At 70.8% G+C, this 114,722-nt stretch carries 99 protein-coding genes and 4 pseudogenes (2 of these 103 cut by a window edge); 52 read left to right on the top strand and 51 right to left on the bottom strand.

The features are described 5' to 3' along the window. Positions 1-255 carry the 5' end (the start) of a DUF4142 domain-containing protein gene (locus tag SLV14N_RS04750; RefSeq protein ID WP_208679873.1) on the bottom strand. The gene continues 420 nt to the left of window position 1, outside the view, so 255 of the gene's 675 nt are visible here — the first part of the coding sequence; the start codon lies at positions 253-255; its stop codon lies off the left edge, out of view. Between the two features lie 345 nt (positions 256-600). Here SLV14N_RS04750 and SLV14N_RS04745 point away from each other — a divergent pair, with 345 nt between their 5' ends. Continuing rightward, entirely contained in the window at positions 601-1,098 is a 498-nt protein-coding gene (locus SLV14N_RS04745) for a MarR family winged helix-turn-helix transcriptional regulator (protein WP_263268231.1), read from the top strand. A 37-nt stretch (positions 1,099-1,135) separates the two neighbouring features. Here SLV14N_RS04745 and SLV14N_RS04740 read toward each other — a convergent pair whose 3' ends face one another. Beyond that, positions 1,136-1,576: a hypothetical protein gene (locus SLV14N_RS04740; protein ID WP_263268230.1), complete on the bottom strand. Its 441-nt coding sequence runs from the start codon at positions 1,574-1,576 to the stop codon at positions 1,136-1,138. Between the two features lie 261 nt (positions 1,577-1,837). Between SLV14N_RS04740 and SLV14N_RS04735 the strand changes: the two genes are divergently transcribed. Both SLV14N_RS04735 and SLV14N_RS04730 read left to right on the top strand, forming a co-directional pair. Further along, positions 1,838-3,097, top strand: coding sequence for a sensor histidine kinase (locus SLV14N_RS04735; protein WP_263268229.1), 1,260 nt, complete (start codon positions 1,838-1,840; stop codon positions 3,095-3,097). Further along, positions 3,082-3,729: a response regulator transcription factor gene (locus SLV14N_RS04730; RefSeq protein WP_263268228.1), complete on the top strand. Its 648-nt coding sequence runs from the start codon at positions 3,082-3,084 to the stop codon at positions 3,727-3,729. Before SLV14N_RS04735 ends, SLV14N_RS04730 begins: the two co-directional genes overlap by 16 nt. Before the next feature lie 217 nt (positions 3,730-3,946). Here the strand turns inward: SLV14N_RS04730 and SLV14N_RS04725 are convergent, their stop codons facing one another. Further along, a complete protein-coding gene (locus SLV14N_RS04725) occupies positions 3,947-4,678 on the bottom strand; it encodes a dienelactone hydrolase family protein (RefSeq protein ID WP_263268227.1) in 732 nt (243 codons plus the stop codon). Between the two features lie 204 nt (positions 4,679-4,882). Between SLV14N_RS04725 and SLV14N_RS04720 the strand changes: the two genes are divergently transcribed. Continuing rightward, the gene (locus SLV14N_RS04720) at positions 4,883-5,500 is read left to right on the top strand and encodes an MBL fold metallo-hydrolase (protein WP_263268226.1); all 618 of its coding nucleotides are present in this window, start codon (positions 4,883-4,885) and stop codon (positions 5,498-5,500) included. Positions 5,501-5,729: 229 nt separating this feature from the next. Here SLV14N_RS04720 and SLV14N_RS04715 read toward each other — a convergent pair whose 3' ends face one another. Beyond that, entirely contained in the window at positions 5,730-6,203 is a 474-nt protein-coding gene (locus tag SLV14N_RS04715; RefSeq protein WP_263268225.1) for a MarR family winged helix-turn-helix transcriptional regulator, read from the bottom strand. Positions 6,204-6,261: 58 nt separating this feature from the next. Between SLV14N_RS04715 and SLV14N_RS04710 the strand changes: the two genes are divergently transcribed. The 3 genes from SLV14N_RS04710 (at position 6,262) to SLV14N_RS04700 (ending at position 8,428) form a co-directional block, all read left to right on the top strand. Then, positions 6,262-7,143, top strand: coding sequence for an alpha/beta fold hydrolase (locus SLV14N_RS04710; RefSeq protein WP_263268224.1), 882 nt, complete (start codon positions 6,262-6,264; stop codon positions 7,141-7,143). 156 nt (positions 7,144-7,299) lie between these two features. After that, positions 7,300-8,073 carry a DUF72 domain-containing protein gene (locus tag SLV14N_RS04705; RefSeq protein WP_208679870.1) on the top strand — a complete coding sequence of 258 codons (774 nt, stop codon included), beginning with the start codon at positions 7,300-7,302 and terminating at the stop codon, positions 8,071-8,073. 70 nt (positions 8,074-8,143) lie between these two features. Next, positions 8,144-8,428 carry an acylphosphatase gene (locus SLV14N_RS04700; protein WP_174857758.1) on the top strand — a complete coding sequence of 95 codons (285 nt, stop codon included), beginning with the start codon at positions 8,144-8,146 and terminating at the stop codon, positions 8,426-8,428. A 279-nt stretch (positions 8,429-8,707) separates the two neighbouring features. Here the strand turns inward: SLV14N_RS04700 and SLV14N_RS04695 are convergent, their stop codons facing one another. From SLV14N_RS04695 to SLV14N_RS04660, 8 genes are all read right to left on the bottom strand, one after another. Next, on the bottom strand, positions 8,708-10,111 hold the full coding sequence (locus SLV14N_RS04695) for a lanthionine synthetase C family protein (protein ID WP_263268222.1): 1,404 nt from the start codon (positions 10,109-10,111) through the stop codon (positions 8,708-8,710). Beyond that, positions 10,108-13,257, bottom strand: a complete 3,150-nt coding sequence (locus SLV14N_RS04690) for a lantibiotic dehydratase (RefSeq protein WP_263268220.1) — start codon at positions 13,255-13,257, stop codon at positions 10,108-10,110. Before SLV14N_RS04690 ends, SLV14N_RS04695 begins: the two co-directional genes overlap by 4 nt. 90 nt (positions 13,258-13,347) lie before the next feature. Continuing rightward, positions 13,348-13,488, bottom strand: a complete 141-nt coding sequence (locus SLV14N_RS04685) for a hypothetical protein (RefSeq protein WP_020397713.1) — start codon at positions 13,486-13,488, stop codon at positions 13,348-13,350. Positions 13,489-13,695: 207 nt separating this feature from the next. Further along, positions 13,696-14,745, bottom strand: coding sequence for a UDP-N-acetylmuramate dehydrogenase (locus tag SLV14N_RS04680; RefSeq protein ID WP_259670720.1), 1,050 nt, complete (start codon positions 14,743-14,745; stop codon positions 13,696-13,698). A gap of 169 nt (positions 14,746-14,914) precedes the next feature. Beyond that, entirely contained in the window at positions 14,915-16,222 is a 1,308-nt protein-coding gene (locus SLV14N_RS04675; RefSeq protein ID WP_263268218.1) for a hypothetical protein, read from the bottom strand. Positions 16,223-16,506: 284 nt separating this feature from the next. Continuing rightward, the gene (locus SLV14N_RS04670; protein WP_263268217.1) at positions 16,507-17,793 is read right to left on the bottom strand and encodes an MFS transporter; all 1,287 of its coding nucleotides are present in this window, start codon (positions 17,791-17,793) and stop codon (positions 16,507-16,509) included. A 307-nt stretch (positions 17,794-18,100) separates the two neighbouring features. After that, positions 18,101-19,114 carry a 2-hydroxyacid dehydrogenase gene (locus SLV14N_RS04665; protein ID WP_263268215.1) on the bottom strand — a complete coding sequence of 338 codons (1,014 nt, stop codon included), beginning with the start codon at positions 19,112-19,114 and terminating at the stop codon, positions 18,101-18,103. Continuing rightward, the gene (locus SLV14N_RS04660) at positions 19,111-20,280 is read right to left on the bottom strand and encodes a lactate 2-monooxygenase (RefSeq protein ID WP_263268213.1); all 1,170 of its coding nucleotides are present in this window, start codon (positions 20,278-20,280) and stop codon (positions 19,111-19,113) included. The genes SLV14N_RS04665 and SLV14N_RS04660 overlap by 4 nt, the downstream gene beginning before the upstream one ends. Positions 20,281-20,555: 275 nt before the next feature. Between SLV14N_RS04660 and SLV14N_RS04655 the strand changes: the two are divergent. Continuing rightward, positions 20,556-20,792: pseudogene (locus tag SLV14N_RS04655) on the top strand (short-chain dehydrogenase); the annotation flags it as partial. Positions 20,793-21,443: 651 nt separating this feature from the next. Further along, positions 21,444-22,523 (top strand): sugar ABC transporter substrate-binding protein, encoded by a 1,080-nt coding sequence (locus SLV14N_RS04650; RefSeq protein ID WP_259670118.1) that lies wholly within the window; start codon positions 21,444-21,446, stop codon positions 22,521-22,523. Positions 22,524-22,608: 85 nt separating this feature from the next. Here the strand turns inward: SLV14N_RS04650 and SLV14N_RS04645 are convergent, their stop codons facing one another. Together SLV14N_RS04645 and SLV14N_RS04640 are read right to left on the bottom strand one after the other, a co-directional pair. Further along, on the bottom strand, positions 22,609-23,367 hold the full coding sequence (locus tag SLV14N_RS04645) for an HAD family phosphatase (RefSeq protein WP_263268211.1): 759 nt from the start codon (positions 23,365-23,367) through the stop codon (positions 22,609-22,611). A gap of 25 nt (positions 23,368-23,392) precedes the next feature. Next, on the bottom strand, positions 23,393-23,872 hold the full coding sequence (locus SLV14N_RS04640; protein ID WP_208679861.1) for an Lrp/AsnC family transcriptional regulator: 480 nt from the start codon (positions 23,870-23,872) through the stop codon (positions 23,393-23,395). A gap of 228 nt (positions 23,873-24,100) precedes the next feature. On the opposite strand from SLV14N_RS04640, the gene SLV14N_RS04635 reads away from it, so the two are divergent. Together SLV14N_RS04635 and SLV14N_RS04630 are read left to right on the top strand one after the other, a co-directional pair. Continuing rightward, the gene (locus SLV14N_RS04635) at positions 24,101-25,606 is read left to right on the top strand and encodes an FUSC family protein (protein WP_263268209.1); all 1,506 of its coding nucleotides are present in this window, start codon (positions 24,101-24,103) and stop codon (positions 25,604-25,606) included. Positions 25,607-25,780: 174 nt separating this feature from the next. Continuing rightward, positions 25,781-26,878, top strand: a complete 1,098-nt coding sequence (locus SLV14N_RS04630; protein ID WP_263268208.1) for a lactonase family protein — start codon at positions 25,781-25,783, stop codon at positions 26,876-26,878. 14 nt (positions 26,879-26,892) lie between these two features. Here SLV14N_RS04630 and SLV14N_RS04625 read toward each other — a convergent pair whose 3' ends face one another. The 8 genes and pseudogenes from SLV14N_RS04625 to SLV14N_RS04590 all read right to left on the bottom strand — a co-directional run bounded on the left by SLV14N_RS04625 (position 26,893) and on the right by SLV14N_RS04590 (position 34,332). After that, positions 26,893-27,234 (bottom strand): nuclear transport factor 2 family protein, encoded by a 342-nt coding sequence (locus SLV14N_RS04625; RefSeq protein ID WP_263268207.1) that lies wholly within the window; start codon positions 27,232-27,234, stop codon positions 26,893-26,895. 83 nt (positions 27,235-27,317) lie between these two features. After that, a pseudogene (locus SLV14N_RS04620) lies at positions 27,318-27,680 on the bottom strand (VOC family protein); the annotation flags it as partial. A gap of 301 nt (positions 27,681-27,981) precedes the next feature. Then, entirely contained in the window at positions 27,982-28,845 is an 864-nt protein-coding gene (locus tag SLV14N_RS04615; protein WP_208687693.1) for a sirohydrochlorin chelatase, read from the bottom strand. A 174-nt stretch (positions 28,846-29,019) separates the two neighbouring features. Next, a complete protein-coding gene (locus tag SLV14N_RS04610; RefSeq protein WP_263268206.1) occupies positions 29,020-30,048 on the bottom strand; it encodes an N-acetylglucosamine kinase in 1,029 nt (342 codons plus the stop codon). Continuing rightward, positions 30,041-31,147 (bottom strand): phospholipid scramblase-related protein, encoded by a 1,107-nt coding sequence (locus SLV14N_RS04605; RefSeq protein ID WP_263268205.1) that lies wholly within the window; start codon positions 31,145-31,147, stop codon positions 30,041-30,043. Before SLV14N_RS04605 ends, SLV14N_RS04610 begins: the two co-directional genes overlap by 8 nt. Positions 31,148-31,170: 23 nt before the next feature. After that, complete coding sequence (locus SLV14N_RS04600; protein ID WP_208679855.1) at positions 31,171-31,848, bottom strand: uracil-DNA glycosylase; 678 nt, start codon at positions 31,846-31,848, stop codon at positions 31,171-31,173. A gap of 150 nt (positions 31,849-31,998) precedes the next feature. Then, complete coding sequence (locus SLV14N_RS04595) at positions 31,999-33,084, bottom strand: exo-alpha-sialidase (protein WP_263268203.1); 1,086 nt, start codon at positions 33,082-33,084, stop codon at positions 31,999-32,001. Positions 33,085-33,228: 144 nt separating this feature from the next. Then, positions 33,229-34,332, bottom strand: coding sequence for an NADH:flavin oxidoreductase/NADH oxidase (locus SLV14N_RS04590; protein ID WP_263268201.1), 1,104 nt, complete (start codon positions 34,330-34,332; stop codon positions 33,229-33,231). 166 nt (positions 34,333-34,498) lie between these two features. Between SLV14N_RS04590 and SLV14N_RS04585 the strand changes: the two genes are divergently transcribed. Next, positions 34,499-34,870 (top strand): helix-turn-helix transcriptional regulator, encoded by a 372-nt coding sequence (locus tag SLV14N_RS04585; protein ID WP_018088688.1) that lies wholly within the window; start codon positions 34,499-34,501, stop codon positions 34,868-34,870. A gap of 180 nt (positions 34,871-35,050) precedes the next feature. Here SLV14N_RS04585 and SLV14N_RS04580 read toward each other — a convergent pair whose 3' ends face one another. Then, positions 35,051-36,448, bottom strand: a complete 1,398-nt coding sequence (locus SLV14N_RS04580; protein WP_263268200.1) for an FAD-dependent oxidoreductase — start codon at positions 36,446-36,448, stop codon at positions 35,051-35,053. A 193-nt stretch (positions 36,449-36,641) separates the two neighbouring features. On the opposite strand from SLV14N_RS04580, the gene SLV14N_RS38760 reads away from it, so the two are divergent. Both SLV14N_RS38760 and SLV14N_RS04565 read left to right on the top strand, forming a co-directional pair. Further along, positions 36,642-37,829 (top strand): DUF6214 family protein, encoded by a 1,188-nt coding sequence (locus tag SLV14N_RS38760; protein WP_317633693.1) that lies wholly within the window; start codon positions 36,642-36,644, stop codon positions 37,827-37,829. An 85-nt stretch (positions 37,830-37,914) separates the two neighbouring features. Next, a complete protein-coding gene (locus SLV14N_RS04565) occupies positions 37,915-38,235 on the top strand; it encodes a hypothetical protein (RefSeq protein ID WP_263268198.1) in 321 nt (106 codons plus the stop codon). A gap of 33 nt (positions 38,236-38,268) precedes the next feature. Here SLV14N_RS04565 and SLV14N_RS04560 read toward each other — a convergent pair whose 3' ends face one another. Beyond that, positions 38,269-38,925, bottom strand: a complete 657-nt coding sequence (locus SLV14N_RS04560) for a TetR/AcrR family transcriptional regulator (protein WP_208679850.1) — start codon at positions 38,923-38,925, stop codon at positions 38,269-38,271. Positions 38,926-39,956: 1,031 nt separating this feature from the next. Here SLV14N_RS04560 and SLV14N_RS04555 point away from each other — a divergent pair. Then, entirely contained in the window at positions 39,957-41,360 is a 1,404-nt protein-coding gene (locus SLV14N_RS04555) for a S9 family peptidase (RefSeq protein WP_208679849.1), read from the top strand. Positions 41,361-41,543: 183 nt separating this feature from the next. Here the strand turns inward: SLV14N_RS04555 and SLV14N_RS04550 are convergent, their stop codons facing one another. Then, entirely contained in the window at positions 41,544-42,404 is an 861-nt protein-coding gene (locus SLV14N_RS04550; RefSeq protein WP_263268197.1) for a DUF4190 domain-containing protein, read from the bottom strand. Positions 42,405-42,792: 388 nt separating this feature from the next. Here SLV14N_RS04550 and SLV14N_RS04545 point away from each other — a divergent pair, with 388 nt between their 5' ends. After that, positions 42,793-43,404, top strand: a complete 612-nt coding sequence (locus tag SLV14N_RS04545) for a GPP34 family phosphoprotein (protein ID WP_263268196.1) — start codon at positions 42,793-42,795, stop codon at positions 43,402-43,404. Between the two features lie 25 nt (positions 43,405-43,429). Here SLV14N_RS04545 and SLV14N_RS04540 read toward each other — a convergent pair whose 3' ends face one another. From SLV14N_RS04540 to SLV14N_RS04530, 3 genes are all read right to left on the bottom strand, one after another. Then, entirely contained in the window at positions 43,430-44,842 is a 1,413-nt protein-coding gene (locus tag SLV14N_RS04540) for an amino acid permease (protein ID WP_208679846.1), read from the bottom strand. A gap of 358 nt (positions 44,843-45,200) precedes the next feature. Beyond that, on the bottom strand, positions 45,201-46,703 hold the full coding sequence (putP, locus tag SLV14N_RS04535) for a sodium/proline symporter PutP (RefSeq protein WP_259670116.1): 1,503 nt from the start codon (positions 46,701-46,703) through the stop codon (positions 45,201-45,203). 348 nt (positions 46,704-47,051) lie between these two features. Beyond that, complete coding sequence (locus tag SLV14N_RS04530) at positions 47,052-47,684, bottom strand: bifunctional 2-polyprenyl-6-hydroxyphenol methylase/3-demethylubiquinol 3-O-methyltransferase UbiG (protein ID WP_263268195.1); 633 nt, start codon at positions 47,682-47,684, stop codon at positions 47,052-47,054. A 256-nt stretch (positions 47,685-47,940) separates the two neighbouring features. Here SLV14N_RS04530 and SLV14N_RS04525 point away from each other — a divergent pair, with 256 nt between their 5' ends. After that, positions 47,941-48,351, top strand: a complete 411-nt coding sequence (locus tag SLV14N_RS04525; RefSeq protein WP_208679843.1) for an Asp23/Gls24 family envelope stress response protein — start codon at positions 47,941-47,943, stop codon at positions 48,349-48,351. A gap of 44 nt (positions 48,352-48,395) precedes the next feature. On the opposite strand, the gene SLV14N_RS04520 is transcribed toward SLV14N_RS04525, so the two are convergent. The 3 genes from SLV14N_RS04520 to SLV14N_RS04510 form a co-directional block, all read right to left on the bottom strand. Then, positions 48,396-49,406: an SMP-30/gluconolactonase/LRE family protein gene (locus SLV14N_RS04520; RefSeq protein ID WP_263268193.1), complete on the bottom strand. Its 1,011-nt coding sequence runs from the start codon at positions 49,404-49,406 to the stop codon at positions 48,396-48,398. Then, positions 49,403-50,047, bottom strand: a complete 645-nt coding sequence (locus SLV14N_RS04515) for a diguanylate cyclase (RefSeq protein WP_263268191.1) — start codon at positions 50,045-50,047, stop codon at positions 49,403-49,405. Before SLV14N_RS04515 ends, SLV14N_RS04520 begins: the two co-directional genes overlap by 4 nt. Before the next feature lie 128 nt (positions 50,048-50,175). Next, entirely contained in the window at positions 50,176-51,483 is a 1,308-nt protein-coding gene (locus tag SLV14N_RS04510) for an NAD(P)/FAD-dependent oxidoreductase (RefSeq protein ID WP_208687690.1), read from the bottom strand. A gap of 383 nt (positions 51,484-51,866) precedes the next feature. Here SLV14N_RS04510 and SLV14N_RS04505 point away from each other — a divergent pair, with 383 nt between their 5' ends. Beyond that, positions 51,867-52,493 carry a DNA polymerase ligase N-terminal domain-containing protein gene (locus SLV14N_RS04505; RefSeq protein ID WP_208679841.1) on the top strand — a complete coding sequence of 209 codons (627 nt, stop codon included), beginning with the start codon at positions 51,867-51,869 and terminating at the stop codon, positions 52,491-52,493. Between the two features lie 124 nt (positions 52,494-52,617). Then, on the top strand, positions 52,618-53,157 hold the full coding sequence (locus tag SLV14N_RS04500) for an isochorismatase family cysteine hydrolase (RefSeq protein ID WP_263268190.1): 540 nt from the start codon (positions 52,618-52,620) through the stop codon (positions 53,155-53,157). 69 nt (positions 53,158-53,226) lie between these two features. Here the strand turns inward: SLV14N_RS04500 and SLV14N_RS04495 are convergent, their stop codons facing one another. Both SLV14N_RS04495 and SLV14N_RS04490 read right to left on the bottom strand, forming a co-directional pair. Beyond that, positions 53,227-53,706 carry a DUF5709 domain-containing protein gene (locus SLV14N_RS04495; protein WP_208679839.1) on the bottom strand — a complete coding sequence of 160 codons (480 nt, stop codon included), beginning with the start codon at positions 53,704-53,706 and terminating at the stop codon, positions 53,227-53,229. 121 nt (positions 53,707-53,827) lie between these two features. Next, the gene (locus SLV14N_RS04490; protein ID WP_208679838.1) at positions 53,828-54,244 is read right to left on the bottom strand and encodes a DUF2795 domain-containing protein; all 417 of its coding nucleotides are present in this window, start codon (positions 54,242-54,244) and stop codon (positions 53,828-53,830) included. Between the two features lie 269 nt (positions 54,245-54,513). Between SLV14N_RS04490 and SLV14N_RS04485 the strand changes: the two genes are divergently transcribed. After that, positions 54,514-55,653, top strand: coding sequence for a Vms1/Ankzf1 family peptidyl-tRNA hydrolase (locus SLV14N_RS04485; protein ID WP_208679837.1), 1,140 nt, complete (start codon positions 54,514-54,516; stop codon positions 55,651-55,653). A 93-nt stretch (positions 55,654-55,746) separates the two neighbouring features. Then, complete coding sequence (locus SLV14N_RS04480) at positions 55,747-55,875, top strand: LPFR motif small protein (protein WP_259670114.1); 129 nt, start codon at positions 55,747-55,749, stop codon at positions 55,873-55,875. A gap of 92 nt (positions 55,876-55,967) precedes the next feature. Here SLV14N_RS04480 and SLV14N_RS04475 read toward each other — a convergent pair whose 3' ends face one another. Then, a complete protein-coding gene (locus SLV14N_RS04475; RefSeq protein ID WP_263268187.1) occupies positions 55,968-57,425 on the bottom strand; it encodes an MFS transporter in 1,458 nt (485 codons plus the stop codon). Beyond that, on the bottom strand, positions 57,422-58,369 hold the full coding sequence (locus SLV14N_RS04470) for a nucleoside hydrolase (protein WP_263268186.1): 948 nt from the start codon (positions 58,367-58,369) through the stop codon (positions 57,422-57,424). Before SLV14N_RS04470 ends, SLV14N_RS04475 begins: the two co-directional genes overlap by 4 nt. 346 nt (positions 58,370-58,715) lie before the next feature. Between SLV14N_RS04470 and SLV14N_RS04465 the strand changes: the two genes are divergently transcribed. The 3 genes from SLV14N_RS04465 (at position 58,716) to SLV14N_RS04455 (ending at position 61,747) form a co-directional block, all read left to right on the top strand. After that, the gene (locus SLV14N_RS04465) at positions 58,716-59,738 is read left to right on the top strand and encodes a LacI family DNA-binding transcriptional regulator (protein ID WP_208679834.1); all 1,023 of its coding nucleotides are present in this window, start codon (positions 58,716-58,718) and stop codon (positions 59,736-59,738) included. Positions 59,739-60,087: 349 nt separating this feature from the next. After that, entirely contained in the window at positions 60,088-60,606 is a 519-nt protein-coding gene (locus tag SLV14N_RS04460; RefSeq protein WP_208679833.1) for a lytic polysaccharide monooxygenase auxiliary activity family 9 protein, read from the top strand. Positions 60,607-60,799: 193 nt separating this feature from the next. After that, positions 60,800-61,747 (top strand): hypothetical protein, encoded by a 948-nt coding sequence (locus tag SLV14N_RS04455; RefSeq protein WP_208687689.1) that lies wholly within the window; start codon positions 60,800-60,802, stop codon positions 61,745-61,747. A gap of 208 nt (positions 61,748-61,955) precedes the next feature. On the opposite strand, the gene SLV14N_RS04450 is transcribed toward SLV14N_RS04455, so the two are convergent. Beyond that, positions 61,956-62,384, bottom strand: coding sequence for a DUF779 domain-containing protein (locus SLV14N_RS04450; protein WP_208679832.1), 429 nt, complete (start codon positions 62,382-62,384; stop codon positions 61,956-61,958). A 392-nt stretch (positions 62,385-62,776) separates the two neighbouring features. On the opposite strand from SLV14N_RS04450, the gene SLV14N_RS04445 reads away from it, so the two are divergent. From SLV14N_RS04445 to SLV14N_RS04415, 7 genes are all read left to right on the top strand, one after another. After that, positions 62,777-65,683, top strand: a complete 2,907-nt coding sequence (locus SLV14N_RS04445; protein WP_208679831.1) for a LuxR family transcriptional regulator — start codon at positions 62,777-62,779, stop codon at positions 65,681-65,683. Positions 65,684-65,910: 227 nt separating this feature from the next. After that, positions 65,911-66,441, top strand: coding sequence for a DinB family protein (locus tag SLV14N_RS04440; protein ID WP_263268184.1), 531 nt, complete (start codon positions 65,911-65,913; stop codon positions 66,439-66,441). Positions 66,442-66,560: 119 nt separating this feature from the next. Continuing rightward, positions 66,561-67,118, top strand: coding sequence for a PadR family transcriptional regulator (locus SLV14N_RS04435; RefSeq protein WP_018088718.1), 558 nt, complete (start codon positions 66,561-66,563; stop codon positions 67,116-67,118). A 138-nt stretch (positions 67,119-67,256) separates the two neighbouring features. After that, positions 67,257-68,978, top strand: coding sequence for an acyl-CoA dehydrogenase family protein (locus tag SLV14N_RS04430; protein ID WP_263268182.1), 1,722 nt, complete (start codon positions 67,257-67,259; stop codon positions 68,976-68,978). 222 nt (positions 68,979-69,200) lie between these two features. Continuing rightward, complete coding sequence (locus tag SLV14N_RS04425) at positions 69,201-69,422, top strand: hypothetical protein (RefSeq protein ID WP_263268181.1); 222 nt, start codon at positions 69,201-69,203, stop codon at positions 69,420-69,422. Continuing rightward, positions 69,419-72,199 (top strand): ABC transporter substrate-binding protein, encoded by a 2,781-nt coding sequence (locus SLV14N_RS04420; RefSeq protein WP_263268180.1) that lies wholly within the window; start codon positions 69,419-69,421, stop codon positions 72,197-72,199. Before SLV14N_RS04425 ends, SLV14N_RS04420 begins: the two co-directional genes overlap by 4 nt. A gap of 51 nt (positions 72,200-72,250) precedes the next feature. Continuing rightward, complete coding sequence (locus SLV14N_RS04415) at positions 72,251-72,406, top strand: hypothetical protein (RefSeq protein ID WP_263268179.1); 156 nt, start codon at positions 72,251-72,253, stop codon at positions 72,404-72,406. Between the two features lie 70 nt (positions 72,407-72,476). On the opposite strand, the gene SLV14N_RS04410 is transcribed toward SLV14N_RS04415, so the two are convergent. The 5 genes from SLV14N_RS04410 to SLV14N_RS04390 all read right to left on the bottom strand — a co-directional run bounded on the left by SLV14N_RS04410 (position 72,477) and on the right by SLV14N_RS04390 (position 80,861). Next, positions 72,477-73,493 carry a DUF5954 family protein gene (locus tag SLV14N_RS04410; protein WP_263268177.1) on the bottom strand — a complete coding sequence of 339 codons (1,017 nt, stop codon included), beginning with the start codon at positions 73,491-73,493 and terminating at the stop codon, positions 72,477-72,479. 212 nt (positions 73,494-73,705) lie between these two features. Further along, positions 73,706-75,367 carry an FAD-dependent oxidoreductase gene (locus SLV14N_RS04405; RefSeq protein WP_208679825.1) on the bottom strand — a complete coding sequence of 554 codons (1,662 nt, stop codon included), beginning with the start codon at positions 75,365-75,367 and terminating at the stop codon, positions 73,706-73,708. Then, positions 75,364-77,250 (bottom strand): alpha-keto acid decarboxylase family protein, encoded by a 1,887-nt coding sequence (locus SLV14N_RS04400; protein WP_208679824.1) that lies wholly within the window; start codon positions 77,248-77,250, stop codon positions 75,364-75,366. The genes SLV14N_RS04405 and SLV14N_RS04400 overlap by 4 nt, the downstream gene beginning before the upstream one ends. Next, positions 77,247-79,376, bottom strand: a complete 2,130-nt coding sequence (locus SLV14N_RS04395; RefSeq protein ID WP_208679823.1) for an FAD-dependent oxidoreductase — start codon at positions 79,374-79,376, stop codon at positions 77,247-77,249. Before SLV14N_RS04395 ends, SLV14N_RS04400 begins: the two co-directional genes overlap by 4 nt. 6 nt (positions 79,377-79,382) lie before the next feature. After that, positions 79,383-80,861 carry a Dyp-type peroxidase gene (locus SLV14N_RS04390; protein ID WP_336298235.1) on the bottom strand — a complete coding sequence of 493 codons (1,479 nt, stop codon included), beginning with the start codon at positions 80,859-80,861 and terminating at the stop codon, positions 79,383-79,385. Between the two features lie 589 nt (positions 80,862-81,450). Between SLV14N_RS04390 and SLV14N_RS04385 the strand changes: the two genes are divergently transcribed. From SLV14N_RS04385 to SLV14N_RS04335, 11 genes are all read left to right on the top strand, one after another. Beyond that, entirely contained in the window at positions 81,451-81,933 is a 483-nt protein-coding gene (locus SLV14N_RS04385) for a hypothetical protein (RefSeq protein ID WP_208679821.1), read from the top strand. 407 nt (positions 81,934-82,340) lie between these two features. Further along, positions 82,341-83,456 carry an IPT/TIG domain-containing protein gene (locus SLV14N_RS04380; RefSeq protein ID WP_208679820.1) on the top strand — a complete coding sequence of 372 codons (1,116 nt, stop codon included), beginning with the start codon at positions 82,341-82,343 and terminating at the stop codon, positions 83,454-83,456. Positions 83,457-84,224: 768 nt separating this feature from the next. Further along, complete coding sequence (locus SLV14N_RS04375; protein WP_208679819.1) at positions 84,225-84,803, top strand: RNA polymerase sigma factor; 579 nt, start codon at positions 84,225-84,227, stop codon at positions 84,801-84,803. Further along, positions 84,800-85,492, top strand: coding sequence for a hypothetical protein (locus SLV14N_RS04370; protein WP_208679818.1), 693 nt, complete (start codon positions 84,800-84,802; stop codon positions 85,490-85,492). The genes SLV14N_RS04375 and SLV14N_RS04370 overlap by 4 nt, the downstream gene beginning before the upstream one ends. Before the next feature lie 104 nt (positions 85,493-85,596). Beyond that, positions 85,597-85,758 (top strand): hypothetical protein, encoded by a 162-nt coding sequence (locus SLV14N_RS04365; protein ID WP_263268169.1) that lies wholly within the window; start codon positions 85,597-85,599, stop codon positions 85,756-85,758. A 208-nt stretch (positions 85,759-85,966) separates the two neighbouring features. Further along, positions 85,967-87,172, top strand: coding sequence for a cytochrome P450 (locus SLV14N_RS04360; RefSeq protein ID WP_263268167.1), 1,206 nt, complete (start codon positions 85,967-85,969; stop codon positions 87,170-87,172). 341 nt (positions 87,173-87,513) lie between these two features. Further along, positions 87,514-88,719 (top strand): aromatic ring-hydroxylating dioxygenase subunit alpha, encoded by a 1,206-nt coding sequence (locus tag SLV14N_RS04355; RefSeq protein WP_263268166.1) that lies wholly within the window; start codon positions 87,514-87,516, stop codon positions 88,717-88,719. A gap of 244 nt (positions 88,720-88,963) precedes the next feature. Next, positions 88,964-89,341 carry a DUF2267 domain-containing protein gene (locus SLV14N_RS04350; protein ID WP_208679814.1) on the top strand — a complete coding sequence of 126 codons (378 nt, stop codon included), beginning with the start codon at positions 88,964-88,966 and terminating at the stop codon, positions 89,339-89,341. 243 nt (positions 89,342-89,584) lie between these two features. Then, positions 89,585-91,078, top strand: a complete 1,494-nt coding sequence (locus SLV14N_RS04345) for an MFS transporter (RefSeq protein WP_263268164.1) — start codon at positions 89,585-89,587, stop codon at positions 91,076-91,078. Then, the gene (locus SLV14N_RS04340; RefSeq protein ID WP_263268162.1) at positions 91,075-92,925 is read left to right on the top strand and encodes an alpha/beta fold hydrolase; all 1,851 of its coding nucleotides are present in this window, start codon (positions 91,075-91,077) and stop codon (positions 92,923-92,925) included. Before SLV14N_RS04345 ends, SLV14N_RS04340 begins: the two co-directional genes overlap by 4 nt. A gap of 261 nt (positions 92,926-93,186) precedes the next feature. After that, positions 93,187-95,121, top strand: coding sequence for a RiPP maturation radical SAM C-methyltransferase (locus SLV14N_RS04335; protein WP_208679812.1), 1,935 nt, complete (start codon positions 93,187-93,189; stop codon positions 95,119-95,121). Positions 95,122-95,178: 57 nt separating this feature from the next. On the opposite strand, the pseudogene SLV14N_RS04330 reads toward SLV14N_RS04335, so the two are convergent. Then, positions 95,179-96,381: pseudogene (locus tag SLV14N_RS04330) on the bottom strand (IS110 family transposase). Between the two features lie 213 nt (positions 96,382-96,594). On the opposite strand from SLV14N_RS04330, the gene SLV14N_RS04325 reads away from it, so the two are divergent. Continuing rightward, positions 96,595-97,269, top strand: coding sequence for a DUF5825 family protein (locus tag SLV14N_RS04325; RefSeq protein ID WP_263268160.1), 675 nt, complete (start codon positions 96,595-96,597; stop codon positions 97,267-97,269). A 69-nt stretch (positions 97,270-97,338) separates the two neighbouring features. On the opposite strand, the gene SLV14N_RS04320 is transcribed toward SLV14N_RS04325, so the two are convergent. The 3 genes from SLV14N_RS04320 to SLV14N_RS04310 all read right to left on the bottom strand — a co-directional run bounded on the left by SLV14N_RS04320 (position 97,339) and on the right by SLV14N_RS04310 (position 100,064). After that, a complete protein-coding gene (locus SLV14N_RS04320; protein WP_263268159.1) occupies positions 97,339-98,397 on the bottom strand; it encodes an RICIN domain-containing protein in 1,059 nt (352 codons plus the stop codon). Between the two features lie 164 nt (positions 98,398-98,561). Then, entirely contained in the window at positions 98,562-99,509 is a 948-nt protein-coding gene (locus tag SLV14N_RS04315; protein ID WP_263268157.1) for a DMT family transporter, read from the bottom strand. Between the two features lie 219 nt (positions 99,510-99,728). After that, complete coding sequence (locus SLV14N_RS04310) at positions 99,729-100,064, bottom strand: helix-turn-helix domain-containing protein (protein WP_208687687.1); 336 nt, start codon at positions 100,062-100,064, stop codon at positions 99,729-99,731. A 255-nt stretch (positions 100,065-100,319) separates the two neighbouring features. Between SLV14N_RS04310 and SLV14N_RS04305 the strand changes: the two genes are divergently transcribed. Further along, complete coding sequence (locus SLV14N_RS04305) at positions 100,320-101,036, top strand: SDR family oxidoreductase (RefSeq protein ID WP_263268156.1); 717 nt, start codon at positions 100,320-100,322, stop codon at positions 101,034-101,036. A 7-nt stretch (positions 101,037-101,043) separates the two neighbouring features. Here SLV14N_RS04305 and SLV14N_RS04300 read toward each other — a convergent pair whose 3' ends face one another. Beyond that, entirely contained in the window at positions 101,044-101,376 is a 333-nt protein-coding gene (locus tag SLV14N_RS04300; RefSeq protein WP_263273020.1) for a cupin domain-containing protein, read from the bottom strand. Between the two features lie 83 nt (positions 101,377-101,459). Between SLV14N_RS04300 and SLV14N_RS04295 the strand changes: the two are divergent. Both SLV14N_RS04295 and SLV14N_RS04290 read left to right on the top strand, forming a co-directional pair. Beyond that, positions 101,460-102,413, top strand: a pseudogene (locus SLV14N_RS04295) (helix-turn-helix domain-containing protein). 443 nt (positions 102,414-102,856) lie between these two features. Continuing rightward, entirely contained in the window at positions 102,857-103,438 is a 582-nt protein-coding gene (locus tag SLV14N_RS04290) for a hypothetical protein (RefSeq protein WP_263268154.1), read from the top strand. Positions 103,439-103,467: 29 nt separating this feature from the next. Here SLV14N_RS04290 and SLV14N_RS04285 read toward each other — a convergent pair whose 3' ends face one another. After that, a complete protein-coding gene (locus SLV14N_RS04285; RefSeq protein WP_263268153.1) occupies positions 103,468-104,226 on the bottom strand; it encodes a DUF2470 domain-containing protein in 759 nt (252 codons plus the stop codon). A gap of 250 nt (positions 104,227-104,476) precedes the next feature. Further along, the gene (locus tag SLV14N_RS04280) at positions 104,477-105,079 is read right to left on the bottom strand and encodes a TetR/AcrR family transcriptional regulator (RefSeq protein WP_263268151.1); all 603 of its coding nucleotides are present in this window, start codon (positions 105,077-105,079) and stop codon (positions 104,477-104,479) included. A gap of 130 nt (positions 105,080-105,209) precedes the next feature. On the opposite strand from SLV14N_RS04280, the gene SLV14N_RS04275 reads away from it, so the two are divergent. Further along, complete coding sequence (locus SLV14N_RS04275; protein ID WP_263268149.1) at positions 105,210-106,667, top strand: amidase; 1,458 nt, start codon at positions 105,210-105,212, stop codon at positions 106,665-106,667. Positions 106,668-106,748: 81 nt separating this feature from the next. Here the strand turns inward: SLV14N_RS04275 and SLV14N_RS04270 are convergent, their stop codons facing one another. From SLV14N_RS04270 to folE, 3 genes are all read right to left on the bottom strand, one after another. Beyond that, positions 106,749-107,483, bottom strand: coding sequence for an NUDIX hydrolase (locus SLV14N_RS04270; protein ID WP_263268148.1), 735 nt, complete (start codon positions 107,481-107,483; stop codon positions 106,749-106,751). Positions 107,484-107,556: 73 nt separating this feature from the next. Continuing rightward, positions 107,557-108,780: an MFS transporter gene (locus tag SLV14N_RS04265; RefSeq protein ID WP_263273018.1), complete on the bottom strand. Its 1,224-nt coding sequence runs from the start codon at positions 108,778-108,780 to the stop codon at positions 107,557-107,559. A 209-nt stretch (positions 108,781-108,989) separates the two neighbouring features. Then, entirely contained in the window at positions 108,990-109,523 is a 534-nt protein-coding gene (gene folE / locus SLV14N_RS04260) for a GTP cyclohydrolase I (protein WP_018088757.1), read from the bottom strand. Positions 109,524-110,099: 576 nt separating this feature from the next. On the opposite strand from folE, the gene SLV14N_RS04255 reads away from it, so the two are divergent. From SLV14N_RS04255 to SLV14N_RS04235, 5 genes are all read left to right on the top strand, one after another. After that, positions 110,100-110,750, top strand: a complete 651-nt coding sequence (locus SLV14N_RS04255; RefSeq protein ID WP_263268146.1) for a TMEM175 family protein — start codon at positions 110,100-110,102, stop codon at positions 110,748-110,750. Positions 110,751-111,729: 979 nt separating this feature from the next. After that, complete coding sequence (locus SLV14N_RS04250; protein ID WP_263268144.1) at positions 111,730-112,290, top strand: RNA polymerase sigma factor; 561 nt, start codon at positions 111,730-111,732, stop codon at positions 112,288-112,290. After that, positions 112,287-113,111 (top strand): zf-HC2 domain-containing protein, encoded by an 825-nt coding sequence (locus SLV14N_RS04245; RefSeq protein WP_263268142.1) that lies wholly within the window; start codon positions 112,287-112,289, stop codon positions 113,109-113,111. The genes SLV14N_RS04250 and SLV14N_RS04245 overlap by 4 nt, the downstream gene beginning before the upstream one ends. A gap of 32 nt (positions 113,112-113,143) precedes the next feature. Next, the gene (locus SLV14N_RS04240) at positions 113,144-113,953 is read left to right on the top strand and encodes an ABC transporter ATP-binding protein (RefSeq protein ID WP_263268140.1); all 810 of its coding nucleotides are present in this window, start codon (positions 113,144-113,146) and stop codon (positions 113,951-113,953) included. Further along, positions 113,950-114,722: the 5' portion of a hypothetical protein gene (locus SLV14N_RS04235; protein ID WP_263268138.1), read on the top strand. Its footprint extends 625 nt past the window's final position; 773 of the gene's 1,398 nt are visible here — the first part of the coding sequence; its start codon is at positions 113,950-113,952; its stop codon lies beyond the right edge, outside the window. The genes SLV14N_RS04240 and SLV14N_RS04235 overlap by 4 nt, the downstream gene beginning before the upstream one ends.

Raw genomic sequence — 114,722 nt, 5'->3', positions numbered from 1 at the left:
CAGCCCCGCCTGCCGGACCTTGGTGAGGAAGGTCTTGTCCAGGGCGCCGACCGCGCCCGTATTGCCTCCCTCGGGACCGGCCAGGGGCGCTCTGGCGGCAGGGGCATGGGCAGAGGCCGGCTCGTCGGCGGAGCTGTTCCGTTGTGAGAGCCACACGGATACGGTCGCGATGGCAGCGATGAGAGCGACCGCGGCGGCTATCAGACGGCCGCGGCTCGATGTGGGCTGCGATTTCCGTGCGTGAGATTTCATCATGCCTCCTGGATTGCGCGCGAGGGTCGCCGGAGCGCTGTCGCCCATGGGGCTGTTGGGGCACGGTCACGCTAACCATTGCATTGAGCAAAGAAGTCGATTCAGCGGCGATGCTCAAATCCCTGGAGCGGATGGCAGCGATGGGCTAGGATGCCGCGCTTCCTTCGTACGCCAGGAATCCGGGTGCCACTGCCGGAAGGTGCAAGGGGTGGCGGCCGTCTCGGAGAGCCGCAACGCCGAGCGCACCGCAGGGGCATGGCTGTCCCACGGCCCGGTTGCCGGCCCTCTGCCGTCGTCGCGCGGCGTCCCGGTGGGCACATCGGGAGATCAGGGCGGTAGAAATGGGGAATGGCGGAGCACGGAGCCCCCACGCGGGCCATGGATGATGTGGATGCGGTGACCCGGGCGGTGCTCACGGCGTCGAGGCTGCTGGTTGCGGTGTCGGCGCGGTCACTCGGCGAGGCCGAGGAGCGGGTGACGCTGCCGCAACTGCGGATGCTGGTGGTGCTCTCGACCCGAGGCACCACCAAGCTCGTTGCCCTCGCCGAACTGCTGCAGGTCGCTCCCTCGACCGCGATGCGCATGGTGGACCGGCTCATCACGGCGGGTTTGGCACACCGTCAGGCCAACCCCGGCAACCGGCGCGAGACCTTGCTCCAGCTCACCGACGAGGGGCGGCGTACGGTCGAGGAGGTCACCGCCCGCCGCCGCGCCGAGGTCAGCGCCATCGTCGAACGCCTCGCCCCCGAGCAGCGCGCCTCGCTCATCGAGGCACTCACGGCGTTCAACGAGGCGGGCGGCGAACCACCCGTGGACACACCGGAGGAGACACACCCGCTGGGGTGAGCCGCCACCGCCACCGCCGCCCGCCGCTCCTGGGGGCTCAGCGTGACGCGGGGAAGGCGGCACGCAGACCGGACCCGTTGACGAGGAAGGCGGTTGCGCCGAGGACGAGGGCGCAGGCGACCTGCATCAGGACGAACCACGGCGGGAGGGCACCGGGAATCATGTCGATGGCGATGATGGCGATCGGCACGACGACCGAGATGATGCGCACACGGAGATAGGCCCCTCGTGCTCCCCGTGAAGCGAGGACGGTCAGCCAGTAGGTCACCGCGGCACTCGCGAGCACACCGGCCGATCGGCCCCACATGAACGGGGTCACCGTGTGTCCGGTGCTCGCGAGGACGACGACAGTCATGAGGACTGCGGCGCTCAGCGCGCCGTAGGCCGCGACGAGCGCCTTCACCTTGCCGAAGGCTCGGTGGGGGTGCGGACGGTTGAGGCGGGCGGTCTCGGCCGTGGTGTGGCTGGCGGTTCCCATGTCTCTCTGCGTCTCCTTCTGTACTGATGTGGTCCGACCTGACGTGATCCGACCTGGTGTCGACGCTAGGGAGCGCATCAGGGGCGCGGTATGCGCCTGGGCCTACGGATGGGTGGGGCCAGACCTACTTCGCAGCCGATCCGGCGCGTAACGGCTGGCGTGCGGTGCACAGTGGAAACACCAAGCCGCACCGGCCGGTTCGGCACATTCCGGGAATCACGGGTGCCACGGCCGGGGTGATGAAGCAGAAAGAGGGGGGTCATGCGACAGGTGGTGTCGTGGGTGGCCGGCGCCTGCGTCGGGTTTGCACGCGCGTGCGTGGTGGTGGCCGTCAGCATGCTGGTCCCGGCCGTGTGGGCTGCTGCCGTGGCGCTGGCGATCCGGTGGGGGGCGGGAAACCCGTGGTCGTGGGTGCCGGTGTTGGTGCTGGGCGGTGTCGGCACGCTCGCCCTGTCCCGCCCCGTCTGCCGGATGTTCCGCTTCCTCGTCGCGACGTGGACAGCCACCGATATTCCCGCCGGGTATCGGCGGGCCGAGCCGGTGGTGCGCATGTCCACCGGCTACTGGTGGAACGGCTTCTCGTACGAGCGCACCCGTCGGGACGCCCTCCTGGACCAGCGATGGCGGATCCGGTGGAGTGATCCGGCCACCTGGCGGGATCTGCGCTTCACAGGGATCGCGCCGATCACCGCGGGCGTGATCGCGGCCCTCCCACCGGCCGGCGTCGCGGTGGCGGTCCTCGGGTTCGGCCGGCCGGAGCTCTCCGCACGCCTGGTCGGCGTGCTCGGCCTGATCGCGGCCGTTGCCGGCGCCCCGTATGCCTGGCGGTCCGCCGAGCCGGTGGCCGTCCGCTTCCTGCGCGCGTCGCCGGCGATGGTGCTGGCGGACCGGGTGGCGGAGCTGACGGCCCAGCGCGCGGACACGACGGTCGCACAGGCCGCCGAGATCCGCCGGATCGAGCGGGATCTGCACGACGGGGCGCAGGCCCGCCTGGTCGGGCTCGGGCTCTCTTTGGCGACCGCGGAGAAGCTGATGGAGACCGACCCCGACCAGGCCAAGTCGCTGATGCGGGAAGCACGGGCCGGCGCCGCGACATCCCTGACCGAGCTCCGCGAACTGGTCATGGGCATCAACCCGCCGGTGCTGAACGAGCGTGGGCTCATCGATGCCGTGCGCGCTCTGGCCCTGGACAGCCCACTCGAAGCGGAGGTCAGTGCCGGGGTTCCGCTACGCCTGGACCCGCCGATCGAGTCCGCCGTGTACTTCGGCGTCGCCGAACTGCTGACCAATGCGATCAAGCACGCCCGGGCGACCCGGGCACGGATCTCCCTCTCCCAGGACGACACCGGCCTCGTCGTCGATGTCGCGGACGACGGCCGGGGCGGGGCCGACGGGCGGGCCGGCGGCGGACTTGAGGGGCTGCGCCGCCGCCTTGCGGTCTTCGACGGCACCCTGGAGATCACCAGCCCGGCTGGCGGTCCGACCCGTGTGAGGATGATGGTCCCGTGCGCATCGTTGTAGCCGAGGACCTCTACCTCCTGCGCGAGGGGATGGTCCGCCTCATCGAGGCGTACGGACACCAGGTGGTGGCGACGGCAGCCACCGGGCCCGAGACGCTCGACGCGCTGCTGACATGGCGGCCGGATGTTGCCGTGGTCGACATCCGTATGCCGCCGACCCAGTCGGACGAAGGCCTGCGGGTGGCCCTTGCCGCCCGCAGCGAACTGCCCGGACTCCCGATCTTGATCCTTTCGCAGCACGTCGTACAGCTGTATGCCCGCGAACTCCTGGCCGACGGCGTCGGCGGCATCGGCTACTTCCTCAAGGAGAACGTCTTCGACGCCGATCAGTTCATCGATGCCCTGGAACGGGTCGCCGGTGGCGGGACGGCCATGGACCCCGCCGTCATCGCCACGTTGCTGTCCAGCGGCTCCTCACACCGACGCCTCGAAGGGCTCACCGCACGCGAACACTCCGTGCTCAGCCTCATGGCCGAAGGGCTGTCCAATCAGGCCATCGGTCAGCGGCTCTTCCTCAGTGACAGCGCCATCAGCAAGTACACCACCTCACTGTTCGGCAAACTCGGCATCACCGATGACGGCACCAGCAACCGTCGCGTCCTCGCCGTCCTCACCTACCTGAACGAGCCCTGACATGCCTCTCGGTCCTCTGCTGCGAGAGTGCGACGAACCAGCAGCTACGGCGCCTCAGTTGCTGCCCCGGGGCCAGGTCAGCAGCCGCCACGGATGCGCACAGGCCGCCTCTTCGCCCGGATGCCGCGCGATGGACCGGCAGGTGCCGCGTTCATAGGCTCCGGTGCCGATCGGGAACGGGTCCCGATCGGCACGTCCCGGACAACAGGCGGCGAAATCAGCCGAGGTGCCGGGCGAAGAACCGCAGCATGCTGTCCAGTTCGAATGCCGGGATCTCCCCGTGCTTGCCGGGGTTGGCGTGCAGGGTCTTCTCGTCGGAAGCCAAGGCGTCGAACAACGCCAAGCCCTGGGCGCGCGGCACCCGCTCATCGTCCCACTGCAGCAGGAACTCCACCGGAACGGTGATCCGTGCGGCGGTCTCCGCTGATGCCTGCGCGCCACCCAAGCCCAACACCGCCGCGCGGACCCGGGGTTCGGCAGCAACGAACGGAATGCCGAGTCCGCAGCCCAGTGACACACCCCAATAGCCCACCGGACCAGCGCCGACGTACGCGAGGCCCTGGACCGCGTCCAGGACCGCCCGCCATTCCGGGACGGTCCGGCGAGCTACCAGCGCTTGGAAACCGGCGATCAGCGGAGCCAGTTCCTCTCCGGCAGCCAGGCGGGCCTGGTTCTCGGTTGCGATCCGGTCGTACTCCTCATCCTTCGGCCGGTCGCCGTGGCCGGGTACGTCCACCGCCGCAACCGCGAAATCGCACTCGGCCACGAGGCGGCGCGCACGGGCCGCGATGCCCGGGGCCTTCTTGTGCTGCCCGCCGCCGTGCCCCATCAGAACGAGGGGACGCATACCGGCGGCACCTTCCGGCGTCCACAGCACGCCGGGAATCTCGCCGAGGGTGAAGATCTGTTCGGAGACACCGTCGGACGACGTCTCAGAGGTGAAGCGCATAGCGTTTCAAGCCTTTCGGGATGCCTTCTGCGGGCACTCCCCAGGCCATGTAAGAGAGGGAGCCCCGACCTGTCACAGCGTTGATCGGTCTCACCTCCTCAGTGCGCAGCAGTACACGGCGGCGCCGAAGGTATCACGAAGGGTTGACCCCACGGCCGCCGAGGATGGTCGACGGCCGCACCCCGGACGCCTACTCTCCACGGGATGCGCATTACCAAGTACACGCATTCCTGTGTCCGGTTGGAGCACCCAGGGGGCGGGACGCTGGTCATCGATCCCGGCATCTGGAGCGAGGCGCGGGCGCTGCACGGCGCCGACGCGATCCTGGTGACGCACGAGCATGCCGACCACGTCGATGTGCTGCGGCTCAAGGGTCTCGGCGCGCCGGTCTATGCGCCCAGGGGCGCGGACTTCGGCGGTCTCCTTGACGTCAACGAGGTGGAGCCGGGCGAGGAGTTCAGCGCGGCGGGCTTCGCCGTCACGGCGCACGGTGGCCGGCACGCGCGTATCTACGGTGATGTGCCGGACTGCGCCAATCTCGGCTATCTGATCGACGAGCGGCTCTACCACCCCGGCGATGCGCTCCATGTGCCCGACAAGCCGGTGGAGACGCTGTTCGTGCCCCTGCAGGCATCCTGGCTGCGCACGTCCGAGGCCATCGACTTCGTCCGGGCGGTCGCGCCGGAGCGTGCCTACGGCATCCATGACGCGCAGATCAACGAGCGGGGCCTGCACAGCGTCAACGGCTGGCTCGACGAGGAAGCGGGCGGGTGTTACAGCTGGTTGCCGCCGGGCGCACTGTCGCCGTGCTCGGAGCGGTGACTGCTCGTCGGGAACGGTAGCCGCCCGTTGGGAGTGGTGACCGCCCGCTCGGAGTGGTGACCGCCGCGCCCCGACCGGTGCGCCCGGCGATCTCGTGCGGCGGTCGCTCAGGCGGTGCGGGCGGGGCCGCGGCGGCTCAGGCCCCGGGAGCGCCGGCCCGCAGACCGTCCATGACGAGGTCCAGGAGCCGCTCCGCGCGCGACTCCAGTCACTGTGCGGAAAGCGCTCCTCAGCCCACCTCCACGTGGTCGAAGAGTGCGAGCATCTTCGTGAGCACCCGCACGCACGCCGTGACGTCGGCGTCGGTCAGATCCCCCTCGACCTGACGGAGCAGGGCGTGCTCGCGCGCCAGTACGGCGGTGATGGCGGCCCTGCCCTCATCGGTCAGCCGGATCAAGGAAGACCGCTGATGGGCAGGGTTCGGCGTGATCTCGACCAGTTGCCGTGCCGCGGCGTCATTGACCATGCGCTGGACGAACTGCCGGCTCAGCGCCTGTGCGCGGCCCATCTGTGGAACCGTCATGGGCCCGTTGTCGCGGAGCAGGTCCAGCACGGCCCGCACGCCGACGGACAGCCCCTCGATCGGTGCGGACTGTTCGACCTTGCGCTGTACGCGGCGGTACAGGGGCCCGACGAGGTCGAACACCTCCGTGAGCCGGTGGGCGAGGTCGTCGGGCGCGAGGGGCGGTTCGGTATCGGTCATCCCACCAGGATGACACCTTGGTTGCCAATTCCCTGCCAGAGATGGCACCTTGGTTGTCATGACTGACATGACTGATGCCCTTGAGATGTGTTCCTTCGAGACCGGGGACGGCCGCCTCGCCTACCGCGACATCGGTGCCGGCCGGCCGGTGGTACTGCTGCACGGCGGCTTCCTGGACAGCGGCATGTGGGACGACCAGTTACCGGCCCTCACACAGAACCACCGGGTGATCGCCCCGGACGCTCGCGGCCACGGCGCCTCCTCGAACGCGACCCGCGCATTCCGGCACACCGACGACCTCGCCGCGCTGCTGCGTCACTTGGACGTCGGCCCCGCGGTCCTCGTCGGGCTGTCGATGGGCGCGGCCACCGCGGTGGACACCGCGCTGGAGCACCAAGGGCTGGTGCGCGCGCTGGTCGTCAGCGGCGCCGGGACCAGTGAGCCGGACTTCCATGACCCGTGGGTCAAGGACGTCATGGCCGAGCAGGCCCGCGCCCTGGCCGCCGGTGACGTCGAGGGCTGGATCGACGCCTTCATGCTGTTCGCGCCCGGCCCGCACCGCACACTCGACGACGTCGACCAGGACGTCGTACGACGACTGCGGGAGATGACCGCACGGACGCTCGCCAAGCACACCGGCACCGAACCGGACTGGCAGGTCCCCGTGGCCGACACCTGGGCGCGGGCGGCGAAGATCACCGTTCCGGTGCTGGCCCTCAGCGGCGCCATCGACGCCCAGGACCAAATAGGCATGGGGGAACGCCTGGTGCACAGCGTCGCCCACGGCCGTGCCGAAACCATCGACGGCACCGCGCACTACCCCAACATGGAACGCCCGGACGCCTTCAACGAGTCCCTGGGGGCGTTCCTGCGCACCGTAGCCGCGCAGGAGGGCACCGAGATGCGCGGTGGTGCACTGGCGCCCCCGGAGGAGGTGTAGATGTCGCCGTCGGGGAGGTAGGGCGGGGTCACGTCAACGGCCACCGAGGGGCGGCCGGCGGCGAGCCGCTCGCCGTACCGGTTGGCGATGTCCGAAGCGCCGCCGCGGCCCGGCACGGCTGATATGCCGGGTATCGCAGCGGGCAGGGATGCGGTCATGACCGTTCTCGTCGGAACCTCCGGCTGGCAGTACAAGGACTGGCGTGAGGTCCTCTATCCGCAGGACCGGCCGCAGCGACTGTGGCTGGAGGAGTACGCGCGGCACTTCGCCACCGTCGAGAGCAACGCCGCCTTCTACCGGCTGCCCGAGGAGAAGACCTTCGCGGACTGGCGGGACCGGACCCCCGACGGATTCGTGATGGCCGTCAAGGCAAGCCGCTATCTGACGCACATCAAGCGGCTGCGGGATCCCGAGGAGCCGGTAGGGCGCCTGATGTCGCGGGCCGCCGCCCTCGGCCCCCGGCTCGGGCCCGTCCTGCTCCAACTGCCGCCCACGCTGCAGGTGGACGCCGGGTTGCTGGACGACTGCCTCGGCTGTTTTCCCGCCGGTACCCGGGTGGCCGTCGAGCCCCGCCACCCGTCGTGGTGGACCGCGGAGATCCGTACGGTGCTGGAGCGGCGGGGCGCCGCGCTGTGCTGGGCGGACCGGGAGTCCCGGCCCGTGACGCCCCTGTGGCGGACCGCCGACTGGGGGTATCTGCGCTTCCACGAGGGCCGCGCGGAACCCTGGCCGCGCTACGGCGGACAGGCGCTCACCACCTGGGCGCGGCGGATCGCCGACACCTGGCCGGACCGGGCCGACGTCTACACCTACTTCAACAACGATCCGGGCGGGGCGGCCGTCCGTGACGCCACCCGCTTCGCCCGGGCCGCCGCGGCGGCCGGCCGCTCCGTGAGCCGTGCGCCGTCCGGGCGTGGCGCCGCCCGGTGACCGAGGGGCCGGGATATATCTGCGCTCGTACCGGCGGGGCGAGCGAACGAGGTGACGAGGTGAGGCACGGGTGATCCGCAGACGGGTGGTGGTCTCCGGAGAGGTGCACGGTGTGTTCTTCCGCGACACCTGCCGGCGCACGGCCGACCGGCTCGGAGTGGCCGGCTGGGTGCGGAACCTTCCGGACGGGACGGTGGAGGCCGTGTGCGAGGGGGAGCCCGGGCGGGTGCAGAAGCTGGTGGACTGGGTGCACCAGGGGCCGCCCCTGGCCACCGTCGACGCCGTGTCCGTGCGGGAGGAAGAGCCGGAAGGGCTGACGGGCTTCGAGATCCGGCCGACACCCGGAGGATTCTGATCCGGTCACGGTCACGATCCCGGTCACGGTCACGATCCCGGTCACGGTCACGGTCACGGTCACGGTCCCGGTCACGGTCACGGTTACGATCCCGGTCCCGGCCCCGGCCCCGACGTGTCACGGGCCGGCACCGCCGGAGGCGCCACGGGCACGATGCGCGACTGCGTCAGCCATGACGAGCAATTGCGTCAGCCCATGATGAGCGACCGCTTCAGGCCCTGAGGCACGACCGCGTCAGTCATGATGAGCGACCATGCCGGCCCATGACTCACGACCGCGTCAGCCCATGAGGAAGGCCGCGTCCCAGCCGTTCACCTCGTCGAGGGTGACTCCCCGGCGGGCGTCGGCGTAGTCGGCCAGTACGAGGGCGATTCCGGCGGCGCCGTCCAGCAGACCGGGGTTGTGCACCCGGTGCGGTGCGGGCTCCGAGAGGGGGGAGGGCGGCAGAACCTGGCGGTAGCCAAAGGGAGTTCGGGTGTCGCACTCCGCCATGAGCTCCCGGGCGAGCTCGTCCGCCGCCGGCCACCACTCGGTCCGTCCGGTGGCGACGGCCATCCGGCTCACGGTGTGCAGGATGCCCGCCCGGCCGTGGCAGAAGCCCGGGTCGGCGGACACGGCGGCATCGTACGGGCGGCGTACCAGTCCGCTGACCGCGTCCTCGGCCAGGTCCGTCAGCCGGCGGTCACCGAGCGCCCGCCCGGCCAGATACAGGCTCCAGGCGATCCCGGAGGTCCCGTAACACCATCCCGGCCGGCTCCTCGCCCCTGCTTCCCGGGAGTGCCGGCGCTGTCGGGAGGGGTGGGAAGTTTCCCCGGATACCTCCGGGCGGGCGACGCGGCCGGGCCACTGTGTGCCCAGATCGTCGGGGTAGCCCAGGCTCACCACCCAGTCGGCCATCCGGCGGAGGGCGTCCGGCATCCCCGGCACCCGGTGTCCGGAGCGGTACGCCAGTGACATCAGGGCGAGCGGGCCGCAAATCCCGTGGGCGACACCGACGTTGAAGTCGCCGTCCGGGAACTCCGCCCGGTCCCGGGGGACGAGATACCGGTCGGGGGCGCACCACCATCCCGGCATCCGGCTGTCGCCTCCTGCCGGTGACGGCAGGGGATGCGTCATCCCGACCAGAAAGCCGAGGACCTCGCGGAGCGCCTGCGCGCACCGTTCGTCGCCGTGGTCGGCCGCCAGCAGCAGGCCACGGCCCTCACCCGCCAGGCCCGAGATCGCGTCGTAATCGCCGGCCGCCAGCCCCGGGCCGTGCTCCTGCCGCCGGGCCACCAGCCGGGCGACATGGGCCCGGACGTATCCGGCGTGCACCTCGGCGCTGCGCGCCAGCAGCCGGGTGTAGCCGCCGTGCTTCTGGGCGTGCAGCCGGGCGGGCAGCAGCAGATCACCGACCGCGGCCGGGCCGGCGTCGGTGGTCGCCGCGACGGCTGCCGCGAGGTGGGCGTGCCCGACCGCCGCAAACCGGGCGTCGTTCCGGGCGCACCTGGTGTGCAGCAGCGCGATGCCGGGGTGCCCCAGCAGCAGCGACGCGGGCTGCCAGGCGGGCTGGAGCAGTTCCGGCGGCAGCGCGGCGAACGCCTCGTGGGCGGTGTCGGCCACCCGCTCCGGTGAGCTCAGCAGATCGGCGACGTGGTGGGCGAGGTCCGACGCCGCGTCGCACAGCGCGAGGGGGGCGGTCATCTGTTGTTCCGCTTCCGTCCGAGCCACAGCGCCAGCGCCTCGCGGGCCGTCACATGTGCCGTCAGTTCCTGTTCGCGCAGCGGTCCGAGCAGCCGGTTGCAGTGCATATGGGTCAGGCTCAGGGCGATCCGCGACGTCCGTTCGGGGTCCGTCGCACCGGCGGACAGTACCTCGCGCAGGCCGGCCAGCGCCGGGCCACGGGTGCTCCACCCCACGCCCCAGCCGTCCGCCGCGGCCGGCGGCCGGGGCCGGCCGTGTGCATCCAGCAGCGCGGCGACCTCCTGCTTGCGGGCCCGCGGGACCTCTCCCCGGCGCTCCATCACCGACGGGCTGCTGAGCCGGCTGAGCGCCTCGTCCGGGGAGCCGAGGCGGGTGAGGATGTCGAGGATGCCCAGCGCGGCCGGCAGCGATGGATCGCCCAACTGGTCGGGGGCCATGGCCAGCAGCGTGACGACGGACTCGCTGTCGGCGTGGAAGACGCGCTCGGCGTGCCCGAGGGCGGCCGGTCCGCCGTACCGCTCGACCTCGGGCTCGTAGGTGTCCAGGACCATGTTCCCGAGGAGCCCCGCCTCCGCACGAACCCGCGCCCAGGAGTGGAGCTCGGGCAGCAGCACCGGCCACAGGGATTCCGGCTTGCCGTGGAACCGCAGCCGGATGTGCGGTACCGGATCCTCGTAACGGAGGAAGAACCAGAGGTCGGCGCCCGCCCTGCGCAGCAGCTCGGGATCGGTCAGTGCGCCGAGGTGACGGGCCAGCACCTCCGGCTGGCGGGCCCGGGGCACATAGATCTTCGCGTAGAGCCACTCGCCACCGGGCAGATGAGTACGCGCGCCGCGGAGGCTGTCGGGGCCACCCGTCAGAAGCGGGACCGGCACTGTCACGGGAGGGGCCTGCCGGGCGCGGTGTGCGGCGCTCCGGCCGGCGGGCCGGGCGAAGACGGGGAAGACGAACTCGGCGGCATGGGAGCCCTCGGGGCCCTGGAACCACTGCCGTTCCTCCTGGCCGCCGAACCGCTCCACCAGTGTCAGGCCGGTCGCCCGCCGCACCTCGTCGCGGAGGACCAGGAGCTCCAGCGGGTCGTCGAGATCGACCGCGACGCGGTGGTCGGCCTTGGTGAGCAGCACCCGCCGGGGGACGCCCCAGCGCCGCCGCCACCGCCCGGCCTGCGCACTCCACTCCTCGTCCCCCTGGTCGGCCGCGGCGCGCAGCGCCCGGTCCGGCAGCCATTGCGCCGGGGAGAGCACGGTCCGGCCGTGGCGCACCCGCGGCAGTGCGGGGGCCGAGGCCCAGCTGCCCCAGCTCCACGGCGCGCAGAAGGACCGGCCCTCCTGCCCGAGCTCCAGCAGGAACCGTGCCACGTACGGAAGATGGCCGTTGCCCGGGTGGAGCATGGAGTACGACAGCGGCCGCACCCTGCGGCCGGTCGGTCCGTCGACGAGCCGCAGGCCGTCCGTATCCGCATGGACCGCCAGATGCTCCAGACGCAGATCGTGCGCGGTCTCCGCCGCGGCGGGCCCGACACCCAGGGGGAGGCGGTGGGAGAGCCACTGCGGAACGGCGGACACATTGCCGGAACGCGCCACCCTGGGCCGGTAGGCGACACAGGCCGCGATCTCGCCGTCCGGCGCGCTCTGCTCCGCGTGCAGCGCCAGGTCCTGAATCTGCCCGCCCGACCGGCCGAGCACCGGCGCGAACCGGCTGAACATCGCCCCGGCCAGCGGCGACACCGCCTGAGGCGCGAGCACCAGATGGAAGTCCCCGTCGCACAGGGCCTCCCAGCCCGGCGCCAGCAGCTCGGCTCCTACCTCCATGCTCAGGGGGGCCGGTCCGCGCCCCGCCGGTTCCAGGGCGCGTACGGTCTCCTCGTCGAGCACCACTTCCCGGGCGCCACGGCGGGCCGCGTCCATCAGCAGCTCGCCTAGGACCCGGTCGCGCTCCCCGGACTCGGGGGAGGACAGGGCACCGGGCTCCCGGTAGGGGCGCGGCAGCCCCAGGCCCCGGGCGTCGTCCAGCAGTTCCAGTACCGGCACCGGGCGGTCGGTGCCGTACCGTTCGAGGAAGGCCAGGTGGTAGTCGCGCAGGTGCGGATTGCCACGGTGGACGGGAGAGGTCCGCCACAACACCGTCGCGGCACGGGCCGCCTCCCGGGCCACTTCTTCCGGCAGCGTCAGCCGCACGTCCAGGGAGAGATCCGTCTGAAGGACGTCGGCCGCCGGCTGGAGCGCTCGCATCCGCGCGGAGGCCGCGGTCAGCCGGGCCCGCCGGCCGCCCGGCGGCGCGGCGTCCAGGGCCCGCAACTCGGCGTGTATGGCGTGCAGTTCATGCGCCGTCGGATGGTCGACCCCGTGCAGCCGGTCGCGTACGTGGTCGAGGGGGGCGGTGCAGTCGGGCGGCGGCGTCAGGTCGGTCAGCAGGAAGTGGCCGCGGACCAGCTGCACGATGCTGCTCTCGACCGCGCCTTCGGGTGCCTGCGGGAACTGCCGCTTCCCCTCTTCCACCAGCCGGGGAAAGGGGGTGGCGCACGCGGCTGCGGCCAGGAGGTGCCGGACCACCCGGGTGTCGCGCACCGATCCCGCCAACTGCCGTTCTCCGGTGCGGTCATGGTGGTCCACCAGCACCAGTCGGCCGTTCCGTACGGTGTGCAGATTGTTGGCCGTGAGCCGTGAACGCTCCAGTACGGCGGGGACCTCGCGCAGAGTCTCCAGAACGCCGTCCAGCCAGGCCGCGTCCGGCCGGGTCACACTGCGCCGGCCGCCGACCGGTTCCCGTGCGGGCGCCGGTCCGAATCCGGCGAGACCGACCCCCGCGAACAGGCCGAAGGGGGTGGGGCGGTGGGACATCCGTGAGCGGTATTTCGTCAGCGACATCGCGATACGGCGCAGCGACTTGAGTCTGAGCCGTTCCCCCGCGACAACCCGGTCCGCCTCCGCCGCCAGGCTCGCGCTGGCCAGGCTCACCGCTTCCATGAGCCGTGGGTCGGCGGCGAGTTCCGCTATCTGCCGGCGCAGCCGGTCTTCCTCGTGCGGCACGTCGTCGGACGGCCGGGGCTGCCGGGCGGGGGTGTCGTCCGAGGGCAGCGGGAGGGCCGCGGCCCGTACCAGCGCCACTTCTCCGCAGGCGAATGCCGCGTCACCCGTATCGCTCACGCTTGCCCCGCCTCGTTCCCGTGCCCCGCTTCGCCCGACGACGGTGCGGGGTGGTGCGGGACGACTCCCGCACCACCCCGCATCCGTGTGTCAGCAGCGCCAGGAGGTGGGCGGGCAGACCTGGGTCATGAGCTTCGAGTCCTGGGCCTTCACGGCGGTGTCGGCCGACTCCATGATTTCCATGTCCAGGTCGAGGTCGAATTCGTCCACGTTGATGGTGACGTTCTCCATGATCCCCTCCAAGAAAGTTAATTCAATTCCGGAGTATTTCCGGTTGTTGCGCGGATATTTCGCAACCGCCGACGTATTCCATCCGAGGCCGCGGACCGGGGTCAAGCGCGTTTGATGTTTGGCCAAGGAGCAACGCCCCTGCTCCGGGCCTGTGTTACGTTGCGCCCGGCCTCGGCCGCACGCGCCCCGCGCGGCCGGTGTGCCGCCTCAGAGGAAATCGAGTTCGGAGGTGAGCCGGACCCCCGTGCGGTGCAGCACCTCCTGGCGTACGAGCTCGATCGCCCGGGTGAAACCGGCGGCGGTCGCCCCCTCATCGGCGACCAGTGTGTAGTGCAGCGAGGAAAGGCGCACACCCGTGACGACCGGGGTGCCCAGCTCGAATCCGGCCTGCCGGATGAGCCAGCTCGCACTCACCCGGGTCGAGCCGTCGGGGAAGCGGTTCACCGGCGCATGGCGCGCCCGCAGGCCGTCGGCCTGTTCGGCGGAGATCTCGGGGCTGAGGAACACACTGCCCACCGATCGGTCGTCGGTGCCGCTGCAGCCCAGCACCATGCCCTTGCTCCGTCGCACAGTGAGCACCGCCTGGGCCACCTCCTCCAGCGGAACGCTGCTCCCGACCGGGACATCGAGCACACCGGCCACCGTCCGGTAGGTGACCGGCGCGCTCAGCTCGGACCGGCGCAGCGCGAAGACCAGGGTCAGCAGCGTCCACCGGCGGGAGTGCTTGAAGACACTGGTGCGGTGGCCCAGCCCGCAGGCCGCGGCGTCCAGGGTGACCATACGGCGCAACTCCCAGTCCCACGCCGTCACTTCCACCAGGCAGTCGGCGGTCTCCTGACCGTAGGCGCCGACGTTCTGGACCGGGGTGGCGCCAGTGGTCCCGGGGATGCCCACGAGCATCTCCAGCCCCGTGAGGCCCTCGGCGATGGTGGTGTCGACCAGGTCGCCGAGGAGATGACCGGCCTGGACCTCGACCAGCACCCGTCCGTCGGCGGTGCTCCCGGTCATGCGCAGGCCCTTGGTGCTCATCCGCAGCACGGCGCCCTCGCATCCGGCGTCGCTGACCACCACATTGCTTCCTTCGCCGAGACAGACCGGCTCGCCGGGGGAGGCGTCGGCCAGTGTGACGAACTCGGGGAAGTCCGCGGGGTCGAACAGCTCGAAGAGGACCGCCGCCGGTCCTCCGATGCCCAGTGTGGTCATCGGGGCGAGCGGTGCCTCGTGAGTGACTCGCATATGTTCCTGCTTCTCCTGGATGCCGTTCCGTGTCGAGGGGTCGTGTCAGGGGAGCGCGCGGTGGTGCGGCCGCCCCTCAGTGTGTGACGGGCAGAACGCCCTGCCGCGCTCCCGCACGAGGGGCGGGGGCCGGTGTCCTGCTGACGGCCTGGGAACGGCACGACGGACGACGGGACATCGCGCTCATGCTTCAGCCCGCCGCCCGCGCCTGGCCCGCTGCCAGCAGATCGTCGGCCCGTTGCACGATGTCACGCGCCACCGCACTGTCGTACCGCACAAAGCGCCGCCGGAGCGCCATCAGCCGCGCGTGGGCGCGCTGCGAGCTGACGTTCTCGGCCAGGGCCAGCGCGTCCGTGGCGGCCTCCGCGGCGCCATCGAGCTCGCAGCGCGCCAGTCGCGCCTCGGCCAGCGAGGCGCTGTGCAGCAGCAGATTGCGCGGCTGGCTGCCCTGGAGCATGTCGATGCCGCGGGTGAGACGTTCCTCCGCCCGCTTGGGCCGCCCCAACTCCAGCCAGGCGCGGCCGGCATCGGCCACCATGACCGCGGGGGTGAGCCAGTACGCCCAGGGCGGCTCGGCCGAGGGCCTGCCCGTCCGGCTGAGCTCGGCAGCGTCTTCCAGGGCCCGTTGACAGGCCGCCTCGTCGCCGAGACTGGCATGGGCTCTGGCCTCGCGGGTGGCCAGCAGCGCCTGGCCGATGCCCATGTCCTCCTGCGCCGACCCCTTGCGGGCGATACGGATCAGCCGCAGCGCCTCCTCCGCCCGGCCGGCCCATCCGGCCCGGTAGCTCATACAGGAGATGATGTACGCGGCGAGCGGCCGGTCGCCGGCGGCCCGTGCGGCGCCCAGCGCGGACAGGAAGCGGGAGTTGCTCAGCTCGTCCATGCCCTGATCGGCCGTCAGCCAGGCGGTGAGCTGGCCGAGTTCGGCGATGATGCGGTGCAGCCGCCGTCCGGTCGAGGCGTCGTAGGAGTACTTGGCGGCCAGCCTTTGCGCCCACTGGAGGTCCTGCAGCGCCCAGTCCAGAACGAGACCGCTGCTGCCACTGTCGTCCAGCTGCCGCAGCTGCTGGATTCTGACGGTCAGCATCTCGATCGCGACCCCGGGTACCTGCTCGCCGCGCGACCGCGAGGGCGGGGGCAGCGCTTCGTCGGCCACCAGCCAGTCCACCGACGCGGTGAGCGGATCGAGGGCGGCCGGCCGCTGGACGGGCGTCGCGAGGCGCTGCTGAGCGGGGACCGGCCGGAACGGCGGGGCCGGGGACGGGAAGTGCTCGGGCCACAACGCCTCGACCGTGACCGCCTCGCCGAGGTGGTCGGACAGGATCTTGGCGATGATGTACGGCAGCCGGCGCCGGGGGCAGGAGCCCTTCAGCCAGTTGTACGGGGCTTTGCTGCTGATGGTGCCGCTGCCGCAGCGCCTGTTGATCTCACGGGCCAGCCGCTCCGGTGGCCAGGACAATCGCGCCAGGCAGGTCGCTAACACAGACGTATCGTTCATCGGCGGAGAACCTCGGCCGCGGCGGCGCTCGATGCGGGAAGAGTGGTGTCAGGGGCAGGACCGGTCAGCTCCGGCGACTGCCGGAGGCGCTCCGGAGCCGGGGCGGACGGGAGTGGAACCGGGCCGATGGTGTCCATAGCCGCTTTCCACGCCCCCTGCCGAGAACTGCCCAGCCATAGTAGGGATGCCCGGGAGCGGGACTGCGAATCTGTGATGACTGACACAGCTCTTGCACATGGTGTGCATGTACTGGAGTTGATCACGAGGCGACGCAACGCGGGTCCTCAGACCTTGTGCAGTTGCCGGGCCGGGCCCTGGTCCCGCACGGGCGCCGGGCCGAGCGCCCTCCAGTAGAGCGCGACCCCGACCGCCAGCACGGCGACCGCGAACAGGAAGGGTGCGTCGAACGACCCGGTCACCTGCGCCAGCCAGCCGGTGAGCAGCACACCGCCCGCGGTGGCCGCCGTATTGAGAAAGTTCATCAGCCCGCTGACCGCCCCCACCGCTCCCGGCGGTGCGAGCAGTCCGGGCAGCGCCCAGGCGACCGGCGCGGCGATGGCCAGCCCCGCCAGCGAGACGGACATCCAGCAGACCGCGATGGCGGGTGATCCGGCGCTCCCCGCGGCGCCGATCGTGCCGCCCAGCGCCAGCCCGCAGGTCAGCACGGTCCTGCGGACCACCCACGGGTCGCGGCCCCGGCGGATCAGCCGGTCCACCAGCCAGCCCCCCACGGCGAGTTCGGCGACCGTCGCGATCGCCCAGGGGACCATCGAGTAGAAGCCGGACTGCAGCAGCCGCACATGGAACTCCCGCTGAAGGAACTCGGGCATCCAGGTCAGCACGATGTTGATGGTGTAGCCGTAACAGGCGAACCCACAGGCCACGGTCCAGACTCTGCCGGAGCGCAGGGCCGAGCGGAACTGCCGCAGCCCGCCCCGGTCGGTGTCCCGTGCCCCGCCCCGGAGGATGAACTCCCGCTCCGCCGGCCGCAGTGAGCGGTACTCGGACGGGTCCCGGTAGCCCCACCACCACACGACGGTGAACAGCAGGCTGACCGCGGCGCTGAACAGGAACCCGGCCCGCCAGCCCCACTCGCTCATCACGAACGCCAGCACCGGGAACGACACCATGTTGGCCAGCTTGGTGGCGCCGTCGAACAGCGCCGTCGCCATCCCGCGCTCACTGACGGGGAACCACGCCGCGGTCGCCTTGGAGGCACCGACCATCGAGGGACCCTCGGCCACCCCGAGCAGCAGCCGCGCCAGGATGATGGGGCCGACCCCGCCGGCCACCGCGGTGAGCAGGCCCGCAACGGCCCATAACGCGGAGGCGATCCGGGTGAGCCGCGAGACGCCCAGGATGTCCACGAGCATGCCGGCGGGTAACTGCACCAGACAGTACGACCAGGTGAAGGCCGAGAGCACCACACCGAGTTGCTGCAGGTCCAGCCCGAACTCGTCGGCGATCGAGGAGCTCGCCACCGATATCGCCGTACGGTCAAGGAAGTTGACGACGATACCGCCGGCGAGCAGTCCGCCGATCGCCCAACGGGTGCGTCCACGGGGTTCCACGAGCGTGCGCCAGCCTTTCCTGGTGAGGCCTTGTCTGCGCCCCCGGCCGTCCGTCGGCGGGCACCGCTTGAGGGGTGCCCGCCGGGCGGCGAGGAGCGTGTCGGAGCCGATGCCGGGCGGACGCTACTCCTGTTGCCGAGGCGGCAGCCGTCGGGAGTGTCGAGAAATGGCGGTGGCGCGCCAGGAGCGCGCCACCGCACCGCCCCGCTCCTGTGTTCGGGCCCGCTGTCCGACGCCCGGAACAATGGCTGAAATTCAGGAAGGAGCACGCACCCGCGCGCTCGCCGCGGCGAGGGCGCCGTTGCCGTTACGACACGATGTCCCGCAGCGGCTTGCCCTCCAGATGGCCGATGACGTTCTGCACGGCCGCCAGGGCGATGCGGACCAGGGTCTCGCGGGTGACGCCCGCGACGTGCGGGGAGAGGACCACGTTCGGGGCCTTGAGCAGGCGCAGCGCGGCCGTGGGCGGTTCGGGGTCGAAGACGTCGAGGCCGGCGCCGGCGAGGGTGCCCGCCTCCAGGGCGTCCGCGAGGGCGTCCTGGTCGATGAGGGCGCCACGTGCGGTGTTGATGACGAACGCGGTGGGTTTGAGGCGGGCGAGCCGCTCAGCGTCGAGGAGGTGGCGGGTCCGGTCGTTGAGCGGGGCGTGCAGGGTGACGTAGTCGGCGGTGCGGAGCAGGTCGTCGAGGCTCAGATGGCGGGCGCCGCCGAGACGGGCCTCGGTCTCCGGTCCGGCGGGCTTCGGCCCCGTGTAGACGACGGTCATGTCGAACGCGACGGCGCGGCGGGCCACTTCCTCGCCGATATGGCCGAGGCCGATGATGCCGAGGGTCTTGCCGGACAGTTCGGTCAGCGACTGCTGGAGGCGAGGCAGCGCCCAGTCGGCCTCGACGAGGGCCGTGTGGGCCGGGACCAGCTGTTTGGCGAGGGCGAGCATGAGGGCGAAGGTCTGCTCCGCCACGTTCTGCTTCTCCGCACCGCTGGAGCCGATGTTGCAGACCGGGATGCCCCGTTCGCGGGCCGCGTCCAGGTCGACGTAGTCGAAGCCGTGGCTGGCGCACTGGACGAGCTCCAGATGCGGTGCGGCGGCGAGATGATCCGCGGTGACCGGGCTCAGACCGGTGATCAGGAGGTGGGCGTCGCGCAGCGCCGCCGGGTCCTCGTCGGCCGACTCGACGACGGTGACCCGGGCCTGGCCGGGGAAGAGGCCGGCCAGCGCGGCACCGGCGGTTCGGCCGCCGACATGCGGCGAGACGACGGCGAGCACGTTCTTCACGGGGTGGGGCTCCGGGGTGGGGGCCGACTGCGGCGCGGTGGTCATACGGATTCCTCGATGAGGTCGTCGGCGGTCAGAGTGGTGGGGCGGGAGTGCCCGGACAGCGCGAGGGTGAGGTCGAACTCGGCGAGCAGACAGCGCAGGACGTGCTCGACGCCCGCCTGGCCGTCGAGGCCGAGACCGTAGGCGTAGGGCCGCCCCACCAGCACCGACTTCGCGCCCAGGGCGAGCGCCTTGAAGATGTCGTCGCCGGTGCGGATACCGCTGTCGAAGAGGACGGTGAGCCGGCCGGCGGCCGCCTCGGCGACCCGGGGCAGCGCATCGGCGGCGGCGACGGAGCCCGCCACCTGGCGGCCGCCGTGGTTGGAGACGACCACACCGTCCACACCGGCCTCGGCGGCCCGCAGCGCGTCATCCGGGTGCAGAATGCCCTTCAGCACGATCGGGCCGTCCCAGTTCTCCCGCAGGAACGCCAGGTCCGGCCAGGTTTTGGCGGGGTCGGCGAACATCCCCACGAAGTGCCGGACCGCCGCGTTCGGGTCCTCGTGGACCGGTTTGGCGAGCCCTGCCCGGAACGCGGGGTCGCTGAAGTAGTTGGCGGTGCCCACGCCGTGCAGGAACGGCAGATAGGCCTGGTCGAGATCGCGCGGCCGCCAGGCGAGCAGCGGGGTGTCGAGCGTGACGAACAGTGCGGTGTAGCCCGCCGCCTCCGCCCGGCGCAGAAAACTCCTGGTGACCTCGCGGTCCTTCGCCCAGTACAGCTGGAACCACCGCTCCCCGTCACCCATCGCCTCGGCGACCTGCTCCATGGGCGTGCTGGAGGCGGAGGACAGGATGTACGGCAGGCCCTGCGCCGCGGCGGCCCGCGCGGCGGCGGACTCCGCGTCCGGGTGCATGATCGACAGCACGCCGACCGGCGCCAGCGCGAGCGGCGCGGGCAGCGCACGACCGCACACCTCCACGGACAGATCGCGCTCGTGCACATCGCGGAGCATCCGCGGGACGATCCGCCGGCGGTCCAGTGCGGCCCGGTTGGCGTCGGCGGTGCTGCCGGTGCCCGCGCTGCCCGCCACGTAGCCGACCGGGCCGGGGCCCAGACGCTGCTCGGCCAGCCGCTCCAGCCGGGTCAGATCCGTCGGCAGCCGCGGTACGGCGCCCGTCATGCCGTGGAGATAGATCTCGTACTGGAAGTCCGCCCAGTGCTTCGCCATCCGTACTCCCGCCTCTCGTCGCTGAGACTGCGTGCTCACCCGAGATCCTGGCGACAGTGACAAGACCCGTCCACCGCGCTGCGCACAACACGCGGGTGGAGTCGTCACCCTGCGACAGAGGAACGGGAGCGCATCCGGCCGCAGCTGATCGCTGACCACGGGTCCTCGCGACGATCGTCGCCGCCGTGCGCGAGCGGGTACCGGCCTACGCCGCGCTCGACGACAGCCGCCTTCACGACGTACGTGCCGTCGCCGCCTGGGCACCCAGCAGGCCCGCCGCGGGCCCGTATGCGGACGCGCTGCAGGCGTATCTGGACCGCACCGTCGCGCAGTTCCTCGGCAGTGCACAGACTTCCGCCGAGGCCTCCGAGGCCGTGCCGGAGGCGCTCACCGCGGACCGGCCCGCGTTCCGCCTCCAGACGTCGGACTGGGCACGCGAGTTCACCGGCACCAAGCTCACCGACCTCGACGGCTCGGCGGTGCTCGGCCTCACGAGGGGCTGGGTCGGCTGAGAGGGGACCAGGGGGAATCGGCGGCAGAAAATCAAGCCGAAGGGATTCCCGGGGGAAAGTCCCCGGAGTGATTCCCGGGGAATTCCCATTGATGTCGCTGTAATTGACTGCGGCGTGCGGCCGGGGAATGTTCCGCGACAGTTCGTCATCAGGGGCGACGGCAGTCGGTGCATCGGCTGTCCTGACGGGGGTGGCCGGGGGCTCGTCGGTTCACCGGCCACTCCGGAAAGCTGTGCGCAGCATCTATTTCCCTCTCTCTCTTCGTGGTCCGGTGCGCGAGAGGAAAGGTCCCCGCTGTGCCGCTCGCGAGCGCGTGGTCCGGCATGGTGGGGCAACTCCGTGCAGATATGCCCTGGTTGACGGATCGGTCGGCGGGGAAGGGTGGGGTGTTACCCCGCGTTACATTTCGGGATTCAGGGCCGGGTGCGGGGCCGGGTGCCCGGCCGGAAAATGGAACGTTCCGGAGCGATACGGAACGAATTGAACTTTTCGGTACTGTCCGGAACGCCCGTCGGGTGACGGCGGTTCAGAGAGTCAACTCACAACTCACTTTCATATCGTTGTGACTTTGATTCTTGACGGTAGGGCCGCAGGTGGCGTTCACTTCAGCCGTTCTGGGCCGGTCAGGCGGCCCCTTTGGAGGTACCGGAAATGAATGCAATAATGCGGCGTGCCCTCACCGGCGCGGTGGCGCTTTCGCTCGCAGCACCCTTGGCGGCCTGCGGAAGCGATCAAAAGGATGCCGGTGCCGGCAAGGACTCCATAGGTCTGCTCCTCCCGGAGAGTAAAGCGGCCCGCTATGAGAAGTTCGACCGCCGTATCATTTCGTCGCGTATTGCATCGCTGTGCCTCGAATGCAAGGTCGACTACCACAATGCCGAGCAGCAGGTCGACGCTCAGAGGAGACAGTTCGACGCCCTGGTGAAGAAGGGTGTCAAGGTCATCATTCTGGACCCGGTCGACGCCGCGGCGTCCAAGAGCTGGGTGGATTCGGCCGCGAAGAAGGGCGTCAAGGTCATCGCGTACGACCGGCTCGCCGAGGGTGATGTCGCGGCCTATGTCTCCTACGACAACGAGAAGATCGGCCGGCTCCAGGCGCAGGGGATTCTCGCCGCCCTCGGTTCCCAGGCGGCCGCTTCCGACGTCGTCATGATGAACGGCTCGCCGACCGACCCGAATGCACCGGCCTACAAGAAGGGCGCCCACGACGTCCTCGACGGCAAGGTGCGCAAGATCGTCTACGAGAAGGACATCCCCAACTGGTCGGCGGCGACGGCCAAGAAGGAGATGACCGACGTCATCAACGCCCAGGGCGCGGAGGGCTTCGACGCGGTCTACTCGGCCAATGACGGTATGGCGGGCGGCATCGCCGCGGCACTCAAGTCTGCCGGGCTCAAGGATGTGCCGGTCGGCGGCCAGGACGCCGAACTCCCCGCGCTGCAGCGGCTGGTGGCCGGAACCCAGTACTTCACCATTTACAAGGAAGTCAGGCCGGAGGCCGAAACCGCCGCCGAAATCGCCTTCCGTCTGCTGCGCGGCAAGAGCATCAAGTCCCTGACGACGACCACCGCCGACAGCAAGAGCAAGTCCGGTATCCCCGCCCAGCTGTTCAAGGCGCAGATCGTCACCAAGAAGAACATGAAGAACACCGTGGTGCGCGACGGTGCCGTCCGGACCGACCTGCTCTGCGAGGACCTCGCCGACGCATGCAAGTCCGTCGGCCTGGAGTGACAAACCCTCAGTGAGCGCCGCGTCGGGCATGACGTGCCTGTCGGGTGGCCGGTGATCGTGCGCCGGCCACCGACAGGCACGGCCGTCAGTCGCCCGCCCGGCCACCTTGGGCGGGCCTCTCCTCAACCGCGGCAGTTCCCCCTCGTCGCAGCCAGTCGTACGCGGCCTGTGCCGTGAACTCCCCCTGGCCGCCCTTGAACAGCAGCCCGGCGCGGGCGAACGCCGGGTCGTCGACGGTGCCGGCCACATAGGGGACGGCGATGCACCGCATCCCCGCCCGGTGTGCCGCGAGCGCACCGGGCGCCGCATCCTCCAGCACCACACAGTCCGCGGGAGCGACACCCAGCCGGCGTGCGGCCTCCAGGAACACATCCGGCTCCGGCTTGCCGTGCGCCACCTCCTCGGCCGACACCACCGTGGTCAGCAGCGCATCGAGCCCGGTACCGGCCAGCACCGCCTCGATCGCGGCCCGCGACGAGCCGGACGCCACCGCCATCGGATGCCCGGCCGCCGACAGCCGCTCCACGAAGACGCGCATCTCGGGGAAGACCTCGGTGTGCGCCCGCGCCAGCTCCAGATAGACGCGGTTCTTTCCGGCCAGCAGTTCCTCGACCGGGGCGTCGAGGCCGAACTCCCGGCGGAGCGTCTCCAGTGTTTCGCGAGTGCCGATGCCGATGAAGCGGGTGTGGTGCTCCCAGCTGAAGTCGGGCACGCCGTGGTCGGCCAGCAGCCGGCGTCCCGCCTCGTAGTAGTTCGGCTCGCTGTCCACCAGGGTGCCGTCGAGATCGAAGATCACCGGAGCGGGCGGGACGGACGTGACCGGGGAGGCGGGGGAGGCGCTCATGCCCACCAGGATGCCAAGCGGTGGCTCATCGCGGTCCGGCGCCGCCGCCCACCGCCTCGACCAGCGGCAGCATCCGGTGCGGCACCCGCTCCCGCAGCGCCATCTCCGTACGGGTGCGGACCACGCCCGGCAGGCTGATCAGCTGCTGGATCACATCCTCCAGATGGGCCGCGTCCCGTGCCACCACCCGGGTCAGCAGATCCCCGCCGCCGGTCGTCGAGAAGGCCTCGATGATCTGCGGCACCTCCGCCAGCGCGTCGGCCACCTCTTCCAGATGCCCCTGCGTGACCTCGATGTGGACGAAGGCGAGGACGGGGTGGTCGAGCGCGGCGGGGGACAGCCGGGGGCTGTAGGCGGTGATCACGCCGTCCCGTTCGAGGCGGTCGAGACGCGCCTGGACGGTCCCCCGGGCGACGCCGAGGAGGCGGGCGTACTCCCGGACGCTGGTGCGCGGCTGCTCCAGCAGCAGGCGCAGGATCTTGGCGTCCAGGGCGTCCACGGCCATGCTCAACATCTCCTCACGGGTGACTGAACAGGAGCTGTCACCCTCGGTCACGCTCCCGCCCATTGGCCTCCTCTTGGCGTACATGGAGGCCATGAGACTGTACCAATGGCACAGCCCCCATGGCCCCTGTTGAGCAACCTGCCGAAGTGATGCTGTGATGGCCCCGTCGATGGCGCTGCGGATCCCGCGGCGCCTTTTTCATGCGGGCATGTCGAAGGGGCGGAAGCTGTGCTGAAGAGGGTGTTCGTGGCTCCGGATCCGGGGCTGCTGCGGTTGCGCAGCGCCACTCGGTCCGTCCTCGGCATCGGCCTGGCGGTCATGGTGTGCGGGCTCACCGGCCACTCGCTCGTCGCGGCCATCACCGGCGGGCTCGCCGCGCTGCTCGCCCTCTTCACGGTCACCGACACCACGGTCCGCGGCCAGATGACCACCACCGCGCTGCTGCCCGCGGTCGGCTTTCCGGTGCTCGCCGCCGCGGCGGCGCTGCACGATCACCCGGTGGCACGGGACGCGGTCTTCGTCGCCGTCGTGGGCGCGGGGGTCTACGCCCGCCGCTGGGGGCCGCGCGGTCATGCCCTGGGCGTGTTCGCGTTCATGACCTTCTTCGCGACCCAGTTCCTGCACACGGTGCCGTCCCAGCTGCCCGAGCTGTGCACGGCGGTCACCCTCGCGCTGCTCGCCTCCTCCACCGTCCGCTTCGCCGTGTGGTGCTACGAGCTCCGGCTGCCCCAGGTGGCCGTGCCCGTCCCGCCGGGGGCCAGAGGGCTGGCCCGGACGACCACCCGCCAGGCGATCCAGGCGACCGCCGGCAGCACCTTCGCCCTCCTCGTGGGCCAGTTGCTCTCCGAGCAGCGGTGGTACTGGGCGGTGGGCGCGACGTGGTGGATCTTTGTGAACACCACCTCGCGCGGCGAGACCCTGGTCCGGGGCTTCCGCCGGGCCCTCGGCACCGTGCTCGGCATCGGCCTCGGGCTGGTCGTCGCCGTCCCGCTGCACGGAGCGTTCGTCCCCACGCTCGCCCTCGTCGCGGTCTGTGTGTTCGGGATCTTCTACACGGCCGCGGTCTCGTATACCTGGATGATGCTCGCGGTGACGCTGATGGCCGGGCTGCTGTACGGGCTGCTGGGTGTGCTGGACCCCGCCCTGCTCGCGCTGCGGCTCGCCGAGACCGGTGTGGGGGCGCTCGGCGCGGCCCTGGCCGTGCTCCTCGTGCTGCCCGTCACCACCCACGCCACTACCGACGCCTGGATCCAGCGCGCCCTGCGCTGCGTCCACCGGTGCACCGCCGAGGCCGCCGCCCGCCTCGCGGGCTCCACGACGGCGGACCCCGCCCCGCACGTCGCCGAACTCGCGCCCTTGCTGAGCCGGGTGCGGCTCTCGCTCGCCCCGCTGGTGCACCCGCTCAGCCCCCTGCGCGCCCGTAAGGCTCGGGCCCGTCAGGTGCTCGCGCTGCTCGACGACTGCGCCCGTGAGGTCCGCGGGCTGGCCTCCATCGCCGCCGACCCGGAGGCCTCCCACGACGCCCGGCTCACCGCCGCCTGCCAGCGCGTGGAAGCCGCCGTCGAGGCCCTCACCACGCCGCGCAGCACACGCCACACGGCGGCCGCCGTCGCGGTATCGCAGCCTCCCGCGGCGGAACCCGCGCTGGTTCATCTGCACGGCCTGGAGCGGGCGCTGGCCGAACTCTCCGCGCCCCTGCGAAGCTCCCCGCGCTCCCCGCTGGTCGACGCCTGACCCGCGGCAGCGCGGGACGGCCGCCCACGCGCCCTCTGTGGTGTCCTGAGCGCCTTGTGGCCTGCGTACATCAGGGGCCCCGGGGCGGGAACCGGCCATCGCCCGGGACGCCCCGCCCGTGACTGTTAGCGTCGCCGCAGCACCTCAACGGGCAGGCGGACGAAGGGCGGACCAGTGGGGACGAGTGTCAACGGCCGGCGGGCGTACATCGGATCGTTCACCACGGCCGGCGGCCTCGGCATCACCACCGCGGCCGTCGACCCGGAGTCCGGCGCCCTCACCCCGCTGCACTCCACCGGCGTCGTCCCCAACCCCTCCTACCTGGCGCCGAGCCCCGACGGCCGGTACCTCTACGCGGTCAGCGAGACCCCGGACGGCGCCGCGGCCGCCTTCGCCCTCACCGCCCGGGGGCTCGAGCTGCTCGCCCCCGCCGTCCCCGTGGACGGCGCCGACCCCACCCACCTCACCCTGGCCGACGGCCGGCTCATCACCGCCAACTACAGCTCCGGCAGCGTCAGTACGCTCCCCGTACGCGACGACGGCACGCTTTCCGGCCCCGCCACCGTGCTCGCCCACCAGGGCAGCGGCCCGCGGACCGACCGCCAGGAGGGCCCGCACGCCCATGCCGTGGTGCCCGACCCCAGCGGCCGCTGGCTGCTCAGCGTCGACCTGGGCACCGACTCGGTGCGCAGCTGCGCCCTCGGCACCGGCTCCGGGGCGCTGACCGTCCATGCGGAGGCCCGGCTGCGGCCCGGCAGCGGCCCGCGCCACCTCGCCTTCCACCCGCGCGGCGACCGCGCCTATGTCATCAATGAACTCGATCCGACGGTGACGGTCTGCCGCTGGGACGCCGGCCGGGGTGTCCTGACGCCGCTGGGGGAGACCCGCCTCCTCCCGGACGAGGCCGCCGAGGGCTCCGCTTCCGAGGACTCCGCCCGGAGCGGAGGCGGAACGCAGGGGAGCGGCACCTTCCCCTCCGAACTGGTCCTCTCCCGGGACGGCCGCTTCGCCTGGGCCGCCAACCGGGGCCATGACAGCCTCGCAGTCCTCTCCCTCGGCGCGTCCGGCGACACCGCAACTCTCGTCACCACCGTCCCCTGCGGCGGCCATTGGCCCCGCGATCTGGCGCTGCACCCCGACGGCCGGCACCTCTACGCCGCCAACGAGCGCTCCGGCGACGTCACCTGGTTCACCGTCGACCCGGCAACCGGCATCCCGGTCAGGACCGGATCCGTCCAGGCACCGGCCGCCTCCTGCGTGGTCTTCGGCTGACCTGCGCCGGGGCCTCACCCCTGCGGAAAGCGCCCGCCGAAGTACACCTGGGTCTCGGTGACCCGGTCGTCCCGCACCGTCATCACTTCGACATTGCGATGGCACTCGCCCGTCGTCAGCTCGTATGCGTACCGGACGTAGACCTGCTCGTCATCGAGGGCCACGGCATCGATGATCTCCTGCCGGCGCAGCCGGTCCGCCGTGGGGAAGCAGATCTCGAGGAACGCGGCCTTGTCGAGGTGATCGTCCTGCGGGCTGGTGAAGACGAAGTCCTCGGCGAGCAACCGGTCCATGGCCGCGCGGTCCTGGGCGAGATAGGCCGCGAAGGCGGCGCGGACGACATCGATGTGCGACATGAACTTCCCTCCGTGGGCGGCCCGCTCGCCCAGGAGGGCGAGCGGCCGGCGACCGGTCTTCCAGGACGTCAGTGTGACGGGGCGAGGACGCAGAACTCGTGGCCCTCCGGGTCGGCGAGGACCGTCCACGGCACGTTGCCCTGGCCCACGTGGGCGGGCGTCGCACCGAGCGCCTGGAGGCGCGCGACCAACTCCGCCTGATGGGCCGCAGAGGTGGTGGCGAGGTCGAGGTGCACTCGGTTCTTCGTTGTTGTCCTGGGTTCCGGGACGGGAACGACGTCGATGCCGACGGCGACCGGGTCCGGCCAAACGGGGCCGCCGACGGGTCCGACGTAGGTGGTCACGCCGGGGCTGTAAGCACTCCAGCCGAGCGCCTCCGCCCAGAACCGGCCGACCGCCGACGCATCAAGAGCCTTGATGTTCACCTGAACAGGTCGCAGTGCCATGCCGGCGATCCTATGCGCCCGCTCTGCAACGTCACCGGATGCCCGGACTCACGGTCGGCGCGTCAGAGGTACGGCAAGCGCCCCGTGGGCCTCTCTCGCGGGCGTACGGCCCTCCGCCCGCCCTCACCGTGAACTACGCCCTTCCGGGCCGTCTGACGGGCGTCTGCGCCGCTCGGCGAGGAATCGGACGTATCGCCTCCGCCCGGACACGGCGAAGGGCCGCCCCGCGCGCTGCGCGAAGACGGCCCTTCGGGAAACGGTGTCCGGTCCCGGAGTGACCAGGGGCCCGGCGGCTCAGGCCCTAGCGGACCGGAACCCCTTGCGTCTGCGTCGGAAGGGTGATGCCCACCGCCGCCGCGTAGTTCGAGAGCACCAGTCGGCCCACCGTGCCGTAGGCGCCCAGCGCCTCGGCCGAGGCGCAGCCCGCCTCCGCCGCGGCCGCTCCCAGAAGGCCGTCGGTGATCTCCGGGCCGATCAGGTACGGGGCCAGCGCCAGCTGCTGCGAACCGGACCCCCGCAGCTGCTCGGCCGTACGGGAGATGGCGCCCTCCTGGTCCAGGGCGGCGGCCAGCACCGGCACCGCGAGCCGCGCGGAGAGCAGCATGCCGGTGATCCCGGCGGCCTGTACGGCCTCCTCGCCGCCCACGGTGGCGAGGATGATGCCGTCCGCCGCCGTGGCGACCGTGAACAGCCGGGCACGGTCCGCCCGGGCCAGACCGGCCTCGGACAGCCGGACGTGCAGCGCCTCGGCGAGCAGCGGGTGCGGGCCGAGGACATCGGTCAGCTCGGCGCCGGAGCCGCTGTTCATCATTGCCTGGCGTATCCGGCGCAGCAGGGCGCTGTCCGGTCCGGCCAGCAGCGGCACCACGACGGCGGCGGGGCCGGGGTCGGGCTGTCCGTCGGCGCCCACCCGGTCCTTGTGCTCGGCGGCGGCGCGCGCCAGTACGGCCTCCAGGGACGGGAACTCGTCGTCGCCGCCGTCGACATAGCCGATCCGGGCATCGAGGCCCGGGAGTTCGGAGCGGGCGATGCTGGAGACCTCCTCCGCCAGGCTGCGCGAGGCGGCGGAGGGGGAGCCCGGTACGGCCAGCACCAGGGCGGGAGCGCCCTCGGGTGCGGCGAGCGGCTCCGGCTTGCGGTGGCGGCCGGACTGCCGTCGCGGCATACGTACCGGCAGACCGGGTGCGGCTCCCGGGCTCGGGGAGGCGGCGTCAAAATCGGGCGAGCCAGGTGCGGGCCCAGTGGGGGAACTCATGGCGTCGCATGCTAACGCCTCCGGCCACCCTCGCGCGGAGGGAGGGTTCGGTGGAGCGGTATCCGTCCCGATTTATCCCGCGCGTCACCCCGGCGCAGGCCGTGTGATCTGCAACAACTTCCGATCGGTGGGCAGCGTCAGCCGGTCGCCGGCCAGTGCGGCGGCGATGGTCAGCGCCCCGTCGAGCGGGCTGCCGGCGGCGGCTGTCGTACGGGCGTCCGGCAGCCGCTCGTCGAGAGCCGTACGCAGCGGAGCCAGCAGGGGCTCGCCCATGTGGAACAGCCCGCCGGTACAGGCCACCGCGGTGCCGGCGCCCGGCGGGCAGACCGCGGCCGCGGCATCGGCGATATGGCCTGCCGCGGCACGCAGGACGCCGAGGGCCACCGTGTCGTCCTCGGCGGCGCAGCGGGCGACCTCCGGGGCGAACGAGGCCAGTACGGCGGGCCGGTCGGGGCGGGGGTAGAGCGCGCCGGGCAGCCCGGCGACCGGCCCGAACACCGCTTCCGCGCGCGCCAGCAGGGCGGCCGAGCCACCCGGCCGTCCGTCGTACGCCCGCAGTGCGGCCTCCAGCCCGGCGCGGCCGATCCAGGCGCCGCCGCCGCAGTCGCCCAGCAGATGGCCCCAGCCGTCCGCGCGGCGCCAACCGCCCGCCGGGGTCAGGTCCGTGCCCAGGGCGATCATGCCGGTGCCCGCGGCGATCACCGCGCCGGGCCGCTGGCCCAGTGCCCCGGCGTACGCGGTGACCGCGTCCGCGGCGAGCACGAGCCGCCGCACCCCGAACGCGGTCGCCAGCGCGGCCGGCAGCCGGGCGCGGAGCTCCTCGCCCAGTGTGGCCATTCCGGCCGCCCCCACGCACACCGCGGCGAACCCGTCGGCCTCGGCTTCCCGCGCCAACTCCGCTGCTGCGGGCAGCAGTTGGGACAGCAGATGCTCCGCGTCGATGCCCGCGGGGCCGGTGCGTACCGGCTCGTCCGAGGCCCGGACAGCCAGCGGCCGGGCTCCGACGTCGTCGGCGCGTGCGACGGCGATCCGCAGCCCCGAGCCGCCGGAGTCGACGCCGAGGACATGGCCGGCCCCGGGGGAGTCCGGGCCGTGGCCGGCCGGCTCACCCAAAGCCGCGGGCGTCCTGCTTGAGGGCGGTGTCGACGGTCAGGGCCGTGGCGACGACCAGGCTCAGCAGCGGGTCGGGCAGCTGCTGGTGGATCTGCAGGACGTAGTTGTCCGCGGTCGTGAACATCGTCTTGGCGAGGCCCTCCCAGGTCTTGGTGATCCGGGCGACCTCGGTGTCGGCGTGGTCCACGATGGCGAAGTTCCAGGCGCGCCAGTTCTCGGCCTTGATGGCGCCGATCTGCTGGCCGTTGACCATCATCGCGAAGTTGATCTTCCCGATGGCGTTCTGCTGCACGATCTCGCCGACCGGCGAACCGTCCGGACGCTGCACGATCACCTTGGACTTGATGAACTTCGCGGGCCGGGTCAGCACCAGCTGCGGCTGGCCGTACGCGTCCCGGATCTCCAGCTTGTGGCTCATGTACTGATCGAGGCTGGAGACGACACGGAGCACCTTCTTGGCCGTGCTCTGGCCGACCTGGACGACCGCGCCCAGGGTGTTGCCGTGCTGGTCGAAGACGCCGTACTCGTTGGTGACCTCGATGAGCTTGGCCTTCTGGTTGACCACCAGAACCGGTTCGGTGAACAGGGTGCCGCCGCCCGGACCGCCGGGCGCGACGCCGGCCTGCTGCTGCACCTGCTGCTGCACGGCGCCCGGCTGCGCTCCCGGCGGGCCCGCCATCGGCTGCTGTCCGTACGGCTGCTGCATCGGTTGCTGCATCGGCTGTCCGGGCATCGGCTGTCCGGGCGTGTGCTGGCCGGGCGCCTGCTGGGGGTAGCCGTAACCCTGGCCGTGCGGTGCGCCGCCCTGCTGCGGGCCCGGGTACGGGGCCTGGCCCGGTGTCTGCTCGGGCTGCTGCGGAGCGAACTGCTGCGGCATCTGCTGCTGCGGGGGCTGCTGGATGGCCTGCTGCGCAGGCGCCTGCTGGGCCTGCTGGGCCTGCTGGGGGCCCGGCTGTGGTGCCCCGCCCTGGGCCGGCGCGGCGGCCTGTTGTCCCGGGTGGGTGTGCTCCGTCCACTGGGACCCGTCCCACCAGCGAAGTTGGTGGGGGGTGCCCTGAGGATCGGCGTACCAACCCGCAGGGATGTTCGCATTCGTCATGCGAGGCACACTATCGCCCGGGGTCAGGGCAGCCTCCAGTCGACGGGCTGTGCGCCCTGCCGCACCAGGAGGTCGTTCACCCGGCTGAAGGGCCGCGACCCGAAGAAGCCCCGGTCGGCGGACATGGGGGAGGGGTGGGCGGACTCGACGGCCGGCAGATCGCCGAGCAGCGGCCGCAGATTGCGTGCGTCGCGCCCCCACAGCACCGACACCAGCGGGCGCCCGCGCGCCACCAGTGCCCGGATGGCCTGCTCGGTGACCTCCTCCCAGCCCTTGCCGCGGTGTGCGGCGGGCTTGCGGGGAGCCGTGGTCAGCGCCCTGTTCAGCAGCAGTACGCCCTGCCGGGTCCACGGCGTCAGATCGCCGTTCGAGGGGCGGGGGAGCCCCAGGTCGGAGTGCAGCTCGCGGAAGATGTTCTCCAGGCTGCCGGGCAACGGGCGGACGTCCGGCGCCACGGAGAAGCTGAGCCCGACCGCGTGTCCGGGCGTGGGATAGGGGTCCTGCCCGACGATGAGGACCCGCACCTCGTCGAAGGGCTGCTGGAAGGCGCGCAGCACGTTGTTGCCCGCCGGGAGATAGGTGCGTCCCGCGGCGATCTCCGCCCGCAGGAAGTCACCCATCGCGGCGATCCGTCCGGCAACGGGCTCAAGTGCCTTGGCCCAGCCCGCTTCGACAATGTCTTGGAGAGGTTGTGCAGCCACGGGATCACCCTACTGGCCGCGGCCCCCTCCCCTTCAACCGATGGCCCGGGCTCCGGCCGCCCGGAGCGGCGGGACGCCCCAACTGCCCTGTCCCACCGCTCCGTTACCCGGCGCTCCGGCCGTTTCCCCGCCCTCCACCTTCCTCCCCTCTCAGGCAACGGCGGCCGCCCGTACGCACAGCACATCCGGCAGATGGGAGGCGAGCTGCTGCCAGCTGTTGCCGTCGTCCGCGCTGGCGTACACCTCGCCGTTGCGATTGCCGAAATACACCCCGGCGGGGTCGCTGTCGTCGACGGACAGCGCGTCCCTGAGCACCGTGCCGTAATGGTCCTCGGCCGGGAGTCCCGCACTCAGCGGCTCCCAGCTCCGGCCGGCGTCGCCGGTGCGGTAGACCCGGCAGCGGTGCTCGGCGGGCACCCGGTCGATATCGGCGGTGATCGGGAAGAGGTAGGCGACATCCCCCGTGCGCGGATGTGCGGCGACCGCGAAGCCGAAGTCCGAGGGGAGTCCGCTGCCGATGTCCGTCCACCGCGCGCCGGCGTCATCGCTGCGGTAGACGCCCCAGTGGTTCTGCAGATACAGCCGGTCGCGGTTGACCGGGTCCTGCGCGATCTTGTGGACGCACTGGCCGAACTCCGGATGCTGATCCGGCAGGAAGACCGCCTTCACCCCCTTGTTCGACGGGGCCCAGCTGGCGCCCCCGTCGAGGGTGCGGAAGACCCCGGCGGCCGAGACCGCGACGGTGACCGCGTCGGCGTCCCGTGGGTTGGTGATCACCGTGTGGACGGCCAGCCCACCGCCGCCCGGCACCCATTGCTCCCGGCTCGGGTGGTCCCACAGCGCCCGTACGAGCTCGAAGGTCTCGCCGCCGTCCTCGGAGCGGAACAGACCACCGGGCTCGGTGCCCGCGTAGACCACATCGGGCGCGGCGGGCCCGGCCGGATGCAGCTGCCACACCCGCTCCAGTGAAGTCCCGGTGTCCGGCGGGTACTTGACCGCGGGGCGGGAGGGCTCGTGCCAGGTCTCGCCCAGGTCGTCGGAGTGGAACACCGACGGGCCCCAGTGGGTGCTGTCGGCACCGGCCAGCAGCCGGGGCGTCGCGCGGCGGGTGTCGATCCCGAGGGAGTACACCGCCTGCGCGGGGAAATGCGGACCGCTCAATTCCCAGTCACCGTGCCGCCGACGGCCGATGAAGAGCCCTTTGCGCGTGCCCACCGCGAGTAGTACGTCAGTCATGCCGGAACACCTCCGGGACGCCGTTGTCTCAGATAGTGGCAAGTCTGCACCCGACCACTGACAATGGCGTCCCGGCACGCATCCGTGCAGGTCGGACGGTGCGGCACCCGCTCGCCGGCGGATGGCGCACGCCCTCCGGAGGTCTCAGACGGCCCGGTGGTACTGCTGCGGCAACGTGACCTCCGCACCCAGCTCCCGCGCCGCGTGCTGCGCGAAGCTGGGGGAGCGCAGAAGCTCACGGCCGAGCAGCACGGCGTCCGCCTGGCCGTCCGCGATGATCTTCTCGGCCTGCCGCGCCTCGGTGATCAGGCCGACCGCGCCCACCGCCAGGCCGCTCTCCTTCTTGACCCGCTCCGCGAACGGCACCTGGTAGCCGGGCCCCGCGGTGATCTTCGCGTCGGGCGCGTTGCCGCCCGAGGAGGTGTCCAGCAGATCGATGCCGTGCTCCCGCAGATCACGGGCGAAGCGCACGGTGTCGTCGGCCGTCCAGCCCTCGCGCGCATCGCTCTCGTCCTCGGTGAGCCAGTCGGTCGCCGAGATCCGGAAGAAGACCGGCAGTTCGTCGGGCCAGACCGCCCGTACGGCGTCCACGACCTCCAGTGCGAACCGCGTCCGGTTCTCGTACGAGCCGCCGTACTCGTCGGTGCGCCGGTTGGTGAAGGGGGAGAGGAACTCATTGATCAGATAGCCGTGCGCACCATGGATCTCGACCACCTGGAAGCCGGCCTCCAGAGCCCGCCGCGCCGTCGCGCCGAACTGCGCGACGAGCTCATGGATCTGCGCCACGGACAGCTCCGCCGGGGTCGTGAACCCGTCGTCGAACGGCACCGGGCTCGGCGCGACCGGCTCCCAGCCATGCCGCTGACCGGGGAGGACCGGGGCGCCGCGGTTCACCCAGGGGCGCTCGGTGGAGCCCTTCCGGCCGGCGTGGGCGATCTGGATGCCGGGAACGGTTCCCTGCGCCTTGAGGAAGTCGGTGATACGCCGGAAGGCCTCGGTCTGGGTGTCGTTCCACAGCCCGAGGTCGTACGGGCTGATGCGGCCCTCGGGGCTCACCGCGGTCGCCTCCGCGAGGATGAGGCCGGTGCCGCCCGCTGCTCGCGCGGCCAGGTGCTGGAAGTGCCAGTCGCCGGGCGTCCCCTCTGCCGGGCCGTCGGGCGCCGCGGAGTACTGGCACATCGGCGCCATCCAGAGGCGGTTCGGGACGGTCAGCGAGCGAAGGGTGATGGGCTCGAACAGTGCGCTCACAGCAGGCTCCTGTACCTGAAGATGAACGGGTGCCGACCGGAACCCGCCCTCATACGATAGGTGTCGTACTACGGCGGATGTCAAACTACGACGCTTCTCGTACAATGAGCGGGCGGGTCGGCGCGCCAGGCCCTACCGCGTCCCGCAGAAGGAATCAGGAGCCGTCATGCCGACCGATACGACCTCCCCGCGTACCCCGTCGGGCGCCCGCTCGCTGGAGCACCCGGCCCGTGAGGACATCCGGCTCGCCGACGTGCTGCATGCGCTCGCCGACCCCATGCGCCTGCGGATCGTCTGCACCCTGGCGGCCGCCGAGGGCGAGCTGAACTGCGCGGACATCGAGCTCCCGGTCAGCAAGTCGACCTGTACCCACCACTTCCGGGTACTGCGCGAGCACGGCGTCATCCAGCAGCTCTACCGGGGCACGGCCAAGTTGAACGGACTGCGCCGGGCCGACCTGGACGAACTGTTCCCCGGCCTGATCGACGGCGTCCTCCGAGGGGCGGACCTGCAGGCCCGCCGTCTCGGGGAGGAGTGACCGGCCCGGGTCCGGTACGGCGCCTCACCTACGGGGACGCACGCGGACTGCCGGCGAATCCAGCTGATCGGCCCGCCCACGCACCCGGCCGATAGGCCCGCCCACGCACCCAGTCCATCGGCCCGCCCACGCGCACAGCTGAGCGATCCGCCCGCGTCCCCGGCCGACCGGCCCGCGGATTCAGCCGGTCTGCCCCGCCGAGCGCGCCGCGTCCAACAGTCCTGTCCAGTCCGGCAGCTTGACGGTGCCACGGCCCAGTCCGCGGCCCCACTCCGCCTCGGCGGCCTCGATCGCCAGCCAGCCCGGCCACGCAACCGGCCGCTGACCTGCCCGGATCAGCGCCTCCAACGGGTCCCCGGCCGTTGCGCGCTCCGCCAGTGCGGGGGCGTCCGCCAGCAGCGACAACGCGGTCTCCTTCGCGCACGGCCGGTTCGTTCCGATCACCCCCGTGGGGCCCCGCTTGATCCAGCCCGCCACGTACACACCCGGGAGCGGCGCCCCGTCCCGCAGCACCCGCCCTGCCAGGTGCGGCACCGTCCCCGTCGTCTCGTCGAACGGCAGACCGGGCTGCGGCGTCCCCCGGTAGCCGACCGAACGCAGTACCAACTGCCCCTCGATCTCCTCGAATTCACCGGTCCCCGAGACGCCGCCGCGCCCGTCGGGCGCCGTCCGCTCGAACCGGACCGCACGCACACCGGTGGCGTCCCCCAGCATTTCGACAGGCCGCAGGAAGAACCGCAGATGAATGCGGCGCCGACGGCGCGCGGGGGGCGAGGCGGGCCCCGCGTCCGGGCTCTCCGGGCCGGCCGTCTGCCGCTCCGCCCAGCCGCGCAGCACCTCGACATTCCGCCGCGCCACCGCAGGCAGCTCGCCCGGGTCCCGGTACGCCGGATCCCGTGCCAGCTCCTCGGGCCGTACCAGCACGTCCGTATCCGGAAGCGAGCCCAGCTCCCGTAGCTCCTTGGTCGTGAACTTGGCCTGGGAAGGACCGCGTCTGCCGACCATCCAGACGTCCTCGACGCGGCTGTCCGCGAGCGCGCTGAGCGGCCCCTGCGGCATATCGGTCGCGGCGAGTTCGGCGGCGCCACGGGACAGCATCCGCGCCACGTCCACCGCCACATTTCCCACCCCGATCACGAGGGCGGACCTGGCCGCGAGGGTGAAACGGAGCGCGGCCGCATCCGGATGCGCGCTGTACCAGGCGACGAACTCGGTCGCCGGGTGGCTGCCGGGCAGCTCCTCGCCGGGGATGCCCAGATGCCGGTCGGTGGCGGCGCCCACGCAGAACACCACCGCATCGAAGATCCGCCGCAACTCCTCGACGCCCAGCCCCGGCGCCCCCACCTCGACGTTTCCCAGGAAGTGGGCCCTGGGGTGCTCCAGCACCGTACGCAGATTGTTCTGCAGCGACTTGATCTTCTCGTGGTCCGGCGCGACGCCGTAGCGCACCAGACCGTACGGGCAGGGCAGGCGGTCCAGGACGTACACCTCGATGTCCGGTACGGCCTGCTGCTCGATCAGGGACTGGGCGGTGTAGACGCCGCTGGGCCCGGAACCGATCACTGCGACACGAAGCACGAGTGGCCCCTTCCGCGTAATACCCCCAGGATCGCACCGGCGGGCGCGCGACGGGAGATGCGCTATCGGGGTTGCTCCCCGTGGGATGAGCGTGCCGCGCTACTGGGCCGGGTGAGCTGGGGGCTAGGTTTTCAATGTGTCGGAAAGTGACTTTTATACCGTTAATCACCGATATGAAGCCCAGGGCGCGCCCTTGGAGTGGCCCACATGGGAGCTGCAGGCGCACGGCTCCGCCGCGCCCGCCCCCGACCCCGCCGCCCCGGACGATCCGGCCGGCTCCCACGGCCCCGGGTGCCCGCTGCCCCGGCTCGACCCGCTGGGCCCCTGGTGCAGCGCCCGGCTGACCTTTGCCGACGGCGCCCGGGTCGATGTCCTCGTGACGGTCTCCGACGACCACATCACCGTCGAGGACGTACGGGCCGACCCGCCACTGACGCTCGACGGCCTCGCCGACCTCGCCCGCTGGATCGAGGGCCCGCTGGACGATGCCTTCCGGGCGGCCACCGGGCGTCCGCGCAAGACCCGGCCCACACCCCGGCAGGCCGGTCCGGCCGACGCCACACCGGAACGGGACGGCGGACCGCAGGCCGGGCCACAGCCGGACCCGGCGCGCGGCGCGGCACCCGAGCCGATGCGAGGCCCGCGGCCCTCGTCGCCCCACGGGCCGACGGGGCACCCCCGGCCCACCACTGCCGGTCCGGTGCCGGGGCACGAGCCGCAAGCGGAACCGATGGCCGCCGCCGGAGCGGGGGCAGCGACAGCGGCGACGGAGAGGGCGACGCCTTTGACGGGTGAGGCGGGGGAGGTGGGGGTGCCGGGAGCGGGAACGAGAGGCGCGGGACCGACGGGCGTGGGACCGATGGGCGCGACGGGCCTCGCCCATGGGGAGGGCGTACTGCACCGGACGGCCACGGGGCCTGGCACCGGCTGTCCCGCGGACCCGCCGGCCGCCCCGCCCACCGACTCTCCTGTTGAGCAGACTTCCGGGCAGGCATCCGAGGAGACCTGCGAGCGAGCCTCTGGGCAGTCCTCCGAGCGGACCTCCGGACGGTCCGTTCCCTCCGCCCCGTCCGCGCCGTCGACGCCCGCCGCTCCGTCCTCGCCCGCCGCGTCGCCGACGCCCCCCGACGCCTCGGCGCCGTCCCCGCCGTCCGCTTCCGCCACACCGACCGAGCGCGCCCGCTCCGCCGTCCTCGCCCGGACGCGGACCGGTGAGCGCCGCAAGATCGCCGCGGACGCGTACCGCCAGGCGCAGCGCGAGGGGCGCGATCCGGTGCTGGCCGTGATGCTCGCCACCGGCCGTAACCGCCGCAGATCGCTGCGGCTGATCGCCGGCGCCCGCGACGAGGGTCTCCTGACACCACGCCACAACAAGCGTTAGGGCCTGTCTCCCCGATCTCCGTGGGCCGGCCTGCGGTGCCGGGCGTCGAGCCGCAGGCCCACGGGGGCCGGGGAGACAGGCCCTGGTGGCACGGCCTCAGGGCACCACCTCCGCCGGTATCCGTTGCATGCGTCCGCCCGGTCTCGGCGCCCTGCTGCGCGATGACCTCATTCGCCATTTCCTCCACGAGTTCCTCCACGAGTTCCTCCATGAGCGCGTCGAACCGCGCGTCGCCCGCCGCCCGCAGCTGGTCGAGCGGGCGTCGGTCGCCCTCCCGGGCGTCGCCCCGTGGTGGTGGTGCCCGCCCACCGTGTGCCGCCCGCCAGGGCCGCACAACCCGCCCTCCGTGGCGCCGATTTCGGAGCCTGGACCGCAGCGATCCGTAGCGCCGCCGCCCGGGAAGTGAGCGCGCGGTCACCCATGTTCAGGCCCAGCCCGGCTACCGCTGACCGCCCCGCACCGGTCCCGCTGTCCGCGTGCCGCCGGGCGCCCCCTCCTCCGGTGGGACCCCCTGCTCCCATTCGAGCCCGTAGCGCTGGAGCAGCTCGGCACGCAGCCGTGCCTGCGGCATGGCCGCTCCCGGCAGCAGCATCGCCACCACGGACCCCATCAACAGCGCCCGTAGCAGCGGATAGTCGGCATCAGGATCGGACGACCCGTACGCCACGACCGTCTCCCGCAGCAACTGGGCCAGCCGTTGCTGTTCGGGGCACTGGATGAACCCCTCGGCAGTGAGGATTCCTGCCATATGCGTCCGCATCAGCAACGGGTGATCCTGCGCCAGCCCCAGGATCGCGTCGATGGCCCGTGCCATCAGCTCCTGCCCCGCGTCCGGACCGCTCGGCCGCGGCGCACGCTCCAGCGCCGCCTGCAGCGTGCGGTGCATCAGCCGGTGCACGGCGGACTGCAGCAACTGCCGCTTACCGGGGAAGTAGTACGAGACGAGCCCGCGCGCGACCCCTGCCCGACGGGCGATGTCCGCGAGCGTCGTCGCCTCATAGCCGTGCTCTGCCACCAGCTCGACCGTCGCCTGCAGCAGCCGCTCGCGGGAGCGCCGCCGCAATTCTTCATTGACCGATGCGCTGCGGGGGGACATCCTGTAACTCCTGCGTTGACTGGCTGGGGGCCAACACACTCAGTATGACTCCGGATCTCCGTCCTCGGAACGGATCCGGTCAAGCAGCCCGATTCGGGCGACGCGGGGGATCGCCCGAATCGGGTGACGATGAGGCCCGGGACGGCCTCTTGGCCTGTGTCTTCCCAGGTCAACAGGCCGTCCCGGGTTCACGTCGGGTGCAGGCTCGATCATCTCTGGCCGCCTCTGGCCGCACTCCGGCTGAGCTTTCGCCGCGCTTTACGTGTGCCGCTCTTGACGGTGTATCAGGCTTGCTCAGGAGACGTGGCAGAGCGAACTCGCGGTGAGTGTGACGGTCTGCCGGCCGAGGTGGGCGACGGTGCCATCTCCGTAGCGGCAGTGGCAGTGGCACGCACCCTCCGCGGTATTTCTGGCTACGACTCCAAGGCGTCCCGTCAAGGCTCAGATTCGCCGGGCGGGAATCCCAGTCCGATGCCGGTGCGCGAAATGCCATGCCCCGTCAGGTCCTCTTTAACGTCCCTTGGCGCAATGCCGTTGAAAGGTGGCACCAATGAGCCTGGGCGGCGGCGCCGCGGCCGCATAACGTCAAGGTTGATTCGGGCGCGGGTTGGACCTCCCGCATTGCGAAGGAGCCTTCCGTGCACGCCCAGATCAAGCACTTCAACGGCTTCGGCCGTCAGGACGCGGCAAGGTCCCTGCCCCTACGGCAAAGCCCTACAGACGGAGCCTTGTCCTGCGGCGACTTACCCACCACTCCACCGACCCATGCCGACCCCGCCCCGGCGGGTCAGCGGCCCTGAGCGCCGCCGACGCTCTTCTGCCAGTGCAGCGCGCGTCCCGCTGGGCGCCAACTCAGGCCAGTCAGGCCGATGATCGCACTTGACGTTCTCCTGGGTCTGGGTCTGGGGCAGGGGCCGGTCCGGCGCGGTGCCGGCGCGGTGGCGGCGAGCGGGCCGCGGGGCGTGGCGTTCGGGGGAAGGGCGGGTGTCGCAGAGAGGGGCCGGGGGGTGCGGCTCGTACGTTCGGGCGGCATGACGAACGTATCGGCCGATCGCGCTTCCGGCCCCACGCGCCGCACCACGTTGACCGGGCTCGTCGGTGGCGCCGGGGCACTCCTGGCCGCCGGGTGCAGCGAGTCGCCCGCGACGGCGCCCACCGCGCGTCGCACGGCGCGGGCCTACGCCTCGGCGAGCGATCCCACGCCCGGCGTGATGACGCTCTTCAAAGACCCCGCCTTCAACTTCAACGGGCTCTTCGCGCTCGGCGGGTCCGGCTACGGCGCCAGTGAGGTGGGCGAGGTGCTCACCGCCGTGAACACGATCAACAAGGCCGGCCTCTCCGCGCAGACGTACACCGAGACCTTCAGGAACCTCGGCGATCAGTTGAGGAAACCGCCCAGCAGCGGTGAGCCCGGGACGGAGACCACCCGGTTCCGTGCACTGCGGGCCGCGCAGTACTACGCCCAGGCGCTGTTCTTCGTCCTCGGCTCCGACACCCCCGGCAGCGAGGAGGAGCTGTACAAGGCGGGACGCGGCTCCTGGGACGCGTTCTGCGAGCGGTGCGACCCGGTCCCGGTGACGGCGCGCATCCCGTACGGGAAGACCCCGCTGCCCGTGTGGTTCTTCCGGCCGGACAGCTCCGGCGAGCGGCGCCCCACCGTGATCCTCACGAACGGCAGCGACGGGCAGAACGTCGACATGTGGACCTATGGCGTCGCGGCCGCCCTGCAGCGCGGCTGGAACGCCCTGGTGTACGACGGGCCCGGCCAGGGCCAGCTGCTCTTCGTCGACCAAGTGGTCTTCACGCCGCGCTGGGAGACCGTCGTCACCCCGATCGTCGACTGGCTGACCGCCCGCCCGGACGTGGACACCGGAAAGATCGCGCTGACCGGGCTGAGCATGGCCGGGGACCTGGCCCCCAGGGCAGCGGCTTTCGAGCAGCGGATCGCCGCTCTGGTGGCGATGCCCGGTGTGCTCTCGCCCTGGCTGGGCTTTCCTCCGGAGATCCGGGAGATTCTCACCCCGGACAAGGAGAAGACCAACAACATCTGGAACAAAGAGGTCGTCCCCGAGCTGCCGCCGTCCGCCGCCGCGACGCTGAAGAAACGCTTCGAACCCTTCTCGGTGCCGGCGATGCTCGCGGCCCGTCAGGGCAAGATGTTCACGGACTTCTACACCCCGGCCACCCTCGTCAAGTCGCTGGACATCACGGACGTCGTGGGCCGCATCAAGATGCCGACGCTGGTGCTCGACTACGACTTCGAGCAGTTCTATCCGGGGCAGCCGCGCCAGCTGTTCGACAAACTGACGGCGCCCAAGGACTACGTGAAGCTCACCGCGGCCACCGGCGCGCAGCTGCACTGCTCCCCGATGGCCCCGCAGCAGCACTGCGAAGTCGTCTTCGACTGGCTGCAGGAGAAGCTGTCCGGCCGCTGAGCTCCGCAGCGGCTTCCTCGTCGCGGGCCGTGGGTGTCCGGCAGGTGCTCCAGTCCGTCGATCTCAAAGGACCGGGCGAGCGTGGGGGAGTTGAGCACAGAGCCGCACTCACCGGGCAGAGGTGGCTTCGAGTTGCCCCGTCAGTCAGTCAGTGAGTGAGTGAGTGAGTGGGGAGATGCCCCTTCAGCGAGTGGGGCCGCTCCAGTAGGCGTCGTCCCACCGCATGGCGTCGGGGCTGAACTCGACCTCGATCCGGTCGGCGGCATCGGGCGGCAGTGAGAAGGCGTACTTCCCGACGGCTTCCTTGCCGGGGAGGACGTAGCCGGTGATGACCTTCTGCCGCCCGCTTCCGTCGATCACCAGCTCCGACGAGGCTCCGTCGGCGTCGCTGACTTCGGGCAGCCCGGTGTCCACCTTGACGCGCTCGGTGCCGGTGTTGACCACCTTGACCGTCACCTGGACCGCCTTGTTGCCCTTGGCGTGACCGAGGACGTAGTCGTCCGGGGTGAACGGCTCCGGCTTGGTGACCGTGACCTTCAGTCCGTCCTCGAATGTGTAGGACTCGCCGAAGGACAGGTGCCGGGCCTTTTCCGACGCCGACGCGGAGGCCTTCACCTCTTTGACCTTGGCGCGTGCGCTGTCGGCGACCTTTTTGACCACAGTGACGGTGAAGATGCCGCCACCAAGCGCGGCCAGCAGGCCGGCCCCGCCCAGGATCACACCGGTCAGTGCCATCGCCTTGTTCGTCGCCCGGCCCGTGCGCGCGTGGCTCAGCCCGACGGAGCCGAAGATCACGGCCAGCAGGGCCGGCAGCCAGGACATCCAGAACAAGATGATGAGCAGGCCGAGGACGATGCCGACGATGCCGAGTACCAGGGCGGTGATGCCCATGCCGTTGCGTGCCTGCGACCCCGGTATGGGGGCCATCGGATACGGCTCCCAGCGGGTAGAGGGCGGTCCGGGCGGCGGCGGGCTCCACGGGTTGTGGTCGTCCGGCGTCTGGTCACCGGGCTGCTTGCCGTCGGGCGGAGTGGGCACGGTCATGCACAGTCCTCGAAGTAGATGAACTGACGAGATTAGCAGTCGCTTTGCTCAATCATTACGGGATTTCGGACAGGTCCGGACAGGCCTGGCACCCGTAGCCGCTCACATGCCGTCAGTCCCGTCAGTCCCGTCAGTCCCGTCAGTCCCGTCAGTCCCGTCAGGCCCCTCAGTCATGTCAGCCCCGTCGGCCCTTTCAGGCCTGTGAGCCGCGTCAGTCCCGTCAGTCCGTGGGCCCGGCACCGGCAGAGTCGAGCGGTCGCATACCTGCACCGGGCGTCGTCCGACGGGCACGGTCGAGGTCGTCTGCTCCCGGAGCAGCAGGCAGCTGGGCCGGTCGGCGGGCGATCAGCCGTCTGAAGCGCGACCATGGGACGGAGAGGAGCCCTCCATGACCACACCGCGGGACCTGCTGATCGTTGCCATGGACGTGGAGTCCGGCCGCCCTCTTGAGCGAGGCGATCTGTCACTTGCGCTTGCGGGAGCCGAACTGATCGATCTACTCGGCGCCCGGGCCGCCCGGCTGGACGGCGATCAGATCGTGCCGGGTTACCGGCCGACGATTCCGGACCGCCTGTTGGACCAAGCAGCGTCGTCGCTCGTCCAGCAGTCGCCCTACGAGTCGGTCGACGACTGGCTGTGGCGCAGGGGTGAGGGCCTGGCGGCGGCCTATCTGGCCGTCCTTGAGGACGAAGGGCAGGTCACTCGGGAACACCGCCGCTGGCGGCCCTTCCGGACCGGTCGGACGGTGCTGACGGAATCCCCCGCCCGCCGGCAGGCTGAGGACCGCTGGACCTCGCAGGAGGCCGTCCTCACCACCCTCGCGTCAGCCGCCGGGATCGACGGCACACGCACCGGAGACGAGCCGGGCGTGACCGACGACGCGGTGTCCACCGTGCTCGTCGCCGTCCACGACGCCGTCAGGGAGCTGGAGGCCGAACGGCAGCGCCGCTCCGTCGAGAAGGCGGCCTTCGACAACATCTGGCGAGGCGACGGCAACTGACCGCCCCCGGTGCGGTGTACCGCGCTCAGGCGCTTTCGGCGGCCCGTCGGTCGCGGCGCTGCTTGAGATGGCCCGCGCCGGCCAGCACCGCCACCACGACGGCCGTGCCGATCAGCTGATGACGGCCGTCCGCGTTGGAGGCCATGACGGCGAAGACACCGAGGATGGCGGCGAGGGTGAGCCAGGTCAGATAGGGGAAGCCCCACATCCGCACCGAGAGCAGCTCGGGTGACTCGCGCTCCAGCCGGCGGCGCATCTTCAGTTGGGTGAGGCAGACGATGGACCAGACGACCAGTACCGAGCAGCCGGCGATGTTCAGCAGCCAGGCGAACACGGTGGTCGGCCAGACGATTCCGGCGATCACGGCCGCGAAGCCGAACACACAGGACGCCAGCACCGCCGCGGCCGGCACGCCCCTGGTGACCTTGCCCAGGAAGCGCGGGCCCTGGCCCCGGTTGACGAGGGAGTACGCCATGCGCGAGGAGCCGTAGATGTTGGCGTTCATCGCGGAGAGCAGGGCCACCAGCACCACGATCTGCATGATCGTGCCGGCTGCCGGGATTCCGAGCTGGTCGAGCACGGTGACGTACGGGCCTTCCTTGGCGACCTTCGGGTCGTTCCACGGCACCAGGGTGACGACCACGGCCATGGAGCCGATGTAGAAGACGGCGATGCGCCAGACGGCGGTGCGGACGGCACGGGCCACGTTGCGGCTCGGATTGTCGGACTCCGCCGCCGCGATGGTGACGGTCTCCAGACCGGCGAACCCGGAGATCGTGGTCAGCAGCCCCGCGGCGAGTCCGGCGACGCCGGTCGGGAAGAAGCCGCCGTGGCCGGTCAGATGACTCGTTCCGGGCGCGCTGCCGAACACTCCGAGAATGCCGAGCAGGCCGAGCACCAGAAACGCGACGATCGCGGCGACCTTGACCGCGGAGAACCAGAACTCGAACTCGCCGAAGTTCTTGACCGCGGTCAGATTGCTGGCGCAGAAGAACACCATGAAGAGCGCCACCCAGCCGTAGGCGGGGATGAACGACACCCAGGAGTGCATGATCGTGCCCGCCGCGGTCGCCTCGGCGGCCACGCCGGCGCAGAGCATCAGCCAGTACATCCAGCCCGAGGTGGTCCCTGCCCAGGAGCCGATCTCCTCCTCGGCGTGCACCGAGAACGAGCCGGTGGACGGCCGGGCCGCGGACATCTCGCCGAGCATCCGCATGATCAGCATGACCAGTGCGCCGGTACCCATGAAGAGGAGGACGATGGCCGGTCCGGCCGCGGCGATACCGACCCCGGAGCCTACGAAGAGCCCCGCGCCGATGACCCCGCCGAGGGCGATCATCGACAGATGGCGCTGCTTGAGGCCGTGCGACAACACGGACTCGGAGTTCTGCCCGGCCTCCGGGGAGTCCTGGGGTGACCGGGTGATTGTCCGACTCATGGTCGTGCCTGTTCATTGGGTGTGACGTTCGGTGAGCCTGACGAGTGTGAGGGGACGTGTTGCGCTACGACGTGAACGCCCGCTATTCGGACGGTTCGCTTACACGGGGTGAACGTTTCGGTACGCAGTGAAGTGGGACCTTTCGGTGATCGGTCCCTGCAAGGGGGCGTAACGACCGCATGTGGAGCACGAGTTGAGCGGATCAAGCGTTGTTGCCGGGCCGTCCGCAGCCACTTCCGTGCCGCTCACCGTCCGTAGCTGTACGAGCGGCCCGAACGTGGTACTCCGGTCCGGGAGTTCGTGAGTTTGTGAGTTCCTGAGGAGTCGCTCCGTGCGCTCCTGACGGGAAGCGCTGACCTCAGCCGACCGGCACCGTCGTGGCGGGCTTGCGCTCCATGGGACCCACCCAGGTGCGGCGCGGCGGGCGGCCGACGAACTTGCCGAAGAGCAGCGCCGCCGCGGTGGCCGCGAGGACCCCCGGCACCATCTCGTAGATGCCGGACTGCAGCGGCCCGAGGAGCGGGTCGATGTGCTTCCACAGGACGACGGTGGCCGCCCCCGTCACGATGCCGGCCATCGCCCCGGCCCGGGTCATGCGCGGCCAGTAGAGCGACAGCAGGATCACCGGGCCGAAGGCCGCGCCGAAGCCCGCCCAGGCGTACGCGACGATATCCAGCACGGCGCCGCCGCTGAGTGCGATGACGTAGGCCACCAGGGCGACCACGACCACCGTTGCGCGCGCCGCCAGCACCATCGTCGCGTCCGAGGCCTGCCGCTTGACGAACGCCCGGTAGAAGTCCTCGGTGAGGGCCATCGCCGACACCAGCAGCTGGCTGTCCGCGGTGGACTTGATTGCGGCCAGCACGCCGACCAGCAGGATGCCGGCGACCCAGGGATTGACCAACTGGGCGCAGAGCGCGATGAAGACGGTCTCCGGGTTATCCGGCGTCTGGTCGAGCGCGGCGATCCCCACCAGTCCCACGAGCGAGGCGCCCGCCAGGCAGACGACCACCCAGCTCACGCCGATCCGGCGGGCCCGGGGAATCTCGCGGGTGCTGCGGATGCTCATGAAGCGGGCGAGGATGTGGGGCTGGCCGAAGTAGCCCAGTCCCCAGGCGAGCAGGGAGATCACGGCCACCGCGCCGAGCGGCCCGCCGGACGTCCACCGGCTGCCGTCGAAGCCGGCCTCCGCCCCCATGTCCAGCAGGGCCGGGCTCTCGCGTGTGAGCGCACCGTGCAGCGCGCCGAACCCGCCCAGCGTCGCGATGGCGATCACCGGGAGCGCCACGGCCGCGCAGAACATCACCGTGGCCTGTATCGAGTGCGTCACGCTCACCGCGCGGAAGCCGCCCAGGACGGTGTAGACGACGATCACCACGGCGAAGACGGTGAGCGCGAACTCGAAGCCGCCTCCGAAGATCCCCTCGAACAGCACGCCCCCGGCCAGGAGTCCGCTCGCCACGTAGACGGTGAAGAACACGACGGTGACGGTCGCCGAGACCAGGCGCAGCATTCTGCTGCCGTCCTCGAACCGCTCCTCCAGATACGCCGAGAGCGTCTTGGCGTCGCCGGCCAGCTCGGTGTACGTACGCAGCCGCGGTGCGACCAGAAGCCAGTTGAGATAGGTGCCGATGGCCAGGCCGACGGCGATCCACGAGGCGCCGATGCCGGCCGTGTACACGGCGCCGGGCAGTCCCAGGAACAGCCAGCCGGACATGTCACTGGCGCCCGCGGACAGCGCCGCCAGCGGTGCCCGCAGCCGGCGCCCGCCCAGTGCGAAATCGGAGAACGTCACGGTGTCCTGATACGTCCAGATGCCCACGGCCACCATGGCGAGCAGGAATATCCCAAATGTGATCATGACGGGTACGATCAGGGGTGTCACCACTGCTCCCTAGCTGCTGGCACTGCCATCGAAGGCACGGGCCCCCGGGGAGATCTCACGAGGAGATCCCGGGGCGAGAAGGCTCCGGCGCGAGCAGACGATACGGATCCGCCACCGGGAGCGGCACCCTTTTGACAGATGTCCTTGGCGACCGCAAGCCCCCGCGGCCCCGGTCCCCGCAGGCCCGGGGCGGGGCCGGGCCAGGACCATACCGCGGTGCCCGGCCCCCGGAATGAGGCAACCCCCCTTCCTTGCACGGGACTTGGAGGATCCGGGCAGGGCCGGGGGGTGCTCCGGTCATGGTGGCCGGGGGCGCGACGGGCGTCAGACGGGCCGGCGGCGGAGCTTCACGGTGTTGTCGGTGCGGGGGTCCGGCTTTCCGTCGTGGCCGGTCCGGAAGCTCGGGTGTTCCTCGCAGCGCAGCAGGTCCCACTGTCCGTCCGGGAGGCCGAGGGCCTCGACGACTTCGTCCGGAGTGGGAAGCGGCACCTCGGAGTCGGGTTCCCAGGCGGGGATTCCCGCATGGCCGACGATGAGCAGCACCCCGCCGGGCGCGACGGCACCGGCGGCCCTGCGCAGGATGTCCTCGCGGGGCATATCGCTGTGGGAATGCAGGAATTGGGCCGTGACGAGATCGAAGGTGCCGGCGGGGAACGCGGTGCCGAGATCGCAGTGCTGCCAGGTGACGCGGTCGGCGAACGCTGTCGCTGCCGCGTGCCCGGCCGCCCGGTCGAGGGCGACACGGGAGATGTCGACGGCGGTGACCTCCCACCCCCGCTCGGCGAGCCAGAGTGCGTCCGCTCCTTCCCCGCAGCCCAGGTCCAGGGCCCTGCCCGGGGCGAGGTCGCCGGCCTCCCGGACCAGGGCGGCATTGGGGCGGCCGCTCCAGATCCGGTCGCTCTCCGCGTAGCGGGTGTCCCAGAATTCCTGGTCCGGGACGGTGACGTCATGGGTCATGGGTGTCCTCCTCGGTCCGTGCGCAAAGGTCAGGTGCGGTACCGCCGTTTCCGTGCCGTACCGCCCTTGCCGGGATGTTCCGCCGGGCCGCCGATATTGACAACGTTCCTTGCTGTATCGGCAAAGGCGGGGAAGGTGCCGGGCCGCCCGCCCGCAGCCGCCGCGGCCCGTTTCGGGAGGCAGCGTCACCCGTACGGCCATAGCGTGAAGAGAGGGCCGAAAACTTCCCCTCGATGGATTACTGGGGTGATGCGCAATGACCGAGTTCGCAGAGCGCGGGTCGCGGAACACCGGGGACCTGGGGCGGACGACCATTGCCGACGGTGTGGTCGCGAAGATCGCCTTTCTGGCGGCCGGTGAGGTGGAAGGAGTTCATGCCCTGGGCAGCGGGCTCTCGCGGTCGGTGGGAGCCCTGCGCGAACGCGTACCCGGGGGAGGCACGGCCACGCACGGTGTCAAGGTCGAAGTCGGCGAGAAACAGTCGGCGGTGGACTTGGACATCGTCGTCGAGTACGGCGAGGTCATCCCCGAGGTGGGGAGGGCGGTGCGGGAGAACGTGATTGCCTCGGTGGAGCGGATGACCGGCCTTGAAGTCGTGGAGGTCAATATCGCGGTCAGCGATGTGCGGCTCCCCGACGAGGAGGAAGAACCGGAACGGGTGCGGTAGCGGCCCGGCCGGTCCGCGGCGGCGGGCACCGTGCGCACAGCGGGTCAGCGCGCGGAGGTCGTGCCGTCCGCGCCGGGAAGGGCGCAGACGGCGATACCGCGTTCCGCGACGCTGCCCATGGCCAGCAGATGCTCCGTCCGGCAGACACTGGTGACCATCCGGTACGGAGACCGCACGGCGCGCAGATCGCGGACCGTTCCGCCGTCGGGACGGACCGCCAGCACCCGCGCCGTGGGATGCGGCGGCAGGGAGAGCCGCAGCCGCTTCGCGACCTCCCAGGCCGTCCGCCGGACCCCGCGCGGCATGCCGTGCAGCAACTCCACACCGGCGGCCGGTGGCCGTGCCAGGGCGACCCAGAAGTCCCCCTCGGGACCACGGGAGATGTTGTCGGGGTAGCCGGGCAGATCGCCGGCCAGGGTGTCGGCGGTCCCGGCCCGGGGGCCGGTGAGCCGGTAGCGGCTGAGGCGGCGGGCCCCGGTCTCGGCCACGACCAGGAAGGACTCGTCCGGGGCCAGGGCCACGCCATTGGCGAACTGCAGCCCCTCCAGAAGGACTTCGGGGGTGCCGTCGGGCCGCAGGCGCAGCAGCTGCCCGGTTCCGGTGTGCTCCAGGAAGTCGCCCAGCCACTCGTCGAGGCCGTAGCGACGGCTGGAGACGGTGAAGTAGACCGTGCCGTCCGCCGCGGTGGTGACATTGCTGCAGAACCGCAGGGGCGCGCCGTCCACCTCGTCGGCGAGCACCCGGACGGACCCGTGCCGCGGGTCGACGCGCAGCAGACCGCGCCGGGCGTCACAGACCAGCAGCTCGCCGCCCGGAAGGGGCTGCAGGCCGAGCGGTCTGCCACCGGTGTGTGCCACGGGCGTTGCACGGTCCGCCGCGTCCGGCGCCGGCAGGCGCAGCCGCCAGATCGTGCCGTCCGCGGCGCCCGCGAACAGGCTGCCGTCCGCGTCGGCCACCACGTCCTCGGGGCCCTCGATCTCGGGCGCGACGACACGGAGCGCCGGCAACGCCTGCGGGCCGGCCCGTCCGGCGCGCTCCGTGAGCTGGCCGCTCACAGCGACCCGCGGCGCCGGGCCGCCTTGACGCACCGGGTCATCTCCTCGGCGTACGGCAGCGCCACGCACACACTGAGACCGAGTCCGATGCCGGCCAAATAGCGGGCGGGCAGGGGGTTTTCCTTGGGCAGCAGCTTCCAGTCGTCGGCGCCGCGGCCGCCCCGTAGAGTGCCGCGGACCTGGTCGGCGTGCAGACAGGCGAGGAATGCCAGTGCCGTGAGCGGCAGGACCTCCAGGAAGCTGTGGATGTGCTGCTCCACGGGACGGACTTCCCGCTCGGTCGTCGCCAGGTTCACGTCCCACAGCGCGGTCGCGCCGTGCGCCAGGGCCGCACCGCCCATGACCGTCAGCACCAGCGGATTGACCTTGGCCAGCAGTCCCATGGCGACCGGCACCCCGGCCTCCGCCATCATCAGCGCATGTACCGCCGACTCCCGGACTCCGCTGGTCTCCTCGATCCGGGTACGCCGGTGCATGATCCAGTCGGCCACCGAAGGGACGAACCAGAGCGGCATGACGCCGTACATCAGAAACCGCCGGCTGGTGTCCTCGGCGTCCAGGGGACGGCGCGGGACGGTGCGGTCGTCGGGGCGGCGCCAATTCCGCCAAGCGCGGGCGACCGGGCTACGGTGCAGGTCCATCTCTCGCCTCCGGAATCCTGTGCTCGACGGCTTGCGGACACTGCCCGTACATGCCGCACGGATCGTTCACCGGCAAGCCAAGCAGACCCCTCCGCATTCGGCATCCGCGGACTGCTCGTCCGCACCCCTCACGGCCGTTTCGGCCTGCCGCCCGCCACCCGGGCCACTTCGGGGGTTTCGGTGTCCAGCGGCACCGACCAGGAGCGGACCAGGCCCAGCTGGACGGCCTGGCGTGGCAGCACCGCGTCCAGGAGCCAGTCGGCGGCCACCCGGACACGGTTGCCCGGCATCGCCATGAGGTGGTAGCCCCGGGTGACCGCACCGGCGAGCGCTCCGGACAGCGGGATGTGCAGCGGGTTCGCGGCGGCCTGGATTCCGCCCAGGTCCACCATGAAGCCCAGGTCACGGTGCTCGTAGGCGCGCGGGGTGCCCTGCCCGCAGGACGCCGCCACATTGCGCGCCGCGACCTTGCCCTGCCGCTGGGCGTGCTGGGCGGTCATCGGGGTGGTCTCGCCGGGGCGGGTCAGATCGGGAACGGCCGCGGCGTCACCGCAGGCGAACACCTCGGGACGGCCGGGCACTCCCAGGAACTTGTCGACGCACAGCCGCCCCTTGTCGGTGGGCAGCCCCAGCGAGGTGACCAGCGGGTCGGGCCGGACGCCCACACACCAGATCAGGGAGCGGCTGCTGACGAACTCGCCGTCGTCGAGCAGGACCCCGTCCATGGTCGCTTCCTTGACGGAGGTGCGGGTGCGGACCTCGACGCCGCGGGCGCGCAGCACCCGGTCGGCGGTGCGCGACAGCCGCTCGTCGAGCTCGGGCAGCAGCCGGTCGGCGATGTCCAGCAGCAGCCAGCGGGGGCGTGGGCCGTCCCGCAGTCCGGAGTTCTGCCGGACCAGGGAGTCGGTGAACCGCACGCCCTGGGCGGTGACTTCAGTACCGGTGTAGCCGGCGCCCACGACGACGAAGGTGGTCCTGGCGGCCCGTTCGGCCGGGTCCTCTGCCGCACCGGCCAGTTCCATCTGACGGGTGATGTGGTCGCGCAGGTACAGCGCTTCGGGCATCCCGCGGAAGCCGTGGGCATGCTCGGCGACACCCGGGATGGGCAGCAGTTTGTTGACGCTCCCGACGGTCAGCACCAGCCGGTCGTAGGTCAGCGAGCCGTCCCGGTCCTCCGGGTCGGTGTAGTCGACCCGACGGGCATCGAAGTCCACGTCATGGACCTCTCCGAGGACGAGCCGGACGCCCGGCAGGGTCCCCGTGAGCGATACCGAGATCCGGCGGGGCTCCAGAATTCCGGCCGCCACTTCCGGCAGCAGCGGCACATACAGAAAGTAGTCATGGGGGTTGATCAGCACGATCTCGGCGGCCCCCTTGGCCTGCCGGGAGAGCGTGCGGGCACATTCGTAACCGGCGAAGCCGGCTCCGACGATCACGATCCGAGGACGACGGCGGTTCACGGGGACTCCTGCCTGTCGAGGATGGTGCTCGGGCGCCGGGCCGGACGGGGCACAGTGGGGTGCGGGCCGACGGCCGGCGCGGGTACACCGTGGTGCTCTGTCGGCTAACCGGTGTGCGGCCGGGTACACATGGGTCCCCTCTGGGGCCCCTCTCATTCTGGCGGCTCCAGCCCCTGGGCGGCACGCTGAGGGAGGATCCCCCTTGGGACACAGCCGCCCTCTGCTGACCGGCGAGTCGGGACCGCCCGCTGTCTGCACCATCCGTTCGCGACCCGGTGGTCACGTCCGCACATGCGTCGCCGGCCGCCCCGCGCGAGAGTGAGAGATGCGGCCATCGGTATGAAGGGCAGGCGGGGCACATGGGCGCCAGGGACGGACTGACGGCATACCGCGGCAAACGGCACTTCGACCGGACGCGCGAGCCCCCGGGCGCCCCGGCGGCCGCCGGGGACACCTCCTCCTTCGTCGTCCAGATCCACGATGCGAGCACCCTGCACTTCGACTTCCGGCTGGAGGTCGACGGGGTGCTGAAGTCCTGGTCCGTGCCCAAGGGGCCGTCGGCCGACCCGCACGACAAGCGGCTGGCGATGCCCACCGAGGACCATCCGCTGGAGTACCGGGAATTCGAGGGCGTCATCCCGGCGGGGGAGTACGGCGCGGGCACCGTGATCGTCTGGGACCAGGGCAGCTACCGCCCGCTGCCCCGGAAGAAGAAGGGCCGCGCCCTGTCGTTCCGCCAGGCGCTGGAGGACGGCCATGTCTCCTTCTGGCTCGACGGCAGCAAGCTCCACGGCGGCTATGCGCTCACCCGGTTCCGCACCGGCGAGGGCCCCGGGAAGCGGGAGTCCTGGCTGCTGGTCAAGGAGAACGACGACCGGGCCGGGCGGCGCGGTACACCGGACGCCCGGCGGGCCCGCTCCGTACGCAGCGGTCGCACCCTGAAGCGGGTGGCCGCCGACGAGGGCACGGGACGGGGCGGCGGCTGATGCGCATGCCCGGTGCGGGATTCGAACGCGAGTCCGACGGGGTGCTCGGGGTGTGTGCCGACGGCACGCGCGCCGCGGCCCCGGTCCGGGAACGCCCGGCGGGCGGCTGACCGGGGACCGTGCCATGGCGGCGAAGGCGCTCATCGTGATCGACATGCTCAACGCCTATGAGCACGAGGACGCGGAACGTCTCCTGCCCTCGGTGCGGCAGGCCCTGCCGCATATCACCGAGCTGATCGAACGGGCCCGAAAGAACGACGTCGAGATCATCTACGTCAATGACAATTTCGGCCTGTGGCGGTCACACCACGACGAACTTCTGGACACGGTGCTCAGCGGCCCGCACGCCGATCTGGTGGAACCGGTCCGGCCGGACGACAAATCGCTGTTCGTGGTGAAGGCGCGGCACTCGGTCTTCTTTGAAACGCCGCTGGAATATCTGCTGCGGCAGCACGGTATCGACACGATCGTGCTCTGTGGGCAGGTCACCGAACAATGCGTGCTCTATTCGGCGCTCGATGCCCATATCCGGCACATTCAGGTCATCGTCGCCGAGGACGCCTGTGCGCATATCCACCAGGATCTCGCCGACGCCGCGCTGCGCATGATGGAGCGCAATATGCGGGCCCGGATCGTGCGCTCGACGGACGCCGAGGTGCTCTGAGGGAATGCGGCGAACCGGGAAGTCCGCGGGCCCCGGGGACCGGAGCGGGCGGGACGGTGGCGACAGGGTCTAGACCTCCCCCTCTCCGTCCCCCGCATTGTCCCGGGCGATGTGCACCGCCGCCTCCTCCGCCGACGCGGCACCGCCGTCGATCCCGACGTCCCGGGCGGCGATGTCATTGCTGCCACCGCGCCAGAACCCCTCGTCGGAGCCCACGAGCCGGCCGGCCCGCTCTTCGCCGCATTCGAGGTCCGTCGGTTCCCCCACCCCGTCCGGCAGATCGCCGATCCCGTCGCCGTCGGGTGCGCAGACGTCCGGCACTTCCACCGACAGCCGGTGTTCGAGCGATTCGCGGTCGTGCAGCTCCCGCGCGGTGGTCCCCTCATGGTTCACCACGAAGGGTCTCTCGGGTGGCGAATAGCCCGTGTCCAGCGTCTCGTCGAGGTCCGGCTCGTCGAGGGCGTCCTCCATGTCGAGGTCATTGGGGTTGTCCTGGGGATCGGATCTGGGCGGCTGGTAGACCTCGTCGCCCATCGCGTCGTCGGACATGACCGCCCTCCCTCTTCCCGTCCACTCGCCCGGCCGCGGGGTGCGGCAGGTGCGTCTACAGCCAATTGTCCGCCACCTGGTGGCTCCCGGCAGCGCCAGGAACGGGCGGACCGGCCCGGCCTCAGGCGTGCCGGTGTTCCGTCGCGATCCCGACGGCCTCGGCGATGCTCTGCACATTGCCGAACCGCTCGTGTGCGGGCAGCCGCTCGGCCATGGCGACCAGCCGGTCCGGTGCGTTGTTGCGCCGAAGGGTCTCGATGATCGCGTTCTTGTCGGCCGGGTACAGGCTCCGCCCGAGGTGCTGGGCGAGTTCGGAGCGCAGCCCGACGTCCTGCTCGGTCATCCCGCTCGGTGTGCCGCCCCGGAAGTCGCTCTCGGGGGACCACGCCGCCACCGGCTGGTCCTCGCCCGCCGGCTGGAGTTCATGCTCCTCATCCGTACGCAGGGAGCGCTCCGCCGTCAATTGCCCCCGCAGTTGCTTCTTCATCACGTCGTCCCGGGCGGGGCCGGTCTTGTCCGTTCCGTGTTCCATGACCATGGGTGCCTCCGGCTCCACGAGTCATACAGACCCGTCGCGTTACTCCCAGTTTCCCTGCTCCCCCAGCCCTAACAACCCGGCGGCGCTGTTTCAACCATGCACACGGAAATCGCGCGGACAGGCACGGAACGTGACCGCAGATGCATATGCCCTCGATGCATACGCCTTTCGGGAACGGGAATTCGTAAGGCAGCCCACCGCACACCGACGACAGCCCACCGCACAACAGGAGAAACCACGGAATCCGAGGAAGCCAAGGAGGCAGCGCCATGCGACTCTCGCTCCTGAAACCGGTCATCGACCGGCCGGGCCCCTGGGCATCCGTCTATGCCGATATCTCGCACCACACCGAGGACGCCGAAAAACAGCAAGAGTTGACGGCGAGTGCCACCACGGCGCAGTTGTTCGCGCTCGGCGCGGACGAGGCCACCTGCGGTGCGGTGCACGAAGCACTGCTCACGCGGCACGAAGGCGATCCCGGGGAGCACTCCGGGCGGGTGCTGTTCGCCGCCCACGGGGTGATCGTGCTGGACACCCCGCTCCCCGGGCCCCCGGCCACCCCGTTCGCGGCCTGGGGGCCGGTGCCCCGGGTCACTCCCCTCCTGGCCGCGGTCGGCGACGATCCGGTCTGCCTCGTGGTCCGCCTGGACCGGTCCGGAGCGGACTTCGCCGTACTCGGCCACCGGGGCACCGAGGACGCCGGTCAGGTCAGCGGTGAGGACTGGCCCCTCCACCGCACCGCCTCGGGCGACTGGTCCGAAGGGCACTTCCGCGCCAAGGTGGAGAACACCTGGGAACACAACGCGGGAGAGATCGCCGATGCGGTGCACAAGGCGTTCGAGGAGTGTGGCGCCGAGGCCGTCGTCCTGATCGGGGACGCCCGCGAACGCCACCTGGTGCACGACAAGCTGCCCGAACCGCTGCGCGCCCTCACATACGAGAGCGAACACGGCGGGCGGGCGCCCGGCGCCGAGAGTACGCTGGTGGACCGGGACATCGCCCAGGTGAGGGCAGTTCAGGAGCGTGAGCACATCGCGCAGGTGACGGACCGCTTCCGCACCGGTGCGGGGCCGGGAGGCAAGAGCGCCCCGCACGCCGCGGCCGGCATCCCCGCCCTGGTCGAGGCGGCCCGGGAACACCGGATCGACACCTTGCTGGTCAGCCCGCACGGCTCGGACATCGCCCGGCAGGTCTGGGTGGGCTCCGAAGTCGATCAACTCGGGGTACGGGGAACGGAGTTGCCGTACCTCGGCGAGACACGTCCGGCAGCCGCACGGGCGGATGACGCACTGGTGCGGTCGGCGGCCGCGAGCGGCGCCGACATCGTGGTGGTCCGTGACCCCGAGCGGGCACCGTCCGGCGGGCTCGGCGCCATCCTGCGCTGGACGGACGAAGCGACACCCGAGTGACCTGCCGCCCCCCCGGCAGGCGCTCCCGCCCACGACCCGGCCGACGGCGACACCTGAGGTGTGCGGCCGGACGGTCATGACGGAGGCTCATTCATGTTGCGAGCGATCGCAGACGTTCTCAGGTCGATCGGCGGTGCCCTCGCCACCGTCGTCACCCTGCCGTTCCGGGCCGTGGCCCGGCTCTTCGGCGGGGCCTCGGACACCGCGCGCGGACACCACTGACGGCGGAAACCAGGACGCCGCACACCGCAACGGGACCGCCCGCCGCCCGGGAAATCCGGTCGGCGGGCGGTCCCGTTGTGTGCGGCGCTGCCTCAGCTCTGGGCTTCGGCCGCCACCGGCTTCGGGATCAGGAAGGACGTCGCAATGGCCACGGCCAGGATGACCACGCCCGCGATCATGCCGGCGGTGTAGCCGCCGGACGACGCCGGGTCCGCCGGTGACGCGGCGGTCTTGACCGCGAACAGGAGCGCAAAGCTGAGTCCCGCGCCGAGGTTGAAGGCGCCCGCGTTCAGACCGGGCAGGAAGCCCGGGTTCTCGCTGGGGGACAGGACGATGCCCAGCCCGTTGAGGACGATGTTCGCCACGCCCGCGTAGGCGATGCCCACCAGGATGGACGTCCCCAGCAGCAGGAGCTGCGACTGGCTGTGCATCGTGAACAGCATCAGGGCGACCGTCGCCACCGAACCGACCAGGCCGAACCGCAGGATGCGGCCGTAGCCGAAGGTCGCGGCGAGGCGGCCGGCCAGCGGGCCCATGGCCAGTCCGGCGAGCGCGTACGGCGACAGCGTCCACCACGCGGACTGCTCGGCACTCATCCCCAGACCGGCCTGGGCGTCCTGGGCGAACGCCGGGATCAGCCCGTTCATGACGGCGAACACCCCGGTCATGGTGAGCACGGTGGTCAGCAGGGTCGCCCAGGTCGCACGCTGCTTGAGGTGCCTGGTGGCGACCAGCGGGTGCGCGCTGCGGTTCTCGGTCCGCCAGAACAGGGCGAAGGCGGCCGCGGCCAGTACGAGCAGCACGGCGATCAGCGGCCAGTCGGCGGCGGCCAGCTTGCCCGCCTCGTTGAGCGCGATCAGCAGTGAGCCGACCGAGACCACGAGCAGCGCGACTCCGGGCCAGTCCATCCGGGTCGCGGCGGGCGCCTTCGACTCGGGGGTCAGAGTGGCGACCAGGACGGTGGCCAGGGCGGCGACGACCGCCATCGCCCAGAAGACCGACTGGAAGCCATGGCTGTCGGCCAGGTAGCCGCCCGCGAGGGAGTCGACACCGGCGATCCCGCCGTTGACGGCGGTGATCACGCCGAGCAGGGTGCCGTACCGCTTCGGCTCCCGCACCTCCACCCGCAGCATGATCAGACACAGCGGGACGACCGGACCGCAGACACCCTGGATGATGCGGCCGGCGAACAGCATCGGCACGCTGGTCGCCAGCGCGGCGACGACACAGCCGACGACCATCAGGCCGAGCATCCCGGCCAGCACCCGGCGGCGCCCGATGACATCGCCCAGCCGCGGGAGGAAGAGCGAGAACAGCGCCGCCGAGGTGAAGAACGCGGTCTGGGTGAGACCGATCTCCGCGGAGCTGGCCCCGAGGGTGTCCTCGATGTTCTTCAGCGCGGGGCTGAGCATGCTGGCGTTGAGCTGGAAGGCGAAACAGGCCGCGAGCAGCGCGGTGACCAGCACGCCGATGCGGACTCCGGACCTGCCGCCGGTCCCGTCGGCGGGGCGCTTTCCGGTGGCGGTGCTCGTCTCGGTGGGAGTGTTCATGCCTCGATGTCGCCGATCCGCTCGAGCGCGTCCACGACGAGGTTCCAGAACCGCTCGTGGTCGAGCGTGACCGCGACCTGGGTGGTGCAGTCGTCCGGGGCGGGCGCACGGAAGTCCGTGACGGTCATGCCGACCGTCAGCGCACCGCGCAGCTCTATGTCGACGGGGGCCTTGCGTACGGTCATGACGTCCGGGTCGATCACATAGGCGACCGCGCACGGGTCGTGCACCGGCGGGTGGTCGAAGCCCTGGTTCTCGCGGTAGGCCTCGCGGAAGAAGTCCAGCAGCTCACCGACGAACTTGGCGGGGCGGGTGCCGACCGCGGCGATCTTCGCATCGACCTCGGGGGTCGCCAGTGCCTGGTGCGTCAGATCGAGGCCGACCATGGTGACCGGCCATCGCTCGTTGAAGACGATGTGCGCGGCCTCGGGGTCGATGATGATGTTGAACTCGGCGACCGCGCTCCAGTTGCCCTCGTGGTAGCCGCCGCCCATCAGGACGACCTCACGGACCCGCTCCGCGATCCGCGGCTCCTTGCGCACGGCCAGCGCGATGTTCGTCAGGCCCGCGGTCGGGACGATGGTGATCTCGCCCGGCTCGTGGGACATCACCGTGTCGATGATCAGGTCCACCGCGTGCCGGCGGTCCAGCTCGATGGCCGGCTCGGGCAGCTCCGGGCCGTCGAGGCCGGTCTCGCCGTGGATGTCCGGCGCCGTCTCGATGGCCCGGACCAGCGGACGCGGGCAGCCGGCGGCAAAGGGCACGCCCGTTATCCCGGCGATCCGCGCCACGGACAGGGCGTTGCGGGTCACCTTCTCCAGCGTCTGGTTCCCGACCACGGTCGTCACGGCGACCAGCTCGACATCGGGATTGCCATGTGCCAGGAGCAGGGCGATCGCATCGTCATGCCCCGGGTCGCAGTCGAGGATGATCTTTCTGGCCAACGGAAGAGCCCCTTTGCTCTGCTGCTCGGAAATGTGGTGCGGAAACGGTGGTGGGTGCGGGCCGGTATGGGCTCCGGCGCACCGCGCGCCCGGCGGTCACCCATGGCGAGCCCGGGCGGGGAGTCAGCGACGAGCGAGCAGCATGGGAAAACGTTCTCCGGAAACTTGACCCATGGACCTGCCGGTTGTCAACGGTTCAATCTCTGCCCTACCAGGTGTTATCGGGACGAAGGGCCACCTGCGCGACGGGGAGATCCACCTCTCACGGGACAACGTTTGCCAGGCCCGCAAGGGGGCGTATGCTCCCTCCGGTTCGGGCGGACCGAGCGAAGGGAGCCGGGAGACGGTGGCCGAAGTCACGCTGAAGGACGTCGCGCTGGCGTCGGGCTGCTCCATTGCCACGGTCTCCCGCGTGCTGGCCGGCACCCGTCCGGTCGGCGTCGAAACCGCCCGCACCGTACGTGAGGCGGCCGAGCGGCTGGGCTACCGGCCCAACCAGGTGGCCCGCGCCCTGCGCAGCCGCTCCACCGGGACCGTCGGTCTCGTCCTGCCGCAGATCACCAACCCGTTCTTCCCCTCCCTCGTCCGGGAGCTGGAGCATGCGCTGCACGCCGAGGGGCGGGCCGTGCTGCTCGCCGACTGCGATGACGACCCGGCGACCGAGGCGGCCCGGATCAGCGTGTTCCTGGGGCGGCAGGTCGATGCGCTGCTGCTGATACCCGTCGATGAGCGGCGCAGCCGGGAGGCGGTGGCGAGTGCGGCCGCCCAGGTGCCGCTGGTGCTGCTCGACCGCGGCTGCGGCCCCGGTATCGCCGACTCCGTCGCCGTCGACAACGCGGCCGGTATGGCCCTCGTACTCGATCATCTGGCCGCCACCGGCCGCCGCCGCCCCTGCTTCGTGGGTGCCGCCGGGACCGCGTCGGCGGCGGTCGAGCGGCGCGCGGCGTACGAGGCGGGAGCCGCGGCGCTGGACCCCACGGCCCCCGGGCGCATCGAACTCGGCGACTTCTCGGTGGAGTGGGGACGCGCCGCCGTCGACCGCATCTGGGCGTCCCGGCCGGATGCCCTGATCTGCGCCAACGACCTCATTGCGGCCGGTGCGCTGCAACGTCTGCGGCAGCTCGGTGCGGACGTACCGGGCGAGGTCGCCGTCACCGGCTTCGACGACATCCCGCTCGCCGGTCTCGCCGACCCGGCACTGACCACCGTCCGCCAGCCGGTCGCCGAACTGGCCGCCGAGGCCGCCCGCCTGCTGACCCACCGGCCGTCCGCCGGAGCGCCCGGACCACGGCGCACGGTCCGCCTCGCACCGGAGCTGGTCGTACGGGCCTCCAGCGCGCCCGTCGTCGGCGCCCCCTCGGCTCACTGACTCACCGGGCGCCCGCTCCCGGGGCGGCGCTTCGAGGCAGCTGCGAGCGGACGGCTGATCCGTTGGTCCTGACGGAGCATCAAGAGCGGTTTGTGCGAGGTGAGTTGAGGCCCAAGGTCCAGACGCGCGACGGCTGCCGCAAATGCTCACGCTCGGCGCGGGGATGCTCCGCACCTCTTGACCGTACGCGGCCAGCGAGTAAAGTCTAGACCAATCGATGCGCACTCTCGCGTCATTCACCCCCCTCAACGAGGCTTCCCCCGGGCGGACGTACGGCACCGCGGCGGCGTCGGGTCCCCCTGTTTTCGCGTGACGGCCTCGCCCTCTCCCCCCTCGCGAAAGGGTTGACATGCACAGGAGAAGAAGACTCGCCCTTGCCATTGGTGCCGGCATCGCCCCGCTGCTCGTCGTCACTCTGCCGGTCAGCCCGGCGAGCGCACACGGCTATGTGTCCTCGCCGCCCAGCCGGCAGGCCCAGTGTGCCGCGGGCACCATCGACTGCGGTCCGATCAAGTGGGAGCCGCAGAGCGTCGAGGGCCCCAAGGGGCTGACCAGCTGTAGCGGCGGCAACAGCCGGTTCGCCGAACTCGACGACGACAGCAAGGGCTGGAAGGTCACCCCGGTCGGCAGCTCCCAGACCTTCAACTGGAGGCTGACCGCCCGTCATTCCACCAGCACCTGGCAGTACTTCGTCGGCGGGAAGAAGGTCGCCGAGTTCAACGACGGAGGTGCGCAGCCACCGGCGACGGTCACACACACCGTCAACTTCGGCGGCATCACCGGCAAGCAGAAGATCCTCGCGGTCTGGAACATCGCCGACACCGCGAATGCCTTCTACGCCTGTATCGACGTCACGATCGGCGGCTGAGGGCCCTCCCGGCCCCTCTTGCCCCTCCCTCATCCCTCCCTCTTCCCCTTCATCCCTTCCGTCCCCACCGCCCCGTCTCCCTGCCCCGGTCACCTCCGTGAGCGGCGCCAAGCAGGGCGACGGGGCCGGCCACGCACCCGTTACGATCGGCCCATTCATGGCCGTTGTTCGTGGCCGCTGCCGGGAGGAAGAGATGGGCCTGTTCCGCCGAGGACCGAAGCGGGATTCCCGCGACCTGGCACGTGACGGGGAGTTCAGCTTCTTCTCCGAGCGTGAGGGCGGTGTCTTCAGATCACAGGTCCGGCAGGCCTTCGCGGAGCACGGGCTCGAAGTCACCGCGTACGCGGGCGTGGTCACCGACTCCGCCGGCCGGCAGTTCGGCCTCGGCAACCTCGCCGCGGTGTGCCACCGCGACCGGCGCGGTGAGCGCAGCTGGCCCGCGCTGATCCGGGATCACGTCGGCAAGGTGCTCCGTACGATGGACGGCCCGCAGCCGCTGGAGATCCTCAGCGAGGACGAGATCCGGGCCTGTCTGTACCCCCGCGTGGTCGCCCAGGAGACGCTGCCCGCCTCGGACTCCTTCCGCTACGGCCGTGCGCCGGCGCCGGGGCTGCGCGAAGTGCTCGCCCTCGATCTGCCCGAGGCGGTGCAGATGCTCAGCGAGGACTCCCTGACCGATCTCGGGGACGTGGCCGAGCTGCGGATCCGGGCGATGAACAATCTGCGGGCGCTGCCGGTCGAAGGGCACGAGACGGTGCGGCGCGGTGACGGCTCGGCGTTCGAGGTGCTGCTCGGCGACTCGTTCTTCACCGCGAGCCGGGTGCTGGTACTGGACGAGCTGGTGCAGCGGCTCATGGGTACCGAGCTCACACCGGACGGTGCGCTGGTCGCCCTGCCCTTCCGGCACCAGCTGGCGTTCCACCGTATCCACGACGCCCAGGTCATCCCGGCGCTGCAGGCCATGGCGCAGTTCGCGGCGGCCGGCCACGAGGACGCGGCGGGTGCCATCAGCCCCAGGGTGTTCTGGTGGCGCCGGGGCGTGATGACCCCGCTGAGCGAGCCGGACGGTGACGGGTTGCGCGTGGTGGCGGACACGGACTTCCAGGAGATGCTGGAACGGCTGGTGCAGGGCGAGGCCTGAACGGCGAGGCGGAGCGGGACTGCGCCCGCCCGCACAAGATTTCTTGCGAAATCCCGGCCGCGAGGGAACCCGAACCGCCACTCACCCGTTTTCCTTAGTGAGGCCCCACGCTCTCCCCCGTGCGTGGGGCCTCACTCTGTTCCCTCCCGGTGTGCTGCCGGCGCCGTCCCGGCTGCTCAGCCGCCTGCTCCTGCCTGCTCGCGCCGCTTCAGCCGCCGAGACCCGCGCGTTCCTCCTCGGTGAACAGCCGCGAGCGGATCAGGAAGCGCACCCCCTCCGGCGCCTCCAGCGAGAATCCACTGCCCCGCCCCGGGACGACGTCCACCGTCAGATGCGTGTGCTGCCAGCGCTCGAACTGGTCCGCCGACATCCAGAAGCCCACCGGCTCCCGTACGCCCTCCACGTCCAGCCGGGCCAGCAGCACATCCGACGATCCCGTACGGAAGTCCCCTGCCGGGTAGCACATGGGGGCGCTGCCGTCGCAGCAGCCACCGGACTGGTGGAACATCAGCGGGCCGTGCTGCTCCCGCAGCAGACGCAGAAGTTCCGTCGCCGCCGCGGTGAGCGCGATACGCGCCACGCCCTCCGGGGCCACGGTCTTCGGAGCGGACGTCTCCCACCCGTCGCCGCCGCCCATCACGATCGGCCCGGCTTCTTCGCGGAGCGGCTGACCGGCAGGTTCTTGGTCCCCAGTGGGTACATGTGCTGTTCCTCTCCTGACCATTCCATTCCTGACCAGCGGAAACGGAGCCGGTTCCGCAGGACGGGCGGGCCGCCCGGAGCCCTCCAGGATCATGCCCACCGCGCCGCCTCGGAGGCGGCGACCCAGTGAACTTCCCGCAAGGTTGCGCCATGGTTGCATGCGGCAGCGGGAGGCGAGGGCAAGCGCCGGTCCGCGCGCCGGTCGCGAGGCGGCCGACCCGCGCGGCGCGGGCCAGGGGCGCACATCAGGGCGGGCGGCCCAGGCAACCGCGGTGGTCATCGGAACGTCTCGAAAGTCAGACGAGAACGATGAGAGTTGAGCAACTGGTGACGTTCGCACATTCCCGCGATGCATGCGGTGACGACTGGCCTTTGGTGGGGCGCGAACGCGAACTCGCTGCCATGGACGCCGTGGCCGCCGAGGTGTTGTCCGGCGGTCCTCGCGTCGTCCAGCTCGAAGGGTCGGCCGGAATCGGGAAATCGGCCCTGCTGAGCACCTGGTGGGCCCGTAACGAGCAGTTCCGGGTGCTGCGGGCCCGCTGCCACCCCCTGGAGCGCGAATTCGCCTTCGGCGCCGTCCGGCAGCTGTTCAAGCCGCTGCTGGCGGCCGTCTCCGACACCGACCGGGCACGCCTTGTGGAGGCGGCCACGCTGCGGGCCCTGGACGATGCCGCGGTCCCGGACCCGCCGCCGGAAGCCGCCAATGTGACGGCAGCGACGCTGCGGGAACTCGACGCACTGGTCTCCCGGCTGTCCCGCCGGCAGCCCCTGCTGCTGGCGGTGGACGCCCTGCAGTGGATCGATCAGCCGTCGCTGCGCTGGCTGGTCCACTTCGTCGGGCGGGCGGACAGTCTCCCGGTGCTGATCGCCGTGACCACCCGTAGTGCCGAGGGCCGACGGCTCGATCCGCTGTTCGCCGAGCTCGTCCGGCCCGCGAACTGCCACACCCTCGTCGTGGAGCCGCTCGACGTGGACGGCGTGGGACAGCTGGTGCGGACGCTATGGGGTGCGGAGGAGCCCGACGAGAGCTTCTGCGCCGCCTGTCACGCGGCCACCGGCGGCCATCCGTTGTTCGTCCGTGCCCTGCTCCACCAGGCACAGCGCTGCGGGGTGAAGCCGACGACGGAATTCCGGGACCGGATCCCCACGGTGACCCTCTCCACGCTCGGCGGGGAGATCTCGCACCGGCTCTGTCAGGCGTCCGACAAGGTCGTGGCGCTGGCACGGGCGCTGGCCTTCCTGGGCGACCGCAAGCCACCGGAGCTGCTCGCCGCGTACTGCGGGACCGGGCGGGCCGTGGTGCAGTCCGCGGCCGAGGAACTGCGGTCGCTCGGCCTGCTGCGGGCGGACGGCGACCCCCGCTTCACCCACCCCGTCGTCCGCGACACCGTGCTGGCCACGCTGTCGCCCGAGGAACTCGGCGTCGGCCATGCGCGGGCGGCCCAGGTGTCCTGTCTGAGCGGGCGTCCCGACGAGGAGGTCGCGGCCCATCTGCTGGCGGCCGGACCCGTCCACGGCTCCTGGGTCCTGCCGGCCCTGCGCCGGGCGGCCACGGAGGCCCTGCGCCGCGGCGCACCGGAGACCGCGGTGACCTATCTGCGCTCCGCGTTGCACCAGCCGCTGGACGAGTCCGAGCGCGCCCGGGTGCTCCTGGAACTGGGCACCGCGGCCAGTCATTACGATGCCGCGCTGGCCATCTCCTGTGTCACCGGCGCGCTCGAAGGGCTGACCGACGAGGCGGCACGCAGCGACGCCCTGGGGGTGCTGGCCTACTCCCTGCTCCTCTCCCGGGGGTCCCGTACGGACCTGTCGAGCGTGGACCGGAAGATCGCCGCTCTGAGCGAGCGGCCCACGACCGGCCCCGTTGCCGCCGACCGCGAGCTGGCGCTGCGGATGACGGCACTGCGCTCCTGGATGGAGTTCGAGCGGCCGTCCATCACCGGCCCCGCCCCGGCACCGTCCCCCGGCGCCGACGACCATCTGGCCGACCGCACCGCGGGGGAGCGCCAACTGCTCGCCATCCGCGCCTTCCACGCCCTGCGGGCGGCCCTGCCCGCCCCGTACGTCGCCGCTCTGATCGAGCGTGCGTCCGTCAACCTGCCGGTGTTCTCGCACGACCTGTTCCCGCTGCACTACTTCGTCGCCCAGACGCTGCTCTACCTCGATGAACTCGATACGGCCGACCGGCTCAACCGCCATCTGACCCGGGAGATCTCGGGCCGGGGGATGGAACTGCTGGTCTCCTCCCTGACCGTCTACCGAGCCGTGCTGGCGCTGCGCCGCGGAAACATCGCCGAGGCCCTCGGCGCGGCTCAGGACGCCGCTGACCATGCTGCCCCGACCGGGAGGCTGCCGTACGCGCTGACCGTGGACACGATCAGGATCGACGCGCTGCTCGCCCTGGGCCGGGTGGAGGCCGCCGAGAACATTGCGGTCACTCATGCCGTGGCGGGGCAGACGGAGGTGGCGTGGGAACGACCCCGGTTCCTCATGAGCCTGGCCGCACTGCGGATCGCCCAGGGCGAGCCGCGGGCGGGGCTTTCCCTGCTCCGCGAGTGCGGTCACCACTGCGAGGCCCTGGGGACGGTCAGCCCGGCGATGTCTCCATGGCGCTCCCGCGCGGTCGCCGTCCATCTCGCCCTGGGGGACCCCGGGGCGGCCCGTGCGCTGGCCGAACAGGAGCTGGACCTCGCCCGGCGCTGCCGGATCCCACGGGCCCTCGGGGTGGCGCTGCGGGCGGCGGGGGCCGTGACGGACGGCCTCCGGGGGCTCGACATGCTGGCCGAGGCCGTGACCGTCCTCAGAACCACCCCCGCACGCCTCGAACTCGCCCGCGCCTGCCATGACTTCGGCGTCGCCCTGCTGCGCCGGGACGACAAGCGCGGCGCCCGCGGGGCCCTGCGCGACGGCCTGGACCTTGCCGTCGGGTGTGGTGCCACGGCGCTCGCCGCACGGCTGGAGGAGCGGCTGCACCTCGCCGGCGGGCGCGTCGCCAGATCCGGGAGCCAGGGAATCCGCGGGCTGACCGCAGGGGAGGAGCGCGTCTGCGCACTGGCGGCTCAGGGCTACAGCAACAAGCAGATCGCCGAACTGCTCGTCGTCTCCCTGCGAACCGTGGAAACCCACCTCACCGGCGCCTACCGCAAACTCGGCATCACCGGCCGCCCGCACCTGGCGGCGGCGATGGCCACGACGGACAGGTGCCGCGGGGGGAGCGAACCCGCGGACTCCTGAGCGCGGTCGGGGAGGGCGGTCCTACGGCCCGGTTCGGGAGGCCGCGGCCCTCCTCCTGGTCCCGCACCGTGATTCCCGTTTTCCTCCGGCCTTTCTCGTGGTTGCCCCGAAGGGCATTCGCAACGAAGGGCTGAAAAAATGCGTCCGCGGTCGGTCCGATTTCCCCGAAGGGAAATGCATGGCCGACCCACTGGACACGCCACCCCCTCCTCCTTAAGGTCCTCACCATGGTCCACAAGATCGAACCCGCCGCAGAGCCTCCGGTGACTCTCACCAGCCCCTACGACCTTCTGACCGGCTACCTCGACTTCTACCGGGAAACGGTGCTGCGCAAGTTGGAGGGAATGTCCGACGCGGAGCTGAGGAACAGCCGGATTCCGACCGGATGGTCGCCGCTGGGATTGTTCAAGCACCTGGCCTGTGTGGAATTGCGGTGGCTGCAATGGGGGTTCAACGGGGAAAACATCGACGAACCATGGGCGGATTTCAAGAACGGTCCCGGGCCGTGGCACCTTGAACCCGGGGAAACGTTCGAGGACGTCAAGGAATTCTTCCAGGAGCAGTGTGCGCGGTCCCGTGCCATCGTCGCCGCGGCCCGCCTGGAGGACCAGGCCGCCACCCTCGGCGGAAAGGTCCCGGCCGACGAGGACCGTCCCACCCTGATCTGGATCCTCTTTCATCTGCTCCAGGAGTACGCCCGGCACGTGGGGCACCTCGACATCGCACGTGAGCTCGCCGATGGAGCCGTCGGGGAGTAAGGAAGCGTCCCGAGGCTTCACGGCGTCCCGCCCCCCCGCCCTGCCGCGCCCGGGTGAGCCGTGTCTCACCCCGCCGGGGCCTCTTGTCTATGCAACGAGTTGCATAGAAGGATCGGGGTATGGCGCTCGACCACGCGATCCTCGTCTCCCTGCTGGAGAAGCCGGGCTCCGGCTATGAGCTGGCCCGGCGGTTCGAGCGGTCCATCGGATACTTCTGGACCGCCACCCACCAGCAGATCTACCGCGTCCTCAAGCGCATGGAGAGCGACGGCTGGGTCGACGTCCGCGAGGTGCCGCAGCAGGCCCGGCCGGACAAGAAGGAGTACTCCGTCGCCGCTCTCGGCCGGGCCGCGCTCTCCGCGTGGCTGCACGAGCCGATCGAACCCGAGAGCGTCCGGCACGACCTCGCCGTGAAGATCCGCGGTGCGGCCTTCGACGATCCCGCCGCGCTGATCCATGAGGTCGAGCGGCACCATCAGATCCACACCGACCGCCTCGCCCACTATCTGGCGGGGGAGCGGCGTGACTTCACCGGCCCCGAGGCCCCCGCGACGCCCGACGCGGGCCAGGAACTCCAGCACGTCGTGCTGCGCGGCGGCATCGCCTATGAGCGGATGACGCTCGCCTGGCTCGACGACGTACTCGCCACCCTCCACCGACTCCGCCCCGAGCACTGAACGGGCGCCGGGCGAGCAACTCACCTGCCACGCCCCCGCGTTCGGGCCCGGGGCCCGGGTCCCGAGCCTCCCAGTCCACCACCCCGTGAACCGCAACCCCCGTAAACCGCAACTCCTGAGCCGGAAAGGCGAACATCCATGGCCGACCCGCTGCTGTTCAACCCCCGCACCTACGACCCGGCGCACTTCGACCCCGAGACCCGCCGGCTGCTGCGCGCCACCGTCGACTGGTTCGAGGCGCGCGGCAAGCGCAAGCTGATCGAGGACTACCGCTCCCGCGCCTGGCTGTCGGACTTCCTTGAGTTCTCCACCAAGGAAGGGCTGTTCGCGACCTTCCTCACCCCGGCCTCCGCCGCCGACGGGAACCAGGACAAGCGCTGGGACACCGCCCGGATAGCCGCCCTCAACGAGATCTTCGGCTTCTACGGGCTCGACTACTGGTACGCCTGGCAGGTCACCATTCTCGGCCTCGGCCCGGTCTGGCAGAGCGACAACGCCGCCGTCCGCAGCCGCGCGGCCGAACTCCTCTCCCAGGGCGAGGTCTTCGCCTTCGGCCTCTCCGAGAAGGCCCACGGCGCCGACATCTACTCCACCGACATGCTCCTGGAGCCCGACGGTGACGGCGGCTTCCGCGCCACCGGCTCCAAGTACTACATCGGCAACGGCAACGCCGCCGGACTCGTCTCCGTCTTCGGCCGCCGCACCGACATCGAGGGCCCCGACGGCTATGTCTTCTTCGCCGCCGACAGCCGCCACCCGGCGTACCACCTGGTGAAGAACGTCGTCGACTCCTCGAAGTACGTCAGCGAATTCCGCCTCCAGGACTACCCGGTCGCCGCCGGCGACATCCTGCACACCGGCCGCGCCGCCTTCGACGCCGCCCTCAACACCGTCAACGTCGGCAAGTTCAACCTCTGCACTGGTGCGATCGGCATCTGTGAGCACGCGATGTACGAGGCCGTCACCCATGCGCAGAACCGCATCCTCTACGGCCGCCCCGTCACCGCCTTCCCGCACGTCCGCCGTGAGCTGACCGACGCCTACGTCCGCCTCGTCGGAATGAAGCTGTTCAGCGACCGCGCCGTCGACTACTTCCGCTCCGCGGGCCCCGAGGACCGCCGTTACCTCCTCTTCAACCCGATGACGAAGATGAAGGTGACCACCGAGGGCGAGAAGGTCATCGACCTGATGTGGGACGTGATCGCCGCCAAGGGCTTCGAGAAGGACACCTACTTCGCCCAGGCCGCCACCGAGATCCGGGGGCTGCCCAAGCTGGAGGGCACCGTCCACGTCAACCTGGCGCTGATCCTCAAGTTCATGGGCAACCATCTGCTGAACCCGGCCGAGTACGCGCCGGTCCCGACGCGCCTCGACGCGGCCGACGACGCGTTCCTCTTCCACCAGGGGCCGGCCCGCGGTCTGGGTGCCGTCCGCTTCCACGACTGGCGCACCGCCTACGACGCCTTCGACGGGGTGCCGAACGTCGCCCGCTTCCGCGAACAGGCCGACGCCCTCTGCGAGTTCGTCACCACCGCCGCCCCCGACGAGGAGCAGAGCCGTGACCTCGATCTGCTGCTCGCCGTCGGCCAGCTGTTCGCGCTGGTGGTCCACGGTCAGCTGATCCTGGAACAGGCCCGTCTGACCGGTCTCGACGAGGACGTGCTCGACGAACTGTTCGCCGTCCTCGTCCGCGACTTCTCCGCGCACGCCGTCGAACTGCACGGCAAGGACTCCGCGACCGCGGATCAGCAGAGCTGGGCGCTGGGCGCCGTCCGCCGCCCGGTCGTCGACGACGCCCGCTCGACGCGCGTCTGGCAGCGGGTGGAGGCACTGGCCGGGGCGTACGAGATGGCCCCGTAACCACGCCGCATCCCGGCCGCCCGCACTCCGGGCCGGCAGGCTCAGCCACCTCCGCGCAGGTCAGCTGAGCCTGCCGCGCGGGGCGCAGCTGAACGAGCGCCGGCCGTCCCTCCGCGGCGACGGATCAACCCTGACTCCCCGGACATCGCCAGGCACAGATGGTTAGTATCGGTACTCCTGGTTCGCGCAGCGGGTGCAGGCCCGGGGGAGGGGTACGCAAGCGTGCAGGTCGACATCGTCGTCGACGAGGAGATCAACGGGGAGAGCGACGGCCGGTCCTCGGCGTCCTTGTCCCGCCGGCCGGTGCGGGGCACGGTTCCGGCACGGCACAGCGCGGTTGCCGGCTCACCGCACGCGATCACCCGGATCGTGGCGGCCTCGAACCGGCCGCCGCCGACGGCGGGCGGGGCCGGCGGAGACCGAACGGATCAGCAGTCACCGTGACGATCCTCCCTGACCCCGCGGCCTCGCAGGCCCTGCTCATCGGTGTCCATGATTACGAGAGCCTGACGGCCCTACCTGCCGTCGAGCGCAATCTGGCCGGGCTCACCCGGGCGTTCACCGACCCGGGCTTGTGGGGATTACCGCCGACGCACTGCGTCGAACTTCCCCAGCCGTCGAGCGCCCAGGACGTACTCGACACCCTCAGCAGCGTCGCCCTGCGCGCCACCGACACGTTGGTCGTCTACTACGCCGGGCATGGACTCATCGACCCGCACAGCGACGAGCTGTACCTGGCGCTGCCCGGCTCGGACCAGGAACGGCTGTACAGCGCGCTGCCCTTCGAGTGGGTGCGCCGGGCGATCCTGGACCCGCGGATCGGCGCCCGGCACAAGGTGGTGATTCTGGACTGCTGCTACAGCGGGCGGGCCCTGATGGGCGGTATGAGCGGCACCACCCAGGTGGTCGACCACGCACTGATCGAGGGCACGTCCCTGATGGCGGCCTCCGCGAAGACCCGTAAGGCGCTGTCCCCGCCCGGCGAGGAATTCACCGCGTTCACCGGCGAATTGATCACCGCGCTGACCGAGGGGATCGTCGACGGCCCTTCCCTGCTGGACATGCAGACCCTGTACCGGCACCTCTACATCACGCTGGCGGCCAAGTCCCGGCCGTTGCCCCAGCAGGGCAACCGCAACACCGGCGGGCTGATCGCCCTGGCCCGGAACCGTTCCCACCCCATCCACCGCCCCCAGCCGTCCCCGAAGCCTCGGACGGCCCCGAAGCCCCAGCCGCCCCCGAAGCCCCGGACGGGCCCGGTCTCCCCGGCCGCTTCCCCGACGCCCCGGACGGGCCCGACGCCCCCGGCCCCTTCCCCGGGCCGCTCCCCGGACCCCACCCCTGACGCGCGCGCCGAGGAGCATCCGCAGACCGCCGCACCCCGACAGCACGCGACGCCGGAAGCTGACCGCACCGACGGGCAGCGGCACAGCGGACGTTCGGCCTCCGTCCGGACCAGGACCATCGCGGTGGTGTCGGCGGCGCTGCTGGTCGCGGGAGTGTCCACCACCCTCGCTCTGCTGAACGGGTCCCAAGGGGAATCCGACGGCAAGCCCAAGGGCGGCGTCACGGAAGCCACGTACAACGCCGCTGTCGGCCAGGTCCTCAAGCCAGGGGGCAAAAAGGGCGGCACGCTGAAGTTCATCAGCGCCGCCGATGCCGACTCCTGGGACCCACAGCGCGGCTACTACGGCTTCGTAGGGAACTTTGCCCGCTATTACACGCGTCAACTGGTGACCTACGACCCGGAGTCGAAGGGCACCGAACTCACACCTGATCTCGCCACCACCAAGGCCAGGATCAGCAACCACGGCCGGACCTACACCTACACGCTGCGCAAAGGGGCCACCTGGGAGGACGGGTCGCCCGTCACCTCCAAGGACATCAAGTACGGCATCGAGCGGCTCTGGGCACCGGACGTCATCTCCGGTGGACCGTCCTACCTGCATCAGGTGCTCGATCCGGACGGAACCTACCGGGGCCCGTACAAGGACACGTCACCCACGGGCCTGAAAGCGATCGAGACGCCGAATCCCCAGACCATCGTCTTCAAGCTGCCCCGGGCCAACGGTGACTTCGAGCGGATGCTGGCCATGATGGCCGGCTCGCCCGTGAAGCGGAGCCAGGACGCCAAGGCCAAATACGGCCTCAGGCCGTTCTCCAGCGGGCCGTACAAGTTCCGCTCCTATAGCCCCGGCAGATCGCTGGAGCTGGTGCGCAACCCCCACTGGAAGCCGTCGTCCGACCCGATCCGTAACGCCCTCCCGGAGAAGATCAGCGTCACCATCACCAACAATCCGGACTCCGTGGACGCCGCCCTGATCCAGGGCACCCACCACCTGGCGCTGTCCCCCGACAAGCTGGGCCCGCGCGGCAGAGCCGGGATGCTGTCGGACAACGACCGCAGCAAGAACCTGGACACCCCGCGGTCCGGCTTCGTCCGCTACGCGGGATTTCCGCAGGCGGTCAAACCGATGGGCAACGTCCACTGCCGCAGGGCGGTCGTCCATGCCGCCGATCGCCGCAATCTGCAGACCGCGCTGGGCGGCCGCGTTCTAGGCGGGGACCTTGCGCCGAATCTGCTTCTGCCGGGCATCAAGGGCGCCGACCCCTCGTTCGATCCGTACGGCGTGCTCAAGAACGGCGGCAAGCCGAACGTGGCCAAGGCGAGGGAAGAGCTGAAGGCGTGCGGCCGGCCGGACGGCTTCTCGACCAGGATTGCGGTGCGCAACGACCGGCCGCCGGAGATCGACGCCGCCGAATCGCTGCAGAACGCGCTGGCCAAGGTCGGGATCAAGGCGAAGGTCGAGCAGTTCGACGGAACACGGTCGCCCGACATCGTCGGTGCGCCGGCCGAGGTGAAGCGGCGGGGCTACGGCATCGTCATGGCGAGCTGGAACGCCGACTTCCCAACCGGACAGGCCTTCTGGCGCCCGCTCGTCGACAGCCGGTTGCAGCTGCCGGTCGGCAGCTACAACCTCGCCGGGGTCGACTCCCCGGCCATCGACAAGCTCCTCGCCGAGGCCATCGCCGAACCCGACCCGGACAAGGCCGGTGAGGCCTACGAGCAGATCAACCACAAGGTCGCGGACAACGCCTATTACCTGCCGTTCGTTTACGACAAGTACGTCAGCTGGCGCAGCCCGCGGTTGACCGATGTCCACGTTTCCCCCGCCTACGGCGGTTACGACTTTGCGCGGCTGGGTGTCAGCGGCACCTGACCCCGCACGCTTCGGGATCGATGCCTGCGCCGAGGAACCGGCGCACGTCCGGTGCGGAAACCGCAGTACCAGGACCTGACCGGTGACGGGAAGGCCGAATTGATCGTCGGCATCGAGGCGCCGGACGCGTCCCTGGCGCTGTGGGTCTTCAAGCTCCACCCCGGGGTGGTGACCCGGATCATGGACGCCGGTCCCGACCACACCTAGGACGAGGTCGCCGCGGTGGCCGTCGCACTCGACGCGATGGCCGCCGCGCTCCAGGCCAAGCTGCGCTCGTTCAGTCGTCGTAGCGGATGGTGCCGTCCTCGTCCATCGTCGGGTGGATCTTCGTCGGGCCCTCGTCATCCAGGTCCGAGGGGCGGGGCGGTTCCGGGCCGTCGGGGCCGGACCTGAGCATCCGCTCGATGCGGCAGATCCGGTACAGGGTGTCGTCGACGCGCGCTTCGTTCGCGCGGCCGGCGGCCTTGAACGTCTCGGCGGCCTGTGCGTGGCGGGTGCGTTCACGGTCGCTGAACTGGCGGAACAGGGGCCAGAATTCGGCCATCCCGTCGAACAGCAGCCGCCGTGCGTCATGGGGCGTCGGCATGAGGGCACCGTGCGGACGCCACCCGCGGCCGCGGCGTTCCACCACCCCGAAGCCGACGGGCAGCAGCACGATGTCCGGATGCGAGGTGAGCGCCCGTTCGGAGTCCCGGCGTACCTCAGCGGGGAACCTGGAGCCGGAGTAGGAGAACCCCTGGAGTGCCAGCTTCATGGCACCCGCCATGACGCCGTCCTCCTTGCCGGGGGTAAGGGCGAAGCCCAGGTCCGGCGAGGGGGTCTCCTGCCGGCCGTCCCAAGAGCGCTCGGCCGGTTCCGGGTCGGTCGGCCGCGGCGGCTCCAGGCCGCTCTCGCCGCTGCGGGCGAACTCGTCCCCGCGCACCACCCGGTAGCGCACGCCGAGGACCGTCATCTCATCGACCGGCTCGCGTTCGAGCACCGCCACGGCAGCCAGCAGTTCGCGCCGGACGGCGGGGTCGTCGGTGTCGTCCTTGGCCTTGAACCACAGCAGTGAGTTCAAGCTGTCCCTGGCTTCTTGGGGCACACCACTGGTTGCGGGCCTCAACAGCCGCCATTCCGCGCCGGTTTCGGGATCCTGCGCGGCGAGCCCGAAGACCGGGCCGCGCAGTGCGAGATGCGGATAGCGGTAGGAGGCGTCCACGGCATCGGCCTCGGTCACCCATTCCGTCGGATCGTCGCGGCGTACCAAGCCCTCGTGGAGCCGGTCGATCTGTCGCTTCCAGTCGTCAGCCATGCGCACATTGTTGGGTCTGAGCGGCGGGCCCCGGCCCGAAGGCGGTAAGTGATCAGACCGTGGTGCGTTGAGGGTCCAAAACTGACGGACGTTGTGCGTCGAGCGGTCTCCGCAGGGAGTCCGCGATCGTGGAACGGCGGGCTCGGCCGGCATCCATCCGCCGGCCGGGCCCGCCCCTCAGTCCATCGGGACCGTCAGAGCCTTGCGCATGCTCAGAACAGACCCTGCGTCAGTGCGACCGAGTCGGGTACGGCGACCTCCTCGGGTGCGCTCAGGGGCATGATGCCCAGGATCTGCTGGATGACGTAGTGAGCCGACATCATCGCGCCCTCCTGCCAGCCGGGCAGTGGCGAGATCTGGTCACCGGTGACGAAGAACGCGTCGGTGCCCTCGGGCTGCAGGAGCTGCTTGTAGGCCTTCTTGTGGCTTTCCACCTGCGGCTTCCACGCTGCCCATCCACCCAGCTGGTAGGGCACCTTGTGCCACGCGATGGAGACGCCCTTCTCATCGGGGACGAGCTTTCTGTCCTTGAATTCCGGATGCAGCTGGATGGCGCCTTCGCGCGCCAGCCGCAGGCGCTTCTCCGGGGTGAGCTTCCCGAGGGTGTCGGCCGCGCCATCGAAGTTGTACGCGCCGGTCAGGGTCCCCTTGTCGGAGAAGTAGTCGTTGGACGGATACCACATCTGGGTGATGTTGTGGCCGGTCCAGCTGATGCCTCCGTAGATCCCCTCGGTGTCGTCCCAGGCGCCGAGATCGCCCTCCCAGAAGCGGCGGTTCGCCTGCCAGCCGACCTTGCAGGTCTTCTCGAATTCCACGAGGCGGATCGCCTGCTCGAAGGGGTCCGAGAAGCGGGTCAGCTTGACCTTGCGGAGCACCGGGGCCGGGATGTTGCTGACGCAGTAGCGGGCGTCGTCATGGAACTCGTCATCGCCCTTGCGGTACGTGACGGTGACCCCGAGGCCGCGCGGATCGATCTCGATCTCCCGGACCTCGGCGCCCAGCACGAACGTCGCGCCGGCCCGTTTGGCCTCCCGCGCCAGTGCCTTGACGATGTGGTCCATGCCGCCGACCGGCTGGAACATCGTGGCCTGCCACAGATAGTCGACCGGCTGGTAGAAACGGGCCTTCCAGAAGCCGGAGTGCACCAGCTCCTCGAAGGACAGCGGCGGGGCCGATACCGGCCACTCCTCGATCTCGGGCCGGTCCAGGTAACCGGAGCGGGTGGAGCCGCGGTACTTGCCGTTCGCGTCGAGCGCGCCGAACACCCGCAACAGATCGCGCAGTTCACCGGTGAACGCGTCCCTGCTGACCAGTGTCTCGGCGAGCTTGGCCGCGATGTGGCCGCGGGTGTCGTTCGCCACCCGCCGGTTGGGCCAGGTCACCTCGGCATGCGGCGGGCGCACCCGGTTCGCCGTGGTCTCCATGATGTACGGCTCCAGTGCCACACCGAAGTCCCGGCAGTACGTGAGCACCCGGCGGTGGTGGTACGGGATACGGCCGGGCCCGAGGTTGAGGTACAGGCCGTCGTCGAAGGCGCAGGTGTGCGTCGGGGTGACGACGCCGTGGTCATCGAGCTCGTAGAGCTTGTCCCCCTTGCGTGCGGTGCGGTTGCGGCCGCCGACGCGTTCCTGCGCTTCCAGGACGGTGACCCGGTAGCCGAGCATGCTCAGTTCGTACGCGGCCGTCAGGCCCGCGACACCGGCACCCAGGATCAGCACCTTGGTGCCCTCACCCGGGCTTCCGACGGGCCGTACGGCGCCGGTCCAGCCGGTGGCCTCCGGCCCGGACAGACCGCTCATGGCGTGCCGGAGTGCCTCCGCGGAGTCGTCGAGGGTGGCGCTTGCAGCGGACCGCTGTTCGTTCGGGCTGGTCATACCGCTTTCCCTTCCGACGGTGCGCCGCCGGACGGCGGACAGTTCTCGGCGATCTTGTACTTGAGGGCCTCGGGATAGTCGTGCCGGTCCAGCTGCACCCGCACGACGACCGGGCCCTGATTGATCGCGTCACTGGGCTCGGCGATCCGCTTCAGCAGATCGGTGAGTTCGTCGTGCCGGCGGACCGCGAAGCCGTGCATCGGGTTCTTGGCGGAGCCGAAGACGTCCGCGAGCTTCTCGTACCGCCAGGGGTGCAGCTCGTTGTAGAAGTCGGCGCCGTCGGAGCGCGGTGTGCCGTTCTGGTAGTAGCAGGGGTGGACGAGCATCTGCTCGATGCCGTAGAACGCCTCATTGTCCAGCACGAACACCACCGGGCGCAGACCGTGCCGCACATGGGTGGACATCTCCTGGCAGGTCTCCTGGAACGAGCCGTCGCCGACGAAGACCATCGGGCGCTTTCCCGCATGGCTTCGGCCGAGCGCGACCCCGGTGGCCGCGCCGACCGAGTAGCCGATGGACAGCCAGCTGTTCTGCGCCACGTACGAGGCGCGCTCGGCCATCCGCAGATTCATCGAGCCGATCAGCGCGAACGCGGCGTCGCACACCACGGTGAACGGATTGCTGCGCGCGCCCGGCGGCTCGCTGGTCTGCTCTTCGAGGAAGGCGTTGATATGCCGGAAGAAGCTGTCGTACGTCACGGTCTCCGGGTACGGTCCGCCGGTCTGGGAGGCCAGATGGGCGGCGGTGCTGTCGGCGACCTGGAGGCCGTCCTCGTGCGCGCGGGCGAAGTAGTCCGCGGCGAAGGCACCGTCCCCGAACTCGGTCACCAGGCGTTCCCGCAGCGCGGGGAGGAACCGGGCGAGCTGTACATCGGGGAAGTACGAGGCACCGACATGCACCCCGTCGTGGGCGGCGACCGCCCAGTCGTCACCGATCGACCGCACGCCGCCCAGGTTCTTCGAGGTCGCCCACGAGCCCAGCCCGATGCGGCAGCCCGCGTTGTTGAAGACCTCGGCGACCTCCGGATTGCTGGCCTTGCCGTTGTAGACACCCGAGAAGCCCGGGGTGTACTCGGACACCACGGACTTGGCGCCGATGGTGGTGCAGAACGGGATACGGGTCTCGCGCACCAGCCTCTCGAACTCGTCGGACAGCCGGAAGCGGTCGATCTCTTCTCCGGCCCACAGGATCGGATTGCCGTGGTGCCGGACCAGTTCCACACACGCCGTGACCGCGCGGTCGAGCATGCGCTCGTTCTTCACGGTGACGGGCCGCTCGCGCCGCGTCAGCCGGCCCTGCGGTGCGGGGCACTGCGCCTCCCAGAGGTCATCCATGACCTCCAGATAGACCGGCCGGCGGTGGGAGAGGCACGCGGTGATCGCGCTGTCGATCTGGGTGGGGGCCAGACCAGGGTTGGAGAGGGACTGGGCGTCCACGGTCACCTGGCGGTAGACCTCCAGGTTGCTCTCCGGCCGCTGCGACATGTGCGAGGTGAGCAGGCCGATCGCCTGCTGGTTGAGCCACTGCTCGTACGACGGAGCGGCGTTGATCGCGATCAGCGGTACGTACTCGGCGAAGGCGCCGCCGATCGCGTTGAGCAGGTTGAACGCGCCCACGCTGTAGGTGACCGCGACCGCGCCGATGCCCTGCTCGCCGAGCGCGATCTCCGCGTCGGCGGACGTCACCCGGGCATAGCCGTCCGCGGCCTGGCCCGCGCCGCCCTCGGTGGGGGTGCCCACCCAGCGCACCTTGGTCTTCTCGTGCAGGGTCGACAGGAACGGGCCCAGGTGGTCGCCCGGAACGCCGAACAGATGGGTGATGCCGAGCTGTTCCAGCCTGCGGGCCAGATACTCGGCCACGGTGCACGTCGGGGAGGTGGTCATGACGTCAGCACCCCCTCGCGCGGCTGTGCCGACGACCCGGTGACGGCCCGGCCCTCGCGGGACGCCGCGGCCCGACCGCCGAAGGCGCTCTCGTCCGCCGCGGGAGCCTCGTTGACGGCGATGGCGGCGCGTACGGCCGTCTCCACCGCGCCCTCGATCCAGGCGTGCTTGAGCGACACATGCTCACCGGCGAAGTGCACCGGCCCCTCGGGCCGCACCACATCGAGGTGGAAGCTGGTCATCTGATGCGGGGTGTAGACGGCGGCCTCACCGCAGGCGTACGGGTCGCGCAGCCAGCTCTGGGTCTGGCCGGCCCCGGTGTAGAAGACCTCGATCCGGCGGCCGTGCACCGACTGGAGGTTGAGCAGGGCGTAGCTGTAGCGCTCGGCGTCCTCGAAGGAGTCCCAGCGCGCGGCGTCGTCCGACCAGGAGTAGCCCGCCAGCACCACACCGCCCTGACTGCCGGGGACGGGGTGCGAGGGGTAGTACATGAAACGGTTGGGGTTGTCGGTGGTGGAACCGCCGCCGTAGGCATGCGTGGCCGGCCGTACGCCGCCGCTCAGCGGGGAGTTGCGGTAGTACTCCACCTGCTGTGGGCTGATGCGCTTCTCGTCCACGCTCGGATGGGCGCCGAGCAGCCCCGTGGGCAGGTCCCGCAGGCTGTGCGGAACGGCCAGCGCGGCCTCGGCGTCGTCCTCGCCCCGCTGCTGGTAGTAGTCGTACAGACCCGGCGCGACGGCGTCGAGCTCCCGCTTCCAGTCCTCCTCGGTGAACTCCCACCAGCGGCGCGAGAACTCCAGGAGCACCTTGGTGGCCTGGTCGTAGTGCGTCTCGATGACGGCCCGGCGCTTCTTGTACGAGAACTGCGGGGTCACGGCGGTGAACCGCAGGCTGGAGAACGGGATGGTGACGATCGCCAGGTCCCCGGTCCAGGTCTCGACCTCTCCGGACGGATCGCCCTCGGGCACGGTCTGGATGGCGACGGCGGGGCCGCCCGGTCCGGCGAGTCCGCCGTGATGGCCGTCGCGGCCGGGATCGTAGTACTCCAGCCGGACCATCCGCTGGCCCATCACGATCTGGTCGCGCAGATCCTTGGCGAGCGCCTCCGGGAGCTTCCGGCTGCCGCCCTCGATCTCCCAGTAGGTGGCGGTGGGGTCGATGTCGCTGCGGCCCAGGAAGCTGTGGAAGAAGGCGAGGTGCAGCCGCGAGGTCATGTTCTCGATCGTGCCGATCGCCTCGATGGCCTCATCGCTGAACCCGGCGTACTCGCGCAGGAAGCGGCCCATGGAGAAGCCGTCGAAGTCGCGGACGACCCCGGCCCAGCCGTCCAGCCACTCCTTGAAGGGCTTGTTGACGCGCTTCCCGTCGCTCTGCAGCACGGAGTAGTAGTCGCGCACCGGCTCCAGGGCCTGGTTGACCATCTCGGACACGGTCAGCCGCGATTCGCAGCCGGTGAGGTGGAAGCCCTCGTTGATCTGGGACGGGTCCTTGGCGTAGTGGGCGCGGCGCACCTGGGCGCGGTTGGTGCGGATCCAGGTGTGGTTGCGCTTGTCCGGCTCCCGGAACTCGGGGCTGGGGTCGCCGTTCGTCCAGATCTTGCCGTCCTTGAACGACTTGTAGACCACCGGCGGAACGGGGGCGGTCTGATTGCCGGTCGACGGATCGATGTCGACGTTGAAGAACAGCCGCCGCTTCAGGCCGAGTTTGTCGATCAGCGCCAGGGTCAGTGGATGGAAGCTGGGCAGGCGCATCGCCCCGGCCTCCGCGTACTGCGCGGGGTCGGTGAAGGGCGGCGGCTCGCCCTTCTTGGCGTGGAAGGTCTTGATGCGGCCGCCGACCCGGTTGGCGTTGGCCTCCAGGATCGTCACATCGTGCCCGGCACGGGTCAGCAGATCGCCGGCCACCAGACCGGCGATGCCCGCTCCGACGATCAGGATGCGCTTGGGTGCTGCGGGGCGCTCCAGCCCCTTGTCGATCAGTACGTCGAGGTAGCGCAGCTTGAGGTCCTCGTTGGCCGGCTCGGGGCCGACCAGCAGGAGTTCACGGGCGAGCTGCTGATAGGTCTTCTCGTTGGCGCGCTCGGCTCCGGCGCGCTCACCGCGGAGCTCATGACGGCTGTCGTTCATGGCGGCTCAGCCCTTCTCGTGCAGGGACTGGTGCGCGGCGAGCCGCCGCAGGGTGCTGATGGAGGGGGTGAAGGCGTACACCGCACCGGTGGTCTGCACGAACCGGTTCATCGAGACGGTGCCCTCCTGGCCGTCTTCCAGCACGATATGGGCGTCTGGGCTGCCGGAACCGCCCTGCCGGATGGTGCCGGTCACCTTGTCGATGCCGTTGGGCGCACCACTGTCTCCGGGCAGGAAGTTGGGGTTGTTCGACCAGGCCCGCTGCAGGAACTCGAACTGCCGCTCCAGCGAGGTGCCATAGCACACGAACATCAGGCCGCGGTCCGTGTCCCCATTGCTGCCCGTGTACGCGGGACCGTACGGAATGCCGCGGCGCATGACGCGGTGCTTCTGGGTGGGCTCGAAGTGACGGGGATGCGACCTGCGGATGTGCGCGGCGCACGGGGTCTGCTTTCCCTGGCCGTCGTTCGCGTAGGTGAAATCGTTGCGCTCCGGACCGACCCCGGTCACCGGGTTCTCGCCCTGCGCCAGGGGCGTGCCGTCCTTCTTGCGGCCGACCAGACATGCGCCCAGCAGATCGGGGGAGATGCCGTTCGGCCGGAACTTGGCGGCCTCGCGTACCACGGCGTCATTCCAGGCGGGTACGTCCTGTCGCAGCCGGCGCACCACCTGGAGCGAACCGTTGTCCAGCCACTGGGGAGCCTCGGGCGGTGCTCCGCTCTCACTCTTGTAGCCGAAGACGAACTCGCCGGGCTCGACCAGGGTGGATCCCGGGCGGTTGTCCCGGAAACCGGGATTGTCCCGGTCCTCGCGGTGGAAGTCCTTGACTCCCGGCTGGGAGATGCCGTCCTTGTACCCGAAGTGCTCGTGTCCGCGCAGATCTCCGGTCAGGGTGCGGCCGTCGTCCTGGTGGACCAGCGTCACCTCGTGCGCCGCATCCGCGGCGGCGATGTTCTTGAGCTTTTCGTTCAGCGCCGCCTCCGTGTCCGCGGCGACGATCAGTACGGCATGAACGCCGGTCCCGGTCCGGTCCGAGCCGAAATGCCAGTGCTCCGGTGCGCTCGTACCGTCGTCGCCGAGGTCCGCCGCCTGTCCGGCCGCGCCCTTCACGAACGACGCGAACGGCGCCAGATCCTGCTTCACCTTGTCGGGTTCCCGGGCGACCTGGAGCAGGCCCTGGAACGTCAAGGACACCCCGACCCAGGTCGCGGCGATGGACGGATCCTGGCCGTAGGCCCGGCGGGAGAGGGAGAACTCCTCATTGAAGTCCTCGACCGTAGCGGTCACCGAGACCGTATTCAGCATGACGGACAGCCAGCCACGGCCGCCCGCACCGTCGGCGAAGCGCACATAGCGGAACGCCATATAGTCCTTGTTGAAAGCGGAAAGAATGTTTCCCTGGATTTCCAGCGATCTGCGCAGCGGCGGTTCCGGAAGCTGTTCAATTTCCGGGGCGCCAGTCGGACGCAATGAGGTAGTGGTCACTTCTCTCCTTCAGGGCGGCTGCGGGTGCTCCGGGGGCATCAGTGATTTCGCACGCGGGCGAAGTCGGCTCCCGGCACGCAGGGGTGGAGGTCGATAGGGAAGGGGCGCAAGGGCACACCAAAGCCAGCCGGTGTACGGCTTGTGCCGCCAGCCCAGCACCGAACCGGCCGGCTCGCAGAAGCACCGACGCCAACCGGAGTACAGGGCCACCCGTACCGGTGAGATACGCCCCGGCGCCGCGCCGAATCGGAGAACCTACCCGCCTGGGCGGCGTCCTCATGCCCACAGACGCTCCGCACGGAAGCGCCGGTCCGCCGAGGCCGCCACGGGGCAGCCGGACCGTGCCTGGGGCATGGGCCGCACAGAGCCGGGGAGACCGTGAGTGCGCCCTCTTTGCGCCCCCTGGATCACTACGTTTGCGCTGTTCACCACCCGTACCGACCGGCAGTGCCGTGCCCGCTTCGGGCGTGGGTGCGGGCCTTCACACCTTCTGTTGAAGGCCGTGAGGTGCAGGCTCGGAGCGACGGGAATCAGCAGATCCTTCTCCGTGGTCGGGCGCGCTGCGCGCCCACGACGGAAGGAAACGGCTATGCGACGCACCATCGTCGGCACATGCGCTGCTCTGGGGGCTCTGGCCATCGGGCTGGCGGGTCCGGCAACCGCCGCTCCGGTTCCGGTGACGGCGCTCAACTGCGATGGCGACACCTACCAGTGCACGGCCAACCTCCGCTTCGGTGACAACAATTGGAAGGCCAGCTGGGGGGCGAACATCTTCCATCAGACACCCCGGTCCGCCTATCGCGCCCCGGTTCCGGTGACCGCTCTCAACTGCGACGGCGATACCGGAAAATGCATTGCCAATCTGCAGTTCGGCGACGGGTACTGGCGGGCGAGCTGGTCCGCGAACATCTTCCACCAGGCGTTCCGGTCCGCCGACGGCGCACGGCTTGCGGCTCCCGTTCCGGCGAACAGCCTGAACTGTGACGGCAATGTCGGCAGGTGCTCCGTCAACCTCCAGTTCGGCGACGGAAACTGGAAGGCCAACTGGCCCGCGACCATCTACCACCTGTAAGCGGCCCTCCCCTCAGCCAGGGGACCGAAGAACAGGGAGTGGGCCCGGGGACGAGCACTATCAGTCCCCGGGCCCGTCGTGTGACCTCAGCCGGCCGCTATCGGTACCTACCTGCGGGAGCCGCGCTCCCCGTACGCCTGCCGTCCGCACCCACGGCGCAGAAAAGGCGGCAACGGAATACCCGCGTACGCCGGGCCACGGTGCGGGAGTGACGCTCATCTACGTATTGTCATATTGATCGCCGAACGCATCATTGCTGTCACGTACACGCCTTCTTCCGATCCGCCGGGAACCCTACCGTCGCAGACACCCAACATTCGACGGCGGCAACTTCCGTTCCGCACAGACCCGTTTCACGAATGGATTCGTGAAACGGCGACGGAGTGGCGGCTGCCCAGGGAGAAGTCATGTCCGAAGTCATACAGCAGCAAGGAATTCCGCAGGCCTCGGGCTCCTGGCCCGGTGGGGACGGGGGCGGGGGAGACTGGCCCAGATATCCGAGACTGTACAACGCCATTCCGGCCTCGGGACCGACCTCCGGAGGCAACACCGTCCTGCTCACCGGGTCGGGCCTGCTGGGCACGAACCAGGTCACCTTCGGCGGTGTCCCCGCCACCATCATCGCCCAGGACCCCTCCGGCAACTCGGTCACCGTCATCGCACCGGCACACGCCGTGGGCACCGTCCAGGTCATCGCCACCACACCGAGGGGCCATTCCAACGCGGTGAGCTACACCTACACCGTGACCCCGCCGACCGGTCCGACGGTCACCGCGCTCGTCCCCGCCAGTGGGCCCACCACCGGCGGCACCGCGTTCGCCATCATCGGAACCAACCTCACCGGCGGGACGGTCACCTTCAACGGCGTCGCGGCACTGGGAGTGTCCATCAACGCCATGGGCACGGTGCTCACCGGCACCACGCCGCCCGGCCCCGCCGGCAACGTCCCGGTCGTGGTCACCACACCGGCCGGCAGTACCACCGTCGCGGGCGGCTTCACCTACACGGCACCTCCGCCCGTGGTGACCTTGCTGTCGCCGTCGTCGGGGAGTACGGCGGGTGGTACGGCGTTCGTGGTGACGGGGAGCAATCTGAGTGGGGCGTCGGTCACGTTCAACGGGGTGGCGGCGACGGGGGTTTCGGTCAATGCGTCGGGTACGGCCCTGGTCGGCTTCACCCCGGCGGGCCCGCTCGGCAACGTCCCGGTCGTGGTCACCACACCGGCCGGCAGCACGGTCGTCGCCGGCGGATACACCTACACGGCACCGCCCCTGCCGGTGGTGACCTTGCTGTCGCCGTCGTCGGGGAGTACGGCGGGTGGTACGGCGTTCGTGGTGACGGGGAGCAATCTGAGTGGGGCGTCGGTCACGTTCAACGGGGTGGCGGCGACGGGGGTTTCGGTCAATGCGTCGGGTACGGCGCTGATCGGCTTCACCCCGGCCGGCCCGCTCGGCAACGTCCCCGTGGTGGTCACCACGCCGGGCGGCAGCACGGTCGTCGCCGGCGGATACACCTACGTGTGAGCGGACGCTGCTCCGGCGGCCGCGGAGCAGCGTCGGCCCGGGACGGTCCGCTTCCGCGGTGACCCGGCGAGCAGTGCCACCGCGCCCGCGCCTCGCCCGGCAGGGATCGCCCCCTCCCGTCCCTGGCGGCCGCGGCCTGGGTGTGGTGTCCCGGCGTGTGGGTGACGGGTGACACGCCCAGGGTGGCGCTACGGCGCGGCGAGGGCCTTCTGGCTCGGTGTGGATGGCGACATCCGCACCGATGCCAGGAGGCCCTTACGTGTGTTGCCAGGGTGTCAGTCGCCGCGCGCCCTGCCCCTCCCGCCCGCACAAGAGTGTGATCCGCGCCACTCTCCCGCCCCGCAATCCCTCAACGCCGCAGGTCAGAAGCTCAACGTGAGCAGGCGACTGCGGATGGTCATTTTTGGTCCACGGATCCGATTAACAATCCCGGCTTCGCGAGCGGTCTAGGGGCAAGAGAGCGGTCTTCGCCGGCGTCATCCGGACGCTGGCGAGTTCACCGCGAACATCGAAAGGAGAGGCAGTGGATCACCAGTGGCCCTGGGGCACGCCAGCCATGGGCGGCGCGGCCAGGACGACCCCGGCTGTGCTCCGCGCCCGTGCGCGCGAGAGCACCCACACCGCCTCGCGGACCTGCGGCCCGTCGGCCTGCAGCACGTTGTACGACCCGGACCGTGACAGCCGGTGCGGTGCCGAACGGGATCTCCCTGGGCAGGTCCATCCCGGTGTCGTCCGCCCGCCCGTGGCAGGCCGAGGGATGGCTGCCCGGTGAGCGACTACGGAGACGGACAACAGTTGCGCCCCGACCCCATGGACGGACTCCGGGTCGATTTCACCCCCTTCTTCAAGGAGGTGCAGCACGGTTACCTCGGCTACGCGATGCAGCTGCTGCGCAACCGTCAGGACGCCGAGGACGTGGTCCAGATAGCCGGGATGAAGATCCATGCGAAGTGGGACGATTTCCTGGCGCACAGCAACTACCGGGCCCTGGGCCTGCGCATCCTGCGTGACGCCATCAAGGACTACATCCGCTCGCGTAACCGCGTGACCCGCCGCGAACGGGCCGCGGCCGCCGAAGCCGGGCGCCGTCAGTCCTGCGTCGACCAGATCCTGCACCTCGGCACCTTCGACGCCCTCGACCGCGCCATGGACGAACTGGCCCGGCGTGAGCCGGTGCAGGCGGACTGCGTCCGGCTCCGCGTGGCGCAGCTGAGCTACGAGGAGATCGCCGAGACCCTCGGCATCACCCCGGGCACGGCGCGCACCTACTACTCCCGCGGCCGCCAGCTCGCCAAGGAACTCGCGGCCTCCTATCTCCGGAACGAGCAGGAAGGAGAACCGTCGTGACCATCGAAGACATTCTGCAGGCCGAAGCCGATGAGGTGGGTAGCGTACTGGCCGACCACGACCCTGAAGCCTTCACCCGCCGACTGGCCGAGCGGATCGCCGAGGCCGAGCGGATTGCCGAGGCCGAGCGGCAGACACCCCCGGCACGGCCGGTTCCCGAAGGGCGGCACGACCGCGCCCCGGCGCCGGCGCGCCCCGGCCGTGCCCGGCCGCTGCCCCGGCGTCCACGGCCCAGGCCCGTTCCCAGCTCCACGGCAGGCCCCGAGGAGCTGCGTCGGCATCTGCACACACTGTGCGAGTCGGTGCTGCGCGGGGGGCACCTGGGGCGTCTGGAGAAGTTCGCCCGGGACTACGACGCGGCCGGCGCCCGGACCTTTGCGTGCCTGCTCTACTCCATCAACCGGCACGAGGCGGCGGTCTTCTGGTGGCGCTTCGCCGCCGGCGCCGAGGACCAGCTCTCCGCGCACTGCCTGGCCATCCACCACGCGGCCGACGACAACCTCATCGACGCGCGCCTGTGGCGCACCATCGCCACCGCTCTGGGTTACTCACCGCACCGGCATCTGCCCAACCCGGCCCCCGGAGCCCCGCTTCCGGACCCCGGTTGGCTGCTGGCGCGTTCCGGACCCGAGCTGCAGCAGTTCGCCGAGCCACAGGCCCCCCTGTCCGCAGGGTGTGCGGGGTGCTGAACGGGCCGGGCAGGCGGCCCAACTGCCCCCGGAAGCCCGGCGATGAGACACCGCCGAAGGGCCGGGCCCGTACGTACCACCCACCACCGATCAAGGAGAAGCCCATGAAGGATCATGCGGAGGCCCAGCAACCCCCGCCGCGTGTTCCCGCGAAGCCACGACGCCACCGGCTCAGGAGGTACGCCCGCTTCACCGCCGCCCATGCCATCGAGGGCATGACCGGGGCCGCCATCTCCGCTCTGCTGCTGTATCTGATCCAGCGGTAGACGGTCCCGGACTGGGGGCTGCCTCCTGCCGCCGGCCCGAAGGGGACGGCGGCAGCGGCATGTCCGGCGCACCCGCATCGCCGACCTCCCGAACTCGGCCGCGCCGTCCGGCATTTCGACGCGGGCCGCGGTTAGTGGCTCCGCCGACGGGGAGGGTTCCCCCGTACCCAGTCGTCCCGAGGCAGCGTCACGACGGACAGGAGGCCGGATGACAACCGAACCGGTGGGGACCGTGGATCTGGCGGCATTGGGGGAGGACTTCGTCCGCGACCCCTATGAGGTGTACGCGCGGCTGCGCGCGCGAGGCCCGGTGCATCGGGTACGGCTCCCGGAGGGCACGGCCGTCTGGCTGGTCGTCGGCTACGACGAGGTGCGCGCGGCGCTCAGCGACCCCCGGCTGTCGAAGGAGTGGCGGCACGCCTCGTCCGCGCAGCCGATGCAGCCGGTGTCCAGCGGTGTGTCGATGCTCCGCTCCAATGCGCCGCAGCACACCCGGCTGCGCGGTCTGGTGGCCCGTGCCTTCACCGCGCGCCGGGTGGCGTCCCTCGCGCCGCGCGTCCAGGAGTTGACCGATGAGCTCCTGGAGGCGATGCTCGCCGCCCCCGACGGCCGCGCCGACCTCGTCGAGGCGCTGGCCTTCCCGCTCCCGATCACGGTCATCTGCGAGCTGTTGGGAGTTCCCTTCCTGGAGCGGGACACCTTCCGTACCTGGACCGACATCCTGATGGTCGGCGCCCCCACACCGCAGACCAGGGAAGCGCTGGCGGCCATGACCGGCTATCTCGACCGGCTGGTGGAGACCAAGCGCGCCCGCCCCGGGGACGACCTGCTGAGTGACCTGATCGCGGTGAGCGACGAGGACGGCGACCGGCTCAGCCATGAGGAACTCCTCGGCATGGCCCAGTTATTGCTGATCGCCGGCTACGAGACCACCGGCAATCTCATCGCCAACGGCGTCCTGGCGCTGCTCACCCACCCGGACCAACTCGCCGCGCTGCGCGCCGATCTGTCGCTGATCGACGGCGCGGTCGAGGAGATGCTGCGCTACGACGGGCCGCTGGAGACCTCCACCTTCCGTTTCACCATCGACCCGACCGACATAGCGGGCACGGTCGTCCCCGGCGGTGGCGAGGTCGTGCTCCCCGTGATCGCCGACGCGGGACGCGACCCCCTCCGCTTCGACGATCCCGACCGCTTCGACATCACCCGCGCCGCCCGCGGCCATGTGGCCTTCGGCCATGGCATCCACTTCTGCCTCGGTGCCCCGCTCGCACGCCTGGAGGCCCGGATCGCGGTGCGCACCCTCCTGGAACGCTGCCCGAAGCTGGAGTTGGACGCCCACCCGGCCGACCTGCGCTGGCGGCTGGGCGCATTGCTCCGCGGCCCGCGGCAGCTCCCGGTCCGCTGGTCGTGACGCCCTGCCCGGCTCGTCGACGGTGCCGCGCGCCGCAACGGTCCGACGCGCCGGACGAACGGAGAGCCCTGGCCTGACAGCGCGGGCTCGCCGGGGCTCCGCTGGGCCACCGGGGAGTCACGGCCGGGGCGGCGGGACGGCCCGCGTCGCCGCTCCGGCACGCCGTACATCACGCTTGCCGCACGCAAACGGCCTAGTCATCCTCCGGGGCGAGTCTGATTGCCGCCGTCCCGGGGGAAACGCACAAGGTGATCGCGGAGAACGGATCCGGCGCGCTGCCCGCCGGAAACCCGACGTTTTCCCCGTTCCGTATCACTGACCTGCGTGCGAGGGAGAAATGTATGACCAAGGCTCATCCCGCATGGGACGGGGAGATTTCGGCCGTGGCGGCCGGGGGCAGGGACCCTGTGCGTGAACACCGTGCCGGAGCGAAGACCGACCTTCGGCGCACCGGAATCAATCCGAATTTCTGGTACCCGGTCGCGGTATCCGGAAGCGTGCCGAAGAACAAGACCTTCGCCGCCGTATTCGCGGGGGAGCGGATTGCGCTTTACCGCGGCGCAAGCGGCACGGTCTTCGCCCTGGAGGACCGGTGTGCCCACCGCCAGGTACCGCTGAGCATGGGCGTCGTCGAGGGCGAGACGCTGCGCTGCTGCTACCACGCCTGGGCCTACCGTGGGAACGGCCGGATCTCGCAGATCCCGTATCTGCCCAAGGGGGTCGACCGGCCGCCGCGCGGTGTGCGCCCCTATCCGGTCCGCGAACGGTACGGCCTGGTGTTCGTCTTCCCGGGTGACCCGGAGAAGGCGGATACGACTCCGCTTCCCGAGCTGCCGGAATATGATTCGGCCAAGCACAAGACCATGGTGTTTTCGCGCACGGTGCGCTGCCACTACTCGTTCATGCACGAGAATCTGCTGGACATGAACCACCAGTTCCTGCACCGCGGTGTCCTCGGCAAGATTCAGCCCGAGCTCCTAGGATACGAAACGGGTCCGGAATTCGTGGAGGCCCGGTATCTGTTCGTTCATGCCGGTGGAAAGAAGGACCGCGGCGCCGGTCTGCTGTCCGGCGAGGGCTTCGGCGGGGGAAATTCGCCCGACGTCATCACCGTCCGTACCGAGTACCCCTATCAGACCCTTCAAGCGGTTCCCGAGAACGCCGAACTCCCGGCCTTCTCCCTCTGGGCGGTCTATGTACCGAAGGACGCGGAGCAGCGCACCCATCATGCCTATGGCCTGCTCATGATTGCGAAGCCGCCGATCCCGGGAGCCCTGAATCTCGCCTGGCCGCTCATCCGGCGCTTCACCGAGCGGGTGTTCGCCGAGGACCGGATGGCGGTCGAGGCCGAGCAGCGGGCCTGGGACGAGCAGGGCGAGGACTGGAACCATGAGGTCTTCCCGCTGATCCTCGATGTCCGTGACGTGTTGCGCACCAACGGCGTCCCCATCCGCCCCGAATCCGCCCTCTGCGGCGCCGCCGCGTTCTGCGACGGCTCACCGCGGGCCGGCACACCGTCGGGCACCGCATCGAACCTGCCGGGCTGACCGGCCGGTTCGACAGAGGGGAGGGCTCCGGCTCGCGCGGAAGGCGCCTGGCCCGGCCTCACCCCAGGTCGGACGCCTTCCGGGCGCGGCTCCATACCGCCCGTGACCTGGTGACTTTCGGTGGCCGCACCCGTGCAGCGGGTGGCGGGTCGCTGGTCGGCCGACGGGGGGCGGGGGATCGTGGCAAGGTGGTGAGTGAGGTTGCCTCCCTCGTTCATCCCTCGATTCCGTGGTGGAGGCTCGCATGGACGTCAAGGAGTTCTTCCAGGCAGTGGCGGATCGCGCGGGGCTCTCACGACAGGAAGCGGCCGATCTCACCCGCGCCACTCTTGAGACGCTGGCGCTGCGGCTGAGCGACGGCGAAGCCCGCGATCTGGCCCTCGAACTTCCCGAGCCGCTGCGTGTCTCGCTCCAGCAGGGGCGGGGAGAGATGGTGATCTTCGGGCCGGAGGAGTCGATCCGCAAGGTGCGCCGGCGCACCGGCCTGTCCGGGCCGGAAGCCGACCGCGGTGTACGGGCGGTCCTCAGCACGCTGCAAGAGGCCGTCTCCCGCAAGGAGTTCGAGCACGCCATGTCGCAGCTCGGCAAGGAGTACGCACAGCTGGTGGAGCCCACGCCCTGACGGGCCTGCTCGTCCGGCGATCTCTGCGGACTGCTCACCGCGGCTGACGCGAGGAGTTGAGGGCGGCGGAGTGCTGGTCGCGGGGGCGACGGCCCGCCCGGACGAACCGCTCGAAGGTGTTCTGCGCGCACACCTTGTGGCCCACGTCACTGTCTGGCTAAGCTCCGGCACGATTCGGGCACATTTCCTCCGCAAGTTGACCTATTGGTGAGGCGATCTTCACGGTCTGCCCACATGTGTGAGGTGGCTTCGCATGGAACGGTCAGCGACATCAGCGGCAGGCGGCGCACCCTACGACTTATCGCGCGTCTCCTCCTGGGACGCGACGCCGGGCGGCCCGACGAGCGGCCCGGCGGACGGCTCGGCGGACGGCCCGACGAACGGCCGCACGGTCCTCCGCCCAGCACGGACGGCGCACGACGGCGCCCGCCCCGGCACCGCGAGACCGTCCCCGGGCCGTGTCTGATGACCGGATCCGCCCCGGCGGTGGCACCGGCCGCGCCGCTGCCCCACGTCCGCCGCGACCTCCGGCTGTTCTGGGGGGCGGGCACCTGTGACGCCCTGGGCAGCCAGACGTCCGGGCTCGTGCTGCCGCTGTTGCTGCTGACCCTCGGCCGGTCCCCCGCCGAGGTCGGTGCCCTCGCCGGACTCTCCGCGGCCGCCACGCTGCTGCTCGGCCCGCTCGCCGCCGTCCCCGCCGACCGCGGGGCGCGCAAGCACCTGATGGTGGGCTCCGCACTGGTCTCCGCCGCCGCGATGGCCGGCGTCACCCTCGCCGTCTCCGCGGGCCAGGTCCCGCTGGCCGTGCTCGTCGCCGCCGTGCTCGTCGAGCGCTGCGCGACCTCCTGCTATGAGGCGGCGGCGCTCGGGACCGTCGCGCTGGTGTGCCCGCCCGCGGAGCACCGGCGCGTCCTGTCCCGATTACAGGCGGGGGAGCGGGGCGCACTCGTCCTCGGTCCCGCACTGGGCGGGCTGCTCTTCCACGCCGAACGCTGGCTGCCCTTCCTGGCGGACGCCCTCTCGTACGCCGTCGCGGCCGGCTGTATTGCCGCCATGCGCTCCCCCCTCGTCCCGCACCGTACGCAGCGTCCGCCGGCCGGCACGGTGCACCGCGGTCTGCGGGCCCGGACCTCCGAAGCCGGGGCGGGACTGGCACTGATCCGCCGCGACCCCTTCCTGCGGCTGGCGCTCGTCTGGATCTCGGCCGTCAACGCCCTGCTCGTCGCGCTGTATTACACGACGGTTTTCGCCCTGCAGAACCACGGCCGGGGCGCGGCGCCGCTGGGTCTGGTCCTCGCGCTCGCCGGGGCGGCCGGCCTGGCCGGTGCGCTCGCCGCACCCCGGATCGCCGGCCGGCGCCCCACGGGCCGCGTGCTGATGACGGTCTCCTGGCTGATGGTGCCGCCGGCCGCGGCCCTGGCGACGGCCCGCGACGCCTGGCACTTCGGCCTGCTGTTCGGCCTGCTGTGTCTGCTGACGCCGGCCGCCACCGTGGCGCTGCAGGCCCGGATCATCCAGGTCATCCCACCCGGGCTCCAGGCCCGCACCGGCACCGTACTGGCCACCGTGTCGGGCGCGGCCGCGGCCGTGGCGCCCGCCCTGGCCGGGCTGTCGGCCGACCGGGCCGGGGCCGCCGCCACCCTCGTGGGCTGCGCCGCGCTGCTGGCCGGGCTCGCGCTCTACACGACCTGTGCGGCACCGGCCCGCACCCGCCACGCCGCTACGGAGCCCGTATGAGCATGACCGCGGCACACCGCGCCGCCCTGCCGCCTTCCCATACCGGCTTCCGGGTCTACCACCCGGCGCTCCCCGAGGTCTGCCCGCGCGACCCCGCGCGGATGGCGCTGGCCGCGGACGCCGACGGCCGCTGCGAGATCTTCACCTGGAACGCCGCCACCGGCACCGCACGCCAGGTCACCGACAGCCCGCACGGCACCCTGCACTGCGCCCTCGACGCCGAGGCCCGGGTGTGGTGGTTCGCGGAGGACCGCGGCGGCCTCGGGCTCTGGTACTTCCAGGACTTCGAGGGCGGTGCCCGGCAGCCGGGCCTCACCGGTCTGCCGCCGGGCCTCCCGCACGGCCTCGCCGTCAGCGACGCCGGGACCGTCGCCATCGGACTCGGCGACGGCCGCGGGATGACCGTCCACCTCGGAAGGCCGGGAGGTCCGGCCCGGCAGGTGTGGACCGTCGACGGGCAGGCGCGGCTGGCGGGCATCTCGCCCTCGGGAGGGCTGCTGGCCCTGTCCGGGACGGCCGGATCCGACCGGGCGGTCACCCTCCTGACCTGCTCCGGGGCGGTGCTCGACCAGCTCTCCGGACACCACGGCCGGCTGTGGGCGCTCGGCTTCGCGCCGTCCCCGGCAGGCACCGAGCTGCTGCTGGTCCAGGAGCACCACGACCACTACCGGCTCGCGACATGGCGGCCCGGCAGCGGGCTGCTGCCCCAGGACTGGTGCCGCTTCGACACCGAGATCACCGCGCGCTGGTACCCCACAGGACGCCGGGTCCTCATCCGCCAGGACCGCCACGGCCGTTCCACCCTCGCCGCGGCCGACCTCGACCGGCGCACGCTGACCCCGGTGCCCTCCCCGCCCGGCACCCTGCTCGACGCCGCCCCGCACCAGGGCGACGAGGTGCACTACCTCTGGACCGACACCGCCACCCCGCCCCGGATGCGCTCCACCGCCGGCACCCGGCTCCCGGAGCTCGCCACCCTGCCCGCCCCCACGCCCGGGCGGCACCGCGAACTGTGGACCCCCGGCCCGGACGGCCCCGTGCACACCCTGCTCAGCACCCCGGACCCGATGACCGGCCGGCGGCCACCGCTGGTGTTCCTCATACACGGCGGCCCCGCCGACCACGACCGTGACGCCTACGACCCGGAGGTGCACTCCCTGGTCGCCTCCGGGTTCGCGGTGGCCCGGGTCAACTACCGCGGCTCCACCGGTTACGGCCCCCGCTGGCGCACCGCGTACGGCGCGGGCGTCGGGCTCACCCAGGTCGCCGACCTCGTCGCGGTCCGTGCCGATCTGCTCCGCCGCGGGCTTGCCCGGACGGACGCGATCGGCCTGTGGGGCACCTCCTGGGGCGGCTACCTGGCCCTGCTGGCACTCGGCACCCGGCCGGACCTCTGGCAGGCGGGCGTCGCCGTCAAACCGGTCGCCGACTGCGCGGCGGCGTACCGCACCGGCACCCCCGCACTGCGGGCCCTGGACGAGCGGCTGTTCGGCGGCACGCCCGACGCGGTGCCCGAGCGCTACGCCCGGAGCTCACCCCTCCACTACGCCGCCGACGTCCGGGCCCCGGTGCTGGTGATCGCCGCCACCCTCGACGCCAAATGCCCGCCCGGCCAGGTACGGAGCTACCTCAGCGCGCTGCGGCAGGCCGGTGCGGCACACGAGTCGATGTGGCTGGAGACCGGCCACGACGGCTACACCGGCGCCCACCATGTGGCCGTGCTGCGCCGCGCCATGGGCTTTCTGGACCAGCATCTGCGCCGCGCCCCCGCGGCCCACCGAACCCCCCGTCCATCGAGGGACGGGGTCTTGGGAGGCACCGGCCCGTCCGGTCCCCCCGGATCGTGAGATCCGTTCCGCAACCGGCAGAAGAGGAGCAGCAGCCATGCAGAAGGACATCATCCACAACGACCCGCTCGCGGGTGACGAGGAGAACCGCAGGCCGGGCATCGGCATCACGGTGACCGTCCCGTTCCGCAACGCCGAGGACACCGAGGAGGACTGATCCTCCCCGGCCGGCCCGGTGCACACCGGGCCGGCCGGACCCGCGCACGTCACCGGCCGCCCGCCCGGCCGCCTCCCACCCCACCCGCCGTACGAGGAGCCGCCATGCGCGTCCTGCTGGTCAATATGCCCTGGTCCCCGATCGACCTCCCGTCCCTCGCCCTCGGCATCCTGAGACGAAGCGTCGACGAGCGCACCTCCGGCCGGGCCGATGTCCTGCACGCGAACCTGGAGTTCACCGACTGGATCACCCGACGGACCGCCTTCACCGCGGACGACTACCAGTTCTACGCGCTCTCCTCGTACTTCATGGGATGCGGCGACTGGGTGTTCTCCTCCGCCCTGTACGACGATCCCGAGTGGCGCGTACCGGAGTTCAGCGTCTCGATGCGCGGCAAGCTGCGCGACGAACGGCTGCGGATGTCCAAGGAACTGCACCGCGTGGTACCGGAGTTCGTGCGGGAGATCGCCGAGCGGATCGTCGCGGCCGGGCCCGACGTCGTCGGCTTCACCTCCACCTTCCAGCAGAACACCGCCGCGCTCGCCGCCGTCAAATACGTCAAACGCCTCGCCCCGCACATCAGAACCGTCATGGGCGGGGCCAACTGCGACGCCGAGCAGGGCGCCGCCACCCACCGCAACTTCCCGTTCCTGGACTTCGTGGTCCGCGGCGAGGGAGAGGCCGCCTTCCCCCAGCTGCTCACCGCTCTCGACGAGGGCGGGGACCTGTCCGCCGTCCCCGGGCTGTGCCATTGGGGCGCCGACGGCAAGAGCGTCGCGAACCCGATGAGCACCCGCCCGCTGCCGCCCGCCACCATCCTGCCGCCCGACTACAGCGGGTACTTCGAGCGGCTGGCGTCCTCCGTCGCCCGCAACTGGGTGGAGCCCAAGCTCGTCGTCGAAGGGGCCCGCGGCTGCTGGTGGGGGGAGAAGCACCACTGCACCTTCTGCGGCCTCAACGGCTCGTTCATGCAGTTCCGCAGCAAGAGCCCCGACACCTTCTACGAAGAGATCATGGAGCTGGCCCGCCGGCACCGGGTGCTCGACATGTACCTCGTCGACAACATCCTCGACATGGGCTACCTCACCACCGTCCTGCCCCGCATCATCGACAGCGGCTACGACCTGCGGATGCACATCGAGATCAAGGCGAACATGCGCCGTACCCAGCTGCGCACCCTGGCCGAGGCCGGAATGATCTACGTCCAGCCGGGCATCGAGAGCCTCAACAGCCGGGTGCTCGACCTGATGGACAAGGGTGTGAGCGGCTGTCAGAACGTCCGCATGCTCCGGGACGGGGCCGAGACCGGGCTCTCCGTCTCCTGGAACTACCTCCACGGCTTCCCCGGCGAGAGCGCCGCCGACTACGAACCCGTCATCGCCCAGATACCGGCCCTGGAACACCTCGACCCGCCGGTCGACCTGTCCGCCCGCATCGCCATCGAACGCTTCAGCCCGTACTTCAACCGGCCCGAGCTCGGCTTCACCGGTCTGCGCCCCGAGGAGCACTACCGCTTCACCTACGACCTGCCCGAGTCCGAACTCCTCGACATGGCCTATGTCTTCGAGGCACCTGAGCGCGGCATCACCGAGCCCACCGTCACCGCGCTCAACGACGCCCTCGGCGCCTGGAAGAAGCGCCACGCGGACAGCAGGCTCACCCATGCGGACCTCGGCGACCGCATTGTGCTCGTCAGCCGCCGGCACGCCTTCACCTGGGGCGCCATGGAACTGACCGCGCCCACCGAGATCGCGGCCTTCCGGCTCCTCGACCAGCCGCACGCCCCCGCCGCGCTGACCCGCAAGCTCACCGCCCGCCTGCCCGACCACCCCGTCGACGAGGCCGCCGTCCATGCCCTCCTCCAGCACTGGGTGACCCTCGGGGTGGTCTTCACCGACGGCGGCCAGTACGTCCATCTGGCACCGGCCGCCGTCAACGAGGACCTGCTGCGGCTCGACTTCATGCGCCACACCCATGCCGCGGCCGCCCCGCAGGAAGAGCCCGGCGACGCCGCCCGCGCCCTCGTCGCCCACGTCTGAGACACCGACCGGCCAGCAGCAGGACAACCGTGCCCCGCAGGAGTCTCAATGACGAAGTCAAGCCGCTTGCGTGACCGGTGGGGCGGAGGTGAAGACCCGTCCGTCACGCAGCAGGGCCCACAGCACGCTCGCCCGTCGGCGGGCCAGAGCGATGACGGCCTGGATGTGCTTGCAGCCCTCGCCGCGCTTCTTGAGTTAGAAGTCCCGGTTGGGCCCGTCGCGGATGATGCTGGTCTGCGCGGACAGGTAGAACACCCGCCGCAGCCGGCGGCTGTAGCGCTTCGGTCGGTGCAGGTTGCCGGTGCGTCGGCCGGAGTCGCGCGGGACGGGCACCAGGCCGGCCGCCGATGCCAGGTGGCCGGCGTCCGTGTAAGCCGTGAGGTCGCCGGCTGCGACGACGAACTCGGCGCCGAGTATCGGGCCCATGCCGGGCAGGGACTCGATGATCTCGGCCTGCGGATGGCTGCGGAACGTCTCGCGGATCTGCTTGTCGATCCGCTTCAGCCTGTCGTCCAGCGACAGGATCTGCTCAGCCAGGTCGGCCACGATCTGTGCGGCGATGTCCTCGCCGGGCAGCGCGGTCTGCTGGGCCTGAGCGGCTTCCAGCGCGGTCGCGGCGACCGTGTCGGCGCTCCGGACGCTGCGGTTGGCCAGCCAGGCCGTCAGTCTTGCCCGGCCGCGGCGGCGGAGCGCGGCCGGGGTTTGGTAGCCCGTCAGCAGGACCAGCGCGCCTTTGTGGGCGGAGTAGTCGAAGGCCCGCTCCAGCGCGGGGAAGACGCCGGTCAGCACGTCGCGCAGGCGGTTGATCATTCGCACTCGGTCGGCCACGAGGTCCGTGCGGTGGGCGGTCAGCAGCGCGAGGTCGGCAGCCAGCTGCGCCGGTACGTCGATGGTGGCGAAGTCGCTGCGGTGGCGGGCGGTCTCGGCGATGACGTAGGCGTCACGGGCATCGGTCTTCGCCTCGCCCCGGTAGGCGCCCGACATGCGGTTGACCGTGCGTCCGGGCACGTAGACGGCCTTTTGGCCGTGTGCTGCGAGCAGCGCAAGCAGCAGCGCGGAGGACGTACCGGAGATGTCCACCGCCCAGTGGACCTGGTCCGCCAGCTCGAGGATCTCGCCGAGCGCGGTCAGGATCGCCGACTCGTCGTTGTCGACCTTCTTCGACCACAGCGTCGCGCCGGTCTCATCGACCGCAGCCGCCCAGTGGTGACCCTTGCCGGCATCGACACCGGCCCAGACCTGGGCTTTCCGCTCGCTCACGTGCCCCTCCTCATTCCGCACGACATGCCGTCGGCCCGAGGAACACCCCGCTGTCATCTCCGTAATCAGCGACCGCACACAGCGCGCACATCTCAATCAGCAGCCAGGGCGCCCCGGAGGACCGGGCGGCCACTCCTGCGAAGCCACTGAAGGCAAGAACCCATAAGCCACACCCGGCCCTCCCGGGCCGACTAACAACTTACGGAGAAACCCATGACCAGCACCGCCGCCCCCGCCTCCCGAGCACTGACCCTCCAGGCCTGGCGGGACTACGACGAGGAAGCCTGCACTCTGCCGGGCATGAGCCTGGGCGCCGTCGACCTGACCGCCCCGCCGGACGATCAGGCCGCCCAGCTGTGGGAACTCGGGGCACGCCGGGTGGAGTTCACCAGCGAGATCGACCTGACCGCGGTCGACGACCCGGCCGACGCCGCTCACGCCGTCCGGCGGCTGTGCCTGATCCGCGATCTGACGGCCCGTGCCGTGCTGGTGCAGTGGCAGCTGCGGCTGTCCCCGGAGCCCGACGACGGCTGGCGCGACCTCAGCCACCTCCAGCCGCCCCGGACCCTCACCGGCCCCGCCGACCCCGTGGCCGCGCTCGCCCAGTGGCGCAACGAGCACTACCTCTGCAAGTGCCTGTGGCGCCAGGGCCCCGGCTTCGTCCAGATCCGCGACCGCCGCTGGGGCGAACTGCGGCGCTTCACCGCCGAGGAGCCCGAATACCAGGAGGCGATCACCCAACTCTCCTACGGGACACCGCTACGGGCCGTGCCGAAGGCCATCGCCGCCGACTTCCTGGAGGAGCGTCTGGTCTTCCGCACCGGCCCCCTGTTGTGGTGGCTCCCGTACCGGGTGAACCGGTGGATCCAGGAGGCAATGGCCGTGTGAGGCCCGCGGGGGAGTGGGACGCTCTCCACGGGCGGGCCCGCACGATCCCGTGCGGGCCCACTTTCTGATTCAGCTGTTACACGTCGTGAAGTCCGGGCTGGTCTGCGCCAGATAGATGCTGGACCGGCCCTGGTCATCGGACCGCAGCGGAACGGTGACCGTGTCCTTCGCCTTCCACGGGAAGCCGTTCGCATCGAAGGTCCACTCACCGGTCACCTTCGTCGCCAGCTCCGACAGTGCCACCCATCCGTAGTGACGCGACGGCACGTTGATCGTCAGGCTGTTGCCGAGATCCGTCCGCAGGTCATAGGTGACCTGGCCGGAGAGGGTGAGGCTGACGCTGGTCTGCACCGGGCTCGCCATACCCGTGCCGAGGGTCGAGGTGAAGGACACCCCGAGCTGGCTCGACCAGCCGCTGGAGGTGTTGAGCGAGAACGTCCACGGCACCGGCGTCTCGGTGCCGTTGTACCAAACAGGAGAGATGCACTGCTTGGGCAGCGGCTCGGCCGGGGCCTGCGACCCCTTCGTCCACGAGCAGGTCGCCGCGTCCTTCTGGCAGCGCTTCGACGCATAGGCCACCGCGGCCTTGAACGCGGGGCCGGTCGCCGACGAGGGGATCTTCCACTGCTGCGCCTTGCTGCCGTTGCAGCCGTAGGCCTGGGTCCACGCGTCGTCGTATTGGGCGCCCAGGACGACGTCGATGCACTTGTTGTCGCCGGCGTTACGGATCAGGTAGGTGTCGCTGGTGCCGTTCACGGGCTGGAAGTACCAGCGCAGACCGGACGCTCCGGAACAGGACCGCTGCTTGAGCGGATGGCCGGCTTCGATGCACTTGCCGGTGGCGTCGTTGACGAGGGTGAACGACCCGTCGGGCTGCGCGCCGGCGGTCCACTTCTGGTGGTGGCCCGGCGCGGAGTTGGTGACGATGAAGACACCGTCACCGGTGTTGCCGTTCTGTACGTCCAGGTTCCGGCCGCTGTTGACGGACGTGAAGGTCAGGCCGCTCAGGCCCGGACCGTCGTCGGCATGGGCCGTGCCGGCCTGGGCGGACAGGCCGAGGGTGACGGCGAGCGCGGTGATGAGGACGGCGAATGTTCTGCGTAAGCCGCTGCGTCTGGGCGGTTTCATACCAGAACAACCCCCTTATCTGATCGGAGTGTTGGTGGGGCGTTCCACCTCGTTCCGCACGCTATCGCTCCCGGTGATCCTGCGGCAGTACTCCGCCGCACACGCTGAGGGCCGCCCCGGCCTGCGGCCCTCGCTCGCGCCCCCGGTACCGCCGCGCCCGCCGCCTACCGCGCAGACTCCGCCGAGACGTCCGGCTGTGCCGCCGCTCGGCTCCGACGCGCGTCCTCCGGGACCTGCGCCCGCGCCTTCCCCCGCATCCGCGACACCGCTACCCCGGACAGGCACAGGAGGCCACCGAGGAGCGTCAGCCAGCCGGGCACCTCGCCGAGGAACAGCCACGACATGAGGACCACGAGCACGGGCACCGCGTAGGTCGTGGTACCCATCTTGCCGACGGTCGTACGGGACACGGCGTAGGCCCACGTGGTGAACGCCAGGGCCGTCGGGAAGACGCCCAGGTACACCATCTGCAGCGTCGCCGACACCGGGGCCCGGCTCACCTGCGACACCAACTGGCCGGCGAACGGCAGACAGGCCACCGTTCCGGCGAGCGCACCGAACGTGGTCACCTGCATCGGAGTGGCGTGCTTCAGCGTCGGCTTCTGCAGCACCACACCCACCGCGTACGCCAGCGCCGCGAACAGGCACAGCAGTACGCCGAGGAGGGACGACTCTCCGCCGCCGGACATGGACAGCCCGACCACCACGGCCCCGGCGAATGACACCGCCATGCCCGCCATCAGCCTGGGCGGGAAGCCCTCCTTCAGCAGCCATCCGCCCAGGAGTGCCATCAGGATCGGCCCGACATTGACGACCAGGGAAGCCGTTCCGGCATCCACATGCCGCTCACCCCAGTTCAACGCGACCATGTACGCGCCGAACCACAGGACTCCCGAGGCGATGATGCCGGGCCAGGCCTCGCGGGGCGGGAATCCACCGCGCCGGGCCAGCAGGAGGGCGCTCAACACGACGGACGCCACCGCCAGTCTGCCCAGGGCGAGTGCGCCCGGCCCGAAATCCGCAGCGGAGCTGCGGATCGCGATGAACGACGACGCCCACAGCACCACGGTGACGGAGGCCGCGGCGAGCGCCCGGCCATCCGCCCCCCTCACGGACCTGGCCTCGCCAACCCCTGCCTGTGTTCCCTGGCTCACTCCTGTACCCTCCCCGAGCTCTTTGCGTGCGCCCTGCGCACGCACATGAGCCGCCAGCTTGTAAGAGCCGACGCCCGGGTGACAAGCGAGTAAGAGCGCTCGTGGGGCGGACCGACCGGCCGCTGGACGAACCGGCCTCGGCCCCGGAACCTCGGCAGCATCAACCAACGGGCCCATTCAGGTCCGTGTGGGGTGCGTGGCGTCGTAGCGGTGCCGGTTGTTGTTGATCTCGTGGCGGTGTGCGGTGGCCCATTCGCCGAGAGCGACGACGGAGTCCAGCAGTGTCGCGCCGAGTGCGGTGAGGGCGTAGTCCACGCGTGGGGGAACGCTCGGGTGGACGGTGCGGGTCAGCAGGCCGTCGCGTTCGAGTTGCCGCAGCGTCAAGGTGAGCATGCGCTGGGAGATGCCCTTGACGGCGCGGTGCAGTTCACCGAATCGCATGGTGCGGTCGCGGAGTTGCCCGACGATCAGAATGCTCCACTTGCTGCCGATCAGCCCGAGGATCTGGAGCACCTCCCGGCATGCTTCCTCGTCGGACTCGCGGTCGCCGCCCGCTGCCGGGGGCGGTGTGGAGTCGCGGTGTCGCGGGTCCGGGGAGGTGTTCCTGCGGGGCGCCAATGGTTACCTCCGTGTGCGTCACCGACATGAATGTGCCGTCTTGTTGCGGCCTTCCCCGTAACAAATCATGGGGCCACGCACAGACAGTAAGTGGTCGGCGGCGGGTTGCGGTAGCACCGGTCCGATCGCTGTGATCGGAAGGAATCTGCCGTGTCCAAGACGCTCGTTGTGGTCGGTGCCGGGCCGGGGCTGGGGATGGGGGTGGCCCGCGCATTCGGCCTCCGGGGCTTCCGGGTCGGGCTGATCGCCCGTACCAGGAGCAAGCTGCACACCCTGGTGGGTGAGCTGGCCGACCTGGGCATCACCGCCGCCGCGTTTCCAGCCGATATCCGCGATCGCGACGCGCTCACCACAGCCCTCGCCGCGGCGGGGGACACCCTGGGACCGATCGACGTGCTCGAATACGGCCCCAGCCCGACCGGGCCGATCACCCGTGCCGCACAGACCACGGTCGACTCCGTCACCGCGCAGTTCGAGCTGCAGGTGCTGGGCGCGGTGACCGCCGTTGGCCATGTGCTGCCGCAGATGCTGGCCCGAGGCGACGGCACCCTGCTGCTGACCACCGGCGTCTCCTCGACGATCCCCGCCCCCTTCCTGGCCAACGTGGGTATGGCCATGGCCGGGCTGCGGAACTGGGCACACACCCTGCACGCTGAACTCAGGCCACAGGGCATCCACGTGGGGACGGTGACCATCGCCTCCGGGATCACCCCCGGCGGCGGCGAGGCCGACCCTGACGCCATCGGCGCCCGCTACTACGGCATGTACCAGCAGCGGAACCGCATCGAAGAGGTCATCGGTGACCTGGACGCTTTCCGCTCCCTCGTCACCCGGACCGGTGGGCACGGCAATCCGGCCGGAGTGTGAGCGCGGGTCAGCGGGGCAAGACGGTGATCCCGAGCATCCGTGCTCCCGTCTCGGTGCGGGGCCGGTGGCGGCTGCCCGGTGCGAATACCACGTACGTACCGGGCCCGTGGCGTTCCTCGCCCTCGATCACCTCACCGCTCAGCACGTAGTAGCGCTCTTCGGTGGCGTGCACGTCGACCTCCGGCCACTGGGTTCCCGGGGCGAAGTCGATCAGCCAGCCACCGGCGTATGCGGTCCTCGGCAGCCTGCGGCGCACGATCCCGGGGACGACCTCGACCGGTGCGACCTCATCGACCTGGACGGCCGTCTTCAGCGGGCCCGTTGCAGTGGTTTCTTCCATGGTTTCACTCATGGAGCCATGGTGGCCCGGACCGGCCTCCCGGGCCGAGAGTCCAGACAGACATCCATGGGTACCTTCCTGCCATGAACCGTCATCGGGTGGTGGCCCTTCTCAACCCGCCCCAGTCTCCCTTCGAACTCGCCTGCGCCGCCGAGGTCTTCGGCACCGTCCGGCAGGACCTGCCGGTCCACTACGACTTCCTGATCTGCGCCGAGCGCCCCGGGCCCCTGCAGACCACCTTCGGCTAGGCGATGCTCGTCGAAGCGGGTCTGCCGGCCCTGGAGGAAGCGGACACCGTGATCGTCCCGGGCTGGCACCCGCCCGGCAGCCCGGTGCCGCCGACCGTCCTGGAGGCGCTGCGGGCCGCCCATCGGCGCGGGGCGAGGATCGTCACCATCTGCACGGGGGCATTCGTCCTCGCCCAGGCCGGACTGCTCGACGGCCGCCGCGCCACCCCCCATTGGGGCCGTACGGCACAACTCGCCGCCGCCTTCCCCGAGGTGCAGGTGGACCTGGACGTGCTGTACGTGGACCACGGCGACGTGGCGACCAGCGCCGGAAGCGGCGCGGGCATCGACCTGTGCCTGCACCTCGTACGCTCCGACCACGGCGCGGCACACGCCGCTCAGATCGCCCGGCACATGGTGCTGCCGCCACACAGGGAGGGCAGCCAACTCCAGTACGCCACACAGCCCGTCCCCGCCAGGGCGGACGAGTCATTGGCGCCACTGCTGGAGTGGGCCACCGCGCAGCTCGGCACCCGACTGACCCTGGACCGCCTCGCCGAACGCGCCGGACTGTCGAGCCGAACCCTCGCCCGGCGGTTCACCGAACAGCTCGGCACCAGCCCGGGACAGTGGTTGCTCCGCCAACGCCTCGACGCGGCACGGGTACTCCTGGAACAGACCGACCTTCCGGTGGAAGCCATCGCCACCCGTGTCGGACTCGCCTCGGCCGTCAACCTGCGGCGCCGCTTCCGAGCGGCCCTCGGCACCACACCCGGTGCGTATCGACGGGCCTTCGGCGAAACGCTGTAGTGGAGCCGAGCCGGCGGGGCCGGTTGCCGTACCTCGCAGTCCACGCAGTCCTCGCAGTCCTCGCAGTCCTCGCTGTCCTTGTCCGTACCGCCGCTCGCAGTCAGTTCCGGGGCACCTCATGCATGCACCGGAAACGGACCCGTGGCGGTGGTCGCGACCGCGTTCCTCGCGCCCCTGCTGACGGCGAGCCCGGCGCCGGCCTCGCCGGCCCGGCCCGCCGACGGCGTCGGCAAGCCCGCGGACTGCCGGCCGGCCCTCCAGGTCCTGGCCTCCCTGCCCGGTTCAGGAGGCAGCCAGGTCAAGGGACTCGGGCCGCGAGACCTGGCGGTGGGGGCATCGCGCGGCCTGCCCGTGTACTGGACCGGTACACGGGTACACCGCGTACCTCTGCCCGCCGGATTCACCGTCGGCTCGTACCGCCCGCCGGGTACTCGCTCACCTCGGTGACCGCCCTCAACAACGCCGGGCAGATCGCCGGTTCCGGCGAGGCCGTCAAGGACGAGGAGTCATGGTCGGCGGGGCTGGTCTGGCCCGCCCGGAGCGGCGCCGCAGCCGTACCCCTCCAGCGGTTCTGGCCCGCGGGAGTGCCCTACGACTTCTGGTACCCGCGGGACATCGACCGCGCGGGACGGATCGTGGGCACCCACGACTTCACCCGGCTGGACACCCTGACCCCCACCCAGTGGCTTCCGCCGTACACGAACGAGAGCGAACCGGGACTGCTCGGGGAGCGCACCAGCGGCACCTTCGAGGCCATCAGCCCCACCACCAACGTGAGTGTGGGCACCGCTTCGGACAGTCATATGGTCGGGCCGTTCCCGCCGGAGACGGCGCCCCCGGAACAGGCCCAGATATGGCCGGGCACCGGCCCCCTGCTGGCGCTGCCCCGGCTCTCCCCGGAGGGCGCCTCCCAGGCGTACGCGGTCAGCGACGACCAGCGCGTCGGTGGCTCCGCGGCCGACGCCGCATCGACTCCCCGTGCCGTCGTCTGGACCTGCGCCCTGCGGCAGGCGTACCGGCCCTGACGCCCCGGCAACCGCCGTGTGCCGCCTGTTCACCTGCGTCGCGATATCGCGTTCTCGCCCGGATCCCGTTCCCCGCTGAGCAGTCGACTCCGGTGTGAGCAGCGCCGGGCGGTGGTGAGCAGTGCCTGGATCTGAAGGCCGAATTGACCGGCGTCACTGAGCGTCTTGTGAAAGGGCAGGCGTACATCGCGGTGGCCGAGCGCGTACTCCAGGCGAAGGACGATTCCGTAGCGATCGATGGCCAGGGGCACCACACGTTCCATGAGTTGCAGGAACCGGGGTTCCACCAGTCGCAGCAGGAGGGGAATGTAGTGGCTGTGCTCCTCGACCAGGTGGGTGAGCACGTCCGCTTCACAGGTGGCCAGGGGGTCTGCGGGAGCGGCCATCAAGTCGGCGAGACCGATGCTGGACTTGCACGTTCCCGTTTCGAGCACCGCCGTGGCGAATTCCATGCAATCGCCGTCCGGCGAGGCCGCCTTGTCCCGTGAGGTCAGCCACCCGATCACGGTGAGGCGTGCGCGTACCCGGTCCCGCACGGGGAGAGGAGCGACATCCGTGAACTCCAGCGTGGTGGGCACCCGCTCGCCCGCCCGGGCCGCGCCGATGAGGCCAGCATCCACCGGGGACGGGTGCAGGTGGATGTGCTGCGTCGGTCCCGGCCCGTTTCCGCGGGACACCTCTGTGCTGTGGCCATCGGCCACCATCGTCATCGAGTGTGCCGAGGCCAGGATCGTCCGGACTCGTTCGGCGCTGGTCGGCTGCTGGTCCGCACCACCGAAGATACGCATACAGGCTCCTGAAGTAAGGTAAGGCTTACCTTACCAGCCTGCTCGGGGGCGTGCGTGATTGCGTCCGTACGGGGGTGGGCGTGGCGCGCGGGCCGGTCGGCCGGCAGTTGGCCGACCCGGGTGGCCATGCGTCCGGGTCTCGTCAGGGCTGGGACCGGGGCCGGGGCCGGGGCGGGGGCGGGATGCGCAGGGCCCGTTCCGTCTCGGCCGTGACGCGGGAGCCGCCTCCGGCGAGTCCGTCAACTGCCGCTCAGGCGCTGTGCCGGCCCATCACGGACTCGACGAAAGTGATGAGCCGTTCGCCGACGTGGTCCACGCTTCCGTTCTGTGCGCTGACCTGGGCTCCTTCCAGGACGAAGGTGATCTCCGCTGCGGCCCCTTCGGGATCGGTGAGGCCGGCCGCGGTGCACATGGCCGTAAGGCGGCGGAGTTGCTGCGCCTTGTGCGCTTCGATCACCTGGCGCGCCGGGTGGGAGCGATCGGGCAACTCGGCAAGGGAGTTGATGAAGGGGCATCCGCGGTGCGAGATCGCCGACAGGGAGTCGGCGATGAAGGCGGCCAGGCCCCGGATCTGGGCCCGGGGGTCGTCCGGCCACCGTTCCTCGATCCTGTCGAACGCGGAGGTGTAGTCGGCCGCGACGATCAGCAGCCACTGCGCCGCCAGCGCGTCCTTGGTGTCGAAATGCCGATACAGCGCGGCCTTGGTGGTCCCGGCCTTCTCCGCGATGGCCTGGACGCCGACCCCTCTGATCCCCTCGGAGTGGAACAGCTCCTCGGCCGCGTCGAGGATGCGCTCGCGGGGCGGCAGCTTGGCCACCCGGCCCGCGCGGCCCGGCCGCACCGCGTCTGTCATGTCCGATCCTCCGTGTCACTCCCGGCCATTTCGGCTGCGCCACCCCATGCTACGGTACCGATCAGTCTCACGCGATACCGATCGGTATCGCATGAGACTGATCGGTATGGCGAGCCATAGGGGAGTTCTCATGAAGCTGTCGGAGTACGTGACGTATGACGCCGTCGGGCTGGCCGAGTTGGTCGCCCGTGGCGAGGTGACCGGCGCCGAGCTGGAGACGGCAGCGCTGGAGGCGGTCGCCGCCGTCAACCCACTGGTCAACGCGGTTGTGGAGACCTGGCCCGCGGAGGCTGCGGAGGAGGTGGGCGAGGCGTCGGCCGGAGGGGCACCGTTGGCCGGGGTGCCCTTCCTGCTCAAGGACCTGGGCGTGTCCATGGCCGGCAAGCGTATGGAGCTGGGCAGCCGACTCGCCGAAGGCAATGTCGCGCCGGCGGACTCGCACCTGATGCGGCGCTTCCGCGCGGGCGGGCTGGCGACTATTGGCCGCACCACGACCCCGGAGTTCGCCTACGGCATCACCACCGAGGCCGTCCTGTACGGGCCGACCCGCAACCCCTGGGACCTCGGCCGCTCGCCGGGCGGCTCCAGCGGCGGTTCGGCGGCTGCTGTCGCGGCCGGCATCGTCCCGCTCGCGCACGGCACGGACGCGGCGGGCTCGATCCGCATCCCGGCCGCCAGCACCGGACTGTTCGGACTGAAGCCCACCCGTGGCCGGGTGTCCCTGGGCCCCGATGCCGACGAGATCTTCAACGGTCTGGCCGTCCAGGGCGGCGTCAGTCGCACAGTGCGTGACAGCGCGGCGCTGCTCGACCAGATCCGGGGCCCGGAGAGCGGTGACCCGTACTTCGCCGCCGAGCCGGAACGCCCCTATACCGAGGAGATCACCCGCGCCCCGGGCAGCCTTCGCATCGGCGTCATCGTCCAGGGCGGAGGCCGGCGCCGCACCGTGGGCCCAGTGGCCGACGCGGTGTCCCGTACCGCGGAACTCGTCGCCTCGCTAGGCCACCATGTGGAGGAGGCCACGCTCGACCTCGGGGTGAGCTGGGAGCGGTTCGTCCTGGCCAACGCACGGCTCTGGACGGCCAATCTGGTCCCCTGGCTCGATGCCCTGGCCGCCGCGTCGGACCGGTCCATCGATCCGTCCACTGTCCAGCCCGAGATACTCGCCGGCTACGCCTGGGGACGCCAGGTCTCCGGCGCCGACTTCGTCAGCGCGCTCGGTGTACGCAACACCGTCGCCCGCAGCATCGGCCGCCACTTCCACCGGTACGACGTGCTGCTCACCCCCACCCTTCCCGAGCTGCCGCCGCACCTGGGCGTCTACGCCGAAGGCGTCGAGGACCTCGACGGCCTCGGCTGGCTCGACCGGATCTTCGACCGCTCCCCCTTCGCCGCCGGCTTCAACGTCGCCGGAAACCCCGCCATGTCCGTACCGCTGGCGGCCGACCCCGCCACCGGACTGCCCATCGGTCTGCAGTTCGCCGCCGGCTACGGCCGCGAAGACACCCTCTTCCGCCTTGCCGCCCAGCTCGAACAGGCCGCCCCCTGGTCCCACCGCACCCCGGCCGTCTGGGCCGGTTCCCACTGATCGGGGAGCCTGACGCCGGCCGCATGAGGCCACGTGAGGCCAGGTGCCGCGCGACATCGGCGGTGGCGTACGAGGAAGCGGTCACGCCTGGGAACCGCCCGAAGGGTCCTGCCACGGCTCGCCGGAAGCACGCGGGCCGTCGGGGGTACGAGGGCCGCCGGGAGTACGAGGGCCACCGGGAGTGAGCGGGCTGCCGGCAAGGAGTTTCTCGGAGTACTGACCGATGATGCGGTCCACCGCGAACGTCGTCCGACGGGAGCGTGCCTGGTCGAGAGTGAGCCAGACGGGCGCCTCACCTTCCTCATTCACGGTCACCTCGTCATGGGCTCCCGCTTCCCGGTGCTCATCGACCTCCAGCAGATAGGCGTGCCAACGATGCGCGTCGGAGCCCCTTCTGCACACGTCTCCCTTGAAATACTCGTCCGCCACGAGCCGGAGGTCCCCGTTCGCGCCACGGATTCCTACTTCCTCCCAAAGCTCCCGCGCGGCCGCGCACTTGGGTTCCTCTCCGCGTTCGACGTGACCTGCGGGGACGGTCAAAGAGTAAGGAAAGGCGGTTCGCTGGAAGAAGAGAAACCTCGCACGCCGGTCACGTACGAATACACCGGCACTCTCGTGCCAGTACTCGCCCTCCGCATCGGTCCACCAGCAGATGCGGGGGTCGATGACGACGGCTCTTTCCGCCTCGCGGCCGCACGAAGTGCAGGTGCAGCGTTTCCTTCCGTCCACGACGATCCAGGTGACTGTCTCGGCATGGCAGTACAGGCAGTACTCGCCATAGGTGTTGTCCCGCAACAGAAGGAAGTCGAGTTTCATCCTGCCCTTTCCGAGATGAGGTTCTGTCGTCAGCCGGTACAGCAGTCGGGAACGCCGCATTTCCACGGCCCGGTCAGGGTCGCCTGGAGTCGGGATTGCTGGCGTCCGCCGCCTTCCCTATGGGCTCCGGTCCTTCCCTCATACCCCTACCGTCCGGTGCTTCGGACGACTGGGACACACCGGCTGCCGAACCGGTCACGGACGTGCGCGCGGTCGTCAGCAGCAGGACCGCGCCCAGTCCGCCGAAGACCAGGGTCGCGGCAGCGACGGCGCCCCATCCCGCGGCGGCGATGACCAGCCCGAAGACCGGCGGTCCCATCAGAATCCCCACACCGCCGAGCTGGTTGAGGATGCCGTTGGCGACATCGAGATGCTCAGGACGGCTCACCGAGGCGGGGACGGCAGCGAAGACAGCGGAGATGAGCAGTCCGTCGACGACAAGAACAAGCGTGGCCGCTCCGCCGCTGATCGCGAGGGGGAGTTCGGCCGAGAAGGCGGGGAGACAGGCCACCGGCATCAATGCGCCCAGCGGGACCAGCGAGGCGAGGGCCGCGCCGCGCCGCAGCAGCCAACTGGCGGCGAGCCCGCCGACCGCACTCCCCAGGCAGACGACCGCCACGACGGTACCGGCCACCGCCGGCGTGGCCTGCCGGTGCTCGGTGAGGAACGGCGGAAGCACCATCACCACGGCGACGCCGACCAGCGACAGGCTTCCGTACGCCACGCCGAGCCTCAGCGCCCCGCTCCAGGTGCCGGCCTCGCGGTGAGCGCGCGGGACCGCCGTCCTCGGCAGCCGGGGCAGGACGGTCGTGAGCACTCCGGCCATGATCAGAGGACCGAGTGCGGTGAGCGCCAGCCATTGGTGCCATGTCCACCAGGAGGCCAGGGCTCCGCCCGTGGCCGCGGCGATGGCGAGTCCTGTCGGGACGCATGTGCCCCACAACGCGAGCGCCGCCGATCGGACGGCGCCCTGCGTCATGCCGGTGAGAACGACCGGACCGGCCACGAACACCAGCAGATAGCCGACTCCTTCAGCGATACGTGACCCCAGCAGCAGTCCCCAGGAGCCTGCGGTCGCGCTGACGGCGGCTGCCACGGACATCACCAAGAGGCCCCAGGAAAGGGCCCGTTGGGCACCGAAGCGGCGGACCCACCATCCCGCCGGGATGCCGAGGACGGCGCTCACAGCCGTAATACTCGAGGTGGCCCACGCGAGCGCACCGCCTGACAGGCCCAGTGCCGAACGCAGGGCGGGACCCGCAGGTGAGACGGCACCCAGGCCGACTGCCGCCAGCACACCGGCGAGCCATGTCGCCAGCGCGTACTTCCAGGGCGACGTCAAGGCGCGGCGCTGACTGCCTCTCTTCCTGTCGTGCACGGGTTCTCCTTGTAGTGGCCGGCGCGTTGTCCCGCGCAGTCGGCCGTCGAGGAACGGGACGACGGATGACCCGGGGTCGCGTGGCGGGAGGGTTGATCACTGAGCACCTCCCGCCACGCGAGTCCGGATCAGTCGTCCAGGCCGAACTTGGCCATCAACTCCTGATTTCCTGCCACATAAGACGTGTCGGTGATCACGGTCTGGTCGGATGGACCACGGCTGCACATGCAGAGGTGGCGACTGCGGGAGGTCACTCGCACGGCTTTTGCGCCGCCGGAGGACATGATTTCTTCAGCGATGTCCTTGACGAGGTACTCCTGGATCTGGAAGCGCCGGCTGAACGCTTGCACCAGACGAGGGAATTTCCCGAGTCCGAGGATGCGGTCCCCGGGCACATAGGAGATGTTGACCTTCCCGAAGAAAGGCAGGAAGTGGTGGGCGCAGATCGAGAAGAAGTTGTTCTCCTGGACACGCACCACGCCGGCGTGCTCGCCGTCCACCACACAGGTGGTCTTGAGGATCTTCGAGGTGTCGATCTCATAGCCACTCAGCAGCTCGCGATAGGCCCGGACGATGCGGTCCTCGCACTCCGGGCCGCTATACCACCCGAGTGCTCTCGTGTCGGTGGTTACATTAGTTTTGAGCCATTCTTCAATGGTCACCTGCGGCCTCCATTCCGCTCGCACCAAGGGCTCCGAAACCCGGTGGAGGCTTTTCACTATCCACCCGTTCGCGTTAATTGAGAACGTACCTCCATTGGCCGATACCCGTTCAGACCAATGGGCAGGTGATGCGTCAATAATCAAGTATTCAAATCCGCATGGAGAATTAACGTTTCTCCTGACGCTTGAACTGGGTGAGTGATGGGAATGCAGCGCGCGAATGGAAAGTGAAAAGCACCCTCTGAGTACGCCGGTGCGCACCCGCTCACTCTTCACCTCGTGCGGTGCGCGGCAATGCGCCCCACCGTAGGGGGAGCGTGGTCCGCGAATGGTCCGGAAGTCGGCGTCGGCCACCGAACGCAGAGGTAGAGGGCCACGACCCACTGCGCGGGAAGTGCGTCAATACCTGATTCCGGATTCGGAAAAGGCGGCCGCGGAGAAATTCCCCGTACCGACCACCCACACCCATACCGAGCCCGGCGGCATGCCGCTCTGCCGTCCACGAAGTCCGCTGTCCGACTCAACACGTGCGCGGGATAAATCGCCGTATTCCGGCGCAGACGAACCTAGGGTGGCGTGGTGAACGGTGGCCGGAGAGTACGGGACGACGAGGGCAGCGCAGTCCGACTCCTCGCCTTGTCCGACGGGGTGTTCGCCATCGCCATGACCCTGCTGGCGCTGGACATCTCGCTGCCCGACGGTCTGGACTCCGACGGATTCGCGCAGGCACTGAGGGACGTGATGCCCAAAGTGTGGGCTTACGCCCTCAGCTTGCTGGTCATCGCGGCGTTCTGGCGGGGCCACTACCAGCTCTTCCAGTACGTAAGGGACGTGGACGGGACGGTCATCCGGCTCGTGCTGCTGAGTCTGGGACTGGTCGCCCTGATGCCCTTTCCCACCACGCTGCTGGCCGAGTACGGGGACCTGTCGCAGTCCGTGGCCATCTACTCCGGCGCCGTCGCGGCCATGGGGGCCACGCAGCTCGCGTTGACGCTTGCGCTCTGGAAGCGTCCATGGCTGGGGAGCGCGGCCATGCCCGACCCCATCGTGCGCAACGACATTGCCGACCTTGCGTCAACGGTGCTGGTCTTCGCAGCCGCCGTACCGCTCGCCTTCGTCTCACCCACCGGCGCCAAGCTGTGGTGGGCGGTACTGATCCCGGTCAGAACGGTAACGGGCAAGCGGGGCAAGCGTCTGCGCGCGGCCGCACAGCGGTTCAGCGCCTAAGGGTTGACCCGTAGCTGCTGGTCACGGGAGAGATGACCGAAGCATCGCCGCCGCCAGCAAGAACTGGACTGCCGCCTCAAGGAGGGGTTGCCCGCCGTTCCGGACCAGACCGCGGCCATGGCGATCCGTGACGGGACGCAGTACGGCAGGGGCCGCACCCCGACGGCTGAGCGTGGGCCCCTCGCACCCCGTTGAGTCCAACGTCTTTGCATGACCGGCCTGTTCGGGTGTTACCCGTGCGTAGGTTCGGCAGCGGCGTGGGTGAGAATAGGGACATCCGATGAGGGGTCAGCAGGCCTTCGGCCTGGTCTCTCCATGCCTGAACGCAATGAGGGTGGGGCTTCCCCCGCGCTGCGGACTTCAGCCGCGTCTTCCGCAGAACATATGGAGTCCCGCCGCGGGAGCTTCGCCAGCGGGTGCTCAGCGCCTCTTCCGGGCTCAACCGCCGGAACACTCGTACGACGGACTGACGAACTTCGTCGCGCGCTGACCCGTATGCAGCCGGGCCCAGATGAGAACTCATCTGGGAGAAGCACTGTCCAAGCTGACCCGCCACTGCTGGCGTGGGCCCCGGACTCTGTCACCCAGCCCACGTCCTCACCGCGCAGGCTCGGACGGACCGCGGTGATCGACTCGTACCCCGAAGTGCCGAAACCTCAGGCGGACTCCGTCCAACTCGTTCCGGGCCGAGATCAGCGTGCGCACACTGCGCCCGAGGAGGGAGACGTCGTCTTTTTCGTCGGCCACTCAACACCGTCATCCGGTCAGGAAGCGATGGACTTTCATCAGGACTACTACGAGCGCCGTATCAAGGAGGACAACGCCCGGCACGACAGCATCCCACGTCTCAAGCGCTATGCCGTCCGAGAGGTCTTCAACCTGGTCAGGACTGCACCCGGACGAGCCCGCCATCGGGGCATCTGTGACTCAGTTCACAGTAGATCCAGAACCTGCGCGCCGCACCGGGCGTCTGGCTGGTGTGAGATCACGCAGGAGAGCACTGGACGAACTGGACGAGGAACGCCTTGTCCGGCTGGTGGCCAGAGGTGACCGCGGGGCGTTCGACGAGCTGTACCGGCGCACCTCGCCGTGGCTGGCGGTGCGGTTGCGCCGCCGCTGCGCGGACGAGCAGATCGTCGCCGAGGTCATGCAGGAGACCTATCTGGCGGTGTGGCGCGCGGCCGGCGCGTTCGCCGGGAGCGCGGTCGGCGGGACGGCCGTCGGGTGGCTGTGGACGATCGCGGCGCGTCGCCTCGTCGACGCGTTCCGGCGCCGTGCCCACCACGCCGAACCGCCGGTCGCCGCCGCCGAGCGGGCGGTGGTGCCCGCGGCGGAGGAAGAGGCACTCGCCGGGACCGTCGGCGGCGACGTCGGCGACGCCCTGCAGCGGCTGGCGCCGGAACTCCGAGAAGTGCTACGGGCCACGGTGCTCGACGGGCTCTCCATCCGGGAGACCGCCGTCCTGCTCAGACTGCCCGAAGGCACGGTCAAGACCCGCGCCCGCCGGGCCCGGATCGCGATGCGGGAGGCGCTGACATGAGCGGGGAACACGCGTCGAGGCAGTTGATCGACGACTACGCACGTGGTGACGCGACGATGGCTGCGGACACGGTATGGGCGTTGGAGGCCCATCTGGAGACCTGCGCGTTGTGCCGGAGCCACCTGGCGGCCTGTGTGGCCACCGAGGCGCCCGGCATCGCCGCGCTCGTCGACACCGTCCGGGCCGGTCTGGAACCGCAGTTGGACGCGGCCGTCAGGGCGCCCTCGCGGCGACACCGCCCGAGTTGGGTCGCTGCCTGGCTGACGCCGGTCATGGCCCCGTGGTTGGTCATGACCGTCCTCGTCGCCCTGATGGCGCTGCTGCTGGACGCAGTGGGGCGGCCCATGTTCCTCGGCGGTGTCTCTCCAGTGTTGGCGATCGCACCCGTGCTGCCGCTGTGCGGTGTCGCCGCATCGTGGTCGCGCGGCCTGGACCCGGCGCACGAACTGACGGCCTCGACCGCCCGAGCCGGCCTGCCCCTGCTCCTCCGGCGCACCGCGGCGGTTCTCGTGGTGGTCCTGCCCGCGCTCGTGGTGGAGGGATGGCTGACCGGAACGATGTCGGCCGCGCAGTGGCTGCTGCCCTCCCTGGCCTTCACCTCCACCGCCCTGGCGCTGGGCAGCGTGGTCGGCGTGACCCGCGCCGCCACCGGGCTGGTGGGCGCCTGGGGCGTCGTCGTGGTACTCGCGTGGGCCACCGACCACGGCCCCGTGGACCTGGAGCGTGTCCTACAGCCGGACCAACTGCCCGCGTGGGGGCTGTTCTTGGCGCTCGGCATCGGCGCCGTGATCGCCCGCAGAAACGCGTACTCAACGCTGTGAAACCATCGTCGACCCTCGCAAGGGACTACCGCATGACGCCCACCACGAGCGCAGCCGACACCGCGCCGAAAACCTACGCCTGGCAGATCCGGGCCAGTGGCCTGAGAGTACGCGTCGGACGGAAGAAGATGGCCGTCGACGGACTCGACCTCTCCCTGGGCATCGGCACCCACGGCCTCCTGGGGCCCAACGGCGCGGGAAAGACCACCCTGATCCGGACGCTGGCCACCGTGCTGCGCCCCACCGAGGGCGAACTGGAGCTGCTCGGCACCTTCCTGGGCAGGATGGTCGACCACCGGGCCCTGCGTCGCCGGATCGGCTACCTGCCGCAGGACTTCGGCTACTACAAGCGCTTCACGGTGCGCGAGTTCGTCGAGTACATGGCCTGGTTGAAGGAGGTCCCGAAGGCGGACGTCCCCGCGGCCGTCCAGCGGGCCGTGGAACGGGTGGGCCTGGCGGACCGCGCCGACCATCGGATGAAGACCCTCTCCGGCGGCATGGTGCGGCGGGCCGGCATCGCCCAGGCCATTGTCAACGACCCCGCGGTGCTGCTGCTGGACGAGCCGACGGCCGGCCTGGACCCGGCGCAGCGACTGCGCTTTCGCGAGCTGCTCCAGGAACTGGGCCGCGACACCTGTGTGGTCGTCTCCACCCACCTGGTCGAGGACGTCGCGGCCGCCTGCTCCGACGTGGTGCTCTTCGCCGACGGCCGCCTCGTCTTCCAGGGCACGCCGGAGGACCTGGCCGCGGCGGGCAGCACCGATTTCCCGGGCGACAGCCCCCTGGAGCGCGGCTACTCGGCGCTGCTCCGCAACTCCGGGCAGCGGGGAGGCGCCTGGTGACCGGACGTGTTCTGCGCATCGAGCTGAAGCGCTCCGTCGCCCCGTGGCCCGGCATCGTCGTCCTGGGCGGCAGCCTGGCGATCTTCTGCCTGTACGACGGGCTCTGGTGGAGGGGCACCGCGGGGTGGACGGCCCAGTGGACCTCCATGGCCCTGTGGACCCGGTCCCTGCTGACCTTTTTGTGGCCGCTCGCGGTGGGCACGGGAGCGGTGTACGGGCTGCGCGAACCCCGCTCGCGGATGGCCGAACTGCTGACGACCGTGCCGCGGCCGGCCTGGCGCCGTGCGGCTCTGCCGGCCGGTGCGATGGCGCTCGCGCTGGCGTCGGGCTTCGGCCTCCTGGTCCTCGTGGGCGGGGTCCAGGTGGCCCTCGGCCGGACCACCTACACGCCGCTCGATTGGCTGCCGATCTCACTCGTGGCGGCGCTGGCCCTCGTCGCGGGGGCCGTGTTCGGCATGGGCGTCGCGCGAGCCCTGCCCTCCGTGCTCACCCCGCCGGGCCTGGTCTTGTTCTTCCTCATGCTGACGGCCCTCCTACAGCAGAACAGTGACGAGACACTGCCGTCGAGCATCGCGCCGAACCGGCTCGCCCAGCTGCTCCCGGTGACCGCGGAGCCGCGGGAGATGCTGCTGACCCTGTCCGGCTCCGTGCACCTCGGTCAGACGCTCTGGCTGCTCGGCCTGCTCGCCACCGGCTTCGCACTGCTGTCGGCCGTGACCCGCCGGGCCCGGCTGCTCGCGGTGATCCCCGTCCTGGCCGGTGCGGCCCT

It is taken from the genome of Streptomyces sp. Je 1-4 4N24 (assembly GCF_026239515.1).
In the GTDB taxonomy this organism is placed as follows: domain Bacteria; phylum Actinomycetota; class Actinomycetes; order Streptomycetales; family Streptomycetaceae; genus Streptomyces; species Streptomyces nigrescens.
This window is presented reverse-complemented; position numbering and strand designations above follow the sequence as displayed.

Excerpts from the sequence above, each read along its gene's own strand:
- SLV14N_RS04745 (WP_263268231.1), top strand. The coding sequence starts at position 601 with ATGGCGGAGCACGGAGCCCCCACGCGGGCCATGGATGATGTGGATGCG.
- SLV14N_RS04740 (WP_263268230.1), bottom strand. The coding sequence starts at position 1,576 with ATGGGAACCGCCAGCCACACCACGGCCGAGACCGCCCGCCTCAACCGT.
- SLV14N_RS04735 (WP_263268229.1), top strand. The coding sequence starts at position 1,838 with ATGCGACAGGTGGTGTCGTGGGTGGCCGGCGCCTGCGTCGGGTTTGCA.
- SLV14N_RS04725 (WP_263268227.1), bottom strand. The coding sequence starts at position 4,678 with ATGCGCTTCACCTCTGAGACGTCGTCCGACGGTGTCTCCGAACAGATC.
- SLV14N_RS04720 (WP_263268226.1), top strand. The coding sequence starts at position 4,883 with ATGCGCATTACCAAGTACACGCATTCCTGTGTCCGGTTGGAGCACCCA.
- SLV14N_RS04715 (WP_263268225.1), bottom strand. The coding sequence starts at position 6,203 with ATGACCGATACCGAACCGCCCCTCGCGCCCGACGACCTCGCCCACCGG.
- SLV14N_RS04710 (WP_263268224.1), top strand. The coding sequence starts at position 6,262 with ATGACTGACATGACTGATGCCCTTGAGATGTGTTCCTTCGAGACCGGG.
- SLV14N_RS04705 (WP_208679870.1), top strand. The coding sequence starts at position 7,300 with ATGACCGTTCTCGTCGGAACCTCCGGCTGGCAGTACAAGGACTGGCGT.
- SLV14N_RS04695 (WP_263268222.1), bottom strand. The coding sequence starts at position 10,111 with ATGACCGCCCCCCTCGCGCTGTGCGACGCGGCGTCGGACCTCGCCCAC.
- SLV14N_RS04685 (WP_020397713.1), bottom strand. The coding sequence starts at position 13,488 with ATGGAGAACGTCACCATCAACGTGGACGAATTCGACCTCGACCTGGAC.
- SLV14N_RS04675 (WP_263268218.1), bottom strand. The coding sequence starts at position 16,222 with ATGAACGATACGTCTGTGTTAGCGACCTGCCTGGCGCGATTGTCCTGG.
- SLV14N_RS04665 (WP_263268215.1), bottom strand. The coding sequence starts at position 19,114 with ATGACCACCGCGCCGCAGTCGGCCCCCACCCCGGAGCCCCACCCCGTG.
- SLV14N_RS04660 (WP_263268213.1), bottom strand. The coding sequence starts at position 20,280 with ATGGCGAAGCACTGGGCGGACTTCCAGTACGAGATCTATCTCCACGGC.
- SLV14N_RS04650 (WP_259670118.1), top strand. The coding sequence starts at position 21,444 with ATGAATGCAATAATGCGGCGTGCCCTCACCGGCGCGGTGGCGCTTTCG.
- SLV14N_RS04645 (WP_263268211.1), bottom strand. The coding sequence starts at position 23,367 with ATGAGCGCCTCCCCCGCCTCCCCGGTCACGTCCGTCCCGCCCGCTCCG.
- SLV14N_RS04640 (WP_208679861.1), bottom strand. The coding sequence starts at position 23,872 with ATGGCCGTGGACGCCCTGGACGCCAAGATCCTGCGCCTGCTGCTGGAG.
- SLV14N_RS04625 (WP_263268207.1), bottom strand. The coding sequence starts at position 27,234 with ATGTCGCACATCGATGTCGTCCGCGCCGCCTTCGCGGCCTATCTCGCC.
- SLV14N_RS04615 (WP_208687693.1), bottom strand. The coding sequence starts at position 28,845 with ATGCCGCGACGGCAGTCCGGCCGCCACCGCAAGCCGGAGCCGCTCGCC.
- SLV14N_RS04605 (WP_263268205.1), bottom strand. The coding sequence starts at position 31,147 with ATGACGAATGCGAACATCCCTGCGGGTTGGTACGCCGATCCTCAGGGC.
- SLV14N_RS04595 (WP_263268203.1), bottom strand. The coding sequence starts at position 33,084 with ATGACTGACGTACTACTCGCGGTGGGCACGCGCAAAGGGCTCTTCATC.
- SLV14N_RS04585 (WP_018088688.1), top strand. The coding sequence starts at position 34,499 with ATGCCGACCGATACGACCTCCCCGCGTACCCCGTCGGGCGCCCGCTCG.
- SLV14N_RS04560 (WP_208679850.1), bottom strand. The coding sequence starts at position 38,925 with ATGTCCCCCCGCAGCGCATCGGTCAATGAAGAATTGCGGCGGCGCTCC.
- SLV14N_RS04555 (WP_208679849.1), top strand. The coding sequence starts at position 39,957 with ATGACGAACGTATCGGCCGATCGCGCTTCCGGCCCCACGCGCCGCACC.
- SLV14N_RS04550 (WP_263268197.1), bottom strand. The coding sequence starts at position 42,404 with ATGACCGTGCCCACTCCGCCCGACGGCAAGCAGCCCGGTGACCAGACG.
- SLV14N_RS04545 (WP_263268196.1), top strand. The coding sequence starts at position 42,793 with ATGACCACACCGCGGGACCTGCTGATCGTTGCCATGGACGTGGAGTCC.
- SLV14N_RS04540 (WP_208679846.1), bottom strand. The coding sequence starts at position 44,842 with ATGAGTCGGACAATCACCCGGTCACCCCAGGACTCCCCGGAGGCCGGG.
- putP (WP_259670116.1), bottom strand. The coding sequence starts at position 46,703 with ATGATCACATTTGGGATATTCCTGCTCGCCATGGTGGCCGTGGGCATC.
- SLV14N_RS04530 (WP_263268195.1), bottom strand. The coding sequence starts at position 47,684 with ATGACCCATGACGTCACCGTCCCGGACCAGGAATTCTGGGACACCCGC.
- SLV14N_RS04525 (WP_208679843.1), top strand. The coding sequence starts at position 47,941 with ATGACCGAGTTCGCAGAGCGCGGGTCGCGGAACACCGGGGACCTGGGG.
- SLV14N_RS04515 (WP_263268191.1), bottom strand. The coding sequence starts at position 50,047 with ATGGACCTGCACCGTAGCCCGGTCGCCCGCGCTTGGCGGAATTGGCGC.
- SLV14N_RS04505 (WP_208679841.1), top strand. The coding sequence starts at position 51,867 with ATGGGCGCCAGGGACGGACTGACGGCATACCGCGGCAAACGGCACTTC.
- SLV14N_RS04500 (WP_263268190.1), top strand. The coding sequence starts at position 52,618 with ATGGCGGCGAAGGCGCTCATCGTGATCGACATGCTCAACGCCTATGAG.
- SLV14N_RS04495 (WP_208679839.1), bottom strand. The coding sequence starts at position 53,706 with ATGTCCGACGACGCGATGGGCGACGAGGTCTACCAGCCGCCCAGATCC.
- SLV14N_RS04490 (WP_208679838.1), bottom strand. The coding sequence starts at position 54,244 with ATGGTCATGGAACACGGAACGGACAAGACCGGCCCCGCCCGGGACGAC.
- SLV14N_RS04485 (WP_208679837.1), top strand. The coding sequence starts at position 54,514 with ATGCGACTCTCGCTCCTGAAACCGGTCATCGACCGGCCGGGCCCCTGG.
- SLV14N_RS04480 (WP_259670114.1), top strand. The coding sequence starts at position 55,747 with ATGTTGCGAGCGATCGCAGACGTTCTCAGGTCGATCGGCGGTGCCCTC.
- SLV14N_RS04475 (WP_263268187.1), bottom strand. The coding sequence starts at position 57,425 with ATGAACACTCCCACCGAGACGAGCACCGCCACCGGAAAGCGCCCCGCC.
- SLV14N_RS04460 (WP_208679833.1), top strand. The coding sequence starts at position 60,088 with ATGCACAGGAGAAGAAGACTCGCCCTTGCCATTGGTGCCGGCATCGCC.
- SLV14N_RS04455 (WP_208687689.1), top strand. The coding sequence starts at position 60,800 with ATGGGCCTGTTCCGCCGAGGACCGAAGCGGGATTCCCGCGACCTGGCA.
- SLV14N_RS04450 (WP_208679832.1), bottom strand. The coding sequence starts at position 62,384 with ATGGGCGGCGGCGACGGGTGGGAGACGTCCGCTCCGAAGACCGTGGCC.
- SLV14N_RS04440 (WP_263268184.1), top strand. The coding sequence starts at position 65,911 with ATGGTCCACAAGATCGAACCCGCCGCAGAGCCTCCGGTGACTCTCACC.
- SLV14N_RS04435 (WP_018088718.1), top strand. The coding sequence starts at position 66,561 with ATGGCGCTCGACCACGCGATCCTCGTCTCCCTGCTGGAGAAGCCGGGC.
- SLV14N_RS04430 (WP_263268182.1), top strand. The coding sequence starts at position 67,257 with ATGGCCGACCCGCTGCTGTTCAACCCCCGCACCTACGACCCGGCGCAC.
- SLV14N_RS04410 (WP_263268177.1), bottom strand. The coding sequence starts at position 73,493 with ATGGCTGACGACTGGAAGCGACAGATCGACCGGCTCCACGAGGGCTTG.
- SLV14N_RS04405 (WP_208679825.1), bottom strand. The coding sequence starts at position 75,367 with ATGACCAGCCCGAACGAACAGCGGTCCGCTGCAAGCGCCACCCTCGAC.
- SLV14N_RS04400 (WP_208679824.1), bottom strand. The coding sequence starts at position 77,250 with ATGACCACCTCCCCGACGTGCACCGTGGCCGAGTATCTGGCCCGCAGG.
- SLV14N_RS04395 (WP_208679823.1), bottom strand. The coding sequence starts at position 79,376 with ATGAACGACAGCCGTCATGAGCTCCGCGGTGAGCGCGCCGGAGCCGAG.
- SLV14N_RS04385 (WP_208679821.1), top strand. The coding sequence starts at position 81,451 with ATGCGACGCACCATCGTCGGCACATGCGCTGCTCTGGGGGCTCTGGCC.
- SLV14N_RS04380 (WP_208679820.1), top strand. The coding sequence starts at position 82,341 with ATGTCCGAAGTCATACAGCAGCAAGGAATTCCGCAGGCCTCGGGCTCC.
- SLV14N_RS04365 (WP_263268169.1), top strand. The coding sequence starts at position 85,597 with ATGAAGGATCATGCGGAGGCCCAGCAACCCCCGCCGCGTGTTCCCGCG.
- SLV14N_RS04360 (WP_263268167.1), top strand. The coding sequence starts at position 85,967 with ATGACAACCGAACCGGTGGGGACCGTGGATCTGGCGGCATTGGGGGAG.
- SLV14N_RS04355 (WP_263268166.1), top strand. The coding sequence starts at position 87,514 with ATGACCAAGGCTCATCCCGCATGGGACGGGGAGATTTCGGCCGTGGCG.
- SLV14N_RS04350 (WP_208679814.1), top strand. The coding sequence starts at position 88,964 with ATGGACGTCAAGGAGTTCTTCCAGGCAGTGGCGGATCGCGCGGGGCTC.
- SLV14N_RS04340 (WP_263268162.1), top strand. The coding sequence starts at position 91,075 with ATGAGCATGACCGCGGCACACCGCGCCGCCCTGCCGCCTTCCCATACC.
- SLV14N_RS04335 (WP_208679812.1), top strand. The coding sequence starts at position 93,187 with ATGCGCGTCCTGCTGGTCAATATGCCCTGGTCCCCGATCGACCTCCCG.
- SLV14N_RS04325 (WP_263268160.1), top strand. The coding sequence starts at position 96,595 with ATGACCAGCACCGCCGCCCCCGCCTCCCGAGCACTGACCCTCCAGGCC.
- SLV14N_RS04320 (WP_263268159.1), bottom strand. The coding sequence starts at position 98,397 with ATGAAACCGCCCAGACGCAGCGGCTTACGCAGAACATTCGCCGTCCTC.
- SLV14N_RS04300 (WP_263273020.1), bottom strand. The coding sequence starts at position 101,376 with ATGGAAGAAACCACTGCAACGGGCCCGCTGAAGACGGCCGTCCAGGTC.
- SLV14N_RS04285 (WP_263268153.1), bottom strand. The coding sequence starts at position 104,226 with ATGCGTATCTTCGGTGGTGCGGACCAGCAGCCGACCAGCGCCGAACGA.
- SLV14N_RS04280 (WP_263268151.1), bottom strand. The coding sequence starts at position 105,079 with ATGACAGACGCGGTGCGGCCGGGCCGCGCGGGCCGGGTGGCCAAGCTG.
- SLV14N_RS04275 (WP_263268149.1), top strand. The coding sequence starts at position 105,210 with ATGAAGCTGTCGGAGTACGTGACGTATGACGCCGTCGGGCTGGCCGAG.
- SLV14N_RS04270 (WP_263268148.1), bottom strand. The coding sequence starts at position 107,483 with ATGAAACTCGACTTCCTTCTGTTGCGGGACAACACCTATGGCGAGTAC.
- SLV14N_RS04245 (WP_263268142.1), top strand. The coding sequence starts at position 112,287 with ATGAGCGGGGAACACGCGTCGAGGCAGTTGATCGACGACTACGCACGT.
- SLV14N_RS04240 (WP_263268140.1), top strand. The coding sequence starts at position 113,144 with ATGACGCCCACCACGAGCGCAGCCGACACCGCGCCGAAAACCTACGCC.